The organism is Thermobrachium celere DSM 8682 (assembly GCF_000430995.1).
GTDB lineage: Bacteria > Bacillota > Clostridia > Clostridiales > Caloramatoraceae > Thermobrachium > Thermobrachium celere.
On record NZ_HF952018.1, the window covers coordinates 1,160,160 to 1,275,502 of the forward strand.

Here is a 115,343-nt window from a genome sequence, read left to right on the forward strand (position 1 = left end):
CAGAAACCAGAATGGTTTTAGGTTTCAATTTAACAGCATCAAGAGATGCTTCGCAAGCTTTTGCTTTGTTTAAATCTGCAAGCAAATTTGGATGTCCATCGGCTATTGTAACCGACAGACTAGACTCATATAATCTTGCAGCTAAAACTATTTTTAATAATTCTAAGCATATCAAAGTACAATCATTTAAGGATGATATCTCTAACAACCTGATAGAAGCTTTTAATGATACATTTAAAGATTGGTATAAGCGCAAGCGAGGATTTAAATCATTTGAAAGTGCAAACACTCTGATAGCAATGTTTATTTTCCATTATAATTTTTTAAGACCTCACTATTCTTTAAACAATCTAACCCCTGCACAAGTAGCTGGGATATTAGTTGATGAAAAAGCAATGAATAATTGGCTTCTATCTGCTTAATTTAAAATAAAGCATATCTTTTCATACACCTACATTTTTAAGTTTTGGTAGGTGCCTTCGGCATGCCTATTTTTTATAAATTCCCTAGTTATTAAAAATTATTTTTTAGAATTTAATAAAAACCTGAGTAATTTTGAGTAATTATACATCTAGCTACGCTATTTTTTCATATTTACTTAACACAATCATTAATTAGATTTATAGCCCCCAAAATGGTTTGGGGGCTTAATTGATTACTTGTTTCTTAAAACTTCTATGGCTTTTTGTATCTGTATATCTTCTTTATAACTTAACTCTTTTATCTTATCCTTTTGAGGCAAATCTAATTTAATATGAGGCTCTATTCCTTTACCTTGTATACATTCTCCAGAAGGAGTATAGTATCTTGCAATTGTAACCTTTAATCCCTCTTTATTTGGAAGTGATATAATTTCTTGAACTAATCCCTTTCCAAATGTCTTTGTTCCAATTAAAGTACCAGCCTTAAAATCTCTAACTGCACCAGATAGAATTTCAGATGCACTTGCTGAACCCTCATTAACTAAAAGCACTAGAGGTATGTTTAGTTTATTAGAATCTGACTTCCATTCTTCCCTTTTACCTTGATTATCTATTGTATATACGATTGTTCCTTCTCCTAATATTCTATCTGCTATTTGTGTACACTGATCTAAAAGCCCTCCAGGATTATCCCTTAAATCAATTATTAAACCTTTTATTCCTTTGCTTAATAGGTTATCAAGTGCTTTATTAAATGCATCTGCTGTATGTTCATCAAAAGTAGTAATTCTAATATAACCTATGTCATTTTCAATAACATCACTCTTTACTGTTTTAATTGTAATAATTGCACGTGTAAGTTCAAACTCTAAAGTTCCTTTTCCTTCTCTATATATAGTTAATTTAACCTTAGTACCCTCTTTTCCCTTCATCATTGATACAGCCTTATCCATTTCCTTAGCAGAAACATCTTGATCATTTACTTTTAAAATATAGTCTCCTGACTGTATTCCTGCTCTATAGGCTGGCGTATCTTCAATAGGCGCAACAACAATTATTTTGCCATCCTTTTCTCCAACATATAAACCAACACCTGCATATGAACCTCTTGTATGAGTAAGCAGTTCTTCAAATTCTTTTTGATTTAAAAATACAGTATAAGGATCTCCTATACCATCAACCATTCCTCTTACTGCGCCCTCTACTAGTTTATCTTCATCAATCTTATCAACATATTTTTTCTCTAAAATAGTTTTAATTGATATTAATTTATTAAATTTTTTTACAAACTGATATTCTTCGTTACTTACAAGTTTCTTACCACCAATAAAAGGAATTGGTGCAAAAATAAGTAGTGAAGCTGTTATCAAGTTTGTAATTATAATTAGTGCTATGACTCTTTTTACAGATACTTGCCTCTTATCCATTTAGTAACACCCCAAATCCAATATCTTATATTATATTTTATTTTTTACACTATTACATTATATCATTTATTTAATTTTTTTCCATGTATTAAATTTGAAATTTAATTAAATTTTTGCTTATTGCTCACTTTTTTAAGGACATATTGCTATTCTTCTACTCCATAGGCAGTCAGAACAGGATGGGCTTAAAAGATAACAATCATAATCATTTGTCTCTGGTATGTTACAACCATCTAAAAAATCGCAATCAAAACAAGATGGATACCTATTACTATAAATTGTATTTTTAAATGATTGATACTGCTTGCTGTTTACTAAATCTAACAAACTAGTATTTTTAATATTTCCAAAAGAATATTTATATATTTTCTTATGCCTTCCTAAAATATATTCATTTAATTCATGAGAAAATCTATAGCATGGATATATATTCCCATCTACACCAAGTACAATTGAATTACTCTCTATGAAAGGGCAATACCTTTCGGTTGTAATCTTATATTTAGGAAGAATTAGATCTATCCCTTTTTTAAAGGAATAAATACGTAATTTATTAAATAGTTCCTTCATTTTATTATCATAATCTTCATGATATAAAATAGAATCCTTATATTCTTCTGTCTGAGGAATTATATTTGAAACAATGAGTTGTTGTGCACCTAAACTTGCTGATAAATCCGCTACATTAAAAATTTCATCTATATTGTTTTTGGTAGCTACAAATTCTATAACTAATGATAAATTTGAATTTATTAAATTCTTTTTAGCTTCTATTATATCATTTATATTTCTTAATACCTTATTTAAATCATATCCTCTTATTTCCTCATAGGCCTTGTTTAATCCATCTATTGACACAACTAGTGTTTTAACATTTTTTGCTATCAATTCCTTCAATTCATTATCAATTATTGTTCCATTGGTGGTGAGTGTTATATCATACTGTTCAAATAATCTTAATGCCTTCTTTATATTCTTTGAATATGTAGGCTCTCCAATACCCCCAAAAACAATCTCAGATATATCAATTGTTTGTATATCTTCATATATTTTTGTTAAAACATCTTCTTCCATATCCATTAATACCTCTGACCAACTCTGCCTATAGCAAATTCTGCAGTTTAAATTACATTTATTAGTTAACTCTAAATATAATTTTTTTATACTCAAACCCATCCCCTCCATATTTTCTTCTTAATTTAATTATAATCTTTTAATATTTAAATATGTATAACTAAATAAAAAACTGTCACAAAACAGAATACTGTTTTGTGACAGTTTATCTCACACAACCACTTTATCTACATATTCTGATGTCATAGCCTTGAGTAGACTACCATAGTCCATTTTAAATTCAATAACATCCCCTACTTTATAGTCTCTTTCGGACTTTGTAACATCAAGTATTGTATGATCAGAACTTGCACCTAAGATATCTATATTAGGATCTAGAGGAATTAATCCATCAGGATTTATGTCCTGTCTTCCTATTGCAATTATCGCTCTTTTTATTATTCCTCTATCCTCATAATATGGTTTGTTACCAAAAGCATCCATACCTATATTGCCAATAGGAACTGAAGGCTTGTTTTTAATTTCAACAATTTGAGCCCTTAAAATAAAGGCATCATCATGAAGCATATCTATTCTCTTTCCAAACGCTGTTTCTCTTCCAAGAATTGCAATTTCACCAAGCCTTAAATTGTTAATTCCAACAGGCAATTTTCCATCTTCAAGCAGATAGTAGCTGCTGGAGTTTCCACCTGATATATATTCTAAATCTAATTTATATTTTTCTGCCATTTCCTTTGCAATCTTTACCAACCTACCTAAATTATTTTCATCAGGTATTACTCCACCATAGCATGTAAGGTTGGTTCCAAAGCCCTTTATTTCAACTCCTTCAATTTTTAATACCTTATTAATAAAGTCATCAACATCATCAGGCCAAACTCCCTCTCTTAAGTCTCCCATATCAAGCATAATAATTATATTGTGTTTTTTGCCCTTTTTTCTTGCTCTTTCTCCTAAAGCATATATAGTCTCAATTTCTGAATTTAAACTATAGTCAGCATATTCTATTACATCATCTACTTCATTTAACATTGGTATTCTTAATAAAATCTTCTTTATGTTCAAATCCTTCATCTTTTTTAGATTTTGTATTCTTGAATCTGCCAAACCATCAATACCACAATCGATTAGATTTGAGACAATATGTGGATGTGCACAAAAACTTTTTGTAACTATCCACACCTTTACATTAGCACCACTACATCTTTCAACTAAACTCTTAATATTACTCTTATACTTATCTATTTTTATAACTACTTCTGGGTACACTGTATCCCCCCTATATTCCTAGGCTCTTCTTTAAAATCTTTAATGCTGCCTCTTCATATCTTTTTGAAAGAACTCCTAATGAAGCCATTATATAGTAATTATCAACCAATACCTCAATACCGTCCTTTGGATATAGGAACATTCCACCCGTGTTGTCCTGTGGAATCTTTTTCATTATTTCAACTCTTTTTGGAAGTCTTGTTAGTGCACCACCTGTTCCTATTATCCACTTAACATTTGTTAAATCCTTGCCCTCAGCAACTGTTTTTTTGCCACTTGGACCATATATATATCTAATTGAACCTACATGGCGTCTTACTGCTGTTAAAACAGCTTCTTGAGTCATGTATTCAATAAATTGTATTTCCCTTTCGGTTTGTGGTATTGGTTTTCTGTTAGCTATTAACTCTTCCGCATCATCAAAAACTTTTTTAACATTTTCTAATCCTATTTTTTCTACTATATGAGGTAAATTTACATATACCCCCAAATCACCTTCAACAGTTCTTTTTGCAACTGGCTCTGGGCTTATCATTATTCGCTGTATTTCATCGCTGCCCTCTGTAACTGAATGAACATCCGTTGTTGCACCACCAACGTCTATTACCATTAAATCGCCTATCTCTTTTTTAAGAAGTATTGCACACTCCATAACTGCTCCTGGAGTAGGAATTATAGGACCGTTTACCATCTGTCTAACTTTTTGCATTCCTGGAGCACCAGTTATATGTTCTTCAAATGCACTTTGAATTACTTTTCTTGTAGGTTCAACATTTAATTCATCTACTCTAGGATATACATTATCAACAATATATAGTTTTTGACCGTACTCTTCAAATATTAATTTCACATCTTCATGGTTTTCTATATTTCCCGCATAGATTACAGGAACATTGAGTTTTAATTTTGCAATCTCTTCTGCATTATAAAGTGCAGTATCCCTTTCTCCATAATCAAGACCGCCCGCAACCAAAATAATATTTGGTTTTATCTCTTTTATCTTATTTAAATCCGAACGTCTCAACTTTCCTGCTGTAACCATTTTAATTATGGCACCGGCCCCAAGGGCAGCCTCCCTTGCTGCCCTTGCAGTCATATCAAATACAAGGCCGTGCACAGTCATCCTAAGTCCTCCAGCCGCACTGCTTGTTGCTAAAAAATCGTTATATTCAATGGTGTTAACCCCTATATTCTTTTTTAGATCCTCAAGTGCCATATTAAGTCCTATTGTTACATCTCCGTCTAAAACAGTAGTTGGTCCTTGTCCCTGACCTATAAATTCTGCATCCTTTAAATTAAAAGCATTAACTACTGTAGTAGTGCTGCCAATTTCGGCAACTAAAACATCAACCTTCATAATTCTCCATTTCCCTTCTTCTCTTTACTAAGAATGAAGCAACATCATTACCCTTTGTACCACGTCCAAATCCTGCATCCATTCCCGCTGATTTTGCTATTTCATCTGTTACTTGAGTTCCACCTGCACAAAGGATAAGTTTGTCTCTTACACCCTTTTCAATACATAATTCATGAATCTTCTTCATGTTCTTAATATGAACATCGTTATGTGTAATTATTGTACTAGCAAGTATTGCATCTGCATTATATTCTATTGCTGCATCAACAAGCTTTTCTACTGGGCATGATGTTCCAAGATATAGACATTCAATACCGTATTTTTCTATTCCACCATGCTTAATATCGATAACTTCTCTTAATCCTACTGAGTGTTCATCTTCTCCAACAGTTGCAGCAACAACCTTCATTGGCTTTCTTTCTATTTCCTTTCTTATTTCTTCATCTGATAAAACATCTGGTTTCTTTGGAATCTCAAGTTTTGATACATCAATAGTAAATGGTACTCTACCTTTGATTTCTACAAGTGTTCCTTCTGCAGGTTGCATTACTTGTTTATGGATAACTATTACATCTTCTAATCCCATTTTCTTACCTATTTCCATAGCAGCAAATTCTGCAACTCTTTCTTCTACAGGTAAGAAGATTGTTGTTGATACAATACCATCTCCACACCATTCAACTTCTGGCTTAATTTCTGTTGAATGTCTTAAATTTTCTGTTTCCTTTAATCTTCTGTTTACATTGTCATTTTCATCAAGTTCATCTATAAATACTATCTTTTCTGGCTTACAGAATGTACAACCGTCAATTAGTTCACATGCCTTTTCAATTCCTTCAGGAAGGTTGTTATAACCAAAATGTTCGCATACTGGTGCCATATAATCCTTGTCTCTTTCAACAACTGTTCCTGCTCCTATACCTCCATTTATTTGTCTTGCAATACCGTCTCCATTTCTTTCTGGATACATACCTGAATCTACAAAGAATCCCATTTCAACAGCCTTAAAGTATCCACCAACTTCAAGTATTTCTTCCATAAATAGAACTGCTCTTTCCTTTAATTCTCTAACCTTTTCTCTTAAATATCCATCCTTCTTTAATTCAACCATTTCAAGAAGCCCATCCATACCTATTAGTGCTTGTTTTGCAGTATTTATTGCATGAATGTTATTATAATGCCATGGAACGTTTCTACCTTCATCTGGAGTAATTGTTGATTGTATATCTGCTCTTGTTAATCTTGAAATTAGTAGGTTTAATACATGTGTTACTGTAGCTTCTCTTGTACAGCTTTCCATGTACTTTGTATTCATTTGTGCTCTCATCTTGTAATCTTTAAATAGCTCTCTTAATGCTACTGCATATGGTAAGTCTATTCTTAAACATGGTGCTGGTGGTGCTGTTGGTGGAACTGTAGAAAGTGCTATATTTTGTGGTTTCATTCCTACCATTCTAGAATAAGCACAGTTTAAAGCATGTTGTACCATAAGCTCAGGCATTACCTTCCAGCCCTTCATAGCTGTAGCATTAGCATTGTGAGCACCATCTATTTGAACCATGTCAGCAAAAGCCATTATTTTCTTTGCTACTGCTGCATCAACAAAGGATCTAACCATATTTATATTTCTATAAAGAACATTATATTGAGGGTCTTGGTGTGCTCCATTTACTCCTTCTTCAGCAAACATAACTGCAATATCTGGACCTGCTACACCTGATACATATGAGTGGAAGTTTATTGGTCTTCCAACTTCTTCTTCAATTATATCTAGAGCCTTTCTAGTAGCTCTAACTTGTTTTCTTGATATTGGAACTCCTCCTACACCTTCAGGAGTACCTTCTATAAGTCCGTCATAGTGGCTTTGTCCAGCTGTTCTTATAACCATTATATGGTCTGCACCATGCCATGCAGCCATTCTCATTCTTCTAATATCATCTTCAAATCTTCCTGAAGCAATTTCTGTTGTGATTACACAATCTGGTTGAGGATCTATATATCCAAAACTTTTTGCTGCTGGTAGTGGACAGCTATTCTTAAGTGGTTTTGATGCTTGATGATATTCAAACTCTCCATATACTTGCTTACCTTGTTCTTCTCTCCAATGCCATCCTCTTCTCTTTGGTCTGTAGTTTTCAAGATCCTTTAAAATTTCTTCTATGTTTAACTTTTCATTCTTCTCTAACATATTTTGCCCCCCTTTTAGAATAATCCTGGTACTTCATCCCATGCTTTTCCTTCAACAAGTAAAAGTCCTGCTTCTCTTATAGGAATGTTCTTTTTCTTTGCAAGTCTATAAACTACATTTCCTGCTCCCTTGCCTAAAAGTCCTAAGTTTTGAACTCCTTCAACAATTGCCTTTGCTTCTATGCTTGAAAATCCCATTCTTAAAAGTACTGATCTTTCAACTGCTGGTGATGTATGAGTATACGCAAGCTCTACTAAAGGTTTAACTATTTCTTCTGCTAATTGCCAAAATCTTTTTTCTAGTTCTTCATCTGATAAATCTTTTAAATGCTGTCTTCTTATTTCAAAATCATCTGGTCTCTTTACTGCCATTTTTACCCCTCCTTATTTAACTACCTTTACATTAATTTCAGATAGAATATTCTTAACTTCTTCTAAAGTAAGTTTTGTATCTTCTGCTAAGAATTCTGCATCCTTTTCAGTTATTTCATCGACTTTATAATTTTCAATGCAGTTCTTTATATATGATTTTTTAAGCTTTATTAAGTCTACATCCCTAGCTCTAATTAAAGATGGATGTTCTGGAAGAATTATGTTTGTACCTGCTCTTTCATCCTCAGGATTACCAAATTTAACTTCTATTCCATTTTCCTTTGCAAAGGATAATTGAGCCATATGATGCTTACCAGCACCTGTATATTCAGTTTCTTGTACAACTATAATTTGATCTTCATCCATCTCTTGTGCTAAATAAAAGGCTGCTGTAAGTGAAGTATTACCTGCAGGTCCTCTTTCAAGTCCCTCAAGTTGTGCCAATGCTTCTGTAATATAGAATACTTCACCTTGCTTTATGGTTACGTATCTATCTAAGTATCTTAATGGTCTTGCTGCACTCCTTGGTACATCTGATCTGTCTGGCCATGTAGCAAACGGAATACCAAATCCTGTATGACCAGTTGTAAAGGATTTTCTATTAAAGTCTTTATCTGATGCCATATGTAGACCAGTTAAATCTACACTTGCACCTACTACCTTCGTATTTACTGCTCCAGCTTTAATTAGTCCTCTTGCTGTTCCTGTAACATTACCTCCTCCAGCATGTGTTATTACAACAACATCTGGATCCTTACCTATTTGCTCTCTGCACTGCATTGCAACCTCATAACCTAATGTTTCAACTCCTGCAATTCCATATGGTGAATAGAGTGAAGCATTAAAATAACCTGTTTCTTCAAGAATTCTTAAAAATGTATAAAATAGTTCTGGTCCTACAGTAAGTTGTACAACCTCTGCTCCATAGCATTCACATTTTCTTTGCTTTTCTAATATTTCTGGTTGTCCAACTTTTCTTGAATCATAACATTCTTGAACAATTATACAGTCTAAATTTCTCATTGCGGCTTGTGATGCAACTGCAGCACCATAATTTCCACTTGTTGCTGCAACTACACCCTTATATCCTAGTTTCTTGGCATGGTATACAGAAACAGCTGCTCTTCTATCCTTAAAACTACCAGATGGATTGCATGCCTCATCCTTTAAGAATATTCTTGCTCCTTTACCCTTTGGAGAAATTTTTCTAACCAAAGCGGTTAAATTTTTTAATTCCAAAAGAGGTGTATTACCAACTCCTACACTTCTTTGAATTTCTTGAACTTCTTGAAGTGTATATCCAGTTTCCCTCATCATCTTTTCATAATCGAAGGCAATTGTTGATGTTTGGAACTTAGAATAATCTATACCAACTGCCTTTTTCATTATTTCATTTTTCCTAGCCATGACGGCATTATAGCTGTAATCTGCCACATTATTCACCGTCCTTTAACATTCTTCTTAAATCTTGGCCAATCTTTAATATTTCAGGTACAAACTTTCCAAAATCATGTTTATAACATGGGTTTACTTCAACCAATTTACCTTTAACAACTCTGTTTGTAAGGGTTGTTATTTCAACTTCATCTCCTAATTTTGCATCATGATTTAAATATCCTTTAACCCACATTTCAAGTGGTACCTTTTGAGTTTCCTCTGGTAGATTAGCTGCTCTTTCCCCTACGTTTAAAACAATTTGATGTACCTGCACATAAGTGCCCTTTTTAACAATTTCCAAGCTTCTCACCTCTATTTATTAAGATGCATTCTAAAGTCATTCATAATTGCATGTGGTAATGGAAGATCCTTCATTGTAACTAGTCCTGGTTTAGCATTTAAAACGTGTGGTATCATATTTACTGCTGTTGCAATTGTTCCTATTCCTCCTGGAATTTCAGGCTTTATGCATAGGCTGATATTTGGATCTCCTTCAATCCAGATATAATCTCCTGTTTCTATATTTTCAATTTCTGGATGAATTTGTTGTGGATGTTCTAATGCAATTACAACTTCTCCATTCTTTAAGCCATATCCACAGTGGTTGCAACCGCAAACCATTCCAGGTTCAACAACAACGTCTTTTGTTTCTCTATGAGTATTTGATATAATTGGTTCCTTTGTTTGTTTTACTTCATCTATTTCAATTCCTAGTGCATCTGCAATCATTGGAATTGATTCTTCAAATCCAACGTGTCCATAAACTGAGCCATCTTCAATTCCCTTCTTAAACTCTTCTACTGTAAGTCCTACTCCTTGTTCTCTCATAACAGTCTTTCCAAAAGGTGATAGGTCATTAATTCTTGCTGCTCTTATCTTCTTTACACTTCTACATACTGCACTTAGTGTTATTATTAATGTATCAAGAACAAATCCTGGATTTACACCTGTACCAAGTACAGTAACTCCATTTGCCTTTGCTATTTCGTCTATTTCCTTTGATAACTCTGGTTCTGCCATAAATGGATAAGCCATTTCTTCTGCAATTGTTATACAGTTCATCTTATGGCTACAAATTAGTTTAATTTGCTTTTCTACACCCTTTACAAATGAATCTATAGCAAGTAAAACTACATCTGCCTTTGTTTCACTTAGAACTTTTTCTGGATCAGCTGATATTGTTATGCCAAGTTTTCTGCCAAGACCAATATGTTCCCCTAAATCCTTTCCTTCGTTTTCTTTTCTGTCAATTGCTCCAACTACCTCAATACCCTCCTTATCTAAAATCATTTTTACCATACCACTTCCCATGTTTCCTACGCCCCATTGAATTACTTTAATTTTGTCCATTTAAAATCTCCTCCCTATTGTTTTTTTATAATATAGAGCAAAAATCGTGCCAAAGTTTAATACCTTATTTTTTGAATAAAAATTAACAATATTAATATTTATAAAATCTCAAGTTTCTGTATGTTTTAAATATTCACTCTTTTCTAATTATTAATTTAGGGTTGCAAATATTTTTGCACTTAATAAAGTTTTAGTATTTAACAAAAAAGAGTCCTGTGCAAAAATATTTGCACAGGACTTGCCGAAAAATGTTATCTATTTATTTATACCATACTTATTTAACTTATGTTGCAGTGTCTGTCTTTTAATTTGAAGCATTTTAGCTGCTTTAGTTACATTATAATTACTTTTTTCCATAGCTGCTTGTATAATATTTCTTTCTATATTATCTAAATATTCATCTAGTGGTATTTCAAAATTATATTTAATATCATGTAACGATGTATTAAACCTTTTAAATAAAACTTCCTGTACATTAGGTGCAAAATGTTCCATTCTCAATATATGTCCCGTTACCATATTCATTGCACCCTCGATATAGTTTTTTAACTCTCTAACATTCCCAGGCCAATCATAACTCATAAATCCATCATAAACTTCATCGGCTACTTCCCAAACTTCTTTTATTAATTCAGCATTATATTTTTTTATAAATTCATTAACAAATATAGGTATATCCTCTTTTCTTTCCCTAAGTGGTGGGATTTTTATATTTACTACACTTAATCTATAATATAAATCCTTTCTTAGCTTTCCTTCCAATATAGCAGTATATGGATCCTCATTTGTTGTGGCAATAATTCTAACATCAATGGGTATGTCCTTAACATCCCCAACTCTTCGAATATAACCTTCCTGCAAAACTCTTAGTAATTTTGCTTGAAGATTAACAGGCATTGAGTTTATCTCATCTAATAATAGAGTACCTCCATCTGCCTGTTCAAATAAGCCTGGTCTATTAATAGCACCAGTAAAACTTCCCTTTACAGTACCAAATAATATTCCCTCAAGTAAACTTTCAGGAAGTGCTGCACAGTTTACAGCTACAAATGGTTTATCACTTCTTGAGCTAGAATAATGTATACATCTAGCTATAACCTCTTTTCCTGTACCTGTTTCACCAATAATAAGAACAGTTGAATTCGTCTTGCTAGCCTTTTTAGCAAGCTCAATCGTCTTTAAAAATTCTGCACTACCTCCAATGATATCACTAAATTCTTTTTTTTCATTAAAATTGTCTTTATTATTTCTCAGCTCAAGAATCCTGTCATATAACTCCTTTATTTTTGTAAAGTTTTTTGATATTTCAATTGCACCTAAAATATTCCCATCCACTATTACTGGAACAGTTGTATTAACAGTAGTTATATTAAACCCCTTCTTATTCAGATATGTTTGGTATCTTTCTACAATAGACTGCTGAGTTTTAAGGGATGTCAAAAGAGTACTAGTGCTTTCATTTAGATTTGGAAAAAGATCAATCAAATTTTTTCCTACTACTTCATCAGCTCTAAACCCCTCAATCTGTTCCATAGCCTTGTTATAAATTATTGTATTTCCTTGATTGTCAACTACATGTATTCCTTCGTCTATATTATTTAATATTATTTCTAGAAGTTTTTCATTAAAGTCCATTTTTAATCCCCCTATCTAAATAATTAATGGGCTTTTGAAAGCCCATTAATTATTTTTCAGCATATAGTGGAAACTTTTCACAAAGAGCCTTTACCCTTTCTCTAGCTGGAGTTAATCCCTTTTCTCTGTTTTCAATAGTCCATGATATTATATCTGCTATAGCTATCATTTCTTCTTTTCCAAAGCCTCTAGTTGTAACTGCAGGGGTACCTATTCTTATACCACTTGTAACCATTGGTCCCTGTGGATCAAATGGGATTGTATTTTTATTAACTGTAATTCCGATCTCATCTAATAGATGTTCAGCCTCTTTACCTGTTATATTTTTATTTCTTAAATCAACAAGCATTAAATGGTTGTCTGTTCCACCTGAAACCAAATTAAATCCTCTTTCCATTAATGCATTTGCAAGATGTTTTGCATTTTCAACTACTTTCCTTTGATATTCTTTAAACTCATCGCTCATAGCCTCTTTGAAACAAACCGCCTTTGCAGCAATTACATGTTCAAGTGGTCCTCCCTGAATTCCAGGAAATATAGTTTTGTCAATCACCTTTGCATATTGCTCCTTACAAAGTATTGCTCCACCTCTAGGGCCGCGAAGAGTTTTATGAGTAGTTGTTGTAACAAAATCTGCATATTCAACTGGATTTGGATGAAGTCCAGCAGCAACAAGTCCTGCTATATGAGCCATATCGACCATCATGTATGCATTAACTTCATCACAAATTTCTCTTATCTTTTTAAAATCAATTATTCTTGGATAAGCACTTGCTCCTGCAACAATCATCTTTGGCTTTTCTTTATGTGCAAGTTTTCTTAATTCTTCATAGTCTATGTACCCGTCTTCATTTACTCCATATGAAATGAAATTAAATAATCTACCTGAGAAATTTACTGGACTACCATGAGTTAGATGTCCACCATGGGATAAATTCATTCCTAATACTTTGTCCCCAATTTCTAGAACTGATAGATAAACTGCCATATTTGCCTGTGAACCGGAATGTGGTTGAACATTAGCATGCTCTGCACCAAATAACTTCTTAAGTCTTTCTCTTGCTAAGTCTTCTACTATATCAACATATTCACATCCACCATAATATCTTCTTCCTGGATATCCTTCTGCATATTTATTTGTAAGCTGAGAACCCTGTGCTTCCATCACAGCTTTACTAGTAAAGTTCTCTGATGCAATAAGCTCAATTTTATTTTGTTGTCTTTTCATCTCTTGTAGTATAGCCTCGTATACTTCAGGGTCTACTTTTTTTACATGATCTAAACTCATTTTACCCTCTCCTTTAAACAAATCTTCTAATAAAATTATAGAATTATCAGACATTTTTTACAAGTATAAAATTAAATAGAAGTTACATTAATATATTTATGCTAACTATTTAATAAACTTAACAATTGTATCAATTAAGTTTTCTATTTCTTCTTCAGAAACCCTTTCATCTGCAGGTCTTAAAATACAAGATTTTGAATAGTTTTCTAAAATCAAAGCTCCAACCTTAGTTATAGCTGCCTTAACAGCTGCCACTTGTACTAATATATCTCTACAATCAGCATTGTTTTCTATCATCTTTTCAATACCTTTAACTTGCCCTTCTATTCTTCTTAGCCTCTTTATTAAATCCTCCTTTGTACAACTCATATTTTCACTCCTTCTTTATTAAATCTTTTATGACTTCGCCTGCTATTATCAGGCCAACTACAGAGGGTACAAATGATATGCTTGCCGGTATCTGCTTTCGTTGACTTAGATTTAACTTTTCATTTACATTTACCTTTATTGGTTGCTCTTTTGAATACACAACTTTTAAATCTTTAACCCCTAGTTTTTTAAGTTCAGTTCTCATAACCTTAGCAAGTGGACAAACAGAAGTTTTATAAATATCAGTAACTTCAAATTTTGTTGGATCTAATTTATTTCCTGCTCCCATACTGCTTATTATAGGTATGTTTTTCTCTTTACATCTTACAACAAGATCTATTTTAGATGATACAGTATCAATAGCATCTATTACATAATCATAATCGTCTTTTAAAAGTTCATTTGCTGTCTCTTTATTATAAAACGCCTTATATGTAATAACATTACAATCTGGATTTATATCTTTAATTCTCTCTGCCATTACATCAACCTTTGGTTTTCCAACAGTTTTAATTGTTGCATGTATTTGTCTATTAATATTTGTAATACATACATCATCTTTATCCACAAGAACTAAAGTTCCAACCGCACATCTTGCTAGTGCCTCTACTGCAAAGGACCCTACCCCTCCAACACCAAACACTGCTACCTTACTTTTTTTCAGTTTTTCTACTGCTTCCTGTCCTATAAGTAGTTCTGTTCTCTGGAATGGTCCTAACATATTTTACCTCCTTAGCATAAGAAAAAACCCACCGTACCGCTGGATGGATAGATTGAACCTGCTCTCGGCAGGTGGGTGTCCTCCCCAAAGTTTCACGCTTCCTGCTACAATTGTGCAGGCCTGCAATCCACTTCAGGAGTCCAGACTCCCTTTTCGTTGGTGTTGGCTCAATACTTAATCCATCCTCACGCATACGGCAGGCTGTATTCAATTATTTTAACTGTATTATACAACACAATTTTATATTTGTAAACTTCATTTGCTTTCCTGTCGGTAAATATAATATATCATCATTTTTTATTTTTATCAATCAACACTTTTAGGCTATGTTGCATTTTTATCTTTCATTTTCTATTATTTGTATTCCTAACTCATCAAGCTGTTTCTTTTCAACAACATTTGGTGCATTTGATAAAGGACACGCAGCATTTTGATTTTTAGGGAATGCAATAACGTCCTTAATATTATCTGTTTCGGCAAGGAACATAATCAATCTATCAAAGCCGTATGCAATTCCACCATGTGGAGGTGGACCATATTTAAATGCTTCTAGAAGGAAACCAAATCTATCCCAAGCATCCTCCATTGTAAATCCAAGTGCCTTGAACATTCTTTCTTGTAGTTTTGTATCATGAATTCTTATGCTTCCTCCACCAATCTCTTCACCATTTAATACAATATCATATGCCTTTGCTCTTACTTTACCTGGATCAGTTTCTAAAAGTTCGATGTCTTCATCCATAGGTGATGTAAATGGATGATGTACCGCTACATATCTACCTTCTTCTTCATCATATTCAAGCAGTGGGAACTCAGTAATCCAAAGGAATTTATATTCTTTATTATTTGGTCCTATTAATCCTAGCTTTCTAGCTAGTTCTAGTCTTAATGCACCAAGTGATGCAAATACCACCTTTGGCTTATCAGCTACAATTAATATTAAGTCTCCCTCTTTAGCCTCTGTTCTTTCAATAATAGCTTTGATTTCTTCTTCTTTTAAGAACTTTGCAATTTGAGACTTTATTTCTCCTTCCTTTAACGCTATCCATGCAAGGCCTTTAGCACCATATGTTTTAACAAACTCTGTTAGTCTGTCTATTTCCTTTCTTCCAAAATCTGCACATCCTTCAGCATTTATAGCTCTAACATGCCCACCTGAAGCAACTGTGTCCTTAAATACTTTAAATTCTGAATCACTAACAATATCTGTTAAATCCTTAAGTTCCATTCCAAATCTAATATCTGGCTTATCTGAGCCGTATCTTTCCATTGCTTCTCTGTATGGCATTCTTATAAATGGTATCTCTATATCAATACCTTTTATCTCTTTGAATAATCTTTGAATTAACTTTTCATTTAAAGATATAACATCATCAACATCTACAAAAGACATTTCTACGTCTATTTGTGTAAATTCTGGCTGTCTATTTGCTCTTAAATCCTCATCTCTAAAGCATTTTACTATTTGGAAGTATCTATCAAATCCCGATATCATTAGAAGCTGTTTAAAAATCTGTGGAGATTGTGGAAGAGCATAAAATTTTCCTGGAAAATTTCTACTTGGAACAAGATAATCTCTTGCACCCTCTGGAGTACTCTTTGTTAAAAATGGAGTTTCAATTTCAAGAAAACCATTTTCATCAAAGAAATCACGAACAACCTTTGCAGCCCTATGTCTTATCATTAAATTTCTTTGAAGATCTGGCCTTCTTAAATCTAAATATCTATACTTTAATCTTATTGCCTCTGATGCATCAAGATTTTCTTTTATATATATTGGTGGTGTTTCTGATTCAGATAGTATTTTTAATTGTTCTGCCTTAATTTCAACCTTACCTGTTGGCATATTAGGATTTGGTGATTCTCTTAAAACTACTTCTCCTGTTACAGCTAAAACATATTCACTTCTTATTGAATGTGCCTTTTCAAATGCCTCCTTATTAATCTCATCTCCAAATACAACTTGAACGATTCCTGTTCTATCTCTTAAATCAACAAATATTAATCCGCCCAAGTCTCTTCTTCTTTGAACCCAACCCATTACAGTTACTCTGCTACCTACCTTATCTTCAAAAACTTCACCACACATGCAGGTTCTTTTTAGACCATTTAACGCTTCTGCCATTTTATTCCCTCCTTGTTATTATAAACTTGACTTAATATCAGTTATTAATATTTCTCTCTCTTGTCCTGTAGCCATATCTTTAATTTTTGCTACACCTTTGTCTAATTCTTCATCTCCAATAATTATTACATAATCAGCACCTATCTTATTTGCATATTTCATTTGTGCCTTTAGACTTCTATTCATTATATCCTTTTCTACGCTTATACCTTCTCTTCTTAAATTAAATGCAATCTTTGAAGCTTCCCTTTTGGCTCTTTCTCCTAGACTTGCTATGTACACAAGCTTCCTTTTGTTATTAGGTATCTCAATTCCCTTTGACTCTAACATAAGTAGCAGTCTCTCTATTCCAAGTCCAAAACCTACTGCTGGTGTCTTTGGACCACCTATCTCTTCAATTAAATTGTCATATCTTCCTCCACCACAAACTGTGCTCTTTGCTCCAATGTCTTCAGATATTATTTCAAAAACTGTTTTTGTATAATAATCTAATCCTCTAACTATATAAGGATCAACTACATAGCTAATTCCTAATGCATCTAGTTCTGCTTTTAACTCTTCAAAATGATTTTTACATTCATCACAAATGTAATCTATGACTACTGGAGCACCTTCTGCAATCTTTTTACACTTATCATTTTTACAGTCTAATACTCTAAGAGGGTTTCTTTCATATCTATCCTTACATACAGGGCATAATTCATCAAAATTTGCCTTTAGGTATTCTTTTAATGCATTATTATAATTAGGTCTACAGTCTGGACAACCTATATTGTTAATATTTACCTTCAGCTCATCAAGTCCAAGAGAATTAAAGAAGGTAAAGGCTAAAGATATTACTTCTGCATCTGCTGTAGCTTCCTTAGAACCAAATAGCTCAACACCAAATTGATGGTGTTCTCTTAATCTTCCTGCTTGAACATTTTCATATCTAAAAACAGGAGTTATATAAAATAGTTTTGTTGGTTGAACATCTGCATAAAGATTATTTTCTAAATATGCTCTTGCAGCTGGAGCTGTTCCCTCAGGTTTTAATGTTATACTTCTACCTGCTTTATCTAGAAAAGTGTACATTTCTTTTTGGAATATATCTGTTGTTTCTCCAACTCCTCTTTGTACAAGTTCTGTATGTTCAAATGTAGGTGTTCTAATTTCTGTAAAACCAAAATAAGAACAAACCTCTCTTACCTTTTGTTCAATGTATTGCCACTTGTATACATCTTTTGGTAAAACATCCTTAGTTCCCTTTGGTGCCTTAGTAATAAGCATAATATCCCTCCTTTTTTAATATCAAAAAAGAAACCGCCCCTAAAGTAAGGGACGGGTATATTTCCCGCGGTGCCACCCTAATTGGCATAGCCCACTTAAATCTATAACGCTGATAGCGTGTAGCCCTACTTAATTCAGGTACAAACTCCAGGGTGTCCTTCATTTCCCTTAACTTTAAAACTGCTCTCAATCTATGGCAGTTTCTCCCTGTAAAGTGTTTGGAAACTACTCTTCCCCTTCATAGTCTTTATATATAAATTTTAGCTTTATTATACAAATACTAAAATATCCTGTCAAGTAATATGTAAGATAAACAATAATTTAGTTAAATTTTTAGTAATATTGATATTTTTCCTTTCATATATATTAATGTAGATATATAAATAGATGCAATATGTATCTATTTAAAAACTTAAAGAAAAAAGGAGAATATTTTATAGTTAAAAAAAATAATAAACAAGAACCAAAAGAGGTTTTTATTTATGAATTGTTTAACAGGAGGGGAGAGTACAAATTATCTCTTTCCCTATACAAAGTGGGCGATGTATCCTATAGGGGTGGGGATGGATACAAGATATTATTTAAATAGAATTTCATCATATTTTTGCCCCATGTAATGATTTATTTCATTACATGGGGCTTTTTTTAATACGGTCTTAAAAATATGTACCATAGTTATAAAAGGTCTTCTACCTCTCATCGTCTATTAACATCTTCTCACTTTCCTCAACTGGAAGTTCTTGAACTGTTTTTAGTTTTCTCTCAATTGTTCTAGTCTTTTTTGCTGCATTTTCAATTGTGTTACTTGCCTCTTGAAGTTTCTTTTGTGTCTTTTCTAGTATCTCTCCAAATTTAGTAAATTCAGTTTTTACTGCTCCAAGAAGAGCCCATACTTCACTTGATCTCTTTTCAATTGCAAGCGTTCTAAATCCCATTTGTAAACTGTTTAAAAGAGCTGATATAGTCGTTGGACCAGTTACTATCACTTTATATTCCCTTTGAAGCATTTCTATAAGCCCTACATTTCTAACTACTTCTGCAAATAAGCTCTCTGTAGGCAAGAACATGATTGCAAAGTCAGTTGTATTTGGTGGATCTATGTATTTTTCAAATATATTCTTTGCTTCCTGTTTAATTCTATTTTCCAATTGTTTTCTTGCAACATCAACCGCATCTTTATTACCTTCCTCTTGAGCATCAAGAAGCCTTTGATAGTCCTCCTGAGGAAACTTTGCATCTATTGGTAAATATACATATCTATTTATATCATCTTTACCAGGAAGTTTCACAGCAAACTCAACTCTGTCTTGACTTCCCTTTTTTGTTGCAACATTTTCATCATACTGTTCCTTAGTTAATATATCAGAAATAATATTAGCTAAATAAACTTCACCCCAAATACCTCTTGTTTTAACATTTGTCAGTGCTCTTTTTAAATCATTAACACCACTTGTTAAACTTTGCATTTCCCCCAGCTGTTTATACAATGCTTCAAGCCTTTCGCTTATATTTTGGAAAGACTGCCCTAATCTTTTTTCAAGTGTAGAATGAAGCTTTTCATCAACAGTTGCCCTCATCTCTTCTAGCTTTTTATTATTATCATTTTGAATTTGTGTAAGTTTATCTTCTACACTCTGCCTAATTTTATCTAATCCTTCCGAATTGTTTTTTAATAAATCTAATAGCGTATTACTTACCATTTCTAATTGTTTACTCTGTAAATTTCCTAAATTTATAACCTGCTGACTTAAACTATCAGACATGCTTTTTATATTCTGCGAAATTTCATGTCTGTTCTGATAGAAGTTCTTATTATTTTCCTCTCTGTTCCTTGTCATTTCATCTTTTATTAAATTTGTTAACCTTTGTTCTGAAGAATCAATTACACTTTTAATTGGTTTTTCTAATTCTACATTTTTATTAGATTTTAAAATTATTACAATTTGCAAAACTATAATTGTAACCAATAAAAAAATTATAGCAGCATTCATCTAATCCCTCCTTTATATAAAATTAGCACAGAAGAGCTGTGCTAATTTATCATTTATTTTTTCTTATGTATAGTTCAAAAGCTTCAATTCCCCTTAATAAAAATCTAATTGTTAATATTGTAACATAAACCCCTAAAATTAAAATAGCTAAACAAAATACCAATGCAAACAATGCAAACGGTCCATACATTATATCACCTCCAACCCATATTTCCATTATACATTATATGGTTATTTTGTAAATACATTCTCTTTTGTTTTATGTAATAAAAAACCTAGGAGGCTTTTTATAAATTTCAATTTTAAAACCACCTAGGTTTTTCACTAAGTTGTATTTAAGTTTATATATACCTAGTTTTTAAAATTTACTTTATTTTTGTATAAAGTCAGTCAAAACATTTATCTTTTTATCTATCATCTCATCAATTCTATTAACATATTCCCTTACGTCTTTAACATTTGCATATCTTTCTATTCTGTTTTCATCCTCATAAATTATCTTAGTTATTGCATCTGCCCCTAATGATAAAATTGAAATATTTTCAGCTATCATTTGGATATTGTAAATACATTCTTTGCCAACTTTACTATATCCAACATTCTCTAAAGGACTTACCATGTTTTTCTGCCTGTACATATAGTATGGTATCATACCCATATCCCTACAACACTGTGAAGCATAGTTATACATTTCTATTGCATTATCAGTCTTATTTTTATAATCTATCTCATTTAAAATCGATGCTCTCTTTATCGCCATTGTATGAATTGTAATACTTTCTGGAGATAATTTAGTAATTTCCTGCATTGTCTTTTTAATTGAATTAATATCTTCATCTGGAAGACCAATTATAACATCCATATTAATATTATCAAACCCTAATTCTCTAGCCATAAGGAATTTTTCAATTACTTCTTTTACAGTGTGTCTTCTCCCTATTTTAATAAGTGTTTCTTCATTCATTGTCTGAGGATTTATACTAATTCTTGTAACATTAAATTCCTTTAATATTTTCAATTTTTCTTTATCTATTGAATCCGGTCTTCCAGCCTCAAAGGTAAATTCTCTGACTGAATTTATGTTTACATAATTTGATAATCTGTAAAGTATCCTTTGTATTTGTTCCTTACTTAATGAAGATGGAGTTCCTCCACCAAAATAAATAGTATCTATATTTAACTTATTCTTATTAATAAACCCTAATATGCAATCAAACTCCTTCAAAAGAGCATTAACATATTCATCTGCAAGCCTTTCATTACCATGAATTGAATTAGACGCAAAGGAACAATAAACGCATCTTGTTGGACAAAATGGAATTCCTACATACAAGCTAATCGAATTATTTGGTTTTGATAAAAACTTTTCTTCATTCTCTGCTACTTCAATTGTTAAATTAGCCTTGTCCTCACTTAGAAGATAATATGAAATTAGATGCTTTTTTATGTAGTCCAAATCCTTTCCTTGTTTTTTTAATTCATGTACAATTTTTGTTGGTCTTATTCCAACCAATATTCCCCAGGGAATAATTTTATTGAAATATTCACTTAACGCTTGTAGAGTAACTCTTTTTAAAGAATTCTTTATCGACTTTATGTCACTTTTGTCATAAGTTTCTTTTTTTGTAATATTGCCTATCTTAAATACAGCAAATTCATCATCTAAAATACTCTGTGCATTATAATCATCATTATTAAATACTATCTCATCCTTTTCATAAAAAAGGTTAAGAATTTGAAATATCTCATATCTATATTCATGTCCCTCTAGTGCAACTCTTACCATCTCATACACCTACAAATATTTTTTAGTTTCTTGTCTTAATCTTTTAATAAACTTTTCGCTAACCTTTAATTCTCTAGCAATATCATTATCAGAATATCCATTTTCTCTAAGTTCTGAAAATCTTTCATAATCAAGCTCATCAAGTGGGTTAACATAACTTTCTGAGTATCCGTTACTCCTTCTTTTTTTCATATTAACCTCTCCTTTTTWAAATTCAAATACATTGTTCCCACTTTGATGTCCTTATATGCAAATTATATTAAAAATGGATTAAATCTTTTTTCAAGTCCTATAGTTGTGTAAACACCATGTCCTGGATATACTCTTACTCTTTCATCAAGTATAAGTAGTTTCTCTTTAATTGACTTTATTAATTGCTCTTGATTTCCCTTTGGAAAATCTGTTCTACCTATTGAACCTCTAAATAGTGCATCACCTGTAAAAACAGAATCGCCTACTAAGATTGATATACCACCAGGTGTATGCCCTGGAGTTTCTAAAATTTTAAGCTCCATACCTCCAACTTTTAAAATATCGTCTTGTTTTACAAACATATCTACTTCAAACAACTTCATGTTTGCGTAAATTGGAATAAGTTTTTTTGTCTCTCCAGATATCAAATAATAATCTTCATTGTGTGCAACAACAACAGCTCCAGTTTCATTCTTTAACTTATAAACTCCTGCTATATGATCTGCATGTCCATGAGTTATGATGATATATTTTAGTTTAATCCCCATTGATTTAATATCTTCTATTAACTCAGTAGGATCCCCACCTGGATCTACACAAAATGCTTCATTAGTATTTTCGTCATAAACTAAATAACAATTGGTTTGAAAATAGCCCATTTCATAAGTTCTTATAATCATTTAAATCACTCCTAAAAGTTTTTCTTACTGTCTAAAAGAAGCGTAACAGGTCCATCATTTTCAAGCAAAACCTTCATATATGCTTGAAATTGTCCTGTTTCTACTTTATTAACATATTTTTTACATTCTTCAACAAACTTTTGATACATCATCTCAGCATAATCTGGTTTAGCTGCCATCATGTAATTTGGTCTTCTACCCTTTCTACAATCTCCATACAATGTAAACTGAGATACAACTAACAATTCACCTTCTACATCAACTACTGATAGATTCATTTTACCATCAGCATCGTCAAAAATTCTAAGATTGCATACCTTTTCAGCAAGATACTTTATATCGTCATCAGTATCTGCATCTTCTACCCCTAATAATACTAAAATTCCTTTTCCAATACTTCCTACTATATTTCCCTCAACCTCAACACTGGCTCTATTTACCCTTTGAACTACTGCTCTCATGTTTTCACCCCTAATTTCTATTTCTATATACATCAATTACACCTGTTAACTTTCTAAATTCCCTCATTATTTTTCAAGTTGTTCGGTATTTAAAACCTCTAAGGAAAGTTGTATTGTGGCTGTATTTTTTCTATTTGTTCTTGCGTTTATAGCCTTAACAGAAACCTTAGAATTTACTATTGTGTTTGTAATATCTGCAAGCAATCCTGTTCTATCAACTGCCTGTATTTGAATATCTGCAATAAATGAGGAAGTGTGCTCTCCAGTCCAATTTACCTCTATAACTCTATTGGGTTCAACTTCAGATAAATGTTTAAAATTTGTGCAATCCTTTCTATGAACCGACACTCCTCTTCCCTTTGTTATAAATCCAATAATATCATCACCTGGTACAGGATTGCAGCATTTAGCAAATCTTACTAATAAATCCTTTTCACCCTTAACCTCAACACCATGTTTTATTCCTTCGCGTTTTCTTTCTCTCCTTGACTCTCTTTTTTGATCTATTTCTGTTATTACTTTAGGTTCTTCTTTTTCTTTAAATAATTCTTCTTTTATTTTTCCTACAACCAACGAAGGTGATAGTGCTCCACTTCCAATTGTTGCATATAAATCATCAATTTGAGCATAATTAAAACGCTTTAGAACAATTTCTATAACATCATTTTTCATTGCATCATCATAAGGTATTTTTTGTCTTCTCAATTCCTTTTCTATTAATTCTTTACCTTTTTCTATATTTTCTTCCTTATATATCCTTTTAAAATACTGCTTTATTTTATTTTTTGCTTGAGAACTTTTAGCAATATTTAGCCAATCTCTACTTGGTCCCTTTGAAGTACTTGATGTTATTATCTCTACAATATCACCAGTCTTCAGTTTATAATCTAATGGAACCATTTTACCATTAACTTTAGCACCTACACATTTATTTCCAATATCTGTGTGTATTCTATATGCAAAATCAATTGGAGTAGAATCTACTGGCAGATCAATTACTGTTCCCTTTGGAGTAAACACGAATACCTCATCGGAAAATAAATCGATTTTAACAGTTTCCATAAACTCTCTTGCATCACTTGTTTGCTTTTGAAACTCAATTATCTCTCTTAACCACTTTAATCTATCCCCTAAATCATCACTTTGAATTCCTTCTTTATATTTCCAGTGTGCTGCAATACCGTATTCAGCTGTTCTATGCATTTCCCATGTTCTAATTTGTATTTCAAATGGTTGACCACCAGGCCCAATTACTGTTGTATGAAGTGATTGATACATGTTTGGTTTTGGCATCGCTATATAGTCTTTAAACCTTCCTGGTATTGGTTTCCATAAAGTATGCACAATACCTAAAGCTGCATAACAGTCCCTTACAGTATCAACTATTACTCTAACTGCTAAAAGATCAAATATTTGATCAAAAGTCTTATTTTTAAATACCATTTTTCTATAAATACTGTAGAAATGCTTTGGTCTTCCTTCAATATCGGCTGTTATACCTGCTTGGGCAAGTTTATTTTTTAATATTTCAATTATCTCATTTAATTCCTTTTCGCGCTCAACTCTTTTCTTTTGAACCTTATTTACTAAGTCATAATATTCTTCAGGTTTTAAGTATCTTAAACACAAATCCTCAAGTTCCCATTTAATCTTAGAAATACCCAATCTATGTGCTAATGGTGCAAATATATCAAGTGTTTCCTGTGCCTTCTCCTTTTGCTTATGAGGAGGTAAATATTTTAAAGTTCTCATATTATGCAATCTATCTGCCAGCTTTATTAAAATAACTCTTACATCATTAGCCATTGCTACTAACATTTTTCTTATGTTTTCTGCCTGCTGTTCTTCTTTAGACTTATATTCTATCTTACCTAATTTAGTAACACCTTCAACTAAAAAAGCAATTTGAGGGTTAAACATATTTTTTATATCTTCGTACGTATAATCTGTATCTTCAACAACATCATGTAAAAGAGCAGCACAAATAGTGTCAGTATCAAGCCCAAGCTCAATTGTAATTAAAGCAACCTCCACTGGATGCATTAAATAAGGCTCACCTGACTCTCTATATTGATCTTTATGTGCTTTTTCTGCTAATTCATATGCCTTTTTTATTAACTCCAAATCTACATCTAATTTCTGTTTTTTTATTTTATCAATAATTACATCAAGCATAGCCGCCCTCACTTCTCTGTTTATAATATATGGCTGGTATATCTACCAGCCATATAATTTTAAAAATATTATATATCAATTTAATTGTATTTGCAATTTTTTTCGACATTAAAACTCATATTTAATCAATGATTCTACATCATACTTAGATAGTTTTTCTCTTCCATTAAGCCCTGTAAGTTCAATTAAGAAGCACATGCCTGCTACTTCTCCACCAAGCTGTTCTACTAATTTAGCTACTGCTGCAATTGTTCCACCAGTTGCTAGTAAGTCATCAACTATTAAAACTCTTTGACCTGGCTTTATAGCATCCTTATGTATTTCTAAAAGTCACTTCCATATTCTAATTCATATTCATATTTAAGTGTATCAGCTGGTAATTTACCTGGTTTTCTTACAGGAACAAATCCAACTCCTAATCCATATGCAACTGGAGTACCAAAAACAAAGCCTCTTGCTTCTGGTCCAACTACTAAATCTATATTCTTATCTTTAGCATATTCAATCATCTTGTCTACTGCATATCTAAATGCTTCTCCATCTTTAATTAATGTTGTAACGTCTTTAAAACTTATTCCTTTCTTTGGAAAATCTTCTATTATTCTTATTTTTTCCATTAAATTCATTTTTATACCTCCCAAACTGCGTTATATAATAAATTTTTTAAACCTTTAATCTTTTCTGTATAGTCATCCAAAATAAGAGCATTTAAATCATTTGTATCTTGATTTTTTATTAATTTTAGAACATCGTTTTTTATAAATACCCTTATAAAATTGTTATTTTTTAATGTCATAATTATTTTATACATCTGATAAGGATTAACGTTATATTTTAATGCCATTTCATCAACTGTACCTGTAATATCATTATTTGATAGATCATTATAAACATTTAATATAATTTCTTTTTTTATTGAAACATCCCCATAAAATTCGTCTATATTTTGTAAAATATTTGCATCAATAAAATTGTAAACACATTTTGCTCTATTTATTACCTTATCATACTCATATAAACCTGGTAAAAAATCATATATAAGCACTTCTGAATTCATAAAATCAATTTCATCTACTTGTGGACATATTATAATTTGAGCATCAAATCCATCATTTTTAGAAAAAGTAACTTTATAAAAATCTGTAAAATACATTAATTCTTCAAGTGATTTTTTAGATGATACTAAGATATAACCCTTCTTAAAATAAACAAATTCCTTTAGGAAGTTTTCATCTTTATTAATAAATTTTATTTTATCTAAATTAATTTCTTCAATATTGTTATTATTATCAATAAACTTTAAATATCTAAAATAATTATTCTTGAAATAATCTGAAATCCATTTAGTATGAGGCCTTACTGCTTTAATCATTAATTGTAGATTTTTTGTATTATTCCATTCATTAATATCTAAATTGAATACTACATCTATGTTTTCCCAATCTTTATCTTTAAATTCATCACAGGCATTAAAATAAACTCCATCATAGGTAATATTATTTTTATCTAGCTGTAATTTTAAATGTTTATTATTATTTCCAACTACTCTCTTTGACAACACCTTTAAATTTTCCATATAAAATAATGGCGATGGATTACCAAATCCATATGGCTCAAGTTTTTTTATTACCTCAGCAGTTTCAAAGGTTATATCTTCCTCAGTCATCTCCATATCAATATACATCTTTGGTAAAAATATTTCTACATCTACTTGTTTTGCTAAATTGTTTAACCTATACCTTAGTTCGTCTATTTTATCCTTTTCTATTGTCAAACCTGCAGCCAATTCATGTCCACCAAACTTCACAAGTATATCTTCACATTTTAATAGGTTTTCAAAAAGATTAAATCCTTCAATACTTCTACCAGAACCTTTACATTTTCCATCTTTATCTTCACATAGTAGTATAACAGGCCTATGAAAACGCTCTACTAATCTTGACGCTACTATTCCAACTACGCCTACATGCCAATATGGGGATGATAATATTATCACTCTATCATTTGATAAATCATAATAATTTTGTATCATTATAAGTGACTCATTTAAAATTTCCTCTTCTATCTTTTGCCTCATCCTATTTTCTTGATCAAGATATTTTGCAATTTGCATTGCTTTATCTTCATCAGTAGTAGTAAAAAGTTCAACAGCAATTCTAGCATCACTCAATCTTCCAACTGCATTTATTCTTGGAGCTATTTGAAAAGCAATAGAATATGATGTAACATCTGAAATACCTGCAACATTTTTCAATGCCTTAATACCGCTTTTTTCACTCTTTTGTATCTTCTTTATACCTTCACTAACTATAATTCTATTTTCTCCAGTTAATTCGACAATATCTGCAACTGTACCTATAGCACATAAATCTAAAAAATCTTCAAATCCCGACAAATTATATTTCATCCATAATGCCTGTACTAACTTGAAAGCCACTCCACATCCTGCTAAATTCTTATTTGGATATGTACAATCATACCTCTTAGGATTTATAACAATAGTATTAGGTATCTGCTCTTTACACTCATGGTGATCAGTTATTATAATATCCATTCCAATAGATTTTGCGTATTCTACTTCTTCAATTGCTGTAATTCCACAGTCAACAGTAATTATTAAGTCTGTAGCCAATTGTTTTATATAATCTATAGCCTCTTTATTTATACCATAACCTTCATTTAATCTATCTGGAATATAAAATGAAACATCAACACCTAATTTTCTAAAAGCCCTAATAAGTATTGAGGTACTTGTTATTCCATCTACATCATAGTCTCCATAAATAACTATTTTTTCTCTTCTTGTTATAGCTAAATCTATCCTATCTACAGCCCTATCCATATCCTTTAAAAGAAATGGATTAAAAAGATGCTCAACACTTGGATTTAGGAATTGAGCAGCTTCTTTTTGCGCCTTAATACCTCTAGAGTTTAATAGGGCATTTATTATTCTATTTTTGTGAAGATTTTGGTTAAATTGCTCTAAACTTCTTATAACCCACTTCTTCATAACTCTTTCCCCTTAATTTAATTGAAACAAATATATTATAAATGAGATATAAAACTATTTCAATGGGGAAAATTAAAAATAGTCGGCCTTGACCGACTATTTTTATGCAATCTTTCTTTCTGTCCAATAATACCATATTGGGCTTGCAATAAATATTGATGAATAAGTACCACTTAAAATACCTATTATTAATGGTAAAGCAAAATCTTTAACGGATGTAACTCCAACTAGATATAAAGCTGTTATTGTAAATAATGTTGTTAATACTGTATTTATAGATCTTGTTAAAGTTTGTGTTATACTTGCATTTACAAGCTCTCTTTTTGTTGCAAAAGCATGTTTCTTATTATTTTCTCTTATTCTGTCAAATACAACAATTGTATCATTTATTGAATAACCTAAAACCGTAAGAATAGCTGCTACAAAGCTACTATTTACAGGTATTTGAAGTAATACATATACAGTTATTGTTACTAAAACGTCATGAATTAATGCAATTACAGCTGCTACACCAAATTTAAACTCAAATCTTAATGATATATATATAAGCATTAATACTACAGCTGCTAATGATGAATATATTGCATTTCTTCTTAATTCCTTACCAATGCTTGGACCTATTCTATCTGTTTGTCTTGGATTTGCATCTTTTAAATTATATTTATCCTTAATTTCTTTATATAACTTTGGAATTTGTTCATCTGTAATAGAATTACCTCTTATTGTTACCTCATCAGTACCTACCTTTTGTACTTGAGCTGATGAATCATATTTTGCTGATATTTTTCTAATTTCCTCTAAAACGTCATTGTTTGGCTCTGAATTCATTTTTATTGTAACAACAGTTCCACCTTTAAAATCTATACCAAGGTTTAAACCTTTAACTGCCCAAGCAACCATTCCAACAATAATTATTGTTAGTGAAATTGCAAACCAAACTTTTGCTCTTTCTATTACTTTTAACATTTAAATCCCTCCCCTTATGCTCCATACATTTTCTTGTTTTCTATCCAATTTGAATTAACAAAATTCTTTAATAGGAACTTTGTTACAGTAACTGCTGTAAATAGTGAACAAACAACACCTGTCACAAGGGTAAGGGCAAAACCTTTAACTTGACCTGCTCCAAGCCACATTAAAACTAAACCAGCTATAATAGTTGTTATGTTTGAATCTAATATTGAAGGTAATGCTCTATTAAATCCAGCATCAACAGCTGACCTTAATGATTTTCCTAATTTTAGTTCTTCTTTAATTCTTTCAAATATCAATACATTGGCGTCAACTGCCATACCTACTGAAAGTAGTAATCCTGCAATACCTGGAAGTGTTAATGTTGCCTTAAGTGCTGTTGTAAATATTAACATAGTAAGCATTATATAAACTGCAAGCGCAAGGTCTGCAATTATACCTGGTATTCTATAGTATATAGCCATAAATAACATAACAAGTGTAATACCAATAACTGCTGCCTTTTTGCTTGTTGGAATTGCATCTGCTCCAAGTGAAGGCCCTATAGTCTTTACTGTAGCTGGTACTAATTCAACAGGAAGTGCTCCAGATTTTATAATACCTGCTAGTCTTTTTGCTTCTTCTATATCCTTGCTTCCTTCAATTATAGCTTCTCCTGTTGTAATAACACTTTTTACTACTGGAGCTGAAACTAATTCTTCATCCATATAGATAGATATAACCTTTCCTTGATATTTTGCTGTTGCCTCTGCAAACTTCTTTGTACCAGATTCATTAAGCTTTAACTGAACTACTGGTTGATTAGTTTGTTGATTAACTCCAACTGAAGCATCCTTTATATCTTCACCAGTAATTACAATATCATTATTTGGACCTCTAAACGTAAGCTTACCTGTTTTACCTATTTGCTTTAAAGCATTTTCAGCATCATAAACACCTGGAATTTCTATTCTAATTCTATTTTGTTGTGTAACAGTTACAACTGATTCATTTACACCTAAAGCATTTACTCTAAGCTCTATAAGCTCTTTTGTTCTATCTATTGTGTCCTTTGATATATTTTCACCCTTAATTTCTTCTTCTATGTAAACTCCACCCTTTAGGTCTAAACCTAATTTTGTTATTGAACCTAATGATTTAATTTGGTAATCACCTATTATAAGTCCATTTGATAATATGTATGCAAATATAACTATTAATAAAGATGCAATTGTAAATTTTAGTCTACTTTTAGTTTTTAATTGCATTTAAATCCCCCTTTCAAAATTAGAGCAATCTTGCATCATTAATTACAAGTTGAAAATTAGTGTTTAAAAATGCAGCAGCTTTTCTACACATCATCATTCTTGCTAAAAATATCTCAAAATACTCCATAACTGGACAAATTTCTATATTTATCTTTAGATTTAATCTTATTATCTTTTCATCTGATAAAATTTCTACTTCTGATTTTTCTGCTGCATAGTTTACTCTGTCGTGTATATCAAATGTTGCAAATTCTTTATTTCTCACCCTCCCTCTATGTACATCTGTTTTATCTGCAATTATTAATGCAGCTGCTATATTGTTTACAGGATGACCATATTCTTCTTCATGGTTTCCAATGGCAGAAGCAATTAAAGCTATCTCATTAAAATCCATTCCCATTTCCTTTAGAATTCTCATTGATATTATTGCTCCTGTCTGTCCATGATCATGCCTACTTACAACGTTTCCAATATCATGAAGAAAACCTGCAATTGCTGCAAGTTCTACTTCCCTTTCTGAATATCCTAATTGTTTTAGGATATTTGAAGCAATATTAGATACTATTGTTGCGTGCCTTAGGCTATGTTCTGTAAAACCCATTGCACCTAAAAATCTGTCACCCTGTTCCATATAAGTTTTAATTTCTATGTTGTTCTTTACATCATTTAAAGTAATCATAGTTTCACCTCTTATATATTCTACAACTTTTTGATAATTCCTGCTAATTTATTTAAATTTTAAAGGGGTATAACCCCCCTTTTTTTATCGATATGCTTCAGCAAGTTCTTTATAATGAATTGCAGACTTTTTTATACTTTCTATTTCTTCATCTGTTAGCTCTCTAACAACCTTTGCTGGTGTCCCCATAACTAAACTCCTTGGTGGGATCTCTTTTCCCTGCGTTACAACTGAACCTGCAGCTATAATACAATCTTCACCAATAACTGCACCATTTAATATTACAGCTCCCATACCAATTAAACATCTATCTTTAACAACTGCACCATGAACAATAGCATTATGTCCTATTGTTACAAAATCACCTATTATAGTCGGAGCATTTCTATCTGAATGAAGTACACATCCATCTTGTATATTAACACACTTTCCTATTAAAATTTTATTTATATCCCCTCTTAAAACAGCTCTATACCAAATACTACTGCCTTCTTTTACTTCTACATCACCAATTATGTCAGCAGACTCAGCAACAAACACATCTTGTGCAATTTTAGGAAGTTTTTCAAAGTAGTTTCTAATCATATTTATTCCTCCATTAGTTTTGCCTTTATAGCTATTGCACATTCAACCCTCTTCTTCATCATTTTACATCCAAGTTCATAAGGTATGTGAATATCTTTATTAAAACTATAGTTATTAGCTTGACATCCTCCTGAACAATAAAATCTTGCCCAGCATTCCATACACTTTGGCTTATTATATATATGTCCATTTTTGAATGTTTTTATTAATTCATTATTTTCAATACCTGTAAATACATTTCCAAGTTTAAAATCTTCATTTCCAACAAATTGATGACATGGATAAATATCTCCATCTGGTGTTACTGCAACATATTCATATCCTGCACCACATCCAGAAATTCTTTTGTACACACATGGACCACCATTAACATCTATATTGAAATGATAAAACTTAAAACCTTTTCCTTCTTTTTCTCTTCTTACAATTTCTTCTGCTAATTTATCATACTGTTCATATATTGTTTCTAAATCCTCTTCCCTTAAGGACAATGGATGCTTGTCCTCTAATACAACTGGTTCTATTGATATTTCCTTAAATCCTTCATCCGCAAGCATCATAACATCATTATAAAAATCTAAGTTTTCTCTTGTAAAAGTACCTCTTACATAATATTGCTTTCCATCTTTTCTTTTCTCAACCATTTTCTTTATTTTTGGAAGTATATCATCAAATGTACCTGTACCGTCATATCTTATTCTTATATTATCATTTACCTCTTTTCTACCATCTATACTTAACACAACATTCCCCATGTTTTCATCAATAAAATCCATAATTTCATCAGTTAAAAGGGTTGCATTTGTTGTTATAGTAAATCTAATGTTCTTTCCTGTTTCCTTTTCTCTTTGTCTTGCATATTCAACTATTTCTTTAACCACTTTAAAATTCATTAGTGGCTCTCCACCGAACAAATCAATTTCTACATTTCTTCTTGGTCCTGCATTCTCTATTACAAAATCTATTGCCTTCTTTCCAACTTCTGCTGACATCAATTTTCTTTCACCTTTATAATCACCTTCAGAAGCAAAACAATATTTACACTTTAAATTACAGTCATGTGCTATGTTTAAACACATAGCTTTTATATATGATGGTCCATTATCATTTAATATAATATTTTTATATGGGTCTTCTGTATAAAGCATACCTTCTTCTTCAAGTTGTCTTATTTCATCATATGCCTCTTCTAATTGCTCTTTATTGTATTTTGTTTGTAGCTTATTAATTATTTCATCAAGTGATAGATTTTTATAATAATCTAATACATCATAAACAATGTCATCTACAACGTGTATTGCACCACTATTTACGTCTATTACTATATTCATTCCCATTTGCTTAAATTTGTGTAATTTCAACGTTTTTTCCTCCTTACTTAATAGTTAAAAAGCAGTAACGATAAGTTACTGCTACATGATTATCTATTTTCGCATTCAAGATTTGCTACTGTACAAGAAGTTTTGCATGCTGATTGGCATGAGTTAGCACATTCTTTGCATCCTGGCTTTGCTATGCTGTTCTTTAGAGCACCCATGTTTATAGTCTTTATATGCTTCATGTCTACTCCTCCTTTATTTTTAGCTTTTTACCCTTTAGATTATAACACAATGAAAATATATACTCAAGAGTTAAAAGTTTTTTATGCATAAAATGTTAATATTAGCTTAAGTAATTAAATTTTTCTTTTTTAATTTCTATCAGATAAAATTATACCAATCAAACCTGAAAATACACCAATAACAAGAGCCATAACAAGCATTATTATAAGTCCTTTAAAATTTATATTTCCCTTTTGTACAAACAGTGAAACCATAGCTATAACTACCATATAAAGTAGTCCAATAATTCCACCATGCAAATAACCCTTACTTTTAATTTTAAAGCATCCATATATAGAAGCATAAACAATACTCAATACTGTTATTATAAATGTAACAGTATCTACATGTTTAGGGTCCCAATTTGTATAGTGGAAAACCAGTGCAGTAATTAAAAGTAGAATAATAGATAGAATAACACCTCTTGAAATTGATTTTAAGTAAATTAATGCAATATTTTCTCTGATATCTTCCTTTGACATTAAACCACCCCCATACTAATTATATGAGGGTGGTTTTTATTTTTATGATTAAAAAGTCCATTTACCTTCGTTATAACCATATTTTTCAAAGAATTCTTCTTTAAAATCTAAAAGTCTATCCTCCATAATTGCCTGTCTTACGTTTTCCATAAGTCTTAATAGGAATCTTAAATTATGAATTGTTGTTAATCTTGCACCAAGTATCTCCTTAGCTTTAAATAGATGTCTTATATATGCTCTTGTATAATTTCTACATGCATAACAATCACATTCTTCATCAAGTGGTCTAAAGTCTTCTGCGTACTCTGCATTTCTAACTACCAATTTTCCTTTGCTTGTAAATACTGTTCCATTTCTTGCAATTCTTGTTGGAAGTACGCAGTCAAACATGTCAACTCCTCTAATAACACCTTCTAAAAGTGCATCTGGACTACCAACTCCCATTAAATATCTTGGTTTATTTTCTGGAAGTAGGTGAACAGTCCAATCAAGCACTTCATACATTATGTCCTTTGGTTCTCCAATGCTTAATCCACCAACTGCATATCCTGGAAAATCTAATTTTATCATCTCTCTTACACTTTCTTCTCTTAAATCCCTATACATTCCACCTTGAATTATACCAAATAGAGCTTGCTTTTCAGTATTTTTATGAGCCTTAAGACATCTTTCTGCCCACCTTATTGTTCTGTATAATGAATTTTTGGCATAGTCATAATCACAAGGATAAGGCAAACATTCATCAAAGGCCATTATAATATCGGCACCTAGAGCATTTTCTATTTCTATTGCCTTTTCAGGTGAAATAAAGTGTTTTGATCCATCTATATGAGACCTAAAAGTTACACCTTCTTCTGTTATATCTCTAAGTTTACTTAAGCTGAAAACTTGAAATCCACCACTATCAGTAAGTATTGGTCTATCCCAATTCATGAATTTATGTAGTCCACCAGCTTTTTCAACAAGCTTTTCTCCAGGTCTCATGTAAAGATGATATGTATTACTCAAAATTATTTGTGCTCCTATCTCCTTTAATTCTTCAGGAGTCATTGTCTTTACTGTAGCCTGTGTACCAACTGGCATAAATATAGGAGTTTCTATTACACCATGTGGTGTATGAAGTCTTCCAAGCCTTGCACCAGATTGTTTGCAGGTTTTAATAAGTTCATATCTTATTGCTCCCATAGTTTTCCTCCTATTTTATAAACATAGCGTCGCCAAAACTGAAAAATCTGTATCTTTCCTTTACAGCAGTATTATATGCATTTAATATGTTTTCTCTACCAGCTAATGCACTTACTAGCATTATAAGTGTAGATTCAGGTAAGTGGAAATTTGTAATAAGCCCATCTATGCATTTAAATTTATAACCTGGATATATAAATATATCCGTCCATCCACTTTGTGCTTTAACATAGCCATTTTCATCTGAAGCTGTTTCTAAAGTTCTGCAGGAAGTTGTACCTACTGCTATAATTCTTTTACCACTTCTTTTAACACTGTTTATAATTTCTGCATTTTCCTCATCAATCATGTAAAACTCTGAATGCATCTTATGCTCTTCTATATTCTCAACCTTAACTGGCCTAAATGTTCCTAAGCCAACATGTAGAGTTAAATATGCTATTTTAACTCCTTTATTCTGTATTTTTTCTAATAGTTCATGGGTAAAATGTAATCCTGCAGTAGGTGCAGCTGCTGAACCTTCAACCTTTGAATAAACAGTTTGGTATCTCTCCTTATCCTTAAGCTCTTCTTTTATATATGGTGGTAAGGGCATATTTCCTAATCTATCTAATATTTCTTCAAATACCCCTTCATATTCAAACTCTATTATTCTACCACCTGAGTCAGTGTTTTCTAAAACTGTACAACGTAATTCTCCATCTCCAAAAACAAATTTTGTTCCTATTTTAGCCTTCTTTCCAGGTTTTACTAAAGTCTCCCATCTATTTTTGTCTATCCTCTTTAGTAGTACAAATTCAACATTTGCACCTGTATCCTCTTTTACTCCAAATAATCTTGCAGGAATTACTCTACTATTATTTAAAACTAAACAATCTCCCTCATTTAGATATTCTAATATATCTCTAAAAATTCTATGTTCAATTTCACCTGTTTTTTTGTCAAGAACCATAAGTCTCGACATATCTCTAGGTTCAATAGGATGTTGTGCAATAAGCTCCTCTGGTAGATCAAAGTAAAAATCCTTTACGTTCATTCAATCACCTCAAATTATTTATTTATTAATAAAATTAGTTAAAATTAATTTAATTATTCATCATTCCTGTTTATATTTAAATGCTTATAGGCTGCTTCTGTAGCAATTCTTCCTCTTGGTGTTCTACTTATAAAACCTATCTGAAGTAGATAAGGTTCATATACATCTTCTATTGTATCGCTTGATTCTCCTATACAATATGATAGTGTATCAAGCCCAACAGGACCTCCACCAAATTTATTTATTATTGTAAGAAGAATTTTTCTATCTAAATTATCTAAACCTAATGAATCCACCTCAAGCATATCAAGAGCTTTTACAGCAATTTCATAAGTAATTATTCCATTACCTTTTACTTCTGCAAAATCTCTAACTCTTTTTAACAACCTATTTGCAATTCTTGGTGTCCCCCTAGACCTTTTTGCTATTTCACCTGCACCTTCTTTTGTAATATCCGTTTTTAAAATTTTAGCTGAACGCATTATTATATGGGTTAAATCTTCAACATTATAATACTCTAACCTACAAATCACTCCAAATCTATCTCTTAATGGAGATGTAAGCATTCCGGCCCTTGTAGTTGCACCTATTAAGGTAAATTTTGGCAAATCTATTCTAATTGAACGTGCACTTGGGCCCTTTCCAATTATGATATCTAAAGCAAAATCCTCCATAGCTGGATATAGTATTTCTTCAACACTTCTATTAATTCTGTGTATTTCATCTATAAAGAGCACATCATTTTCTCCTAAGTTAGTTAAAATTGCAGCCAAGTCCCCTGCCTTTTCTATTGCTGGGCCTGAAGTAATTCTAAGCCCTGCTCCCATTTCATTAGCTATAATAGAGGCTAATGTTGTTTTTCCAAGTCCTGGAGGACCATATAATAATACATGATCTAGTGCTTCTCTTCTATTTTTAGCAGCCTTTATAAAAATGTCAAGTTTTTCTTTAACCTCTTTTTGACCAATATATTCACTTAATGTTTTGGGTCTTAGACTACCCTCTATATCAATATCTTCATATTTTAAATTTGAAGCTACTATTCTATCTTCCAATTAAATCCACCTAACCTTTCATAAGATGCTTTAAGGATAGTTTAATTATATCCTCTAGTGAACTAGCCTGTGATATAACTTTTGATACAGCATGATATGCTTCCTTTTTGCTATACCCTAAAGCCATTAATGCACCAATTGCTTCATTTTCATCTAAACTATTTATACTTATTTGTTCTTCATCCTGAGTACCTTGAGTTAAATCTACATCCTTAAATTTATCCTTTAACTCTAATATTATCCTTTGTGCAATTTTTTTACCAACACCCTGTGCCTTAACTATCATTTTTTCGTTATTTGTAACTACTGCCAATATAAAATCAGATGCAGATACTGTTGATAAAATTGATATTGCTGCCTTAGGTCCAACACCTGATACAGATATAAGCATTTTAAAAATATTTAACTCTTCCTTATTTAAAAATCCATATAAAAGGGTTCCATCTTCTCTAACTTGTTGATATGTATATATCTTTACCTTTTCAGATTTATTGCCTAGCTTTTGCATGTCCCTCTGAGTCATACATATTTTGTAACCAATATCATTACAATCAATTACAACTCCATCTTCTTGTATTTCATCTACAAATCCCTTTATGTAGTATATCACATTATTCACCTCATCTCATCATAAAGAAATTACTCATATTATTTGTATGGGCATGGCATATTGCAATAGCTAAAGCATCTGCAACATCATCTGGTTTAGGTATTTCCTTTAAATTTAAAAGAACCTTAACCATCTGCTGTACTTGTTTTTTATCTGCCCTGCCATATCCTACAACAGCTTGTTTAACCTGTAGAGGAGTATATTCATATATAGGAATTTTATTTTTTTGTGCTGTTAAAACAGCAATACCTCTTGCCTGACCAACTGTTATTGCAGTCTTAACATTTTGATTAAAAAACAATTCTTCTAATGCAAAAGCATCAGGCTTATATAGATTAATTATATCATTTAATTCATCATAGATAATTTCTAATCGCTCTGGAAGTGTATTTTTTGTAGTTGTTGTAATTGCTCTATAATTTAATACATTAAATTTATTTCCGCTGTATTCAATAATTCCAATTCCGACAATTGCTATACCAGGATCTACACCTAAAATAATCATATTGTCCTCCTATTCGAAAATTTGTTCGAATTTGATTATAGCAGAAAAAAAAGAGGATGCAAAGTATTTGCATCCTACGAATCTAAGTCCTCATTTATAAATTCTTCTAATTCTTCATATGTTCTTCTTATTATACCTCTTTTTAAATCTTCCTGTTCTTGTTGAGGTAAATCGCTAACGTTTATTTGAGTAGTTTCTTTTAACTGTAGATTTCCGTATTCATCAGTTTTATAAATAAAAACTTTACCTTCACTTTCAAGTGCAATAAAAACATTTGGTGGCCATGCATTATCAATGTCCTTTGATACCTCTACCCTTTCAGATGTAAAGTAGTCAACATTATATCCTTTTCTTCTAAAATAATCTTCTGCAAGCTCTTTATTTAATCCAATAAGCTCTTCATTTGGTTTAATCTTTTCTTCAACTACAAAACCTCCAGCCTTAATATATCTGTCCTTTTTTATAATTTCAGTATTTTCATTTATAACCATTGAAGGTAACTGGACTGTTGTTTTAGCAGTAACATTATCCTTTTTAACCTGTTTATTGATATATCTTTGCATAGTGAAATATCCTGTAAAAAAGCTAGCAACTGATAATAGTATGATTGCTATTGATATATAAATCCTTCTATTAAGCATAATATCCCTCCTTAGAGGGATATTATAACCACTAATATACTATTTTATTCATTAAATTCCAAAATTATTCTCCCCATCCTTCTGGGAACTCTGCATTATGCCATACATTTTGAACATCATCATTTTCTTCAAGTTTGTCTAGCATCTTTTCAAATTTTTCTGCAGCCTCACCACTTATGCTTGCATATGTTGTTGGTACCATTGAAACTTCTGCTGATACAAATTCTATTCCGTTTTTTTCTAGAGCTTCTCTAACTGTTGAAAAATCTTCTGGAGAAGTTATTATTTCATAAACATCTTCTTCAGCAGAAAAATCTTCTGCACCTGCATCAAGTGCCATCATCATCAATTCATCCTCATTTAACTCATCCTTCTTTTCAACCACTAAAACACCCTTCTTTTCAAATAAGAAGGAAACGCATCCAGTTGTACCTAAATTTCCACCATACTTTTCAAAAGTATGTCTTACTTCACTAGCAGTTCTGTTTCTATTATCAGTTAATGCCTGAACTATAACTGCTACACCACTTGGACCATATCCTTCGTAAACTATCTCTTCATAGTTAACGCTACTTAATTCACCTGATGCCTTTTTAATTGCTCTCTCTATATTGTCCATAGGCATATTATTAGCCTTAGCTTTTGCTATTGCATCTCTTAATCTTGAATTGGCGTCAGGATTTGGTCCTCCTTCTTTTACAGCAACTGCTATTTCTTTACCTAGCTTCGTAAATATCTTAGCTCTTAATGCATCTTGTTTTCCTTTTCTATGTTTTATATTAGCCCATTTTGAATGACCAGCCATTTTTATGCCCCCTTAACATAAAATCCGACTATAGATTTTAACATATAATCATTAATTTTTCAAGATTTGAGGGGGTATATTAAAACTCAACCATTACACACTTCCCATACATTACTTCCATTCCATAATTTTTTGCCTTTTCTACTACTTCAAAGCTCTCTGCACCTGGTTGAAACCATACATACTTTATGCCCAACTCTGCTGCTTCATCTATGTATTTTTCTCCTCTGACAGGGTTAATAACCATATCTATTGCATCTGGTTTTTCTGGAAGATCCCTTAAAGAAGCAAATGTCTTTTCACCATCTAGTTCCTTTCCTGAAGGATCAACTGGATAAACTTTATATCCCTTATTTTTCATGAAATTATATATTTTATTTGCAAATTTATCTTTATTTGATACACTTCCTATCACTGCCCAAGTTTTTTTCTCCTTAAAAACCTCTATCATGACGGCACCTCCATAATTTTACCTTCATCATCAACAAAACACGTAACATTTTCTTCTTTTATATTTATTATATCATTACCATTAAGCATTTCAATTAAATCTTGTCGAATTTTCTGAAATTCATTAAAAAATGCCATAATTTCTATTGTAACAATTTCTGTAAACTCAACATTTTTTATTATAATATTTCTCTTGCTTAAATAATTATTTATTTTACCATATTTTTCATAATCACACTTCAACTCAAAAACTATAGCTTCGGATTCCTTTACCTTACCTGCTGCGTCAACACCCTGCTTACATGAAGCACTATATGCCCTAACCAATCCACCTGCACCTAAAAGAATTCCTCCAAAATATCTTGTTACTACGACAGCTACATTGTTTAAATTTTCTCTTTTTAACACCTCAAGTACCGGTGGTCCTGCCGTCCCTTGAGGTTCACCATCATCAGAATATCTCATGGAAATGCCGTTATTTGTAATGTAAGCATACACATTATGAGTTGCATCTTTATATTTAATTTTAATTTCATTTATGAAATTCATAGCTTCTTCTTCATTTGTAACTCTTTTTATATTACAAATAAAAATCGACTTTCTCTCTTCCATCTCTACCTCAACTTGCTTTTTTACTGTATAAAAGTCTTTAGACATCTTCTTCTCTCCCTTCAATTTCTTCTATAGCCCTTTTTGCATCTCTTATTATATAATCCTTTTCATTTACATTATTAATAATATATTTTAAGTGTTCTACTGCTTTTTTACTCTTTAATTTGACAAGCGCCTTTATTGCATACTGCTTAACCTGTGGTCTTTTATCCTTTAAAACAGAAATTAAAGCATCTTGAGCTTCTATTGCTCCTATTTTACCAAGGGATGAACAACAAATCCTTTTTATATTTCCATCTGTACACCTTAAAAACGCAACTATTGAAGAAACAGCTTTCTTTGATTTTAATTCTCCTAACATCCAAATATAAAACAAACACTCATCTCTATTTACAGAAAAAAGATTGTCAATTAGATACTCTTCTATCTCTCTTTTTTTATCAAAATCTAATTGTTCAATTAACACTACTCTCTCTTTTCTATTACATTTATATAGGTTTTTAACTATTTCACTTATATCCTTGCCTAATTCGTTAACTCTGTATTTTATCCTACATTCAATTATCTGTTTTTCTACGGTAAGTCTATCTATTCCTCTTATCTTTGATATAGTATTAATATCCTTTCCTTCTCTATACAATAGATAGCTTATTTCAGCATCATTTAATAAATCGATATTTTCCCATGATAATCTATCCATAAGCATCACCTAAATCACATAAACATATTTGTAATTATCAATTTTATATGATAATATATTTAAAGAAATTTATCAATGTATGGAGGTGTAACAATGATTACTAAGGACATGGGTATTATTGAAATAGTTAACAAATATCCAGTAACTGCAGATGTATTCTTCAAATATGGAATGCACTGTCTTGGATGTATGGCTGCAAGATTCGAAACACTAGAACAAGGTGCTTTAGCACATGGTATTGACCTTGAAGCTATGTTAAAGGATCTAAATGATGCTATAAAGAAATAATTATGTACATAAAAAGTGCCATATAATATTATGGCACTTTTTAAATAAACTTAAATAATTCTCCTCTTTGATATCTCTCATAAACTTCCTTCATTTTATCTACTGCTAATTTTAGTTCATCCCTATCTACAGTTCCAAAACTTATTCTAAAATAATTCGTACTTTCCTCATCTAAATAAAAGGCAGTTCCTGGTGCAATCAATATTCCTTCATCCTTCAACATACTAGCAAAAAGTGCTGAATCAACATTTGTACTACACCACAAATGTATTCCACCATTTGGCTTTACAAACTCTATAAAACTAGCATTATTTGTTAAATATTCAACAATAAAATCATATTTTTCTTTATATCTTTCTACTAAATATCTTATATGATTATGCCATAATCTTTTTCTTAAATATAAATCAAAGGCCCTCTGCATTAAACCAGAAGTAGATATGTCTGTTGAATATTTTGCACTTTGAATGTCCATATTCATATTAGCAGGAGATATAATATATCCTAATCTAATTCCGGGCATAAATATCTTTGAAAAACTTTTTAAATATATTACTCTATTATTTTTATCTATTGATTTTATTGGTAGAGTATTATCTCCATAAAATCTAAGCTCAGACATATAATCATCTTCAATAATATAAAAATCATACTTATTAGCTAAATATAACAAATCAATTTTTGTATCCTCAGAGTAGGTATAACCTGTTGGATTTTGAAAATTAGTCATAATATAAATTAATTTAACTTTATTCTTTTTTACTACATCTTCTAAAATATTTAAATTTATACCATCTTTTTCAATTGGAACATCAATAATATTTGCTCCACGAGATCTAAATACAGCAACTGCACCTGTATATGTTGGGCATTCTACTACTACATTATCGCCAAATTTAAGTAGTGTCTTTGAAATAATATCTATCCCCTGCTGCGCACCAGATATTATGTGAATATCATTTAAGTTTACTTCAATACCATTTTCTAAAGAATAATTTAATAAACTCTCCCTTAATGGCAAATACCCTTTTGGTTCTTGATATGTAAAAACACTGCCTCCATCTCTATCTAATATTTCATTAATAACTTCTTTAAATTCTTCTACTGGAAAATATAAAGGATTTGGCATCGAATTAGATAAATTAATTTTTATAAATTCATCTTTCCTTATTTCATCATTTTTAATATTTATTATTTTTTCATCTTTTTTGTTTAATCCTTTTACAAAAGTTCCACTTCCAATTTTTGTATATACCAATCCTTCTTGTTCTAAAAGTTTATAGGCATTTACTACAGTAATGTTATTTACTCCTATACTCTTTGAAAGATCTCTAATTGAAGGTAGCTTTTCGTCCTCTTTCAATGTTCCATTTAATATCATTTTTTTTATTTCTTCAAACACTTGCACATAAAGAGGATCTGGACTATTTTTATCAATTGAAATTGGATAGTGTTTTTTCATAAAATCCCTACTTTCTTAAGAAAAAAACTGAAGTAGTCCCTTCTCCAACATGACTTCCAATAGCTGCTCCAATTTCAGAAATTACAAATTCCTTTATATTGAATTCTTTTTGTATCTCCTCTTTAAGCTTTAGACAAAAGTCCAAATTATTAGAATAATTCATTCCTATAACTTGATTTTCAAGTTCATATCCTCTTTCCTTCATTGTTTCAATTATCTTTTTGATTATGCCCTTTTCTCCTCTTACCTTATCATAAGGAATAATATATCCATCACTAAACTGAAGTATTGGTTTTACATTTAAAAGTGTTCCTATCGCTGCCTGTGCTGTGGAAATTCTTCCGCCCCTCTTTAGCATGTCAAGATTACCTACTGCAAATATATGTTCCATTCTATCCTTCATGTATATAATTCTTTCTATAACTTCGTTTAAAGTTCTACCCTGCTTAACCATTAAGGCAGCTTCCCTTACAATTAAACCAAGCCCTACGGAAGCCCCCTTTGAGTCTATAACAGTAATATTTTCTGTTTCAAGCATATCCTTAGCTATACATGCTGATTGATATGTTCCACTTAATCTTGATGAAAAGGCAATGTAAACAATATGATAACCTTTATCTATATATGGTTTAAATCTTTCAACAAACTTAGAAGGAGGAATTTGTGATGTTTTAGGAAGTTCCTTTGTATTTTTTAGTTTTTCATAAAATTCTTTAGTTGTAATTGTAACTCTATCTTCATAAACTTCATCACCAAAGGATACCGTCATTGGTATCATTTCAACATCCAACTCTTTTAAATAATCCAAATCTAAATCACATGCACTATCGGCAAAAACTTTAATATGCATAGTATAACCCCCAATTCATTTGTACTATTTGTACATTAATTAATATTATACAGTAAATTAAGCTTTATATACAATCTCATCAATTAGATATTCTTCTCCATATGTGGTATATTTTCTAGTTATTTCTGATATCAATCCAAATTCTACTAGTTTATTCAATACTTTACTTAAATCTCCATCTATTTGCTTAAATATTGGCAAACTTTTTATCTCTTGAACAGAAAGCGGTCTTTGAGTTGTTTTTAACACCTCAATTATTGGCACACATATCACTTCAATATTATTATTGATAAACTCTTCTACTATGTTTAAAATACTAACAATTCTTTCTTTTAAATCTCCTCCATCCTTTAATAGTTCAAACATCTCCTTAACTGATGAGTCCATATTAACTGCAAAGGATAGTATGTCCTTATCTGTCATATGCCCTTTTACACTCATTGAAAGTCTTGCATAATACTTTACTAGATCAACACACCATTGAAATGCTGTTTCTATCTTATTTGTTACCATATACTTATTAACATAATGAACTGAATTTAAAAGATGTGCAAGTATCTCTATGTTTCTTATATTTCTTTCTCTATCAGAATAAAATTTTATTTCATCAAGCATTCTTTTTAGTTCATCATCTAGACAAAATAATATTTTTCCACTGAACACGGCTTTATGAAAGGTTCCACCCTTTAGATAGTTATAATATTCTTCAACAAATATATCCTTTGATACATATTGTATATTTATTTTTATATTAGAATATCTTGTTTGTATTAACTCATTTTTGTTTTGTTCCTTTGTTATTACAAAAAAATCTATATCTGATTTTTCCCAAATATCACCATTAACAAGACTACCATAAATCATAGCACATAATATACTTGAATTTGATTTTAATTTTTTCTCAACGCTCAAGTATGCCTCTTGATATAATCTTATGTTCATCAGAACCACCCCCAGCTTTATCAATTTAAAACGTAAAATTTTATATGATTATATCAAAAAAAATTAAGATTAACAATTATTCTTTAACTTTATCGACTTTTGTTATTATTGTCTTATTACACATTTCACAATAACAATAGTGGCTGCAATACATATCTTTACTAATATCATTTAAATCCTGCTCTTGATTTAATGAATATTCATCATAATAATATTCTACCCTATCTAATACCTTCATACTGTTTTTACAAATAGGACATATTGCTGTATATTCAACAATTCCATTGCAAACTGGACATATTAACATAGTTTCATCTCCTCTTCCTTTTTATATTTATAAGCCCAACTATAAAAATAAAAATTGCAGCTAGCCCCAAACATGTAAATACAGGGTTGAAGAAATATTTTATTTTGAAATAAACATATGGAAAAGTAATTAAATCTTTAATACCAAAGTCCTCTTTTTTACCAATTGCTAAAGTATATTTCCCACCCTTTCCAGCTGAATATACAGCTATTATATATTTACCTGATTTATTTATAATTCCACTAATAGATTGCCCCTTTAGATACTTTGTTTGTGTAAACTTTTCATAAAATTCATTTTCATAATTTTTAGGATATACTACATTAATTACCCCATAACCTTTTGGAACAGTAAATGGAACTTCATGTTTTGTTGAAATTTCCTTACTAATTATCGCAAAATTAGGTTCAAAACCTATATTACTTTTTATTTTTGGTACTAACATTTCAATATAAAACTTTTCTCCTTCCTTTGCATCAAATTCTAAAAAATCAACATCATTTTTATCATCCAATGATCCATATACTGCATACGAAATAGTATGGTCATCTATTATGATAGGTGAAGTTATGGTTGTATCCTTGTTTTCAAAAATAGGTTTATGAGCACTTACTACTGTAATTGTAAACAAAAAAAACAAAACAAAAACAATACTAATTTTTTTATTCATAAAAATTCCTCCTTTCCTCTAATTAAATATATTCAATATTTCAATTTTTATACAAAATAAAACAAAAAGAACACCAATATATAGAATATATTCGATATATCGGTGTTCTCATCATATTAAAACGTTTCTCTATATCTATCCATTATCTTACCAAATATTTCTGCTGTCGTAGGCGGAGTATATGATATTGCATTTGCACCCGCAAGTATTGTTTCTCTAATTGTTTCTTCTGTTGGCCCTCCAGTTGCAATTATAGGAACTGTTGGGAATTCTTCTCTTATTCTTCTAACTATCTTTGCAGTATTTTTAGCACCTGATACATTAAAAATACTTGCTCCAGCTTCTAACCTTTCTCTAAAATTTTCTCTTTCAGAAACTACAGTAACTACAATTGGTATATCTATCGTTTCTCTCATTGCCCTTATCGTTTCATTTGAAGTTGGAGCATTTACAACAACTCCAATTGCTCCCTGAAATTCCGCATCAAGAGCCAAGTTTACAACTCTTTTTCCTGTTGTTATTCCTCCTCCTACTCCACAAAAAACAGGTACATCAGCAGATTGCATAATAGCATGTGTTATTACTGGCTGTGGAGTAAATGGATATACTGCAATTACTGCATCGGCATTTGTATTTCTAATTATAGCAACATCGGTAGTAAATACCAATGATTTAATCCTTTTACCAAAAATAACTATACCACTTGCTTCTCTAATCACTGGAGGAACTTCAATTAGATGGCTTCTTAACGAACCTTTAATTTCTGGTATAAACTTACCATTCATTATAATACCTCCCTTTATATATTAACTTAAACAGATTTACCGCTAATGTTCTAAAATAAATTAATTATACTTACAAAAATTAATAGTAAACAGGAGATGATTTTATGAGTAACATACAGTTTGCTTTTTTATTATATATACTAATACTTAATTCTACAATTACATTATTTAAACATACATTTTATGATATTACAACTAAAAATAGATTAACAAATAATAAAGTTTGTTTAATTATAGTTGATGGTTTAAGACTTGATGCCATAAACAATATGCCCTACATTCAAAACTTAATTAAAACAAATGAAGCAAAATTTTCTATATCAATCGCTGACAATCCAACTATATCTAGATCTGGATATATGAGAATACTAACAGGATGCCCAACTGATATAAGTGGTATATCATCGAATAGTCAGCACCTTCCATCACCAATACTTGGAGTGCCACAATTAGCAGTTCAATACAACATTAAAACTGCACTATGTGGTTATTATTGGATATATGAATTATTCCCATTTGCATTCTATTTTAAAAGAATATATTTTATTAGAGACGGAACCACATTTAAAAATGCATATTCAATTATTGATGAATATGAACCAGATTTTTTAATTGTTCACCCTATGTCAGTAGATAATATAGGACATTCATATGGTGGAAGTTCAATTTTTTACTTTAAAGAAGCTTGTAATATAGACAATTCATTAAAAACATTATGTAATAAGCTTCAAAAACACAACTACAACATAATTATTACATCTGATCATGGTCATCAAAATTATGGAGGTCATACAAATTATGAACCAAACACTTTTTTGACACCTTTTATATTGATATCTAATAATTTAAATATAAATCCTCCATTATATATAAAACAAATAGATATTGCACCTACTTTGTGTGATTTATTAGGAATACCTAAAACTCTTTATATGACTGGTAATTCACTAATAAACAATAAAGACATTGTATATTTAAGAAGACTCCATATATATGATTTTAATAGACCCTTCGATTACAATTTAAATCTATCAATCTTAATAACCAATATAATACTGTTAATACATTTAATAGTATATTATTATATTATTTGTTTAATTAAAAAACTTATTAAATAAATTTTATCACATCAAAATTAAAAAGGGTAGAGATTTTCTAAAATTTAACAATCTCTACCCTAATATGCTTATGGCTGCCGAGGTAGGACTCGAACCCACAATTGCCTGATCCAGAGTCAGGTGCCTTACCAATTTGGCGACTCGGCATTACTTACTACATTTTATATTATACATAATTTATATAATTTTTGCAATATTATAATATTATTTTTGTAAAAATTTCTTATATTTATTAATTATATCCTCTGTAGTTTCTATAACTACTTCTATACCATCTTCTAAATATTCTTCACTTTTAACACAATTTAACTCATGAAGTGCTGAAACAATTCTTGCCTCTGTGTATGGAATTAACAGCTTTTCTGTAATTATCTTTGAAAATATCCTTAATTCTACTTCCTTTAAAAGTAGGTCTAAATTAATCTCTTTAATAGCTGATATCTCTACACAATTGTTGTACTTAGCCTTTATCGCATGTATATTTTCTTCCTTTGCTATATCAATTTTATTTATCGCTAATATACATTCTTTATTCTCTGCTCCAATTTCTCTTAAAACCTTATTTACTGTTTCTATCTGAACAATGGCATTTTCATTTGAACCATCTACAACATGAACAATTAAATCACTTTCAACAACTTCCTCTAATGTAGATTTAAACGCTTCAACCAAGTCGTGTGGAAGTTTCCTTATAAATCCAACTGTATCTGAAAAAAGCACATCTCTTCCACTTGGAAGTGTTATTATTCTTGTTGTTGTATCTAATGTAGCAAAAAGCATATTTGCCTCTAGAACTTTTTCTTTATCTTTACCATAAAGTTCACATAATTTATTTCTTAGTGTTGACTTACCAACGTTTGTATATCCTACAAATGCTACAACAGGTATTTCATTTTGTTTTCGTTTTTCCCTTTGAATGCTTCTATTTTTCTTAACCTTTTCAAGTTCCTTTTCTAAATCATAAATTCTTTCTCTTATATGACGTTTATCAATCTCAAGCTTCTTTTCTCCTGGCCCTCTTGTACCAATACCTCCACCAGTTCTAGAAAGCATTTGACCTAGTCCAGTTAATCTTGGAAGCCTATACTTTAGTTGTGCCAATTCAACTTGAAGCTTACCTTCCATAGATTTTGCCCTCTGAGCAAAAATATCTAATATCAATGTTGTTCTATCAATAACTTTACATCCAATTGTCTCCTCTAGGTTTCTTGTTTGAACACCATTTAGTTCATCATCAAAAATAACCGCATCTGCTAAAAGGCTTTGTCTTAAAAGTGCAATCTCCCTAGCCTTACCTGAACCGATAAAATATGCTGGATCTATTTTAGACTTATTTTGAACTACTTTATATACAACTTCGGCACCAGCAGTTTCTGCAAGTTCTTTTAGTTCCTCTAAAGACTCCTCCACTGAATAACCATCATCCGATTTACATCCAACTAATATTACCCTTTCTTTATCTGAAGGCTTGACTTCATGTGCTGTATACTCAATCCTTTTTTCAAGGTCGGTTACCAACTCTAAAAAATTAACATCATTTATATCATCAATACTATATGGGCCTTCAATATATGCTTCATTTTTGATTTGCCCTTCCTCAATTTTTAAATAGCCAAAGGAAAAACTTTTTGGTATTCCTTCAACAACAGATATAGCTACCATAGTATCAAATTTCATATCTATTAATGCAGTAATATCTGGAGTTGATAGCCTTGCATCTTCTGATAAGTGAGTATGGATGCATCTAATTCCATTTAATCCTCTATCACTTCTTTTTTCACTCATAAATTCAAGTGGAGCTGTTAGGTTATCTCCAATTAGTATGTTTATTATTTTACCTCTTCTATTTATATAAACTGCAATCTCCCTATTAATTGAATAGGACACCTCTGAAATTGTTGAAACAACCTCCATTGGAACTAGTATGTTTTTATCACAATCAAATTCATATAATGCTTCTAATCTATCTAAATAAAATTTTTTAATACCCTCAGTATTTCCATATATCATAAGACCAACTCCTTATCCTCTGTACTAAATACTTATTATATCATCATCTATTCTTCCCCTCAAGGTGAACAAAATAATATAATTAATCTTTCAATTCTTGACTTTTTTGCAACATTATTTTATATTATCTTTAATACACAAAAATAATGGAGGGACGGGAATGGAAAATAGAAAGGAAAATATACTAATTTCAGCAGAAGAAATACAGCAAAAAGTTGCTGAACTAGGTAGTATAATTTCAAATGACTATAAAGATAAAAAGCTTTATGTACTTTCACTTCTAAGAGGTAGCTTCATTTTTACTGCTGATCTTGTAAGACATATTACTGTTCCTGTAAAAATTGGATTTATGACAACTTCAAGCTACGGACACAGCGAAGAATCATCAGGTAAAGTACAAGTAGTTCATGAAATAGCTGATAATATCGAAGGATATGATGTTTTAGTTGTTGATGACATAGTTGATACAGGAATAACAATGAAATTTGTTATGGAATATCTACAAAAATACAACCCAGCAAGCGTAAAATCTTGTGTACTTCTAGATAAACCTGAAAGAAGAAAGGTTGATTTAACTCCAGATTATAAATGCTTCACAATACCAGATGTATTTGTAGTTGGATATGGCCTAAATTACGGTGACTATTATAGAAATAAACCATATATATTTAACTGGGAAAGCAAATAGGTCTGCAAAATTAGCAGACCTATTTATTTATGTCCTTTAAAAAGTCAAGATTAGCATATGTTTCAGGTACCTTTCCTACTATTATACTTTCTGATATTGGAACACTAGTTATAACTGAAACGTTATTTCTTGCAAATGGAACAATAACTTGTACACTTGCTTTAATATCAAGGTAAATTATATGTCTTGTTTGATTTATACCTGCTGACTGAAATTCTGATCTATAGTTTGTATTTACTGAACCTACAGGCTTCATCTTAAATGGAATTTTAGGTCCATAATTTGCAAGCAAATCATTTTTAAAAATTACACCTAGAGGAATAGATCCTTTTCTACCATCAATGTTTCTTATCCTGTCCTGTACAGCAAGGGAAATCTCAGAACCAATTCTGTTAAGTTCAACAGAGTTTGCTTGAATCATAACTATATTGCCATCCTTATCAGTTTTAACTGTTATTATATCATCATATGATATCTTATTTTTAAACTCTGTTCGTATTGTTTCATTTATTGTTTCAAGTGCAATACCTCTTGCTTCTGCATCACAATATGCAAGTATTATAGGACGTAGAGCTCTATCTAAAAAGTAAATATTTAAAATTAATACAATAAATAAGATAATTGTTATAATTATAGCTTTTTTTAGTATCTTCATCTTTTCCTCCAAATATATTACTACTAAAATCTATGTAAGAACAATTAAAAAAAGAAGTTGCAATTAGCAACTTCTTTAAGCAGCTGTTTGGCCATCTATACCTTCAATTTCACTTATACTAATTTGCCTTGTATGTTTAGTATGGCTCCATTCCTTCTTGTTCTTATCGATTATTCCTTGAACAGTTATTGGTATCCAAGTTAATGTATAAAAACCATACAATAAATACCATACATAAACTTTAAATCCTTTAATTCCTTCTACACTTAATATTGCTACAGAAACAATTGTTAAATATGCAAGATTTAATAATGATATTTTAACTATGTTGTCTCCTTTAGTTACAACTCTATCCATTAAAAACACGTTCAATGAGTAAAGACCGAAAAATACAAGCATTGTTTTTGATAGTTTTCTCTCTAGAGTCATAACAACTGGAGTAAACATAAACTGAAACACACTAAATAGCTTCCAAAGTAGCGGTGTAAATAAGTACTGTAAAATAAATATATTTAAACCTCTTTCTGAATGCGTTTGTAAGTAAGTTAAAACTAATGACATACCAAGCGCAAGTATTATAAATGGCTGTATTGTATAAAGCGCACAGTCAAAGGCAACAAAATCCCTATCTTTTATTGCCTTTTTAATTAGTTTGCTAAAATATCTTGTTGCAACATCAGCAAATCCTTGCATCCATCTCTTTCTTTGATTCCATGACTGTTTTAAGGTTAATGGCTTTTCATCATAAACAACAGCATTATGTGCCCAACCTACTTTATATCCATTTAGAACTAATTTACATGTAAACTCTAGGTCCTCAGTTAAACATGTTGCTCCCCAACCAAATCTCTTAAGAAGATCAGTTTCAACACAAAAACCTGTTCCACCTATTTGATTTGAAAGGCCAAGCTTCCATCTTGCCGCTTGGAAAAGTCTATTAGCACTCCAAAAGGCAATTGAGTAAGAGTGCGTAATCCATGAATCATCAGGATTTTTACTATCAATATATCCTTGAACAACTTTATATCCTTCAACAAGCTTTTTGTTCATTTCCTTTAGGAAATTTCTTGATGCTAGGTTATCGGCATCAAAAACTACTATAGCATCATACTTTTTGTCCATATTAAATATGTTGTTAAACATCCATTCTAATGCATAACCCTTACCTCTTTTTGTTGTATCAAATCTTTCAAATACCTGTGCTCCATGTTCCCTAGCAATTTTAGCAGTATTATCTGTACAGTTATCTGCAATAACAAAAATATCATAAAGCTCCTTTGGATAATCTAAGTTCTTTAAGCTCTCTACAATTTGTGCAATAACCATTTCTTCATTATGGGCTGCAACTACTAAAGCAAATGACTTTTGAGGTTCAACCTCTCTTTCATCTTCCTTTTTTAGTTTAAGACCAAAGAAAGATATAAACATGTAATAGGATGAAATAATAAACACTAGTATTTGAAAAATAAACGTAGTATTAAATATTAATTCCTTCATGCCAACTCCTCCATTTTTACTTTAACCAAGCTACTCTAAAATTAGCTTTAACAATTACAAAATCAATTATTCTTAATTCCTATATGATTATAATGCTATTTTTTAGTTTAATAAAGGCGATTTAAACATTATTAATAATTCTTTTACATTTTAAGCGTACTGATATCATTTTTGTTATAGAATTAAATATAGTATAATGTTATAATGGTAATATAATTGACTTGGCAAAAGGAGGTAAGGTATGGCTAGAAAAAAGAAAAAAGGAAATAGTAAAATATACAAAAATATTCTTCTGGTATTATTGGTAATTGTTCTTTTATCAGCTGCAGCAACAATAGGAGCTGTTATAAAAATTGTAAGCGATGCACCAGAAATAGATGTTAATATACTAGACAATTTAAAGCAGTCTGTTGAATTTTACGATAAAGATGGTAATCCAATAGCAAACCTTCATACAGGAGAAAATAGAAAAATTGTTTCTTTAAAACAAATACCTAAGCATCTTCAATATGCTTATGTATCTATTGAAGATGAACGTTTTTTTAAACATCATGGAATTGATATAAAAAGAATTTTTGGAGCAATGTTTGCTAATATAAAATCAAGGTCTAAAGCTCAAGGTGGTTCGACTATAACTCAACAATTAGTTAGAAACTATGCTCTAACTCAAGAAAAAAGCTATGTTAGAAAAATACAAGAAATGTATTTAGCAGTACAACTTGAGAGAAAGTTAAGTAAAGATCAAATACTTGAAGCATACTTAAACACAATATACCTAGGACCAAATGTTTATGGAGTTCAACAAGCTTCTAGATATTATTTTGATAAAGATGTTGAAGACATAACAATAGCAGAGGCTGCTTTTATTGCCGCAATAACTCAAAATCCTGGTATTTATAATCCATATAGTAAAAAGAATAAAGAAAACCCTGATAACTATTTAGGACGTCAGAGAATTGTATTGAAAAAAATGTATGAAAATGGATATATCTCTGAACAAGAATATCAAAAGGCTTTAAGTGAAGATTTAGTTGCAGCATTAAATAAACCAAAAACTAGATTAAGTAATAACTATATGAAATATCACTGGTTCATTGAAGCTGCAATAGATGAAATTGCAAAAGATCTGTCTGATAAATTCAAATTAGATGAAAAAGATGCAAGACAAAAACTAATAAGTGGTGGATATAAAGTTTACTTAACAATGGATGCAAGACTTCAAGAAAAGGCACAAGAAATATTAAACGATGAAAGATTTTATAAAGGTATACCAGTTAAGATTGATCAAACAAAATTAAAGGAAAATGAATCTCCAAAACCAAATCCTCAAGCTGCTGCAGTTGTAATGGATATTAATGGAGAAGTAAGGGCAATAATTGGTGGTCGAGGAAATCTTGGAGCTGGAGCATTCAACTATGCGACAGATGGTATAAGGCATCCAGGTTCTTCAATTAAACCTCTTGCAGTATATGCTCCTGCAATAGAAAAGCAAGTTATAACAGCATCAACTGTAATAAATGATTCAGATTCAGATGAAGAAGCCAATGAAATAAAAAATAAATATAGAGGCTGGTTCCCAGACAACTACGATAGAAGATTCCGTGGACCTGTTACAGTAAGATATGGACTTCAAGAATCCTTAAATACTATTGCTGCAAAAATTTTAAATAGAGTAGGTTTAGATACAAGTTATAATTATTTAATAAATAAATTCGATTTAGCTAATATAGACAAAAAAGATAAATATATGCCAGCAGCATTGGCGCTAGGCCAAACACTAGCATCCCCAATTGAAATGGCCTCTGCATATACTGCCTTTGCAAACAACGGTATAATTTCTCATCCAATCTTTTATACAAAGGTTGAAGATAGAACAGGAAGCATAGTTTTAGAAAAGAAACCAATTCAAAAAAGAGCAATATCAGAAGAAACTGCTTTTATTATGAATCAACTAATGCAAAATGTTGTAAAAGCAGGAACAGCACAAGCTGCAAACCTTGGTGCTATGCCTGCTGGTGGAAAGACAGGTACTACATCAAACAATGAAGATGGATGGTTTGTAGGATTTACTCCATATTACACATGTGCTATATGGATTGGTAAATCTGGACCAGAAGTTAAATATATAAGCGTTAAGAGTAAATTTGCAACTCCAATATGGAAGGCTATAATGCTAGAAGCCCATAGAGGACTTCCTATAAAGCAATTTATAAAACCTGAAGGTGTTGTTGCTGCTACAATATGTTCCCACAGCCGAAAATTAGCAACAGATACATGCCCAAGCAAGTATGTTGAATATTTCATAAGTGGAACTGAGCCTATTGAAACTTGCGATGTTCATTCAGCACCTGTAGTTCCTGTACCAGATGAAAATACAACTCAAGAAGGTAATGAAGGTAATACAAATAATTCTGATGTAAATAATACTACAGGAAACAATCAAACTACCGAGGATCCTAATAATACACAAAACACACAACAAAATAACAGTAATTCTCAAACTACATCAGGACAACAAAATAACTCTACTCAATCTCAAAACAAAAACCCTTCAAATAGATAAGCCGAGGAACTACTCCTCGGCTTTACTACTACTCCTTCTTATTATTTCCTCCATAGCTTTAGTGATTATAGGGGCACCTATTTCTACATTATCAAATCCATCCATTTTACCTATATCTCCAACCCCTATAATAATCGGTGCCCTCTTTTCATTTAGAACATCTACAGTATCTCCCTTTACTATCTTATCAGATTTAGGAGTACCACTTTTATCTACTCCCTTCTGAATTACATTTCCATTTTTATCAATAGAATAGTCAACCTTAATTCCTTTTACTCCATTTGTATTAGAAGCCACTGCAATAACCCCAATTACATCTACCTCACCACAGTTTAATATATATTCCATTGCTTCTTCGCCATCTCCCTTATGGGTGTTGCCTCTATCATCAACCATTACAACTACTGGATCATATTTTGCCTGCTTAACATATTCTACTATTTCTCTGCCTGTAATGGGCGTAGGATTACCTGCTGATCTTGAAATGCATCTACCTCCTATATTTTTTGCAGCAGCCTCAACTGCCTTCTGTGCAACCGAATCACCATCTGTTACAATAATTACCCTTTTTTTCAAAATATCACTCCTAACTTTTAGCTTTTGGATTAAATATTATTGCCATAAGGTATCCAAAAAATATAGCTGCTGCAATTCCTGCCGAAGTAGCCTTAATGCCACCTGTAAAAGCACCTATTAAACCATTCTGCTGTACTTCTTTTATTGTACCTTTTGCTAATGCATATCCAAAACCTGGGAGTGGAACTGAAGCACCAGCTTTGCCATACTCAAAAATTGGATCATATATCCCTAAGGCTCCTAATATAACACCTGCTGTAACAAAACTAACAAGTATTCTTGCTGGAGTTAAGCTTGTTTTATCCATAAGAATTTGTCCAATAAGACAAATTGTTCCTCCCACTATAAATGCCCTCAAATAATCCATCTTATACTCCCCTTTCTATTGCAACTGCATGTGCAATACCAGGAATTGATTCACCCTGCATAGTACTAGTAGGGCTTAATAGAGCTCCTGTTGAAATTAGAAGGATTCTATTAAGGTTGCCTTCTAAAAGTTGTTTATAGAGATATCCACAGAATACAATAGCCGAACATCCACACCCACTTCCTCCAGCATGAACATCCTGCTGTGTTAAATCAAACACCTTAACCCCACAGTCAGAATAGTTTGCACTCATATCAAACCCCTGTTTTTTTACTATATCTAAAGTTAATTCCATTCCAACCTTTCCTAAATCTCCTGTTATTATTAAGTCATAATCTTTATTTGTTCTTCCAGTATCTTTAAAATGTCTAAGAATTGTATCTGCTGCCGCTGGAGCCATTGCTGCTCCCATATTATTTGCATCTTTAATACCAAAATCTACCACCCTACCTGTTGTTACATGGGTTATGTAGGGACCTTTACCCTTACTTGATATAACTGCTGCACCTGCACCTGTAACAGTCCATTGAGATGTAGGTGGTCTTTGGTTACCATGTTCTAGTGGAAACCTAAATTGTCTTTCAGCAGAACAAAAATGGCTCGAAGTTGATGCTATAACATAATCTGCAAAACCACCATCAACTGCCATAGCTCCAAGGCTCATGGATTCTGTTAATGTTGAGCAAGCACCATAAAGTCCAAAGAAAGGTATTCTGTAATCTCTTGCCGCAAGGCTTGAAGCCATAAGCTGATTTAAAAGATCTCCTGCAAATATATAATCTATATCCTTTTCATCTATCTGAAGCTTCTCTAGAGCTAATCTTACTGCCTCTTTTTGCATCTTGCTTTCTGCCTTTTCCCAAGTTTCCTCACCAAACAAATCATCATCTAATACAATGTCGTAGTAATCTCTTAAGGGACCTTCTCCTTCTTTAGGACCTGCTATTGCAGCAGTTGAAATAATTGAAGGAGGATTTTTAAAGGCTATTGTTTGTTCGCCTAATCTTTTTTCTACCATTAAAATCCCCTCCTCCTTATTTAAATAAATTCATTATATAATATATAATTCCCACAATTACTGAACTTGAGATTCCATACACCAATACTGGTCCTGCAATAACAAACATCTTAGCTCCAACTCCAAATACAAAACCTTCACGCTTAAATTCCATAGCAGGTGCAACTATAGAATTTGAAAATCCTGTAATTGGAACAATAGAGCCTGCACCAGCAAATTTACCTATATTATCATAAACACCAATACCAGTTAAGAAGGCGCCTAAAAATACCATAATTGTTGCTACATAATATCCAACTTCTTCTTTAGGAATACCCATGTTTATAAAAAAATTCATTACAAATTGACCTATAACACAAATCAGTCCACCTACTACAAAGGCTGCTAAACAATCCTTAAGAAAATTTGAACTAGGAGCACTTCTTTTAACCATGTCTTGAAATTCTTTTTTTAGTCTTTCTTCGTTAGTATGTTCCATACAATCACCTTCCATCCTTAATGTTTTCATCTACACCTCTAATTGCAGATGTTATATTAAAGGATGTATTGCTATAATCATACCTATGTTCTTTATCTTCTGGCTGTTTAAAATTAATAACATCTACTTTTTTTGCCTTATAATACATTCTCTACACCTCCATTAATATTTTCTCCAAAAGTTTAAAAAATAAAACAAAAAGACCATGGATAAATACTATTCCATGGCCTTTTTTAAATAATTTAGTACCCTTTTTTCAATTCTTGATACCTGAACTTGAGATATACCCAATATCTCTGCTATCTGACTCTGGGTTAAATCTTTAAAATACCTTAAGAAAATGACCTGCCTATCTCTTGGTTCAAGATTTTGAATAAGTTCTTTTAGAGCTATTTTATCAATTATTTCTTCTCCATAATCCTTGTCTTCACTAACCCTATCTATTAAAAGTACCGCCGCACCATCATCCTGATGAACTGTATCATAAAGATACTCTGGTGAATTCATACTATCCATACTAAGAATAACTTCTTCAGTAGTTATACATAATTCTTTTGCAATTTCTTCGATTGTAGCTTCTCTCCCATATTCTTTTGCTAGCTTATCCTTTGCAAGCTTAATTCTTCTTGCAGTCTCCTTTACACTCCTACTTACCTTTATGATACCATCATCACGTATAAATCTTTTTATTTCACCTATTATCATAGGAACTGCATATGTAGAAAATTTTACATCATAAGACACATCAAATTTCTTAATTGCCTTAATAAGCCCAATACATCCTATCTGAAAAAGATCTTCATACTCATAACCTCTATTTAAAAACTTTTTTACAATGCTTGTTACTAAACCAATATTGTTTTTTATTAATTTTTCCTCCGCCTCTTTATCCCCCATTTGGCTTTTTAATATAAGCTCTCTAAAGTCCTCTTGTGCACTTACCTTTACATCATCCAAACCCTCTTTCATATTTTCCCCCCAAGCCTAGACCGATTTAAAAGTCTTTGTCATTACAACCTTTGTTCCCTTTCCTACCTCAGAATAAACCTCTAAGCTATCCATAAATGTCTCCATAACTGTAAAGCCCATTCCAGATCTTTCAAGCTCTGGCCTTGAAGTATAAAGAGGCTGTCTTGCAAGCTCAACATTTTCAATTCCTTTACCATTATCTTCAACTTCTATAGTAAGCTTATTTCCTTCTATATAACATCTTAAAGTAACAATTCCTTCTGTATTTTCATATCCATGAATTATTGCATTTGTTACAGCCTCAGATACTGCAGTTTTTACATCTGAAAGCTCTTCTAAAGTAGGGTCAAGCTGTGATGCAAAAGCAGCTACTACTACTCTCGCAAATGACTCATTTACTGATTTACTTGGAAACTCTAACTTCATTTCATTTTTAAACATAATATCCCCCCCATCATAAGCTTAAAAGAGCCTCTTGTACTGTCTTGTATTCATTTAAAATTTTGAAAAGACCACTAAGTTCAAAAATCTTTTTTATCTGAGGCTTTAGATTAACTACTGCTACTTTCCCATCATAGTCCTTTAATTTTTTATATCTCCCAATTATAACCCCTATACCTGAGCTATCCATAAAATTTACTCCAGTAAAATCAAATATTAATTTATTTACACCAAGCTCCTCAATTTTATTATCAACCTTTATTCTTACGCCCTCAGCAGAATGATGATCAAGTTCACCATGCATTTCAACAATTAGGCAACCATCTTCTACGTTAAACTTTAGCTGCATACCCATCCCCCCAAATATATTTTTACTTTATGCCACTTCCATGTTTGAAAATATCACATTTCACTTGGGTGGCATACCTATATAATTCTACAAAAGATAATTATTTCCTTCTTTTATAAAATACTTTTATTTTTTTCTTCTAAACCCAATTAAATATATCAATAAAGCTAAAATTATATAGAATATAATCTGATTAGAAATTGTTAAATATGCCTTTGGCAATACCTCATAAAGAGTAGATATACCAAAAACGATGAAAATAAATGCTGCTCCTAGTTTAATATATTTTTCTGGTAGATACTTAGAAATTAAAGTTCCACCTAATATACCTAAAGTATCTGCCACCATCATACCTAATGTTGCTCCTATAAGTACTAATATTGGTGCTTTAGCCTGTGCTGCAAAGGTTAATGTCATAAGCTGTGTCTTATCCCCAAGCTCTGCTAAGAAAAAAGTTGTTCCAACTGTAATAATAGGACCAAATTTATCTTCATTTTTTATGTTACATGCCTCTCCTTCTTCTACCTCTTCTTCATCTTCGCCCTTTAAACTCCAAAGCCCAAATCCAATGAATAAAAATGCTGCAGCAAGCTGAATATAATCAAATCTTATATAACTTCCAAGATATGTTCCAACTAAAACAGCAAGAGCATTTAAAAGTAATGTTGCTGCAAATACTCCTGCAATAACCTGCTTTAATTTATATTTACTAGCACAGGCCATTGCAAGAAGTTGAGTTTTATCTCCCATTTCTGCTACAAGTACAAACAAAAATGCCTTAAGTAGTGCCATAATCCTTCCTCCTTTTTATTTTGTATTTATTATTTTATACATAATTAAAGACCTTTAACACAATGCAAAGCATTGTGTTAAAGGTCTCACTTGACAAACGTCCGATAAAGCCAGGCCAAAGGCCAGCATGTTGACTTTATCAACCCAAAATGGGCAGCTACTCCCCTTTAACAACATCTCTATTATAATATTATATGCTTATACTATTGTTGTCAACACTATCCATTTATTAATTTAACATAAAATTTTCTTGACCTTGGCCCATCAAATTCACAAAAATATATACCTTGCCAAGTTCCTAACTTAAGTTCTCCACCTTCAATTATCACACTACAGGAGGAACCCATAAGAGATGCTTTAATATGGGCATGTGAATTTCCCTCTACGTGCCAATAGTCACCTACTTTTGGGAATACCTTATCTAGTGTTACTATCATATCCCTTACAACATCTGGATCAGCATTTTCATTAATTGTAACTCCAGCTGTTGTATGGGGAACAAAAATAACTGCTATTCCATCTTTAACTCCACTCTTTTTTACAGCCTCTCTAACCAAATTAGTAATATTAATAAATTCCTCTTGTTTGGATGTTCTTATACTAAACTCCATTTTTACACCTCCGAATATTTTAGTGTAATCTTACAAAAGATATTTATACATATAAAATTTTACTATATTTTTTTTGACATGAATATTGTAATTAATCCTAATTAATGCTAAAATGCTATTTGTATCTAAAATCCCAAAAAGGAGGCGATGTTGATGGCAATGGACTTATGGCTAAAGGAAATGCAGCTTGAAGGCGAAGGCGTTGCTATGTCCTACAAAATTAAAGAAACTCTACTTAGAAAACAAACTCAATATCAAGATATGGCAATAGTTGATGCAGAAGTATTTGGTAGAATGCTTATACTAGACGGTATAGTTCAAACAACAGTAAAAGATGAATTCGTATATCATGAGATGATTGCCCACATTCCACTATTTACTCATCCAAATCCAAAGAAGGTTCTTGTTGTAGGTGGCGGAGACGGTGGTGCTATAAGAGAAATATTAAAGCACAAATCAGTTGAAAAGGCTGTTCTATGTGAAATAGATAAAGACGTTGTTGATGCATGTAAGAAATACCTTCCAGAAATAAGCTGTGCACTTGATGATCCAAGATGCGAAGTATTTATTGGAGATGGAATTAAATACGTTAAGGAACATAAAAATGAATTTGACGTTATAATAGTTGACTCAACAGACCCATTCAGCATTGCAGAAGGTCTATTCGGTGGAAACTTCTACAGAGATATTTATGAAGCTCTAACTGAAGATGGAATATTTGTTGCTCAAACAGAAACTCCATTCTTCTTACCAGACACAGTAAGAAAGGTATTTAATGATGCAAAGTCAATCTTCCCAATAACTAAGTTATTTATGGCAGCAATCCCAACTTATCCAGGTGGATACTGGAGCTTTACAGTAGGTTCAAAGAAATACGATCCAACACAAGTAGATATAACTAAGATTCCAGAAATGGATACAAAATATTATACTCCTGAAGTACATAAGGCATGTTTCGTACTTCCAAAATACATAAAGCAAGTTATTGGAGAATAAAAATAGCAGGATTTTATCCTGCTATTTCTTCTTTTATAATCCTTTTGGCCGTATTTGATTTATCAAAAATAATGCTTAAAATATATGTCAATATAAATGCTGAAATTAATCTTACAAAAAATATAACCCATCCATTTGCTCCTATTTGTACAAATACAAGTGTATCCTCAACGATTGCATGGCATGCTCCTAAAAACACTATTACAAGATACATATCTTTTTTAGATATATTTCCTTCTTCAGCAGCATCTATTATAAGCCCTGCACCATAAACTATGCCAAAAAATAATCCTGAAAATAGAGGAAGAATTGTAGTCTCGGATAACTTAAGCATTTTAGTCAATGGTTTAAATATACCACAAATTTTATCTAAAAGATTTAACTCCTTTATAATCTCTATAATTATCATAAGAGGAATCACTATCTTAGCAACAGTTAATATAGAAGACATACTTCCTAAAAACGCTTCTTTTAAAATCTTAATTAACAAAAATACCACCTCTTATAAAAAAATATTCAATAGAATACCTGCTACAAAGGCAAGAATCTGCCTAACTATAATCATGAAGGTCGCAGAAACCCCAATCTTTTTACAAACTGCTGTTTCTAAAAATAGACTATGAGAAAAACAGAGCATAACTGAAATTATTGTTATCTCCTTTGCATTTAAAGTAAGAGCTAATATTGCTCCTATACCTGCGTATAAATTTATTGCATTTCCTATAACAAATGGTAAAGCAGCCTCACCCGGTAGACCAACTAAATGCATAACAGGTTTAAAAACAAGAGCTATATAATTAATAAGAGGTGTATATTTTATAAATGTAACTATAAAATACACAGGGACCAATATTTTACCTATTTTTATTGTTGTCTCTAAGCCTTTTTTAACTCCTCTTATCCCCCCAGTTTTTACTGCTTCAATCATTTTTTCACCCCCTCTTAATTAATTATAAATATACATACCATTTTTGTTAACTATTTTTTAGAATTTTTCTAAAAACCATTTGTTTTCATTTATATCCCACCTTAACTCAATAGGTTCATCTCTTCCTTCAACAGAACACAAAAATATGTAACACTCTTTTAAATATCTACGCTCTTTGTTAATTTTCATTACTCTATTTACTTTCAAAACCCCTATACTGCACATGACCATAATAGGATTCATTACTGTATCTTGAAATAATACTAAAACATTTGCCTTCTCTCTTAAAAGCTTCATATCCTCCCACCACCTTTATTAAAGGAATTCATTGGGATCCATTCATCCTTATCTAAAACCTTTATCATTTTATTACTATCATTTTTCATTGTTATAGCTCTACAAACAGCGTATTTCCCATATTTTTCTCTAATAGCATCTAAACACATATCTAATTTTTCTCTTTTTCTTCTTGTAGCATCTTCAAAAATACTAATCTGCTCAAACTTTTGTTTTTCTCTAAGTCCAGTAACTCTAATACCAAGAAGCCTAATCTTACTTCTTCCATCCCAATTTTTTAAAAATAAATCAACTGCATACTTATGTATATCCTGTGTGGTATCGATGTACTCACTTATCTTATGCCTTCGCACCACTGTTTCAAAACTACTATTTCTATATACAACCTCAACGACATTTCCTTCAACCCCCATCTTTCTTAATCGCATCCCTACACTTTCTGCTAAAATCATAAACACTTCAGATACCTCATCGATATTTATTAAATCCTTAGGAGTTGTTATTGAATTTCCGACCCCTTTAACAGTATCATAATCACTTTCCACCTTTGAAAAATCTATACCATTAGCATAATTCCAGTAGTATCTTCCTAACTTACCAAATTTATTAACCAAAAGTGTAATTGGAGTGTTGGCCAAATCACCTATTGTAAAAATACCAAGATCATTTAATCTTCTTTTCATTCTTCGCCCAACACCAAATAATTCTTCAACAGGCATAGGCCAAATAATTTTAGGTACATCCTCCTCATCTATTATACTTGTTGCATCTGGCTTTTTTAAATCTGATGCCATCTTAGCCATAAGTTTGCAGTAGGATACTCCAACACTTGCTGTAATACCAAGCTCCTCCCGTACCCTCTTTCTTATTAAATCGGCAATCTGTACACCGTCTCCAAATAATCCTGTACATCCTGAAACATCAAGCCAAGCTTCATCTATACTAAAAACTTCAACATCTGGTGTAAAAGATCTCAAAATATCCATAACACGATTAGAATACTCCACATATTTTCTAAAATTAGGCTTAACTAAAATCAAATCCCTACACAATTTAAGTGCATCTCCTATTGTCATACCAGTTTTTATTCCATATTTTCTAGCCTCATAAGAAGCAGTAAGTATTATACCCGTTCTCTTTTCTTTGTCTCCCGCAACTGCAATTGGCCTTCCTTGAAGACTTCTATCCTCTGCCTGTTCTACAGAAGCATAAAAAGCATTCAAATCTACATGCAATATATTTCTCACAACACCGCCTCCCGAACATATGTTCGTATATTATATTATACTACTTTTCTCAAAAAATCAAACAAAAAAAAGTGCCACCCAAGTGAAATGTGACATTATCCATATCATGGATCATATTACATCACTTGGGTAACACCAATTTATCCTCTTAAAGTTGCCTTTATTCTATTAGGATTTAAAATCAATTCTAATGCATCGATTGGTGATTTTACAACAATGTCAGCATAATTAATTAATTTACCACAACACCCTTCTTCTCCAATAACCGCAATAGAAAGATCACTTATCTTAAACATTTCAATATCATTATATCCATTTCCTATACATACAGTTTGTCCATCTAATGCTTTTACTATATCTTTCTTACATTTAGCTGCATTTTCATTTGCAAAAATTTTTATTGAAACATCTAAATCCTTACACTGCTTCTCTACAGTTCCATATGTATCTGCTGTCAATATATATACTTTCAAAAATTTACTTATATCTTCCAACATTTCTTTAATTCTTATGCTTATATTCCCGTCAACCGCTATTGTACCATTATAATCTAAAACTAAATTTTCTAGCTTTAAACTTTCTCTACCTGGTATATCTACTAATAACATATTATCCCCCTCTTGTTTAAATATTAAACATATATCATCTTTCTAGTCATCCCACCATCTACAATAAAGTTTGCACCTGTTATAAAAGAATTTTTTTCATCTATCAAAAATAATATCATTGATGCAATATCATCTACATTTCCAACCCTTCCTGCAGGATGCTGTTTATTATCCATTTCGCTTAAAACTGGAGTTTTTCTTATACTTTCTTTCTTCCATTCACTAACCTCAATCCACCCAGGGCTTATACAATTTACCCTTACATCTGGTCCTAAGCTTACAGCAAGTGCATGTGTTAATGAAAAAATTCCTCCCTTTGAGGCCGAATATGCTTCTGTATCCCTTTCAGACATAAATGCTCTAGTAGAAGCAATATTTACTATTGAACCATTAGACTGTTTAAGATATGGTGCACAATACTTAGAACACAAAAATGCACCTGTAAGATTTACAGATATAACTCTATTCCATTCCCCAAGACTTAACTCTTCAATTGGCTTATTTATAGAAATTGCTGCATTATTTATAAGTACATCAATTCTGCCATACATACTAACAGTTTCACTTACCAAATTCTTAACATCCTCTTCTTTAGAAACATCACAATAGATAAACTTTATTTCACCATATTCCTTTAATTCATTTTCTGTTTCTTTTCCCGCTTCCATGTCTATTTCAGCAATTACAACATTGTAGTTTTCCATAAGCAACCTTTTAGCTGTACCCTTTCCTATTCCTTGTCCTCCCCCTGTTATAATAACTGTCTTTTTAAATTTTTTCATTGCATCCACCACCTTGCATATGATAATTTTTAAAATTACACTTCTAAATTTTGGAATATTTCACATTTCACTTGGGTGGCACTCTATTCCAAAGTATTCACATAATATATTATCAATATCTTTGATTTTTTCTTTAGTATCCCTGTTAGACTTTACTATATCCTCAACTTCCTTTATATAGTTTGGAATTTTCAGTTTCAATATCTTGTTAGGATAATACTCATAAAGATCATCTCCTAACTTCTTTGCCATTGTTTTTATATAAAATTCATATATTGTGCTATTTAGTACACCAACAATAAATTCATATGAATAAACTTCCTTGAACATATCATTTATCTTCAAGCTGTATACATCTGCACTATAGAAACTTCCTTCATCTATAGCAAATCTATTTGTATTTGATTTATATGGATATATTATCTTTCTTCCCTCAAAATCCTCTCTATTTCTTCCCCATTGTAGCTCAAACCATCTTCTGACTCCCTTTTTGCATTCTCTCCTCTGAAGTAGCTTCTCTTTATAGATTGATATATATTCTATTGCATTTTTATATTGCTCTTCATTTTTAATCATATCACTATATATAATAAATTCCTGTGTAGAGCCTACTTTAAACTTATCAATATGGCTACTTTTGATCCATCTCCTTACTAATTCTTTTTCAATATTATATTTCTCAATTTCCTCTCTATTTAGAATAAAGGCCCTATCACATCCTGTGATTATACCTTGAAAGCTACTACATATTATTCCAAGCTCCACTCCATTTATTTTATTTAAAATATTAAAACCTAATTCATCTTGAAAAATCCAACCATCTTTTTTTAAGTTTTTCTTATCTACCCTAAAAAATATATGGTATTTCTTATCTCCCTTTTTTATATCCTCAAAAACATCCTGCCCTTTATGTTTTGCATCTTTATTTAATCTAAAATACTTTACACTTTCAAACTCCTTAGATTTCACAAAATTCAAAATAATGTTATCTACCCCCACACCCTTTATAACCCTAACACCATAGAAATCAACTATAGCTTCTATTGAGCCGTGTTTTAGTAAATATTCCCTTATACCTTCACCATTAAGAGCCTCTAACATATATCTTGATGTAAAAAATATAAGTCTCCCATTATCCTTTAAAGCATCCACTGACCTTTTAATAAAACAGTAGCTTAAATCTGCCTTATCTGAAAAAACATCTATATATTTATCCTTAAGTTTTGCCCTATAATCCTTATCTATCATTTTATGTCCAACATAGGGAGGATTTCCAACTATATAATTATAGTTTAAATTATCTTCAAATAAGAAATCCTTTTTTATTACATTCTTTGGAATAACCCCGCTTAATCTATAAAGTTCAAGCATTGTAATCATAACTGCATTTTCATCAATGTCATAACCATATAGTGAATTTATGATTTCCTCTTTATCAAACCCCTTTTCTAACAAAGCATTATACATCCCCATTAGAAAATATCCCCCTCCACAGGAGGGGTCTAATATCCTTACATCTTTTAAATTATTTATTTCATCTGCTAAACCTTGTGTAATATAGTCTACTATTACTTTAGGTGTATAAAAACTTCCTGTTGTTTTTTTCTCCTCTATATTCTTAATCCTTTCATAAAATTCACCTATATAATTATTAATGCCCCATTTAACAATAAAGTTTTCTAACTTATCTTCTCCTAATAAAACCGCCTCAAAGGTTTCTTTTAAATCGGTTATAAACTCCTTTAACATATACTCCTCCATATTAAAGTGTTTGTAATAATGGAGATATAATACCCATAATTGCACCTAAAAGAGCACCTAACCATGTTATTGCAGATAGCTCTTTACTTGCAACTTCCAATATTATTTTTTCTGCAAATGCAACATCAAAGCTGTTTATTCTATCCTCAACAAGTTTTGAAACATCAATTAATCCTATTATCTTTGAGGCCTTATCCTTTATAAAGTCCTCAAAAACATTATCTAATGCATTAAAGATAGTATTTTGTTCATCATCGGTAATGTTATTTAACAATTTAGCTAATTCCAAGTTCATAAAACCATCTACCATATATGATACTGTAAAATATACTAGGTTGTCTATCACTTCATTTCTCATTCCACTTAATATAATGGAGTTTAAGTCAATATCTTTCATAGTTTCATTAACATACTGATTGATCAAATTGGAAATTCTTATTGATATATCCTCTTTAGACTCCTCTGAAAGCGATATATATATTTCATTTACCCTTGCTTCTGTTAGTTTTTCATAAAGCGCAATCACAATCATTGCTATATCATGATGATTTTCCTCATTATTTATATATCCTTGGATAGACGATATTATCTTTTCCCCTATAAGCTCTGGACTTAAAAACATAGCAGCAAATTTTCCTAATGTATTCTCAACCATTTTTGATGCAGAATATGATATTTTATCCTTTACATTCTCCTTTGAAATCGCCTCTAAAAGCCCCTTTGCAATTTTATCCTTATTTGAGTATATGTATATTTTAATAGTTCCATCTAAAGAAGATGGTATTATTTCTTTTAAAGATACATCCTTATTTCCTAAACTATTTATTACTTCATAAACTTTAGATTTTGTATCCACATCTTTTATAAATTCAGATAACAATTCATTTAAATTTACCGCTTGACTTATAGCATTTAATATTTCACTACTATTGTTTTTTAACATTTCAATTAAATATGCTGATAAGCTTTGTTTTATTTTATTTATAAACTCTTCCTTTCTATTACCTAGTATATCAAATACATCATTAACCTTCTTTGTTGATTGTTTTAACATTTTTACTCTTAACTTCAACCATTCAATTACCTGTTCCTTTACTTCATTACTGCAAAGAGCATTTACAAAAACATCAGTTGATAAAAGATGCGTTCCAACAGCCTCTCCTACACTCTTTGCAATTCTATCTTTTTCCTTTGGTATAAGTCCTGGAGTAAAGGGAATTTTAATACCAAATATTCTTTTTTCATAATGAGGTCTAAAGAGCATTTTTATTGCAAGATAATTAGTTATGTATCCTATTAATGCACCTACAAACATTGGAACTATGAACTTCATTATATCTACTCCCTCCTTTATACATAAATAATTATACCAAGTAGTCAAATAATATCAATACAACCACTATCTATTTTATGTTAAAATTCAAGTAAGAAGGGAGGCATATTATGAAAATAGGCTATGCATGTATTCCTCTTGGAGTTAAGTATAGAACCAACAGAGGATTTATGATAAAAAACTTTACTAAGGAAAAACTGTATGAAGCAATCGAACAAAATCTTGTTGATCTAATCAAAATATTAGAGTACAACCTTTCAAAAGGTATTTATCTTTTTAGAATTAGCTCTGACACAATACCCTTTGGAGGACATGAAATAAACACATACGATTGGGAGGTTGATTTTAAGGATTTATTATTAAAAATAGGCGAATATATAAAAAACAATAATATAAGAGTATCTATGCACCCTGGACAATATACCATCATAAATTCACCAGATAATTCAATCGTGGAAAACTCTATTAGAGAAATAGAATATCATACACGCTTTTTAGATAGCTTAGATCTTGACTATACCCATAAGGTTGTTCTTCATATAGGTGGAGTGTATAAGGACAAAACTTCTGCTATGGATAGATTTTGCCAAAACTTCAATAGGCTTAGTACATCATCTAAAAAAAGGCTTGTAATAGAAAATGATGAAAAGAACTTTAACATAGATGAAGTTTTATATATATCAAATAGAATAAACATACCTGTTGTATTTGATATACTTCACCACAACATAAACCCAACTGTTGATGATATTGAAACAATACTAACAAAGTGTTCAAAAACTTGGGAAGAAGAAGATGGCCCAATGAAGCTACACTATTCAGACCAATCTCCTACAAAACAAAAAGGAGCTCATTCCGATTATGTATCAATCCAAAACTTTTTAGAGTTTTATAAAATCGCAAGTAAATTTAACTGTGATATTATGCTTGAAACGAAGGATAAGGATATATCTGCAATAAAGTGCATAAATACAATCACTCCTATAAAAAAATCAGTAATGTATGATGAATGGGCAAAGTATAAGTATGTTGTTATGGAAAAGGACTATGCACTCTATAAAAAATGCAGCAATATAATAAATACCCAAAACAATATGCTTGAATTCTATAAAACAATAGACTATGCCTTATCCCTCCCCTTAAATGAAGGTGCAGTAAAAAATACACTGCAACACGTATGGGGATATTTTAAGGAAAAGGCAAATGATAAGGAGTTTGTAAAATTTCATCAGCTTTTATCCTCAAAGGAATATTCAAAGGCAAAAACATTTTTAAATAAACTTGCTGAAAAATACAATGAAGAATATCTTTTAAACTCATACTATTTTATAATTAACACATTAAGTTAGACTAAAATGAATAATTTGATATGGCAGGTATAAAAATATAGGAGAAGGGAGTTGATACAATGAAGCTCGTCTCCTATAATCCTATTTGGACTAATAAAAATCCTGTTTTAAACAAATATACATACCTAAGTAAAAACGAGGATTGCGATATTTTAATCATAGGTGGAGGAATTACTGGTGCTATCTTAAGCTACTATCTTTCTTTTTTAGGTAAAAAAATAATACTTGTTGATAAAAACATAATAGGATACGGAAGTACAAGTGCATCAACCTCCATACTACAATACGAAGTAGACTACGATATTTTAGAACTTGAAAAAAAGATAGGTATTGTAAATGCCCTAAAGGCCTATAAAGCAAATGAAGCTGCTGTTTATGAAATTGAAAGGATTATAAAAACTCTAAAGGATAAATGCGACTTTACAAGAAGAGAAAGCCTATATTTTACACAGGATAAAACAAAAGTACAAAAATTTAAAGAAGAATATAAAATACGAAGGGCAGCAGACTTTGATATTGAATTTTTAGATAAGAACTCAGCTAAAGATAAATTCTCCTTCCCCATTGAGGCTGCAATATACTCAAGGTGTGGTGGCGCTGAAATAGATCCCTATAGATTTGCACACGAACTCATAAAAGACAGCCAAACTAGAGGACTTATAGTATATGAAAACACCGCTGTTTTAAAATATCAACATAAAAACAATAAAATAATAATCTACACAGATAAACATAAAAAAATAACTGCCCAAAAGGTAGTTGTTGCAACTGGCTATCAAGCTAAAAATTTAATAAAACAAAATATAGTAACACTAAACACAAGCTTCACAATAGCAACAAAACCTGTAAAAAATTTTGATGGATGGTATAATAGATGCATAATAAGAAATGACTGTACACCCTATAATTACCTTAGGACAACACAGGACAATAGGATTATAATCGGTGGAGAAGATATAGCACTAAACAATCCTCCACAAATCATAATAAAAGACAAGTATAAAAAACTTGAAGAAAAATTACATCAGATGTTCCCAAACATCGATTTCGAAATTGAGTTTAAATTTCACGGACTATTTGGGGATACAAAGGATGGACTGCCATATATAGGTCAACATCCCAAATTCAAAAACTTCTACTTTGCACTTGGCTATGGTTCAAACGGAATACTTTATTCAATAATTGCAGGTCAAATAATAAGAGATATGATTGCAGAAGGTAAGGTACATAAAGATATACATCTATACAGCTTTACGAGATAGCAAAATGCTATCTCTTTTTTGTTACCAAAACTTTATTCACATACATTTTATCTTTTTCATTGTATAAATTAGATGAATATACAAAATGGGGGGGTAAAGTAGTATGACAAATATAAATTGGCCTTGCGACTTTTATGATTCTAAACTTTCAGTTATTTCAACTAACATTACAACTGCAATAGTAAATGGTCAACTAAAGGGTTTCCTTGCCGGTTATAGATATGGTGAAAAAAACAATATAAGTCAAACACAAATGCAAACATTAGATGATGGTTCAAGTCCACCTCAAGGACCAACTGGTGCAAGAGTTGTTTCTACCAGTAATAATGATAGTATAAATGGAACTGGTGCACAAAAGGTGAGGATTGTTTATTTAGATGGAGATTGGAATTTGAAATCAGAAACGGTTCAATTAAATGGTACAACTCCTGTAAGTTTAAATGCACAGGATATATATCACATTGAAGCCTTCTATGTAATTCAGGTGGGTTCAAATGGTGCAGCTTCTGGTAATATAACACTTCAAAATCCTACAGGTTCCCAAACCTTTTTAACAATAAATGCAGGATTTAATCAATCCTTTAAAGCTGTAGCTCATGTTCCTAAAGGATATACTATGCTTATAAACCAATTTACAGTTTCATCCAATGGAGGTTATTGTAAGTTTTATTTATGTGTCTATAAAAACTTTGAACACATAAATGGAGGAAATAATATTTTATTTGTAACAGATATAATAGGTGTAAATAGTATGAACTTCACTCAAAACTTTTTTATACCAATAATAGTTACTGAAAAACATTCTGTTAAAATAACTGCAATAGCAAATAAAAATGGCGTTTCAGGTTTTGGTGGCTTTTGGTTCTATCTACAGCCTAAAGCTGTAAGTGAATATTTTTATTAAAAGCTGGAACCCTAAAGAGTTCCAGCTTTTAACACCTTTGACGTTGCCACAACATTAGCACCTGTTTCTAAAACATTTTCTATAATTACATCACCAATTTCAATAGGTGCTACAGCCTCTGCTTTATTTATCTCCTTCATTATCTCAAATATTAACCCCTTTGGTACCTCCTTGTCTGTTTTTACAGAAACAAGTGGTCTATCTCCTCCTAAAACCTTTACAGTTGATGTGATAATTCTTTTAGGATTTGTTATTTCATTTTTTGCATATTCTTCCCCTCTTTTACATTTGTTTCCTGATACTTTTATGTTATCGCCAACTTCAACCTCCAGCTGACATCCTAAGGGGCAGCTTATACAGGTCATCTTTCTCTTCATTTTGCCACCTCCTCTAAAGCAAATACAAGTTCACTGCCTTCTACCTTTTCTAAAACTTCCTTTGACAGTTTTACGTTTTCCATTTCTCCAGGTGAAACGTGATTTCTCCTTGCTTTATAAACAATTCTATCTCCATCTTTTACAACCAAATCAACATTGTGATATACATCATTTACCCTCATATAGAAATTTACTCTGTCCTTAACATTCTTTGGATTTATTCTATTTGGAACTACATATCTTATTCCAAAACCTGCCTTTGTGTTAAATCCTGTTTCATCCTTAAAGTATTCTCCCTTTATATATTTTGCAGCACCATAGCCTGCAAGGTAACTCTCCTCTGTAACATAATCTACTAAATCATGGACATGTACAACATTTCCGCAGGCAAAAATTCCATCAACACTTGTTTCCATGAGCTCATTTACATAGGCACCTGAAGTTACAGGATTTATTTTTATATTTGCCTCTCTTGATAACTCATTTTCTGGAATTAATCCTACAGACAATAATAATGTATCACATTCTACATACTGCTCTGTTCCTTCAATAGGTCTTCTGTTTTCATCTACTGCCGCAATTGTAACACCTTCAACTCTTTCTCTACCATGAATCTTTATAACAGTATGGTTAAATAAAAGAGGTATATCAAAATCTTCAAGACACTGAACAATATTTCTCTTAAGTCCATTTGAGTATGGCATAAGTTCTACAACCATCTTAACCTCTGCACCTTCAAGCGTCATTCTTCTTGCCATTATAAGACCAATATCACCTGATCCTAAAATTACAACCTTTTTGCCCACCATATATCCTTCCATATTCACAAACCTTTGGGCTGCACCTGCAGTAAATACCCCTGCCGGTCTACTTCCTGGTATATTTAAAGCTCCTCTTGTTCTCTCTCTACATCCCATAGCAAGTATTACTGCCTTTGCATCTATTTCAATAATGCCATCCTTAGGATTTAATGCAGTTATATGCTTATTCTCTGATAAATGTAAAACCATAGTATCTAACTTGTACTCTATTCCTAGTCTTTCAACCTCATCTATAAATCTTTGGGCATATTCTGGTCCCGTAAGCTGTTCTTTGAATATATGAAGCCCAAAACCATTGTGTATACATTGCTGCAATATTCCTCCAAGTCTCTTATCCCTCTCTAATATTAAAATATCATCTATCCCATTCTTCTTGGCTTCTATTGCTGCTGCAAGTCCTGCAGGTCCACCACCTATTATAACCAAATCCCTCTTCATTTTTTCTCCTCCCATCACTTTGTCTTACCTGTTAGGATAAAGCTGCCCTCATCAGATTTTTTTACTTCAGTTAAAGGTATATTAAGCTCTCTTGCAAGTATTTCTACAACCCTTGGCATACAGAAGCCTCCTTGACATCTTCCCATTCCAGCCCTTACCCTTCTTTTAACGCCATCTACACTTCTTGCTCCAAGAGGTCTTCTTATAGCACTTACTATATCTCCCTCTGTAATGTGCTCACATCTACAGATTATTCTTCCATACATTGGATTTTTACTTAATACTTCCTTCTTTTCATCCTCTGACATATTTATAAACAATTTTGTATTTTGTCTTGTTGCTATAAAATTCTCCTTCTTTATCAGTCTAAGGCCCTGTTCCTCAAGAAGTGAGACTACATATGGAGCAATTGCAACAGATGCTGTAAGCCCTGGTGATTCTATTCCCGCTGCATTAACTGCATTTTTAGTTGGTATGTTTATAACAAAATCACCTGTATCTGGAGTTGCTCTTATACCTGTAAAGGATGTTATTATATCCCTAGGATTTAAACCTTTTACACTCCTGCTTCCTCCTCTTAATACCTCATCAAGCCCTTCCTTTGTTGTTGAGACATCATCTTTTCTATCCATCTCAACCGCATTTGGACCAACAAATAAATTGCCATGAACTGTTGGAGATACTAATATTCCCTTTCCCTTATTTGTAGGTGTTTGGAATATAGTTCTTGTAACTATTCCTCCTACTGCTTTATCAAACAAACAATATTCTCCTCTTCTTGGTATTATTCTAAACCTTTCTCCCCCAAGCATATCGTTTATATCATCTGCAAAAAGTCCTGCAGCATTAACTAAATATCTAGATTGTACAACTCCTTTGCTTGTCTCTATTATAAATACATCCTTTTCTTTATAAACCTTAATAACTTCAGTTGAAAGCATAAATTCTACACCATTTTGATTTGCATTTTCTGCAAGAGCAATAGCAAGTTCAAATGGAGATACTATTGCTCCAGTTTTTGCATAAAGAGCGCCTACAACATCATCCTGAATATTAGGTTCTAAAGATAAAACCTTATTTTTATCTATTATTTCAAGTTCCCTAACTCCATTTGTTAATCCTCTCTTATAAAGAATTTCTATATGCCTTAAATCATCATCATTAAAAGCAAGTACTAGGGAACCATTTCTCTTATAAGGCACATCTAATTCTTTGCATATGCCTTCGTACATCTCACTACCTAAAACATTAAATTTAGCCTTTAAAGTTCCTTCCTTTGCATCGTAACCGGCATGTACAATTCCACTGTTTGCCTTAGTAGAACCATTTGCTATATCACTACTTTTTTCAATAACTACCACACTCAAGTCATATCTTGACAATTCTCTTGCTATACTTGTCCCAACTATACCTGCACCAATTACTGCAACATCATACATATAAAAACCTCCCCTTAAAAAAATTAAGCCATGGAAATTAGACCACTTTCGTGGCCTATCTCCATGGCTCTCTACTCTCGCCAACATATTTTATTTAATTTTATTTTATCATATATTAACTTTAAAATCAATTATTCTTCCTTTTCCCAATCTAATGCTCTCTTTACAGCCTTATGCCATCCCTTAACTAATTTTGCTCTCTTTTCTTCATCCATATTTGGTTCAAATTTTCTATCTACAGCCCAATTGTTTAATATTTCTTCTTTATTTTCCCAATATCCAACTGCTAATCCTGCAAGATATGCAGCACCTAATGCTGTTGTTTCAATAACCTTTGGTCTATAAACATCAACATTTAATATATCTGATTGGAACTGCATTAAGAAGTTATTTGCAACTGCACCACCGTCAACCTTAAGTGCTGATAGACTAATTCCTGAATCTTCTTCCATAGCCTTTAGAACATCCATTGTTTGATATGCCATTGATTCAAGTGCAGCCCTTATTATATGTTCCTTCTTTGCACCTCTAGTTAATCCTACTATTGTTCCTCTTGCATACATATCCCAATATGGAGCACCCATGCCCACAAATGCAGGAACAACATATACTCCATTAGAATCTTCAACAGCTGTTGCATATTCTTCACTTTCTGCTGCTGATTTTATCATCCTTAACTCATCTCTTAACCATTGAATAACTGCACCTGCTATAAATATACTTCCTTCTAGAGCATACTCTACCTTTCCATCTACTCCCCAAGCTATTGTAGTTAAAAGCCCATTCTTTGATCTAACAGGTTTTTCTCCTGTATTCATCAACATAAAGCATCCTGTTCCGTACGTATTTTTAGCCATACCTTCTCTATAGCAACCCTGTCCAAATAGAGCAGCTTGTTGATCTCCCGCATCTCCTGCTATTGGTATTTCTCCTCCTATTACATCTACTGTTGTATATCCATATATACAGCTTGATGGTTTAACCTCTGGGAGCATTGATTTAGGAATATTTAATATTTCAAGTATTTCTTCATCCCACTTTAATTCATAAATGTTATATAGCATTGTTCTTGAAGCATTTGAATAATCGGTAACATGAACTTTTCCACCTGTTAAGTTCCAGATAAGCCATGTATCTATATTACCAAATAAAAGCTCTCCTCTTTCAGCCTTTTCTCTTGCACCTTCAACATTGTCAAGTATCCATTTTATCTTTGTACCTGAGAAATATGCGTCAACTACAAGCCCTGTTTTATTTCTTATCATTTCAGCATATCCTCTATTTCTTAAATCATCACATATATCTGCTGTTCTTCTACACTGCCATACTATTGCATTATATATTGGCTTTCCTGTTGTTTTATCCCATACAACTGTAGTTTCTCTTTGATTAGTAATACCAATTGCTGCAATATCCTGAGCAGTAAGTCCAGCCTTTGCTATTGCTTCGTTTGCAACCCCAATTTGTGTTGCCCATATTTCCATTGGATCATGTTCAACCCAACCAGCCTTTGGATATATTTGAGTGAATTCCTTTTGAGCAACAGAGATAATTTGTCCACCCTTATCAAAAACTATTGCTCTTGAACTTGTTGTACCTTGATCTAGAGCTAAAATATACTTTGACATTTTATTATCCCCCTTCAATTATTTGTTTATATCTAATTTATTTTTTGAAACAACTTGAATATTTGGGAAATGTGGAACAATAATTTTTTCATATATAAAAGCACCCAATTGAGCTCCTACTATTGGTCCAAATATTGGAACTATAAATCCATATCCGTTTGGTCCAATGGCAGCACTGCCCCATCCTGCAAGCATAGCAAATAATCTTGGACCTAGATCACGCGCTGGGTTCATAGCAAATCCTGTAAGTGGACCAAATGATGAACCTATTATAGCAATTGTAATACCTATCATAACTGCAGCCATACCTGGAGTTGGTGCAGATTGATTTCTAGTGTCTCCAACAGCCAATACAACTACTAATAAGAATGCTGTAATTGCAACTTCAACTAAAAATGCTTGACCAAGAGTTAAATGTGCCTTTGGGAATGTAGAGAATATTCCGACTAATTTTGCACTTTCCTGTGTTCCTCTTACTAAGTTGTGGGTTTGTTCATATAACAAAAATGAACTTCTATATAATCCATATACAACAGCAGCTGCTGTGAAAGTACCTAACATTTGTGCTATTATATATGGTATTACTTTCCTTTTATCAAAGCCCTTAAAAGTTGTTAAAGCTAAAGTTACAGCTGGGTTTATATGTGTACCTGATATTGAACCTGTTACAAATATAGCCATTGCAACAGCCATACCCCATACAATTGAAATCTCCCATTGTCCAATATTTGCACCCTCTAAAACAAGAGCAGCAACTACTCCAGCACCTATGAATATGAGTATAAATGAACCTATAAATTCAGCTATTAATTCGCCAAAATAAGATTTTTTCATTATACACTTCCCCCTTTAAATTAATTTTTTAAACTCTCCCCCTAGCTTTTGTATCTTTTTAAATTGACGTTAAGTTTTTTTATTTACCAAACCACCCCCCACAAAAAATAGCCGTAACACCACATTTGTAGTGCTACGGCTCTCTAATCTCTGCCTCTCAATTTTATTGTAGCAAATAAAAAATTATTTTTTCAATATATTTTAAAAAGTTAAATAATTAACTTATCGACACGTAAAAAACAAGTATACATTCTTTAATACAAAATGTATACTTGTTTTTCAATGCTCCTTATGTTTATTTTTTAACGTTCTATAAAATTTTCCCGAAGTTTGTCTAATATAGCCTATAGCATACATTTTCAAATGTAAAAATTACTTCATCTCATCCTTTATGTAATTCTTTATTTCTTCAACTGTACAAACTTTACCAAACATCTTAACCTTTTCATTTATTACTATTGCAGGAGTTCTCATAACTCCATACTTCATTATATCTTTAAAATCCTCAACCTTAATAACCTCTGCTTCAACTCCAAGTTCCTTTACAGCTTCTTTTGCATTTGCCTCAAGCTTTTTACAATTTGCACAACCTGAACCAAGTATTTTAATTTGCATAAAAACATCTCCCTTCAATATTTTATAACTATATTATAAAATAATTAAATATTAAAGTCAAATAATAACTTTTTTATTCCAAATATTATACTATTTTACATTTGATATGTTTACACGCATGTTTTACTTTAACAAAAGTCCAATTAGTTAACAGAACTAATTGGACTTTATATAAATCATTTATTAAACCAATGTCTTGTATTGTTTGCAACTTTAACAAGCGTTAACATTATCGGAACTTCTGTTAAAACCCCCACAACAGTTGCAAGAGCTGCTCCTGATTTTAATCCAAATAATGATATAGCAACTGCAACAGCAAGTTCAAAGAAATTACTTGCACCAATTAAAGATGCTGGTGCTGCAATATTGTGTGGAAGCTTCCATATCTTCGCCCAAGTATATGCAAATCCAAATATAAAAAATGTTTGAATTGTAAGTGGTACTGCTATTAATAGTATATGGAAAGGATTATTAAGTATAATTTCCCCTTGGAATGAGAAAATTATAATAAGCGTTAATAGTAATCCTGCTATTGTTACGTTATTAAACTTCTTTAAAAATACATTTTCAAAATAATCAAGCCCTTTATTTTTAATTACACTTCTTCTTGTTAAGTAGCCAAAGGTAAGAGGTATAACAACAAATAGAATAGTTGATAAAAATAGAGTATTATATGGTACTTTAACATTGCTTACACCAAGTAAAAACGCAACAATTGGTGTAAATGCAACAAGTATTATTAAATCATTTACTGCAACTTGTACAAGTGTATATCCTGCATCTCCATCAGTTAAATAGCTCCATACAAAAACCATTGCTGTACAAGGTGCTGCACCAAGAAGAACTGCTCCTGCTATATATTCTGTTGCAAGATTGTCTGAAATAAAGTTATTAAATACTATTCTTATAAAAAAGTATGCAAATAAATACATTGTAAATGGTTTTATAAGCCAATTCGTAATACAAGTAACTATAAGTCCCTTTGGTTTTTTAGTAGCATTAACCACACTTGAAAAATCGATTTTAAGCATCATTGGATAAATCATAAGCCATATTAAGATTGCAACAGGAATTGAAACATTCGCATACTCAAATCTGCTTAATGTTTTTGGTATTATAGGAATATACTTGCCTATTAAAATACCAACAACTATGCATAGGGCAACCCAAATAGATAAATACCTTTCAAAAAAGCCTAATCCCTTTTGGTTTTCCATAAACTTACCTCCCTTTAAATTTAAATTTGATTAAAATTTCATAGAATATGCACTTAAAATTTATTTATCTAATTTTTCAACCTCATTGTAGAATATCATATTTGTTATTTTTTTGTCAATCATTTATATTATTACTTTAACCCTATTATTAATTTAAAATTATATAAAAATGATTGGTTAATTTCCTAGGGGTATTGATTTATACCCCTAGTTCACAAATAGTACTTTTAACATAAAAACTAATAAAGCTTATTTAAATATTCTGATACTGTAATTATCTAAAAATGTTTTAATATCATATTCTTTAATTCTTCCTTATCTTTATACCCTAATATTTTTTCAACTACCTCTCCTTCCTTAATAATTAGTGTTGTTGGAACACTCATAACTTTATATTTTCTTGCAACTGACATATTCTCCTGTGCATTAATAGTATAAAATTTAACATTTTCAACTACATTTGCAACCTCTTCTAGAACAGGCTTTAGCTGAATACAAACCGGACACGAGTTAGTATAGAGTTCTAAAACACCTGTAAAACTAGTTTCCATTCCTTCAAATAATTCTTTATTAATTTCATGTAACATAGAATTTAACTCCTTTCAATCATACTTTTATTATTTAATCATATAATAATATTTATATATATTTAATTCAATAGATAATTTAAAAAAATAACATTCTTTTAACATACTACTCTTTATTTTTATTAATAAAAAAACTATAGAAAGCTTCCTTTCTATAGTTTTTATAATTTTTATATCTTTTATAAATTAAACTCCTTTGCAACAAGTTCCACTGCCTTAAGTTTATCTTCTCTGTTTATTGTGCAAGTTATCCTTATTTCTGAAGTTGTAACCATCTTAACCTGTATATTATTTTCTTTAAACACCTTAAATAATCTTGCTGCTACACCTGAAGTTGTCTTCATTCCAATTCCAACGATTGAAAATTTAGTTACATTATCGTCAATAATAGGATTTCTAGATGTGTAGCCCCCTATTGCTTCTAGGCATTCATTTAAATCTGCTTTTGGTATAGTAAAGGAAATATTTACCCTGCCATTTTGAGGTGCTGTTTGGCTTATCATATCCACATTTATTTTTCTTGATGCAATTGCTTCAAATATATTTGAAAGGGTAAAAATATCGTAATCTATATCAAGTAAAGTTATTGAAACATCGTCATCTGAAACAGCAAGTCCTGTAACTGGCTTTGTTTCCATATTCTCAACCTCCTTAATATAAGTACCCTTAATATCGCTACAGCTTAGTCCTACATAAATAGGTATATTGTACTTTTGTCCAAGTTCCACTGATCTAGAATGCATTACCTGTGCCCCAAGGCTTGAAAGTTCAAGCATCTCCTCATAGCTTATAATATCAATCTTCTTTGCATCTTTATAAAGACGAGGATCAGCGCTATATATTCCATCTACGTCTGTATATATCTCACATTCTGCATTTAATTTTACTGCTAGCGCCACTGCAGTTGTATCAGAGCCGCCCCTTCCTAGAGTTGTTATATCTCCATTATCTGAAATTCCCTGAAATCCTGCCACAACAACTATTTTATCTGAATCTAGTGCATTTTTTATTGGAATAATATTTATATCTTCAATTAATGATTTACCATATACACCATTTGTTCTAAGTTCAATTTGGAATGCATTAAATGATATCGCATCATAACCTAAATCCTTTATAGCCATTGCTAAAAGTGAACTTGATATCATTTCTCCAGTTGCAAGCAATGCATCTAACTCTCTTTTATCTGGAGTATTTGTAATTCCCTTTGCAAGTTCAATCAATTCATCAGTTGTATCTCCCATTGCTGATATTACCACAACTACTTTATATCCCTTATTATGCTTTTCAATTACACTCTTTGCAACTTTTTTTATTTTTTCAACCGTAGCTACAGAACTCCCACCATACTTTTGCACTACAATTGCCATTATCCACTCCTCCTTTATAAAAAATAAAAGCAGCAAGGTTTGTCCAAGCTGCTTTTTTATGCATACTTAAACAAAACCTTTGTAGCTCTCCACCTTAAGGTGACAGCTGAGTGCATATTATGCAAACAGCCAGGCAAATAGTTTGGCAACTATTCCCTTCGGCCTAAAGCCCCTTTCCTAAAGCATCATAGCCTGCCAAGCTCCTCCTTAGTACTCTTGACTTAGGCATCTCTACACAAGGTATTGTTAATTATTTATTTAAATTATTGCAATTATATTATCATATATATTTATACATTTCAATTGTATTTTTATTAATTTTATGAAATAAATTAAGAGGGGTTACCCCCCTCTTAACTTAAATACTGTTATTGTTGTCTTAAGGTATTTGCTATGTTTTGGCATGCATTAAGTGTGTTTTGAAGGTTTTGAATCTGTTGCTCTATTTGTGCCTTTGTGTTTTGGTTTTCAACAGTTGATGCTGCTTGTCTTAAGCTATTTAGAGTATTTTGTAGATTTTGTACACTTTCTTCTACATTTTGTCTTGCATTCTTTTGTAACATTGCTATACCTCCATTCATTTTATTTTACACACTAATATTTTTGCTCTATTGTCAGTTTAAATACATGGTAAATTATTGAATAATAGTAATTCTAAATTTTATTAATTTAGGTTAAAATATATCTATAAATCATGTAAAGGAGACTGATATGTATGACAAGAAGGATTATATATGCTTTTTTAAAAAACAAAAGTGATAGAAAATATGTAGGATTACTTTCTGGTGGAGTAGGAATATTCGTTAACATAATTCTTTTTATATTTAAATTTTTAGTTGGTACATTAAGTGGTAGTATAGCAATAACAGCAGACGCATTTAATAATTTATCTGATGTTGGTTCTTCAATAGTAACAATTATAGGATTCATGATTGCAGATAAGCCTGCTGATAAAGAACATCCCTTTGGACATGGTAGAGGCGAATATATAGCAGGACTTATAGTTTCAATACTCGTACTTCTAGTTGGATTTGAATTTTTAAAATCATCCTTTGAAAAGATATTGAACCCAACTCCTCTAGCTTTTAATATATATACTGTAATAGTTCTTTCTGTATCAATTGTTATAAAGCTATGGCTGGGCTATTTTAACAAAGTATTATCTGAAGTTTCTTCATCTGGTGCAATTAATGCAACATCCTTTGACAGCTTCAGTGACGTAATAATTACTTCAACCGTTTTATTAAGCCTAGTTGTATCTAAGTTTTTTAATATAATTATAGATGGGTATATAGGATTGATAGTCGCTCTTTTTATACTATATGCTGGATATAATCTCATTAAAGATACAATTAGTCCCCTGCTTGGTGAAGCACCAGATCCAGAACTTATTAAAAATATAATTGACAGCGTTAAATCATATGAAGGAATACATGGCGTACATGATTTAATTGTTCATACATATGGAGCACAAAAGACAATTGCCTCTCTACATGCAGAGGTAGATTATAAAACTGATATTTTGGAAGCCCATGAACTTATTGATAAAATTGAAAATGAAGTATCCAAGAAATTAAATATTGTTTTAATACTTCACATGGACCCTATAGTTCTTGATAATGAAGAATTAGATATAGTTAAATTTAAAATTAAAGAGGCTTTAAAAAAATATGAATATGTACTAGATGTTCATGATATAAGACTAGTAGATGGCAAACATAAAAAAAATATAATATTTGATGTAGTCTTCTCAAATGAAATAAAACCTAAAGATGTTGGATGTAAAGTTCACGAAATAATAAATGATTTACATAAAGTTCTACCAAGTTATGATATAATTATTCATGTTGACAACATGTATAGCTACTATTAATTTTATTTGAAATTGTATTTCTACTTTGGTAAAATATATGCAAGCTTATCTTAAGGAGGTTTTTTTGATGTCAGCTTTTGATGTACTAATGGAACGCGGTTTTATTGAACAGCTTACCCATGAAGATGAAATAAAAGAACTACTTGAAAAGGAAAAGATTACATTTTATATAGGGTTTGACCCTACAGCAGATAGCCTTCATGTTGGTCACTTCATAGCTTTAATGGCTATGGCTCATATGCAAAGAGCAGGGCATAGACCAATTGCTCTAATTGGCGGCGGTACTGCTATGATAGGCGATCCAAGTGGAAAAACTGATATGAGAAAAATGCTAACAAAGGAAGAAATACAACATAATTCAGAATGTCTAAAGAAACAAATGGAAAGGTTTATTGATTTTTCAGATGGTAAAGCTATATTAGTCAATAATGCTGATTGGCTATGGAACCTAAATTACATAGAATTTTTAAGAGACATAGGTGTTCATTTTTCAGTCAACAAAATGTTAACTGCAGAATGCTTTAAACTTAGAATGGAAAAGGGACTATCCTTCCTAGAATTTAACTATATGCTTATGCAAGCATATGACTTCCTAGAATTATTTAAGAGATATGGATGCGTAATGGAACTTGGTGGTAATGATCAATGGTCTAATATACTTGCAGGTGCTGATTTAATTAGAAGAAAAGAAGGAAAACCAGCATATGGTATGACATTTAAACTTTTAACTAACAGCGAAGGAAAGAAAATGGGTAAGACAGAAAAGGGTGCTCTATGGCTTGATCCAAACAAAACATCACCATATGAATTCTATCAATACTGGAGAAATGTAAATGATGCAGACGTTGAGAAATGTCTTGCACTATTAACTTTCCTTCCAATGGATGAAGTAAGAAGATTAGGTGCTCTTAAGGATAAAGAAATAAATGAAGCAAAGAAAATACTTGCATACGAAGTTACAAAACTAGTTCATGGCGAAGAAGAAGCTAAAAAGGCTGAACAAGCTGCAAAGGCTCTTTTCGAATCAGGTGGCGATTTAAGTAATGCACCTACATTTGAAATGCCTTCTAATTTACTAGGACAAAAGGTTATTGACGTGCTAGTTGAAATTAAGGCAATTCCATCAAAAAGCGAAGGAAGAAGACTTATACAACAAGGTGGACTATATATAAACAACGAAAAAGTTTCAGATATGGACTTTGTTATTGATGAATCTTTATTTAAAAATGGAGAGATGCTTGTAAGAAAAGGCAAAAAGACATTCTATAGAGTAGTTTTAAATTAAGAATAAAAAATGGTTCAAAACAGGATTTGTTTTGAACCATTTTTTATTTTACTTTTTATATACAATCTCTCCTCCAATTACAGTCATGTACACTTCAACATCCTTTATCTTTAATGTGTCTATATTGAAAATGTCCTCCTCAAGAACAACAAAATCAGCATATTTACCCTTCTCTAAAGTTCCATATACATCTTCCATATAATTTGCAAAGGCAGGATTTTTTGTATAACACACAACAGCTTGATTAACTGTAACCCTTTCTTCAATGTTTAAATTTAATTTATTAACTGCACAGTGTATTCCAAGCATTGGTTCAAATCCTTTAAAAAATGTTCCATCCTTTTTGGGCATATATTCCGCACCAAAGGGTGTGTCACTATTGAATATGACCATTATACCCCTATCTATAAAAGTTCTGTATCTGTAAGTATCCTTGATTCTCTTAAAACCTAATCTTGTTAATGTTAAATTACTTTCTAAATTAAATATGGGTTGAAATGATGCAATTAAATTTAATCTTTTAAATCTATCTATATCATCTTCTTGTATTATCTGTATATGTTCAACTCTATTTCTGACTTTATTATTTGGGTATTTCTCATATACCCTTTCATATATATCCAAAAATTTCTTCATAGCTAAATCGCCTATTACATGCACAGCTAATGGTATATTGTTTTTAAGTGAATCCTCAATTATACTGTATATCTCTTCATCAGTTAAGTTTTGACATCCCCTATTACTAGGATCATCTTCATATGGTTCCATTAAAAGTGCTGTTCTTGATCCAAAACTTCCATCTACAAAATACTTAACTGGCCCCTTTCTCAACTTATCTGTTTCTTCTAACTTATTAAATTCTTCATACTCCTTTGACCCTCCAAGACTTCCAGCTATTATTCTAACCTTTAGTTTTCCTTCCTTCTGAAGTCTTTTATAGGTATTATAATATCTTGGATATTGAGTCATAATATCATTTATCATTGTAACTCCATTTTTTATAAGCTCACTATCAACCCTAGAGAGAGCTATTTCATAATATATGTCTGGCATTTTATCCATAATCCTTCCGATTATGTCAAAAACCCACTCTTCATAAAATAATCCAGTTAGACCTTCTTCATCTTTTACAGCTGCTTTTGAATTTAATGCATTTTCATCTTCCTTTAGGTTTAACACCTCTAATGCCCTAGTGTTAAGTATGAGGGAGTGTCCATCCTGTCTTATTAAACAAACAGGTTTGTCATTAACTATTCTGTCTATATCAACTCTATGTGGCATTACTCCTCCAAATACTATTTCACTCCAACCTGATCCCATTATCCAAGAATCATTTTCTTTCGTCCTACTAAAAGAATAGAGCGCATGCTCAAAATCCTCTTTATTTTTAACATTCTTAAAATCCATTTCAACCATACTTCTTGCTGCTTCAATTAAATGCATATGGCTTTCTATAAAGCCAGGAAAGACTGCTCTATTATTTAAATCAATTACTTCGCAGTCTCTATATTTATCTATTAAGTTTTCATTAGATAGCTCTACTATTTTCCCTTCATTAATGTACATAGATGAAAATACGTTTTCTTCATCATCCATGGTATATATCTTTGCATTAGTTATTATTATACCTGACATAATCACTCCCCCTTACTTATATAGTTCTATACCTAACCACTACTTCCTTTCAACTTAAATTAATTTAACATTTTATTTTAAGTTTGTTCATATAAATTATTAAAAGCAATAAAGGTGGTTTTTTATGCAACAAACTATTCCTCTTTATACTTCAAATCCAACAGATGAAGAAAGATATCAAACTTTAAAATACTTGCTTAAAAATGATAATAGACTAGAAGATTTTAACAATATTATAAACTTAATGTCTCCTCCAGAGGACATTGAAAAAATATGTAGTAAACTTCAAGGTAAAGGCATTAAGGTCGCAATAATTGGAGCAGGTTTATCTGGTCTTTGCATTAGTTATGAGCTTAACAAAATTGGATGTGACATAACAATTTTTGAAGCTTCAAAACGCATAGGTGGAAGAGTTTTAACTCACTATTTCAATAAAGAAACTAACCAATATGCAGAATTAGGACCTATGCGTATAGGTATTTCACACGAAACCACATGGCATTATATTAAAAAATTTAAGCTCAAAACACGACCTTTTATAAGCAAAAGCCCATCTTCACTCTTTTATATAAGAGGCAGTTACGCCGTAAATGATCCCAAAGGAAAAAATATAATGGATAACATTTATCCTCAATTTAAATTAACAAGTCTTGAAAAAAAGCTTCCTCCAAGCAAGTTGATATCACAAATGTACAATAAATATTTTTATAGCCTAACTGCAAGCGAAAGAAGTGAGCTTATTAAAATTAAAAAAAGTTATTCCCATAAAATTAAAGAGATACAAAACCTATCCCTTAGAAATGCATATGAAAACTCCTATCTTTCACAAGATGCCATATCTATGATAAGTTTAATTTCAACTTTAGAAGCAGATTTACTTCATATAAGTCTATTTGAAATTTTAGGTGAACTTTACACATTAGATTTTGTCTTCAACTATACAATTGAAGGAGGTATGATTAATCTACCTCAAGCCTTCTACAGTAACTTAATTCAATCCGATGGTCCTGGAAAGATAGAATTTAAATTTGGTCATGTTATAAATTCAATAATAAAATCTCCCTACAGGGATAAGATTATACTTGAAATTGCTGATCTTAATGAAAAAAATATTCATTATAAGGAGTTTGATTATGTAGTTTGCTGTATACCATTTTCTAGTCTAAGAAGGATTAAAGTAACTCCTCCATTTTCAACAATGAAAATGCAGGCAATAAATGAAGTAAACTATGAAACAGCCCAAAAGACCTTTTTCTATCTTAAGGAACGTTTTTGGGAAAAAAATAGTAAAAATGTTATTTTAGGCACTACCCTTACAGACTTAATAACAATATCCACATTATATGGTTCTGACCATATTGAACCTACTATTAACAATAATCAAATTGAGTATAAAATAAAACCTAATACCAACTATAAAGAACCTGGTGTTCTTCTTGCCTCCTATAACTGGCATCAAAATGCATTAAGGCTTGGCAGTCAAATAGAAATTCTAAGAATAAAAGAAATTTCAAACTGTATGGAATTAATTCATAGGCTTCCAGAAAATTATATTGACGATAACTTAATTGATTACTCAACTATACTATGGTCAAATGTTCCTTTTATATGGGGTGGAGCATGTCTTATGACTCCTGGACAAAAGGACCTATTCTTATACGAATCAACACTACCTGAAATGAATAATAGAGTCTTTTTTGCTGGAGAACATGTTTCAACAAAACATGCATGGCAACAGGGATCTTTACAATCTGCAATGCAATGTGCTAATGATATAGCTAAATCCATAAGGCAGAGGAGTTAATCCCTGCCTTATGGATTTAGCATTTTTATTAGATCATGTTCAATAATACTATCTGAAGTCTTTAAAATTTTATAAGCTGTCTCAAAGTAATTTAAATATTCTTCTTTATTTAATTCTTTTCCTGTTCTTCTGTCTATTATTTTATCAACAAAATTTAAATATGCTATTTCATTTGTGATCCATGTACCATTTCTTAAAACGACAAATCCTTCATCTGTATTTAAAATATCTCTACCTAGAACATATTTAACCTCTATTCCAAACAAGTTTGCTAATGTTGGATAAAAATCATACTGGCCTGTAACAGACGTTACATGTCCTTTAAATTCATTATTAGGGAAATGTATCATAGCAACAATTTTTTGTGCTTCTTGCCACTCTATATCAGTGATCTTATCTCTTCCATATAGAAGCTTACCCATTACGTCCTTTTGATCATAAGGTATTGCATAATGATCACCATAAAATAATACTACCGAATTATCCCATAATCCTTCTTTCTTTAAAAGTTCTATAAACTCACCTATAGCTTCATCTGTATATTTTGCAGATTTTATATAATCTCCAATTATAGTTCCTTCAAACTCACCAGCATTTATTATATTATTTATCTTGTTTTGGTAATCTTTATATGGATAATGGCTGGATAGTGTAATTAAAAAAGTATAAAATGGTTTTTCGTACTTTTTCATCTTTTCAACTGCTTGTTTAAAGAAGGACTTATCACTTAAACCTAATCCTTGTGTTTCATCTATTATAAAATTATTTTCATTCTCATATACATCAAAACCTAGACTTTTATACATATTTACCCTATTCCAAAATCCAGGTCTATTTGCATGCATTACAGCAGTGAAATAACCAATTTCCTTCATTTTATCTGGAAGTGCTTCAAATTTATTCCCTGCATATTGATAATAAACAGCCCCTTCTCTTATAGGTATAAGTGAATTATTTAATAAAAATTCTGCATCAGAAGTCCCACCAAATGCTGTTTGGTAAAAGCAATTGTCCAAAACTAAACTTTCCTTAGCAAGCTTATTTAAATTTGGTGTTATTTCTTGACCGTTTATTTTTTTATTAAGCAAAAATCCCTGAAAAGCCTCTAACTGTACAACAATTAAATTTTTACCCTTCATGCTTCCAAAATATTTAACATCTTTAGATAGATTCTTTTGTTCTAAAAATTTATTTATTTCATTTATCTCATCTTGTGAAATTTTTTGTTTCTTTAAAACGTTTGAAGTTATATATCTATAAAAATCAAAGGCATGAAAATTAACGCTACCTATTCTTCTCACAACATATTTTTTATCATACATTGTTTTTGTAATTCCTGGCTGTTCCTTTTCAAGAGCTTTTACACTTGTAATTGAAAAAATTAAACCTAATGATAAAATAGATGCAAATTTAACAACTCTCAATGAAAATTTCGGTTTAACATCTGAAAGTAGATGTCTAAACTTTTTATATAAAACATAAATAATTACGATATCTATAAAAATTAATAGATCATAAGGTTTTAATAGTGCTGTTACACTACTTTTGACTTCAGCTGCTAGTCTAGCCTGTTTTACCAATGCAACTGAAGTTACATCACAAAAATATCTATTGTATACAACATCAATAAAAATAATTAAACTAATTATAAAATTTGAAATAATAAGTCCCTTTACCCTTTTTGATTGCTTTACAAAACTAAAAATAGAAGATATCAACAGTGCTGATCCAAAGCATCCAAATACTAAATACTTAATTTTATCATCTAAAAGATTAAGGATATAATTAAATAAAACTAATTTAGTAAATATAATAAATATAAATGCAAAAATATCAATTTCTCTAAATAAGCTTTTTTTAATCATGTCATCAACTCCATTTTTAATTTTGTCCATGATATACTATAATACTTTTATCCCCATATATAAATAGTTTTTTTCAATATTAATAAAATATTTAAAATCTTAAAGAAAAAAACACCATGTTTTCTAATCATACCAAAATAATTAACCCAATGAATGGATCAAAAACCTTTGTAATCCATTCATTGGGCTGTTATAAAAACATTCTATATTTCATCCTAATCCGTGTTAACATTAGCTAAAGAATTATAAATATCCCTTATACTCTTTTTTAAAACTGGATGTATAAAATCTGGATCTATATCACAAAGAGGCTTTAAAACAAATTCTCTATTTTGCATATCTGGATGAGGAACCTTTAAATCTTCTTCATTATAAACTTCATTATTATAGAAGATTATATCTAAATCTATTGTTCTTGGTCCCCACCTTATTATTCTTTCTCTACCTAATTGTTTTTCTATTGAAAGTAACCTTTCTAAAACTTCCCTACATGAGAGATGCGTTTCTACTAAAATAACTCCATTTATAAAAGGTGGTTGTTCCTTATATCCATACGGCTCTGTCTCATATATTTTTGATTTTTTTACTATTTTCATTTGATTTTCTTCTAATAATTTGAAGGCCTTATAAACCGTCTCATACCTATCTCCTATATTGCTGCCAAAGGCTATAAATACCTTATTCATTTTAATGCCTCCATCATCATTAGGGCTCTTTTATTTTCTAAAACATCATGAACCCTTATTATATCCACATTCTTCATACTAGCATAACATGTTACAGCTATAGTTCCTTCAAGCCTATCTTCTGGTGGGACATTTCCAAGTGCTATCCCAATACTTGACTTTCTTGATACAGCAAGTAAAATAGGTACGTTTAAATCACTAAAATAATCTATGTTTTTTATAAGCTCTATATTGTGTTCATAGGCTTTACCAAAACCTATACCAGGATCTAATATTATTTTGTCCTTTGAAATTCCATTTTTTAAAGCATATTCAATTCTTTCAATAAAATAATCTTTTACTTCCTTAAGTACATTATCATATTGTGGATTTTTTTGCATATCCTTTGGAGTACCCTTAATATGCATTATTATAATAGGTACATTATACTCTTTAACTACATTAACCATATCTTTATCAAATGTCATCCCACTAATATCATTTATTATGTCTGCTCCAGCCTCAATTGCTCTTCTAGCAGTCTCCGCTCTATATGTATCAACTGATATAAGTATATTTTTGTTTTTCTCTCTTATAGCTTCAATTACAGGTACTACTCTTTTTATTTCCTCCTCAACTCCAACTGGCTCAGACCCTGGTCGAGTAGATTCTCCACCTATATCTATTATGTCAACCCCATTTTTTATCATATCTTCTGCCCTATTTAAAGCCCTTTCTAATTCCATAAACCTTGAACCTTCATAAAAAGAATCAGGGGTTGCATTTAGTATCCCCATAATTTTCATCCTGTCAAAGTAATACTTTTCCCCATTTTTCAACGTTATAAATCTCATTCCATCATCCCCTTTTCAGTATAAGCAAAGGCATTATGATTGTGTATACTTTCTATACTTTCTACACATACACTATACCACTTTATATCCTTATTTGCTTCAAGCCTAACTGCAACTTCTCTAGCAACATCTTCAACAAATCTAGGATTTAAATAAGCCATCTCTGTAACCCATTTTTCATCCTTTCTCTTTAATAATGAAAATACAGGTGTACTAGCACTTTCTTCTGCAACCTTAACAATATCCTCTATCCAAATCATCTTATCTGACTTTATTTTTATATCAACAGTTGCCCTTTGATTATGAGCACCAAATTCACTTATTTCTTTGGAACATGGGCATAAAGTAGTAACAGGAACTTTTACTTCTAATATAAAATCAAATTCATGGTTTTTAGTTGCCTCAAAGGCACATTGAACATCATATGGAGATTCAATTTTGGTTACTGGTGATGGCTTATATATAAAATAATCAAATTCCATCCTACAGTGAGCCACTTGAGCGTCAAGTTTTTCCTTCAGATCATTTAACATTCCTTCAATGTCCTTAGGTGAAACTGACTTTAATTCCTTTATAACCTCCACAAATCTGCTCATATGAGTGCCTCTTTGAAAATGTGGAAGATCAACAGATAGAGAAACTGTTGCAATTGTATTTTGCGTTCCATTTTTCTTATCCTTTACAATAACAGGCCACTTTAAATTGTTAATACCTACATGCTTTAGTGGTATGTTTCTGTAATCTCTTTCACTTTGTACGTCCTTCATAAGTTACCCCCTGTACACTATTCCACTTGTTTTTGTTTCCCAAACTTCTACTTCATATAATCTGCAATTGTCTCTTTTTAATACATCATACAATGCATTCCAAACATACACTGCTATATTTTCTGCAGTTGGCTGTTCAATTATATCATTTAAATAAGCATGATCAAATTTATCAATTATTCTCTCTTTAACTATTTTCTTCAACTCTACGAAGTCAAAAACCATTCCTTCATGATCTGGTTCTCCCTCTAGTTTTACAACTAGTTTATATGTATGACCATGTAATCTTTCACACTTTCCATGATAATGTATCAAATTATGTGCTGCATCAAATTCAAATTCCTTAATAAGAATCATAACTTCACTCCATTTCTCTTAAGTTTAACTTGATTATAGCATAAAGAATTTAAGTTCACAATTCAGCATAAAAAAGTCCTCTAAATGTGTATAGAGGACTTTTTACACGAATTAAATAGGATTACATACTAGCCAAGTGCTAATTCTCCATCTATATAAACCTTTTCAACCCTTGCTCTCAAATCAAATGGATGATGGCTCCATATTACTATATCAGCATCTTTTCCAACACTTAGACTTCCAACACGATCATCAATTCCTAAAATTTTTGCTGGATTTATAGTAAGCATTTCAAGAACTTTTTGTTCATCAGCACCATATTTTAAAGCCACTCCAGCATGAACATTAGCATGTTCTAGTGGTATTACTGGATGATCACACATAATTGCTGTCATTATACCCATATCACTTAATATTTTAACAGACTCATATGTTTTATCCTTTAATTCTAATTTTGTTCTAAATCCAAATAGAGGTCCTATCACAACAGGTATGTCGTTTTCTTTTATATAATCTGCAATTTTATAACCTTCTGTTGCATGTTCTAAAACAAGTTTAAACCCAAATTCCTTCGAAATTCTTATCGCAGTTAATATATCATCTTTCCTATGACAATGTATTCTAGCAGGTATCTCTCCCTTTAATACCTTCTCCCCTATCTCAAGTTTTATATCTCTATCTAAAAACTCTTTATTTTCCTTTTCACACTGCTTCTTTTTATTTATATAATCTTGTACCTTCATAAAATATCCTCTAATCAAAGCTGCTGTACCAAGCCTTGTTGAAGGTGTCTGATTTTTACCACTATATACCCTTTTTGGATTTTCACCAAGTGCCATTTTAAGACCAGCAGGTTCCTTCAATATCATATTATCAACTATGTTTCCTTTAAGTTTTAATATAGCTCCCTGTCCACCAATTGGATTTGCACTTCCTGGAAGTATCATGACTGTTGTAACTCCACCTTCTAAAGCTCTATTAATTGCAGCATCATCAGGATTAAAGGCATCTATAGCCCTAACATCAGGTGTTAAAGGATTAGAGGCTTCATTTCCATCTTGGTATGATGAACCTACTCCTTCCTCAAATAAACCTATGTGGCTATGGGCATCTATAAACCCTGGTAAAACAAACTTACCTTCTGCTTCAACTATTTGGGCTTCATTTTCTATTATATTTTCCTCAATTTTTATAATTTTACCATTGTCGATTAATATATCCCCTTTAAAGGGTCCTTTTTCAATTGAATATATCATTCCATTTTTAATTAATATCTTCAAATTTATCACCCCTTAAAATTATACATCAAAAACAATTTAGATAATACATAATTTTTATACAATTTCCTTTACAAAATTATATATAATTTTAGCTGTAATTCCCCATATTATTTTATCACCATATTCATAAAAATAAATTGGACTTCTTGCTGTAAGAAGCTTTGGTTTTATTTTAGTAAATTTATGATCATTTTCAAAGTTTGCGTTTATAGTTGCATAATACATTTCGGGAGGTGTATTTTTAAAAAAATTAATCGGAACAAAAAATAACTCATCTACTTCGTCATAAGATGGTACAAAATCTGTCTTTTTAACCAATACTACAAAAACATAAATTATCTTACCATGATAAGTAACCAAGGTATCAAATTGCCCTATATATTCAAAATCATCTTTTTTTAATCCAACCTCTTCCATAAACTCCCTAAATGCTGCCTCTTTAGGTTCCTCTCCCTCTTCAATCTTTCCTCCAGGTAATGAAACATCTCCAGGCTGAAACTTTAATTTTTTTGATCTTACCTCAAACAATACCTTTAACTCATTATCATAAACCAATGGAATTACAACAGAATACCTTTTGAACTCCTCATCTTGACCTATAATTTTAATTTCTCTATTTTGAAATATTCCTTTTATAGAATTTATATCCATAAAAATTTCTCCCCTCAAATTGGAAAAATAAATGTATAATTCTAGTTTATTTAAGATATAATATTATTGTCAAATATATTCAGAAATGTTATAATAATTAAAAAGGAGATTTAACCATCAAGACCCCCTATAAATTGATAGGGTTGTGTCTTTGAGTCGTTAAATCCTATCATTTATAGGAGGTGTGTTCAATGGCTGACAAGAACTTAGTTTGCCAAGACTGCGGTAAGGATTTCGTTTTCACTGAAGGCGAACAAAAATTCTACGCAGAAAAAGGCTTTGAAAACGAACCAAAAAGATGTCCTGACTGCAGAAAGGCAAGAAAACAACAAAAAAGAAATTTTGACAGAAGATAAGGGAGAGTTAAACTCTCCTTTTTTATTTATCTGTAAATACTATACAATAGGATATTTTTTATATTCATCATCATAAAAATGCCACCATTCACTTTCTATCCTTTTAAATCCACTCTGTACCATTGCTTTAGCTAAAAGTTCTCTATTTTTAACCGCATTTGCTGAGCAGTCATTATAGTATATACTTGCCTTATATGTAAAATCATCAAAGTCTGTAGGCATTTCAACCTCTTCACCATTTAGTTTAACTAAAGTCACATCTACTGCTGCTCCTCTATTGTGAATAGAACCTCTCCATGGTGGAGCTATAAAATTTTCATCTTTGATTTGATCCCACATGAGTTTTTGAACAGACAGTGGCCTGTAAGCATCCCAAACCTTTAATCTATATCCTAAGTTCATTAAAAGCTCGTTTGCTTTAATCAATTTTTTAGTTGTGCCATATCTTAATATACATATATTATTTTCGTAAAATCTTTTTTTAAAATAATTTCTATCGGTTGCATATCTAATATCAAATAAAATTTCATTTGTAATTTCAGATACATCTACTAAATCAAAATCATCAAACATTAAATCCACCCCTATTTTATTATAAATAATTTATAAAATATTGGGAATAATATGTTTTGAGGTGACGTTATGCAAAACAATATGTTAGGGATAGTTTTTTCAATTTTGGCAGGTTTACTTATGAGTATTCAAGGTGTATTTAACACCAGATGCAGTGAAAAAATAGGACTTTGGGAAACTAATATCATTGTACAGATAACAGGGTTTATTTTTACACTTATTATTTTACTAATTGTCGGTAATGGAGATTTTAAAAAAATCACTCAAGTTAATAAACTTTACCTATTGGGTGGTGTGATAGGAGTACTAATAATCTACTTTGTTATGCGTGGTGTTTCTGAACTTGGACCTACCTATTCTGTATCAACAATACTTATCTCCCAACTAATTACTGCAGCTGTAATTGACTTCTTTGGTTTATTTGGAACTGAAAAAATTCCTTTTCATTTTACAAAAGTTGTAGGTGTAATTCTAATGGTGGCAGGAATAATAATATTCAAGTTAAAGGGGTAATGAATAATTTACCCCTTTAATTGTAAAAACTAATATATAGACATTATTTTACATTAGTCTGCGAGGTGAATGTATGAAAGCTGTTATCATGGCAGGTGGAGAAGGTACAAGACTTAGACCTCTTACATGCCACATACCAAAACCAATGGTTCCTATAGCAAACACTCCAGTTATGGAACATATAATAAATCTTTTAAAAAAACACAATATAACTGAAATAGCTGCAACACTCTATTATATGCCCAATATAATAGTTGATTATTTTCAAGATGGTTCAAAATTAGGTGTTAACCTTAAGTATTTTATAGAAGAAACTCCACTTGGTACCGGTGGAAGCGTTTTAAATACTGACAAATTTTTAGATGATACATTTATTGTTATAAGTGGTGATGCCTATACAAATATAGATTTAACCAAAGCAGTAGAGTACCATAAAGCAAAAAAGTCAAAGGCTACACTTATACTAAAAAAGCAAAACATTCCCATAGAATATGGAATAGTTATTACAGATGAACAAGGAAAGATAATAAGATTCCTAGAAAAACCCTCTTGGGGTGAAGTTTTTAGCGATACAGTTAATACTGGAATATACATATTAGAACCTGAAGTATTTAATTACTATAAAAAAGGTGAAAACTTTGACTTTAGCAAGGATCTATTTCCTAAGCTTCTAAAAGATAATATACCAATGTATGGATATATAACAGATGAATACTGGTGTGATATAGGTGACATAAATTCTTATAGACAAACCAATTTTGATGTAGTAGAAAACTTTTTATCTGATAAGTATACAAAACTAGATGAAGGTATTTTTGTAGGAAAAAACACTATAATACCTGAAGGAGTAAATATAAAATCACCCTGCATAATTGGAGATAACACTCATATAGGAGAAGGATGTAGAATAGATGCTTACACTATTATAGGTAACAATTGCTATATAGATTCATTCTCTTCAATCAAAAGAACAATAATTTGGGATAATGTTAAAATAGGAAAATCAGTTGAATGTAGAGGAAGTATTATATGCGATTTTACAAAAATACAAGACTCTGTCCATATTTATGAAGCTACTGTTATAGGCAAGGATACCCTAATTGAAAAAAATTCAACAATAAAACCAGGTGTAAAAATATGGCCAGACAAATATATTCCTACATCATCAATAGTTAATAGAAATATAATTTGGGGAACTAAACCACAAAGGATAAAATTTACTGAAAATGGAATAGAAGGTGAATTTAATATAGAAATTACACCTGAGTCTGCATCTTTAATTGGATCAGCTTTTGCTTCTATTTGTAATAAACATCTTCCTATCCTTGTATGTACTGATGGTTCCCGTCCTTCAACAGCAATTAAGCAATCAATAATTGCTGGAATTATATCATCTGGAATCAAAGTATTAGACTTAGAACATGAACCAATAAATGTTCTAAGATATGGAGTTAGATTCTACAAAGGTAGTGCTGGAATATATATATCATCAAAAAACAATAACAATATTATAAATATTCAATTCATAAATGAATTAGGTGCAAATATAGATAGAAAAACCGAAAAAAAGCTTGATCAAATATTTATACGTGAAGATTTTCAAAGGTGTAGTTCATATAACATTGGAAACATAATAAACATTAATAACTTTTATGAACTATACATTCAAAACAATATAAACAATTTAAAAGACGTAGATCAAATTAAGATAAAATCTCCTAAGGTGCTTATTGCATCACAAGACGAAAGAGGAGCCCTTATAACTTCTATTCTGCTTGAAACAATAGGTTGTAAAGTTTCTATAGACTATAACATAAATAACTTCAACAATATTAACGACTATTTTAAATACTTTTCAGAACAGGTTAAAAATAATTTCCTATTTGGAGCAGTAATTAATAAAGATTGTGAAAGTTTTGTTTTATTTGATGAGCAAGGCAATATTATATCCCAAGATACCTATAGACTTCTTACAACATTAATATCTATCAAATTAGGTGAACAAAACATAATAGTTCCATATACTGCATCATTAACTATTAATAAACTTGCAGATGATTATAACGTAAAAGTAACAAGAACCAAATCTAACCGTGCAGAAACATTAAATCAAATGCTCAGCAAAACAGATAATCTATCACTTAACCCTCAATATATACTAAACTATGATGCAATACTATCCACTGCTTATTTAACAGCCTTCTTAGTTGAGAACAATGTAAATTTAAGCAGTATTATAAATAATCTACCTCAATTCTATCTAAAACATCATGAGCTACCTTGTGCTTTTACAGAAAGAGGCAGAATAATAAGGCAATTAATTGAACAAAACAATCCAAAAAATATGGAGCTTTATGAAGGAGTAAAATTAGTTTCTGATAAAGGATATGCCATAATATTGCCTGATGACCACAGACCAATATTAAAGATATATATTGAAGGCTTTAATCAAGAATTTGCTGAGGAAATCTCAAGTGAAGTTGTTGAAAGACTTAAGAAAATGCTTAAAAACTCCTAATGGAAAGGGGCGATAAAGTGGCTCTACATCTTAATACCAACCATCCATTTTCAATAAAAGGTGGAACTTTATCTGCAGATGAATTATCAAGGCATGCTATAGATATTGCAAAGGAACATAAAGTATCTACTAACTATAACACTATTCTTTTAAACAGACTTAATAATAATTTTGAAAGTATAACAGATATATATAAATTTTTTCATGAAAAACACAACCAAAACACTCCATTATGTCCTGCTTCAGAATGGCTATTGGATAACTACTACATTATAGAAGAACAACATAAGATTTTATTAAATCAATTGGATAAAAGCTTTTTTAAGCAACTTCTATATTTAAAAAATAGTATATTTAAAGATCTACCTAGAATTTTTGCTGTATGTTATGAACTTGTAAGCCACAGCGATGGTAGAATTGATAGAGATAATTTAATTAACTTTATTGAATCTTATCAAAAAGTTACTCCACTCACTATGCAGGAACTATGGTCTTTAGAACCAATGCTTAAAATTTCTTTACTTGAATATATTTCATCTATTTGTCTAAAGATCTACAACATACAAAATATATGGGATAAGGTATTTGAATTTAACAACTTAACTACAGATGAAATTATAGATAATGTATCAGAACACCTAAAAAATATGGAGAGTATAGACTACCACTTTTTAGAGAGAGTTTTGATATATACTAAAAAAACTTCACAACCTACAGAAAAAATACTTGAAATTATTAATGATAAGCTTTTTGAATACAACATAACAATTGATGAAGTTTTGCATCATGAACATCAAGAACAAGCAAAACTTCAAATTGCAATAGGCAATGCAATAACAAGTTTGAGATTTGTTATATCGTTGAATTTTGAAGATTTATTTGAAGAGCTTTCTTATGTTGAAAAAATACTTAGACAAGACCCCTCCGAATTCTATATTAAACAAGATTTTGAATCTAGAAGCTACTATAGACAAAAAATCATGGAAATATCTAAAAAATATAATATAGCAGAAACTTATGTTGCAAAGACTGCACTAGAATGTTGTGAAGGAGAAAAGCTCAGTTTAAAACAAAAACACATAGGCTATTATTTAGTAGATGAAGGAATAGATGAACTATTATCTAGATTAAATGTTAATAAAAAAGTTAAACGACATACTTTATTTACATACTTAATGCCTATATTTTCTTTAACTATACTTATATCTTCACTATATTTAAAATTCGCTTATAATATTTCACCTATAGGCCTTGAAAATATTTATATGATTTTAGTTTTAATTTCTGTTTTACCTCCTGCACTAAATATATCAATTAATTTAGTTAATAGATTTATATTAAATAACACAAAACCTAGTTTTCTTCCCAAGTTAGATTTTTCAGAAGGAATTCCTTCTGATTGCAAAACAATTGTAATTGTACCTACTCTTATACCAAATACAAAAAGAGTAAAAGAATTAATTAAAAATCTTGAGATAACATATGTCTCTAACAATAGTGACAATATCTATTTCGTCCTTCTTGGAGATTTAAAGGATAGTGATAAAGAAATTGAAGATAATGACAAGGATATTATTGATACCGCAGTTAAACTAATAAATGAACTTAATGAAAAATATCAAGATAATAAGTTTTACTTCCTATGCAGAAAAAGAGTGTATAATGAATCTCAACAAAGATATATGGGATATGAAAGAAAAAGAGGTGCAATTTGTGAATTTAACAGACTAATTAGGGGATATAAAGATACAACTTTTAATGTAATAGTCGGAGATATTGAAAAACTATTAGACGCTAAATATGTTATTACACTTGATGCAGATACTAAACTTCCGATTAGTACCGCTGCAAAATTAATTGGTACAATAGCCCACCCCCTAAATAGAGCTATCATAGACCATGATTTAAAAGTTGTTGTTGAAGGATATGGATTGATACAGCCTAGAATTGGAATTGATATTGAAAGCAGTACTAAATCAAAATTTACAAGAATTTATGCATCTGAGGGAGGAATTGATACTTATAGTGGTGCTATCTCAGATGTTTATATGGATTTGTTTAAAGAAGGTATCTTCACTGGTAAAGGAATTTATGATGTAGATGCCTTCCTTCAAACATTAGATACTGCAATTCCAGACAATACATTATTAAGCCATGACTTAATTGAGGGAAGCTACCTTAGGGTTGGTCTTGCAACTGATATAGAATTAATAGATGGATTCCCACAAAAATATAATTCATATATCCAAAGAATGCACAGATGGATCCGTGGTGACTGGCAGACTATAATTTGGTTAAATAGATTCATAAAAAATGCATATGGAGAAAAGGTATTAAATCCTATAAACAGTGTGTCTAAATGGAAAATATTTGATAATTTGCGCAGAAGTCTACTACCTATAAACTACAGTATTTTAGTAATTCTCTCTTTATATTTATTTAATTTAAAATCAATATATCTAATAATGCTTTTGCTTATAGATATTTTCTTGCCCGTTGTATTTAACTCAATAGACTACTTCAAACTTAAATATTATAAAGTAAGAAATAGAAGGCTTAATAACAACATTATCTATGGATTTAAAAACATATTCTATCAATCAATATTAACAGTTATTTTTCTACCACATCTAGCTCATATATCTCTAGATGCTATAACTAAAACCATTTATAGAGTTTATGTATCCCATAAAAATCTTTTAGAATGGGTTACTGCAGCTGATGTGGAGAAAAATACCAAAAACGATCTTAGAAGTTATGTTAAATTAATGGTTCCATCAGCATCAGTTTTAAGCATATTAGCCCTATTAAGTATACTTTTAAATAAATATAATTATATTTATGCCCTACCCCTTGTAATAATTTGGATATCTTCACCACTTTGGGCATATAAACTTAGTCAACCTGAAATTAAAACACTTTATCAGCCATCAGATGAAGATATTAAACTTATACGTAATATTGCAATAAAAACATGGAAATTCTATGAGGATATATTCAATGAAGAAAATAATTATCTACCTGTAGATAATATTCAAGAAGTACCAACTTTAAAAATTGCTCATAGAACTTCACCAACAAATATAGGCTTTTTAATTCTTTCCATGTGCTGTGCTGTTGATTTAGGTTACATTACACTAAAAAAATTTGCAGACATGTTAAATAAAACTTTATCTACTATTGAAAAACTTGATAAATGGAATGGTCATCTATACAACTGGTATGACACAAGAACCCTTCAAGTACTACACCCTAAATATATATCTACAGTAGATAGTGGAAATTTAGTCGCTTACCTTATGGTAACATCAAGTACAATTGAAGATTATTTAAACAAAAAACCTATTGAATACAATTTTAAAGATGGTATAAGAGACATACTCTCATACTATGAAATCGACAATGAAGTTCCAGACAAAGATGACCTTTTTGAATTAATAAATGAACTAAACCCAAAACTAAATTCTGATAAGACTAAATCTATATTAAATGATTTAAATGAATATATTAAAATCTATCCTAATTTAATTAATACAAGTAAACTAGAATTTTTAAATCAAAAAAATGAATATCAAAAACTAAGAACTTTAATAGATGAAATTAAAGAAACAAAACTTAAAGAACTTCCTTCTCTGTATAGGGAAATATCAAACGAAATAAACAGTTTAAAGAATAAGATAAGTAACATTGAATACGAAATACTAAAACTTTTAGATGATGAACTAAACCTCTGCAATCATGAAGCGTCTAATCTAATAAATAAACTTTATAACTTAAAAATTAGATTAGACTCTTTTGTGAAAAATACCAAATTTGCTCCATTATATGATAAAAAACGTGGTTTATTCTCAATAGGCTTTGATGTAGATAACAACAAACTAACAAATTCGTACTATGATTTATTGGCTTCAGAAGCTAGAATAGCAAGCTATCTAGCTGTAATTAATCGAGAAGTTCCAGTAAACCATTGGTTTAAGCTTGGTAGATCACTGTCTGAAGTTGATGGTTATTTAAGCTTAGTTTCTTGGACTGGAACTATGTTTGAATATTTTATGCCAGCTATAATAATGAAAAACTATGCACATAGTTTAATTGATGAAACCTACAAAACTGTTATAAGAGCTCAAATAAACTACGGAAGAGATAGAAAAGTTCCTTGGGGTACTTCAGAATCAGGTTTTTATGGTTTTGATATACTCCTAAATTTCCAATACAAAGCCTTTGGTGTTCCAGCTTTAGGTTTAAAACGTGGTCTTTCAAAAGATATGGTTATATCTCCATATTCAACATTACTAGTTCTACCCTTCAAACCACGTGTAGCAATTGAAAATATAAAGGAGTTAATAAAGTATAATCTCATTGGTAAATACGGTTTTTATGAAGCTATTGACTTTACCCCAGATAGAACACACAAAGATTTAAACTATGGTATTGTTCAAAGCTTCATGGCACACCATCAGGGTATGATTTTAACATCAATAAATAACTATATAAATAGAAACATATTAATTGAAAGATTCCATTCAAACCCAAATGTTATAGCTGGCGAATTCCTACTACAGGAAAAGATACCTGTAAGAACAATAATTACTAAGAATATAAAAGAAGATATTAGGCCTTTAGAAAAACCTCAATTTATACACGTTGACTTTAGTAAAAAACTTGGTTTACCAAAGGATTTAATACCAAATTGCCATCTAATAACAAATGGTGACTTGTCTGCAATGTATACTGACTATGGTTGTAACTATTTAAAATACAAGGATATATACATTAATAGATGGCGTGACAACATAACAGATAAAAAATATGGTTCGTTTATTTTTATAAGGGACGTAAATGACAATTTAATATGGTCAAATACACTTGAACCTACTAGCATTTTACCTGAAAAATATGAAGTTACCTTTAATGACGACAAAATAAAAATATTTAGATCTGACAATAAAATAGAAACAACTACAGAAGTATGTATTAGTGCTGAAGATAACTGTAAAATAGAAAAACTTGTTATAAGCAACCTAAGTGAATCTGAAAAAACACTTGAAATAACTAGCTATATGGAAATTACTCTATCAAGTTTAATGGCAGATATTGCCCATCCAACATTTAATAATCTTTTTATAAGAACAGAGTTTGTTGAAAAATATAACAGTATAATTGCATCACGACGACCTAGAGAACATGGTAAAAAGACTATTTGGGCATTCCATACTCTATGTACTGAACAATTCTCTGATAATATTGAAATTGAAACTGATAGATACAAATTCATAGGTCGTGGTAATAATCTACTTAATCCAAAGGCTCTAACCTCACCTTTAACAAACACTACTGGAGCTGTATTAGATCCTATATTCAGTATTAGAAAGAGAATTACATTAAAGCCCAATTCATCAATAACACTAGCATATGTAACAGGAATTGCAGAAACTAAAGAACAATGTATAGAACTATGTCAAAAATATTCTGAGTTTTATAATATTGACAGAAGCTTTAGCTCTGCATATTTAAGAGCTCAAATGGAGGATAAATATCTGTCATTAACTCTAAATGACAAAGAAATATTTTCTAAAATATTAAATCATGTAGTATTTACTACCAGCATAAGACGTAAATACAAAGAAAAAATTGAAAATAATATTAAAGGTCAGTCTTCACTTTGGGCATATGGAATTTCAGGAGATATTCCAATAATGTTAGTTAAGATTAGTAAATCTGATTACATGGATATTGTAGAAACTATGATTAAATGCCATGAATACTATCGAGTTAGAGGATTACTTACTGACCTGGTTATACTTGTAAAGGAAGAAGGTGGATATTTACAACCACTTCAATCTCAAATTAGAGACTTAGTACGCTTTAATAATAATCTTGATCAGCTCGATAGATTTGGCGGTATATTTATAAGAAGTATGAATAATATGCCTTGTGAAGACGTGAACCTATTATATGCTGTAGCAAAAATAGTAATAGATGCTGATCTTGGTAACATACAAAAACAACTAAGTATAGAAGAAGAACAATTTGACTTAGTCGAATTAAAAACAACTAATAAAATTTTTGAATATAAAGATGTAGATTTATTTAATGAAAATCTAGAAATATTTAATGGTTATGGTGGCTTTGCAAAGGGTGGACGTGAGTATATTATAAAATTAATTGATAATATGTTAACTCCTCTACCTTGGATAAATGTAGTTGCAAATAATAGATTCGGTTTTATTGCTACCGAATCTGGTGGAGGTTACACCTTCTCTGAAAATAGCCGTGAAAATAAATTGACACCTTGGAGTAATGACCCAGTAATTGATCATATCTATGAGACAATTTTTATAAGAGATGATGATACTGGAGAATACTTTACAATAACTCCTAGACCTGTAAGACATCAAAGCCAATATACTATAACATACGGTACAGGTTATGTAAAGTATATTCATCAGCATAATGGTATATTCGGTGAAATTACCTCATTTGTACCTAAAGACGATATGATTAAAGTATCACTTTTAAAGATTAAAAATAATAGTAATTCAGTTAGAAGGCTATCTTTATTCTACTATGTAAAGCCTGTCATGGGTGTAACTCCATATTTAACAAACCAATATATAGTAAATGAATTTAATGACAATATTAATTCATTCATAATTAAAAATAGCTACAATACTGATTTTCCAAACAGACTAATGTTTATTTCATCTTCAGAAAAAATAATTAGTTATACTGGAAATTTAAATGAATTCTTAAAAGATGAAAATAAAATTAACTCACCAGAGGGACTAAAATATGAAACATTAAGCAATACAGTTGGTGCAGGATTAAATCCTTGCTCTGTAGTACAAATAAAATTTGAAATAAAAGAAGATGAAGAAAAGCACGTTTCCCTTCTTATGGGAAGTTGTCTCAACTTTGAAGATTTAAACAACATAGTTAAAAGATATAGAGATATTAATTTCTGTTATCAAAAGTTAGATGAAGCTACTATGATGTGGCACAACCTACTAGATACAATTAAAATTAATACGCCTAATAAACCATTCAACATTTTAATGAACACATGGCTTCTATATCAAACACTATGTTGTAGAATTTGGGCAAGGTCGGCCTTCTATCAATCAGGTGGTGCATATGGATTTAGAGATCAACTACAAGATGTACTCAGCTTTATAAATATAAAACCTGAAATTGCAAAAACACAGATACTACTCCACTGTGCACACCAATTTGTTGAAGGTGACGTTCAACACTGGTGGCATCCAGGTAGTCACGACAAAGGTATAAGAACAAAATTCTCTGACGACCTGCTTTGGTTACCATACGTTACCGCTGAGTATATAGTAAAAACAGGAGACTATGACATACTAGATATTGAAGTAAATTACCTTGAAGATGAACCTTTAGATGAAGAAACTGATGAAAGATATGGTATTCCAAAAACATCAAACATAAAAGGAAGCGTATATGAACACTGTATAAAAGCTATAGATAGAGCTTTAAAATATGGTGAACATGGAATACCACTTATGGGTTCAGGCGATTGGAACGATGGAATGAATACAGTAGGAAACAAAGGTAAAGGCGAAAGCGTATGGTTAGGATGGTTCTTAATTGATATACTAAACAGGTTCATACCTATTTGTGAAAAATTAAATGACATTGAAAGAGCCAACATTTACAAAGAACATATGCAAAGGATTATAAATTCAATAGAACAAAATGCTTGGGATGGTGAATGGTATAGGCGTGCATATTTTGATGACGGAACACCACTCGGCTCTAGTTTAAACCAAGAATGCAAGATAGATTCACTTGCTCAGTCTTGGTCCTTAATATCAAATGCTGGTGATAAAGATCGTGCTGTTAAAGCAATGGACGCCGTAGAAAAGTACTTAATATCCTATGACGACGGCATAATCAAGTTATTTACACCTGCATTTGATAAAAGCGATTTAAACCCTGGATATATTAAGGGTTATGTTCCAGGTGTACGAGAAAATGGTGGTCAATATACCCACGCTGCTACATGGGTAATACTTGCATATACAAAACTGGGTTTAGGAGATAAAGCATTTAAACTATTTGATATGATTAATCCGATAAATCACACCAATACCCAACTTGAATGTGCAAAATATAAAGTTGAACCATATGTTATGGCAGCCGATGTATATGCAGTAGAACCTCATGTAGGCCGAGGTGGTTGGACTTGGTACACTGGTTCCTCTGGTTGGATGTACAAAGTAGGTCTTGAAGGTATATTAGGATTTAACAAACTTCATGACAGGATAATTATAAATCCTTGTATACCAAAAACATGGCCAGAATATGATATGGTTTATACGTTAAACGAAACAGTATATAATATTAAAGTCATTAATAAAAACTCAAAATGCACAGGAGTTGAAAAAATAGAACTAGACGGAAATATATTAAATCAAAATTACATTCCAGTTCTTAATGACAAAAAAACACATAATATTACTGTATACATGTAAGGGGCATAAGCCCCTTAATTTTTTGTTAATTAATTCCCCTTGAAATTTATATTAAACATCACTTATACTATTAGAGATTGACTTTTATTAAAGGGGAGAATATTATGTTTTACAAGCAAACCCTCAGCAAGATTAACAAAGGAGGATTTTGGAACATGCTAGTTATCGATGGAGTTGTAGGTGCAGGTAAAACTACTCTAATGAACATACTAAAGAATGAAGGATTTATACCCTTTGAAGAGCCAGTTTATAACAATCCTATATTAGAAAAATTCTACTACGATAGACATAGATACAGCTTCCCTCTACAAATTTTCTTCTTAAATAAAAGATTTAAACACATAAAAGAAGCAAGTTTAATCGAAAATGCTGTAATGGATAGAAGTATATACGGTGATGTTATTTTTGCTAAAATGCTAATGGAAAGTGGAGAGATGTCAAAGGAAGAATTTGAATTATACATAGAACTTTTTGAAAATATGATTGAACACTGTCATCCTCCAAAGCTTATGGTATATCTTGAAATATCAGTAGATGAAGCAATAAGAAGAATAAATCAAAGAGGAAGAGAATATGAAAAGATAGTTGAAAGAGAATATTGGGAAAGATTAAATAAACACTATCAAGAATATTTTAGTCAATACTCTATTTCACCTATTCTTAAAATAAATGTGGACAACCTTGATTTTGAAAATAACCTAAGAGATAGAGAATATATTATAAACTTAATAAAAGAAAATTTAAAATAATGCTTACCCTTTTATATAAAGATTAAAAAAGTCCATGAATGGATGCCTTTATTAATCCATTATGGACTTTTTTGTTCTAGCTATTGTTTTAATTAAAATTAAACAATACTGTATTATAAACTCAAATGTGTTATAATTTAATTGTTTGTAATAATGTTTTTGGGGGGTAATTAGATGTTTTTTGACTGTCATGTTCACTCTACTTTCTCAACAGATTCAAATATGTATATAGAAGATGCTTTAAAATCTGCAAGAGAAAAAAATTTAGGAATTATAGTTACTGATCATATGGATATAAATTACCCTATAGAAGGTAGTTTTGTTTTTGATTGTAAAAGTTATTTTTTAGAATATGAAAAATATCGTTCAAATAGCTTTTTAATTGGTATTGAATTAGGCCTTAGAGATGATTGCATTGAAGAAAACAGAAATCTAATTGAAAAATACCCATTTGACTACGTTATAGGATCTATTCATGTAGTAGATGGAATTGATATTTTTCAACCAAGCTTTTATGAAAACAGAGAAAAAAGAGATTCATATTTACACTATTTAAACTACATGTATAAATGTATTAAAGAGTGTGACTTCATAGATAGCTTAGGTCACATAAATTATGTAACAAGATATGCTAGATATGAAGATACGGAACTTTATTATAATGATTTTAAGGAAATAATAGATGAAATTTTAAAATTAGTTGCTCAACGTGAAAAAGCAATAGAGATAAACACTAGAAGGCTGGAAAATAAAATAACAGCTAAAAATATGCTGGATGTATTAAAGCGTTTTAAAGAACTTGGTGGAAAATATGTAACTATAGGTTCCGATGCACATAATATAAATTCAATAGGTACAAATTTCGATATAGCAAAAGAAATTGCTGAATTATCCAATTTAAAAATTGTTTACTTTAAAAATAGAAAAATTAGATATATCAATGATTAACTCACCTTATTAAAAGGTGAGTTTGTTTATTTATTAAGCAATGCATCAAATCGAAGTTTAGAACCTACTATTCCTTCAACAATTTTTTCTATAAGTGTAATTTTTTTATCCCTTGATGTTATTGGTATATTATATTCCTTTGCTATAATTTTTAAATCATTTACACTTAAATTACATGATTTTAAATAGTCTACTGCTGCTTCTCTTGTTTTTATAAGTTCTAAATTATAACAAACATCAATTATATTATCCTTCTTATTTGATTTTTTCTTTTTTAATTTAGTATATTCAATTCTTAATTTAGCCTTTCCATTTTTTAAATCCATCAACTGCTCTTCTTCTAAACTGCATAAAAAATCCATTGTTATTTTAAGCAAATTCAAAGTCTCCTTCATACAACCCCCACCTTAATTAAAAATTCATTTACAAGTTCAATCCACTCTCTTTTTACTTCTCCATAAATTCCACTATTACAATTATTTAGAACAACAGGTATACCGTATTCAGGTGAAATTGCATATATTGTTTTATTTTCTCTTATCATTGATTTAAACATATCAATACCACTTCTAATAAGTTCATCTTTAAAAGCTTTTTGAGCAGAAATCAATTCATTATTCCTAATTGATACCATAGTTGCAACCACACCTAAAAATTTAGGCTCTACTATATCTTCATTTAAATAAGTACAGTAATTATTATATATTTGTACAAGTTCACAAACTCTATTTCTTAATTGATTAATTCCTAATGTAGATAGATAATCCATTTTAGCTGGTATTAAATAATAATCACTTGCTATAATAGCATTTTTAGTTACCATTCCAAAACTCGGTGGACAGTCTATGAGTACAATATCATACCTATCTTTTAATTTTTTAAGCTCATTTCTTAAATATGAATAAGTTTCAACATAATATTTTTTTAATTGCCTTTCAGTTGGCTTTGTTAATTTATTTGAAAATTTTGATGCTAAATCAACATCTAAATCTGTCAAACCTGTATGAGAAAAAATAATATCTAAATTATTTATTCTATAAATCAAATCCTCAAAATTTACCATACTGCTTTTATTATCAAGAATTAAATCAAACCAAAATTTTATTGTCCTATTTTTAGCAAAATTTGACTTCCACAGATCTACTTTTATAAAAGAAAAAGTTAGATTAGTTTGAGGGTCTAGATCTATTAGTAAAACTCTTTTATTTCTATTTGCAATTTCAGCACCTATGTTTGCCGTTAAAGTTGTTTTTCCTACCCCTCCTTTGTTGTTTATAATTGATACAACTTTCAAATTCAAACTCCCCCTAAAACTTATGTTACACTTCTATTTATATTTTTTTTTAATAATTTTATGTCATTAAAATGTCAAATACATTATTTAAAAACCCCATGTAAGGAGTTCTAGGCTTTTTCGAAATCAAAAAACCAAAGAAAATCCTTACATGGGGAAACTATTAAAGTACTTTCTTAATCTAATACCTATTTGCCTCTTCAATAACTTCTTTAACTTTATTGTATACATCTTCTACCTTCATCTCTAATGTATCTGGTGAATTTCTAAGCTTAAACTCAACTATGCCATCCTTTATTTTCTTTCCTACTGTAATTCTTATTGGAATACCTATTAAATCCGCATCATTAAACTTAACTCCTGCTCTTTCGTCCCTATCATCAATTAAAACATCAATTCCCATACTATTTAACTTTTCATATATTTCTTCTGCAGTTTTAACCTGTAATTCATCCTTCATAACAACAGGAACAACTATAACTTTAAATGGAGCTATAGACATTGGCCATATTATACCTTTCTCATCGTGGTTTTGTTCAATTACTGCTGCCATAGTTCTATTGATACCTATTCCATAACAGCCCATTATTATAGGCTTTTCTTCTCCCTTTTCATCAATAAAGGTAGCCTTCATCATTTCAGAATATTTTGTTCCTAGCTTAAATATATGTCCAACTTCTATACCTTTATTTATAGTAATTTTCCCTTCACACCTTGGACATTTATCATTTTCTGTTACATTTCTAAAATCACCAACTGTACCCGTAAAATCTCTACCATAATTAACATTTATTAAATGATATCCTGTATCATTAGCTCCAACTATCATATTAACAATATTTTTTACTTCATAATCTATAAGCAGTTCATCAACCTCTATACCAATTGGGCCAGCAAATCCTACTTCAGCCCCTGTTGCTTTTTTTACTATTTCTGCATCTGCCATTTCTAAATTTATACATTTTAAATGATTTATAACCTTTGTTTCATTAACATCCCTATCTCCTCTAACCATAACTGCAACTACTTTATCATCTGCCTTATAAATTAATGTTTTTGCAAACTTATCAGGAGTTGTATTGAAAAATTTTATTAGTTCTTCTATTGTCCTTGCGTCTGGAGTTTCAACTTTTTCAATATCTTTAAATTCTTCATTTTTATGTACATCAATATCAAAAGTTAGAGCTGCTTCAATATTTGCAGCATAATCACAGCTATCACAAAATACTATTTCTGCCTCTCCAATATCAGATTTAACCATAAATTCCAATGAACCTGTTCCACCCATAGCACCTGTATCTGCTTCTACAGCTTTAAAATCCAATCCACACCTTTTAAAAATTCTATTATATGCTCTATACATCTTATCAAAAGATTCATCAAGTCCTTCCCAAGTTGCATCAAAACTATATGCATCCTTCATAATAAATTCTCTACTTCTTATAACACCAAATCTTGGTCTTCTTTCATCTCTGTATTTTGTTTGTATTTGGTAAAGGTTAAGAGGCATATCCTTATAAGATTTAATTTCATTTCTAACAATATCTGTAAATATCTCTTCATGAGTTGGACCTAAACAAAACTCTCTTCCATTTCTATCATATAGTTTAAACATTTCTGGTCCAAATACTTCCCATCTACCTGATTCCTTCCACAATTCTGATGGAAGTAATGCTGAACATAATATCTCTTGAGCACCTTCTCTATTCATTTCCTCACGTACTATTTCCTCTATTTTTCTTAAAACTCTAAGACCTAAGGGCAGAAAATTATACACACCTGAAGCTAACTTCTTCATCAAAGCAGCTCTCAGCATTAATTGATGGCTAGATATCTCTGCCTCTGATGGAACTTCTCTTAATGTAGGCATAAAAAGATTACTTACTCTCATTTTTTATCCTCCTTTATATTAAAAAGCATTTAATACAAATACAAAAATTAAATTTAATAAATTTGCTCACTTCTATTTCCTATCTATTTTGTGCTTTTGTGGTTTCAAAGTTATTTCATTTATAACTATACCTTCTCTCTGCATTAAAACAAAATTTATTGCATTTGCAACTTCTTCTGGTGTAATATATGTATCTTCTTCATTACTCTCTTTAAAATTTGCATTTCTGTAAAAGTTTGTTTTAGTTATATCTGGATGTATAGTTACTACCTTTACCCCATACTTTCTAGTTTCATCAAATAAGCTATTAGCAAAATGAGTTAGTCCTGCCTTTGTTGCTGAATAGGCACATCCATAAGTGCTTGATTTTTTTGCTGTTATAGATGAAATATTTATAACAAACCCTTTATTTTTCTTCAAATCCCTAAGCAACTGTTGTGTAAGTACAAGTGGTACCTCTAAATTAGTAATAACCATTTCATGTATTTTTTTAGGATTTAACTCCTCGTGTGGTCCAAAATAACCTATTCCAGCATTATTAACCAAAATATGAATTTCATTACTTTTTCTTATTTCCTTAATTATTTCACAAAGCTTATTTATATCCATCAAATCACATATTATAGGTATAAACAATTCATTTTGATAATTTGTTTTAGAAAAGTCCCTACCAAATCCATAAACTTTATAACCATGATTTATCAATACTTTGCTTATCTCTAAACCTATGCCAGAAGACGCTCCTGTTACTATTGCTGTCTTCATCTTATCATCCCTTCATATATAAATTTTTTCTTTATCAACATATTTACTAACTTTTTTATACACATACATAATCATATCTTCAGATAATGATTGATTGTAACTTGAAACACCACCTTCATTTTCAAAAGGGAAATTTAAAACAACCGAATTTGGTCTTTGCTTTCTCATTCGTTTTAAATAGTCCTTTGAAACCCTAAAAAGCCCTAAACTTACGTCATAAATTTTGTTTCCTGATATATTCTTGAATACTTTATCAATCAAAACTTCATACTGTTCCTTCCAGTTTTCTATATATAAAATTGGATCAAAACAAAGTCTTACCTTCCAACCTTTATCTATTGCACTCCTTATACTATTTAATCTGTTTTGTAGGCTTGGTGTATTATGTTCATACTTTTTAATTACTTCATCTGGTGATAAGGTCCATGCAAATATAACATTCTCAATCGAAGTAATATCTTTTATTGAATCAAAATTAGCACTTTTTGTTCTTATTTCTATTACTAAATCTTTATGAAATCTTGCAAAATCAATCCACTTTCTTACATAATTAGTTATTCTCTCAAAGGCTAATAAATCCGTATCATATGATATACATAGATATACAGGATGTTTTTTTAAAAGTTCTTTAACCTCTAAAAAATAATCTTCGATATTTACAAAAATTACAATATTGGCAGATGTATACATACCTTGTAAGTAACAATACTCACAGTCATAAATACAATTCATCATTATTGATGTATAAAAAAAATGCTTATTGCCAAAATCTTCACAAACATCTGCGCCCCTATAGATTAAATTATTTTGCTTAACCGCCAGAATCAACTTTGGGCTTTGTTTCTGTAAAACAAAGTTTTGATTTGATCTGCAAAATATATCTTTATAGTGATCTATTTCAATAATATTTGCATTTTTAAACCTATTTAGAATTTCTTTTGTTAGCTCATAATCCTTTGCCCTTTTTTCTACATATATATGAGAAAAAGCTCTATTTAACAAGCCTATTTTTGAGGTCTGCAAAATGCATCTTCCCTTCATTTTTTGATTTACATTCTAATTCCAAATATTTCTTTAACACTTCCATTATATCATTATTTACTAATTTGTAGTAAATTAAAAGTTGTTTAAGCTCAAATTTCATTGTAGTAGACATCTTAAGGTTCTCTGCAACCATATTTATTAAGTCTTCTTCGTACTTTGTTAAAATTTCCTTATTTGTAGTTAAACCTCTACCTAGTGTATTTAACCATGAAATTATACTATCTGCATTTCTTTCAATTATATTAATTATATGTTTATTATCAATAATATCAGGATTTAAATAATCTGAAACTATTTTTAAAAATATTATTTGATGTGGTTGAAAAAATAAAGATGCTGCCTGATAAAGTGCAGATGACTCCATGTCAACTAGTTCTGCCTCTACCTCTTCCTCTGCTACTTTTCGTGAAAATGTTTCTATACTTGCCTCTTTAAACGGATGAGCCAACAACATATCTGGATAATATGTATATTTAGTATCATTATCTAATATTTTGTTACAAATAAAAATTTCACCAAATTGAACATTTCGATCTCTGCATCCACAAACTCCTATGTTTATAAATAGATCATTTTCTTTAATATCGTATTTTGATAAAAGATAAGATACTGCAACTGCTGATTTTACTTTACCTACACCTGTTATTATCAATAAAACATCTTCATTTTTAAATACTTCAAACTTTGTTATGCTATTATCTCTCTTTAAATTCAATTTTTTTATAAATTCTTGTGCCTCTATGTATAACGCAGTTGATATATAAAGCATATAAACTACCTCACCTTTTATAAATTTAATAAGGGTTAGATATCTCTAACCCTTATTATAATCTAAATTTTATTTAAAAGCACAACCGATTCTACATGTGGTGTATGTGGAAACATATCCACTATCTTTAATGCTTTTACTTCATATCCATTTTCCTTTAGTTGCTTAAGATTTTCAACTAAAGTCTTAGGATTACATGAAACATATATTATTTCCTTTGAAGCAAAATTTATTACGTGTTTTAATGCTTCAGGTGAAACACCAGGTCTTGGTGGATCAAGTATTATAATATCAGGTTTTTCATTTATGTTTTTTATTACTTCCTTTACATCACCAGCAATAAAGGTACAGTTTTCTAGTCCGTTGTATTTTGCATTTTCGTTTGCTGATTTTAC

111 protein-coding genes, 1 tRNA gene, 1 other RNA gene, 2 pseudogenes, 2 riboswitches and 1 other annotated feature (1 of these 118 only partly in view) are annotated in these 115,343 nt (G+C 30.8%); of the genes and pseudogenes, 19 read left to right on the plus strand and 96 right to left on the minus strand.

The genetic code is table 11. From position 1 onward, the window contains the following. The coding region (locus tag TCEL_RS06245) for an integrase core domain-containing protein (protein WP_198010649.1) at positions 1-422 on the plus strand (422 nt) is incomplete at its 5' end. 233 nt (positions 423-655) lie between these two features. Here TCEL_RS06245 and TCEL_RS06250 read toward each other — a convergent pair. From TCEL_RS06250 to hisS, 16 genes are all read right to left on the minus strand, one after another. Next, entirely contained in the window at positions 656-1,849 is a 1,194-nt protein-coding gene (locus TCEL_RS06250) for a S41 family peptidase (RefSeq protein ID WP_018662260.1), read from the minus strand. 132 nt (positions 1,850-1,981) lie between these two features. Continuing rightward, positions 1,982-3,019, minus strand: coding sequence for a tungsten cofactor oxidoreductase radical SAM maturase (locus tag TCEL_RS06255; RefSeq protein WP_040683760.1), 1,038 nt, complete (start codon positions 3,017-3,019; stop codon positions 1,982-1,984). 114 nt (positions 3,020-3,133) lie between these two features. Next, positions 3,134-4,192, minus strand: coding sequence for an ornithine racemase Orr (gene orr / locus TCEL_RS06260; RefSeq protein WP_018662264.1), 1,059 nt, complete (start codon positions 4,190-4,192; stop codon positions 3,134-3,136). A gap of 10 nt (positions 4,193-4,202) precedes the next feature. After that, positions 4,203-5,549 carry a GlmL-related ornithine degradation protein gene (locus tag TCEL_RS06265; protein WP_018662267.1) on the minus strand — a complete coding sequence of 449 codons (1,347 nt, stop codon included), beginning with the start codon at positions 5,547-5,549 and terminating at the stop codon, positions 4,203-4,205. Continuing rightward, on the minus strand, positions 5,539-7,737 hold the full coding sequence (oraE, locus tag TCEL_RS06270) for a D-ornithine 4,5-aminomutase subunit OraE (RefSeq protein ID WP_018662269.1): 2,199 nt from the start codon (positions 7,735-7,737) through the stop codon (positions 5,539-5,541). Before oraE ends, TCEL_RS06265 begins: the two co-directional genes overlap by 11 nt. Before the next feature lie 14 nt (positions 7,738-7,751). Further along, on the minus strand, positions 7,752-8,108 hold the full coding sequence (locus TCEL_RS06275) for an ornithine aminomutase subunit alpha (RefSeq protein ID WP_018662271.1): 357 nt from the start codon (positions 8,106-8,108) through the stop codon (positions 7,752-7,754). A 12-nt stretch (positions 8,109-8,120) separates the two neighbouring features. Further along, positions 8,121-9,551 (minus strand): 2-amino-4-oxopentanoate thiolase subunit OrtB, encoded by a 1,431-nt coding sequence (gene ortB, locus TCEL_RS06280; RefSeq protein ID WP_198010650.1) that lies wholly within the window; start codon positions 9,549-9,551, stop codon positions 8,121-8,123. Next, a complete protein-coding gene (gene ortA, locus TCEL_RS06285; RefSeq protein ID WP_018662274.1) occupies positions 9,544-9,846 on the minus strand; it encodes a 2-amino-4-oxopentanoate thiolase subunit OrtA in 303 nt (100 codons plus the stop codon). Before ortA ends, ortB begins: the two co-directional genes overlap by 8 nt. 11 nt (positions 9,847-9,857) lie before the next feature. Next, positions 9,858-10,895, minus strand: a complete 1,038-nt coding sequence (gene ord, locus TCEL_RS06290; protein ID WP_018662275.1) for a 2,4-diaminopentanoate dehydrogenase — start codon at positions 10,893-10,895, stop codon at positions 9,858-9,860. Positions 10,896-11,150: 255 nt separating this feature from the next. Further along, positions 11,151-12,530 (minus strand): sigma-54 interaction domain-containing protein, encoded by a 1,380-nt coding sequence (locus TCEL_RS06295; protein WP_018662277.1) that lies wholly within the window; start codon positions 12,528-12,530, stop codon positions 11,151-11,153. A 49-nt stretch (positions 12,531-12,579) separates the two neighbouring features. Further along, on the minus strand, positions 12,580-13,818 hold the full coding sequence (locus TCEL_RS06300) for a serine hydroxymethyltransferase (protein WP_018662278.1): 1,239 nt from the start codon (positions 13,816-13,818) through the stop codon (positions 12,580-12,582). A gap of 105 nt (positions 13,819-13,923) precedes the next feature. Beyond that, the gene (locus TCEL_RS06305) at positions 13,924-14,187 is read right to left on the minus strand and encodes a metal-sensitive transcriptional regulator (RefSeq protein WP_018662281.1); all 264 of its coding nucleotides are present in this window, start codon (positions 14,185-14,187) and stop codon (positions 13,924-13,926) included. A gap of 4 nt (positions 14,188-14,191) precedes the next feature. Further along, positions 14,192-14,908: a tRNA threonylcarbamoyladenosine dehydratase gene (locus TCEL_RS06310; RefSeq protein ID WP_018662283.1), complete on the minus strand. Its 717-nt coding sequence runs from the start codon at positions 14,906-14,908 to the stop codon at positions 14,192-14,194. A gap of 21 nt (positions 14,909-14,929) precedes the next feature. Next, a non-coding RNA gene (gene ssrS, locus TCEL_RS13185) (6S RNA) lies at positions 14,930-15,114 on the minus strand. Positions 15,115-15,245: 131 nt separating this feature from the next. Continuing rightward, positions 15,246-17,033, minus strand: coding sequence for an aspartate--tRNA ligase (gene aspS, locus TCEL_RS06315; protein WP_018662287.1), 1,788 nt, complete (start codon positions 17,031-17,033; stop codon positions 15,246-15,248). 18 nt (positions 17,034-17,051) lie between these two features. Next, positions 17,052-18,302, minus strand: a complete 1,251-nt coding sequence (gene hisS / locus TCEL_RS06320; protein ID WP_018662288.1) for a histidine--tRNA ligase — start codon at positions 18,300-18,302, stop codon at positions 17,052-17,054. 44 nt (positions 18,303-18,346) lie between these two features. Then, positions 18,347-18,553 (minus strand) — a binding site (T-box leader). A gap of 143 nt (positions 18,554-18,696) precedes the next feature. On the opposite strand from hisS, the gene TCEL_RS13830 reads away from it, so the two are divergent. Further along, entirely contained in the window at positions 18,697-18,891 is a 195-nt protein-coding gene (locus TCEL_RS13830) for a hypothetical protein (protein ID WP_018662290.1), read from the plus strand. A 100-nt stretch (positions 18,892-18,991) separates the two neighbouring features. Here TCEL_RS13830 and TCEL_RS06335 read toward each other — a convergent pair whose 3' ends face one another. The 26 genes and pseudogenes from TCEL_RS06335 to TCEL_RS06455 all read right to left on the minus strand — a co-directional run bounded on the left by TCEL_RS06335 (position 18,992) and on the right by TCEL_RS06455 (position 41,762). Next, positions 18,992-20,293 (minus strand): DNA recombination protein RmuC, encoded by a 1,302-nt coding sequence (locus TCEL_RS06335; RefSeq protein ID WP_018662292.1) that lies wholly within the window; start codon positions 20,291-20,293, stop codon positions 18,992-18,994. Between the two features lie 49 nt (positions 20,294-20,342). Beyond that, complete coding sequence (locus TCEL_RS13475) at positions 20,343-20,483, minus strand: hypothetical protein (protein WP_018662294.1); 141 nt, start codon at positions 20,481-20,483, stop codon at positions 20,343-20,345. Between the two features lie 180 nt (positions 20,484-20,663). Continuing rightward, positions 20,664-22,079 (minus strand): coproporphyrinogen dehydrogenase HemZ, encoded by a 1,416-nt coding sequence (gene hemZ, locus TCEL_RS06340; protein WP_018662296.1) that lies wholly within the window; start codon positions 22,077-22,079, stop codon positions 20,664-20,666. A 9-nt stretch (positions 22,080-22,088) separates the two neighbouring features. After that, entirely contained in the window at positions 22,089-22,271 is a 183-nt protein-coding gene (locus TCEL_RS06345; protein WP_018662298.1) for a hypothetical protein, read from the minus strand. A 62-nt stretch (positions 22,272-22,333) separates the two neighbouring features. Further along, the gene (locus tag TCEL_RS06350; RefSeq protein ID WP_018662300.1) at positions 22,334-22,951 is read right to left on the minus strand and encodes an MBL fold metallo-hydrolase; all 618 of its coding nucleotides are present in this window, start codon (positions 22,949-22,951) and stop codon (positions 22,334-22,336) included. Between the two features lie 11 nt (positions 22,952-22,962). Beyond that, on the minus strand, positions 22,963-23,412 hold the full coding sequence (dtd, locus tag TCEL_RS06355) for a D-aminoacyl-tRNA deacylase (RefSeq protein WP_040683946.1): 450 nt from the start codon (positions 23,410-23,412) through the stop codon (positions 22,963-22,965). 10 nt (positions 23,413-23,422) lie between these two features. Continuing rightward, positions 23,423-25,587: pseudogene (locus TCEL_RS06360) on the minus strand (RelA/SpoT family protein). A gap of 108 nt (positions 25,588-25,695) precedes the next feature. Then, positions 25,696-26,213, minus strand: a pseudogene (locus TCEL_RS06365) (adenine phosphoribosyltransferase). A 2-nt stretch (positions 26,214-26,215) separates the two neighbouring features. Then, on the minus strand, positions 26,216-28,597 hold the full coding sequence (gene recJ / locus TCEL_RS06370) for a single-stranded-DNA-specific exonuclease RecJ (protein ID WP_018662309.1): 2,382 nt from the start codon (positions 28,595-28,597) through the stop codon (positions 26,216-26,218). Positions 28,598-28,699: 102 nt separating this feature from the next. Beyond that, positions 28,700-29,563, minus strand: coding sequence for a protein translocase subunit SecF (secF, locus tag TCEL_RS06375; RefSeq protein ID WP_018662310.1), 864 nt, complete (start codon positions 29,561-29,563; stop codon positions 28,700-28,702). Between the two features lie 14 nt (positions 29,564-29,577). Then, the gene (secD, locus tag TCEL_RS06380; RefSeq protein ID WP_018662312.1) at positions 29,578-30,816 is read right to left on the minus strand and encodes a protein translocase subunit SecD; all 1,239 of its coding nucleotides are present in this window, start codon (positions 30,814-30,816) and stop codon (positions 29,578-29,580) included. A gap of 19 nt (positions 30,817-30,835) precedes the next feature. Beyond that, entirely contained in the window at positions 30,836-31,495 is a 660-nt protein-coding gene (locus TCEL_RS06385; protein ID WP_018662314.1) for an HD domain-containing protein, read from the minus strand. Between the two features lie 84 nt (positions 31,496-31,579). Further along, the gene (locus TCEL_RS06390; protein WP_018662316.1) at positions 31,580-32,080 is read right to left on the minus strand and encodes a gamma carbonic anhydrase family protein; all 501 of its coding nucleotides are present in this window, start codon (positions 32,078-32,080) and stop codon (positions 31,580-31,582) included. Between the two features lie 2 nt (positions 32,081-32,082). Further along, positions 32,083-33,441, minus strand: a complete 1,359-nt coding sequence (gene scfB, locus TCEL_RS06395; RefSeq protein WP_018662318.1) for a thioether cross-link-forming SCIFF peptide maturase — start codon at positions 33,439-33,441, stop codon at positions 32,083-32,085. Positions 33,442-33,500: 59 nt separating this feature from the next. Further along, the gene (gene scfA / locus TCEL_RS06400) at positions 33,501-33,641 is read right to left on the minus strand and encodes a six-cysteine ranthipeptide SCIFF (protein WP_018662320.1); all 141 of its coding nucleotides are present in this window, start codon (positions 33,639-33,641) and stop codon (positions 33,501-33,503) included. 129 nt (positions 33,642-33,770) lie between these two features. After that, complete coding sequence (locus TCEL_RS06405; RefSeq protein WP_018662322.1) at positions 33,771-34,163, minus strand: TIGR04086 family membrane protein; 393 nt, start codon at positions 34,161-34,163, stop codon at positions 33,771-33,773. Positions 34,164-34,211: 48 nt separating this feature from the next. Next, positions 34,212-35,348, minus strand: coding sequence for a tRNA guanosine(34) transglycosylase Tgt (tgt, locus tag TCEL_RS06410; RefSeq protein WP_018662324.1), 1,137 nt, complete (start codon positions 35,346-35,348; stop codon positions 34,212-34,214). Between the two features lie 10 nt (positions 35,349-35,358). Then, positions 35,359-36,384 (minus strand): tRNA preQ1(34) S-adenosylmethionine ribosyltransferase-isomerase QueA, encoded by a 1,026-nt coding sequence (gene queA, locus TCEL_RS06415; RefSeq protein WP_018662326.1) that lies wholly within the window; start codon positions 36,382-36,384, stop codon positions 35,359-35,361. A gap of 53 nt (positions 36,385-36,437) precedes the next feature. After that, positions 36,438-37,439: a Holliday junction branch migration DNA helicase RuvB gene (gene ruvB, locus TCEL_RS06420; RefSeq protein ID WP_018662328.1), complete on the minus strand. Its 1,002-nt coding sequence runs from the start codon at positions 37,437-37,439 to the stop codon at positions 36,438-36,440. Between the two features lie 10 nt (positions 37,440-37,449). Next, positions 37,450-38,049 (minus strand): Holliday junction branch migration protein RuvA, encoded by a 600-nt coding sequence (gene ruvA, locus TCEL_RS06425; protein ID WP_018662330.1) that lies wholly within the window; start codon positions 38,047-38,049, stop codon positions 37,450-37,452. 10 nt (positions 38,050-38,059) lie between these two features. Then, positions 38,060-38,554 carry a crossover junction endodeoxyribonuclease RuvC gene (gene ruvC / locus TCEL_RS06430; RefSeq protein WP_018662332.1) on the minus strand — a complete coding sequence of 165 codons (495 nt, stop codon included), beginning with the start codon at positions 38,552-38,554 and terminating at the stop codon, positions 38,060-38,062. Between the two features lie 74 nt (positions 38,555-38,628). Beyond that, positions 38,629-39,195 carry a BofC C-terminal domain-containing protein gene (locus tag TCEL_RS06435; RefSeq protein WP_018662334.1) on the minus strand — a complete coding sequence of 189 codons (567 nt, stop codon included), beginning with the start codon at positions 39,193-39,195 and terminating at the stop codon, positions 38,629-38,631. A gap of 64 nt (positions 39,196-39,259) precedes the next feature. Next, positions 39,260-40,000, minus strand: a complete 741-nt coding sequence (locus tag TCEL_RS06440; protein ID WP_018662335.1) for a YebC/PmpR family DNA-binding transcriptional regulator — start codon at positions 39,998-40,000, stop codon at positions 39,260-39,262. Positions 40,001-40,079: 79 nt separating this feature from the next. Further along, on the minus strand, positions 40,080-40,451 hold the full coding sequence (locus TCEL_RS06445) for a CoA-binding protein (RefSeq protein WP_018662338.1): 372 nt from the start codon (positions 40,449-40,451) through the stop codon (positions 40,080-40,082). After that, positions 40,448-41,107 (minus strand): YigZ family protein, encoded by a 660-nt coding sequence (locus tag TCEL_RS06450; protein ID WP_018662340.1) that lies wholly within the window; start codon positions 41,105-41,107, stop codon positions 40,448-40,450. The genes TCEL_RS06445 and TCEL_RS06450 overlap by 4 nt, the downstream gene beginning before the upstream one ends. After that, positions 41,100-41,762, minus strand: coding sequence for a HEAT repeat-containing protein (locus tag TCEL_RS06455; protein ID WP_018662342.1), 663 nt, complete (start codon positions 41,760-41,762; stop codon positions 41,100-41,102). Before TCEL_RS06455 ends, TCEL_RS06450 begins: the two co-directional genes overlap by 8 nt. Positions 41,763-41,855: 93 nt before the next feature. Between TCEL_RS06455 and TCEL_RS06460 the strand changes: the two genes are divergently transcribed. Beyond that, positions 41,856-42,050, plus strand: a complete 195-nt coding sequence (locus tag TCEL_RS06460; protein ID WP_018662344.1) for a DUF1858 domain-containing protein — start codon at positions 41,856-41,858, stop codon at positions 42,048-42,050. Between the two features lie 40 nt (positions 42,051-42,090). Here the strand turns inward: TCEL_RS06460 and pdxR are convergent, their stop codons facing one another. The 6 genes from pdxR to TCEL_RS06490 form a co-directional block, all read right to left on the minus strand. Continuing rightward, on the minus strand, positions 42,091-43,512 hold the full coding sequence (pdxR, locus tag TCEL_RS06465) for a MocR-like pyridoxine biosynthesis transcription factor PdxR (RefSeq protein ID WP_018662345.1): 1,422 nt from the start codon (positions 43,510-43,512) through the stop codon (positions 42,091-42,093). 7 nt (positions 43,513-43,519) lie between these two features. Then, positions 43,520-44,362 carry a DegV family protein gene (locus TCEL_RS06470; RefSeq protein WP_018662346.1) on the minus strand — a complete coding sequence of 281 codons (843 nt, stop codon included), beginning with the start codon at positions 44,360-44,362 and terminating at the stop codon, positions 43,520-43,522. A 57-nt stretch (positions 44,363-44,419) separates the two neighbouring features. After that, positions 44,420-45,304, minus strand: coding sequence for a nucleotidyltransferase domain-containing protein (locus TCEL_RS06475; protein WP_018662348.1), 885 nt, complete (start codon positions 45,302-45,304; stop codon positions 44,420-44,422). 76 nt (positions 45,305-45,380) lie between these two features. After that, positions 45,381-45,611: a hypothetical protein gene (locus TCEL_RS06480; RefSeq protein WP_018662350.1), complete on the minus strand. Its 231-nt coding sequence runs from the start codon at positions 45,609-45,611 to the stop codon at positions 45,381-45,383. A gap of 4 nt (positions 45,612-45,615) precedes the next feature. Further along, entirely contained in the window at positions 45,616-46,281 is a 666-nt protein-coding gene (locus tag TCEL_RS06485; RefSeq protein WP_018662352.1) for a hypothetical protein, read from the minus strand. Positions 46,282-46,397: 116 nt separating this feature from the next. After that, positions 46,398-47,066 carry a beta/alpha barrel domain-containing protein gene (locus tag TCEL_RS06490; protein WP_018662354.1) on the minus strand — a complete coding sequence of 223 codons (669 nt, stop codon included), beginning with the start codon at positions 47,064-47,066 and terminating at the stop codon, positions 46,398-46,400. 104 nt (positions 47,067-47,170) lie between these two features. Here TCEL_RS06490 and TCEL_RS06495 point away from each other — a divergent pair, with 104 nt between their 5' ends. After that, a complete protein-coding gene (locus tag TCEL_RS06495; protein WP_018662356.1) occupies positions 47,171-48,184 on the plus strand; it encodes an alkaline phosphatase family protein in 1,014 nt (337 codons plus the stop codon). A 71-nt stretch (positions 48,185-48,255) separates the two neighbouring features. Here TCEL_RS06495 and TCEL_RS06500 read toward each other — a convergent pair. Then, positions 48,256-48,331 (minus strand) — tRNA-Gln (locus tag TCEL_RS06500). A 57-nt stretch (positions 48,332-48,388) separates the two neighbouring features. After that, positions 48,389-50,194 (minus strand): GTPase HflX, encoded by a 1,806-nt coding sequence (gene hflX / locus TCEL_RS06505; protein ID WP_018662357.1) that lies wholly within the window; start codon positions 50,192-50,194, stop codon positions 48,389-48,391. 160 nt (positions 50,195-50,354) lie between these two features. On the opposite strand from hflX, the gene hpt reads away from it, so the two are divergent. Then, the gene (hpt, locus tag TCEL_RS06510) at positions 50,355-50,882 is read left to right on the plus strand and encodes a hypoxanthine phosphoribosyltransferase (RefSeq protein WP_018662359.1); all 528 of its coding nucleotides are present in this window, start codon (positions 50,355-50,357) and stop codon (positions 50,880-50,882) included. Positions 50,883-50,901: 19 nt separating this feature from the next. Here hpt and yunB read toward each other — a convergent pair whose 3' ends face one another. Together yunB and TCEL_RS06520 are read right to left on the minus strand one after the other, a co-directional pair. Further along, positions 50,902-51,537, minus strand: coding sequence for a sporulation protein YunB (gene yunB / locus TCEL_RS06515; protein ID WP_018662361.1), 636 nt, complete (start codon positions 51,535-51,537; stop codon positions 50,902-50,904). Between the two features lie 75 nt (positions 51,538-51,612). After that, the gene (locus TCEL_RS06520) at positions 51,613-53,034 is read right to left on the minus strand and encodes a glycosyltransferase family 2 protein (protein WP_018662363.1); all 1,422 of its coding nucleotides are present in this window, start codon (positions 53,032-53,034) and stop codon (positions 51,613-51,615) included. 241 nt (positions 53,035-53,275) lie between these two features. Here TCEL_RS06520 and TCEL_RS06525 point away from each other — a divergent pair, with 241 nt between their 5' ends. Beyond that, positions 53,276-55,597 (plus strand): transglycosylase domain-containing protein, encoded by a 2,322-nt coding sequence (locus TCEL_RS06525; protein ID WP_018662366.1) that lies wholly within the window; start codon positions 53,276-53,278, stop codon positions 55,595-55,597. Positions 55,598-55,606: 9 nt separating this feature from the next. Here the strand turns inward: TCEL_RS06525 and spoVAEA are convergent, their stop codons facing one another. From spoVAEA to TCEL_RS06570, 10 genes are all read right to left on the minus strand, one after another. Next, on the minus strand, positions 55,607-56,173 hold the full coding sequence (spoVAEA, locus tag TCEL_RS06530; RefSeq protein ID WP_018662368.1) for a stage V sporulation protein SpoVABEA: 567 nt from the start codon (positions 56,171-56,173) through the stop codon (positions 55,607-55,609). Positions 56,174-56,183: 10 nt separating this feature from the next. After that, positions 56,184-56,540: a stage V sporulation protein AE gene (gene spoVAE / locus TCEL_RS06535; RefSeq protein ID WP_018662370.1), complete on the minus strand. Its 357-nt coding sequence runs from the start codon at positions 56,538-56,540 to the stop codon at positions 56,184-56,186. Between the two features lies 1 nt (position 56,541). After that, positions 56,542-57,558, minus strand: a complete 1,017-nt coding sequence (spoVAD, locus tag TCEL_RS06540; RefSeq protein ID WP_018662371.1) for a stage V sporulation protein AD — start codon at positions 57,556-57,558, stop codon at positions 56,542-56,544. Positions 57,559-57,574: 16 nt separating this feature from the next. Then, a complete protein-coding gene (spoVAC, locus tag TCEL_RS06545; RefSeq protein ID WP_018662373.1) occupies positions 57,575-58,036 on the minus strand; it encodes a stage V sporulation protein AC in 462 nt (153 codons plus the stop codon). Positions 58,037-58,040: 4 nt separating this feature from the next. Then, positions 58,041-58,184 (minus strand): hypothetical protein, encoded by a 144-nt coding sequence (locus TCEL_RS13480; RefSeq protein ID WP_018662375.1) that lies wholly within the window; start codon positions 58,182-58,184, stop codon positions 58,041-58,043. A gap of 68 nt (positions 58,185-58,252) precedes the next feature. Further along, positions 58,253-59,005 (minus strand): RNA polymerase sporulation sigma factor SigF, encoded by a 753-nt coding sequence (gene sigF / locus TCEL_RS06550; protein WP_018662377.1) that lies wholly within the window; start codon positions 59,003-59,005, stop codon positions 58,253-58,255. 15 nt (positions 59,006-59,020) lie between these two features. Continuing rightward, on the minus strand, positions 59,021-59,446 hold the full coding sequence (gene spoIIAB, locus TCEL_RS06555) for an anti-sigma F factor (RefSeq protein ID WP_018662379.1): 426 nt from the start codon (positions 59,444-59,446) through the stop codon (positions 59,021-59,023). Between the two features lie 13 nt (positions 59,447-59,459). Then, positions 59,460-59,795, minus strand: coding sequence for an anti-sigma F factor antagonist (gene spoIIAA / locus TCEL_RS06560; protein ID WP_018662381.1), 336 nt, complete (start codon positions 59,793-59,795; stop codon positions 59,460-59,462). Between the two features lie 126 nt (positions 59,796-59,921). Continuing rightward, positions 59,922-60,587: a TMEM165/GDT1 family protein gene (locus tag TCEL_RS06565; protein ID WP_018662384.1), complete on the minus strand. Its 666-nt coding sequence runs from the start codon at positions 60,585-60,587 to the stop codon at positions 59,922-59,924. A gap of 47 nt (positions 60,588-60,634) precedes the next feature. Beyond that, positions 60,635-60,765, minus strand: a riboswitch (yybP-ykoY riboswitch). A gap of 40 nt (positions 60,766-60,805) precedes the next feature. After that, a complete protein-coding gene (locus tag TCEL_RS06570) occupies positions 60,806-61,198 on the minus strand; it encodes a secondary thiamine-phosphate synthase enzyme YjbQ (protein ID WP_018662386.1) in 393 nt (130 codons plus the stop codon). Positions 61,199-61,357: 159 nt separating this feature from the next. Between TCEL_RS06570 and speE the strand changes: the two genes are divergently transcribed. Next, on the plus strand, positions 61,358-62,194 hold the full coding sequence (speE, locus tag TCEL_RS06575) for a polyamine aminopropyltransferase (RefSeq protein WP_040683950.1): 837 nt from the start codon (positions 61,358-61,360) through the stop codon (positions 62,192-62,194). Between the two features lie 13 nt (positions 62,195-62,207). Here speE and TCEL_RS06580 read toward each other — a convergent pair whose 3' ends face one another. The 8 genes from TCEL_RS06580 to TCEL_RS06615 all read right to left on the minus strand — a co-directional run bounded on the left by TCEL_RS06580 (position 62,208) and on the right by TCEL_RS06615 (position 69,150). Beyond that, positions 62,208-62,684 (minus strand): nucleoside recognition domain-containing protein, encoded by a 477-nt coding sequence (locus TCEL_RS06580; RefSeq protein WP_018662390.1) that lies wholly within the window; start codon positions 62,682-62,684, stop codon positions 62,208-62,210. A 12-nt stretch (positions 62,685-62,696) separates the two neighbouring features. Then, entirely contained in the window at positions 62,697-63,122 is a 426-nt protein-coding gene (locus TCEL_RS06585) for a nucleoside recognition domain-containing protein (RefSeq protein ID WP_018662392.1), read from the minus strand. Positions 63,123-63,179: 57 nt separating this feature from the next. Further along, positions 63,180-63,419: a hypothetical protein gene (locus TCEL_RS06590; protein WP_018662393.1), complete on the minus strand. Its 240-nt coding sequence runs from the start codon at positions 63,417-63,419 to the stop codon at positions 63,180-63,182. Then, positions 63,416-64,666 carry a DNA polymerase IV gene (dinB, locus tag TCEL_RS06595; protein WP_018662395.1) on the minus strand — a complete coding sequence of 417 codons (1,251 nt, stop codon included), beginning with the start codon at positions 64,664-64,666 and terminating at the stop codon, positions 63,416-63,418. The genes TCEL_RS06590 and dinB overlap by 4 nt, the downstream gene beginning before the upstream one ends. Before the next feature lie 140 nt (positions 64,667-64,806). Continuing rightward, positions 64,807-65,274, minus strand: coding sequence for an HAD family hydrolase (locus TCEL_RS06600; protein WP_018662397.1), 468 nt, complete (start codon positions 65,272-65,274; stop codon positions 64,807-64,809). A 23-nt stretch (positions 65,275-65,297) separates the two neighbouring features. After that, complete coding sequence (locus TCEL_RS06605; protein WP_018662399.1) at positions 65,298-66,056, minus strand: SDR family oxidoreductase; 759 nt, start codon at positions 66,054-66,056, stop codon at positions 65,298-65,300. 60 nt (positions 66,057-66,116) lie between these two features. Beyond that, positions 66,117-67,805 (minus strand): Eco57I restriction-modification methylase domain-containing protein, encoded by a 1,689-nt coding sequence (locus tag TCEL_RS06610; protein ID WP_018662400.1) that lies wholly within the window; start codon positions 67,803-67,805, stop codon positions 66,117-66,119. A gap of 13 nt (positions 67,806-67,818) precedes the next feature. Continuing rightward, the gene (locus TCEL_RS06615) at positions 67,819-69,150 is read right to left on the minus strand and encodes a DUF445 family protein (RefSeq protein ID WP_018662402.1); all 1,332 of its coding nucleotides are present in this window, start codon (positions 69,148-69,150) and stop codon (positions 67,819-67,821) included. Between the two features lie 110 nt (positions 69,151-69,260). Between TCEL_RS06615 and uvsE the strand changes: the two genes are divergently transcribed. The 3 genes from uvsE to TCEL_RS06630 all read left to right on the plus strand — a co-directional run bounded on the left by uvsE (position 69,261) and on the right by TCEL_RS06630 (position 72,665). Continuing rightward, entirely contained in the window at positions 69,261-70,499 is a 1,239-nt protein-coding gene (gene uvsE, locus TCEL_RS06620; RefSeq protein WP_018662404.1) for a UV DNA damage repair endonuclease UvsE, read from the plus strand. Between the two features lie 59 nt (positions 70,500-70,558). Next, positions 70,559-71,761, plus strand: coding sequence for an NAD(P)/FAD-dependent oxidoreductase (locus tag TCEL_RS06625; RefSeq protein WP_018662406.1), 1,203 nt, complete (start codon positions 70,559-70,561; stop codon positions 71,759-71,761). Positions 71,762-71,864: 103 nt separating this feature from the next. Further along, positions 71,865-72,665, plus strand: coding sequence for a hypothetical protein (locus TCEL_RS06630; protein WP_018662408.1), 801 nt, complete (start codon positions 71,865-71,867; stop codon positions 72,663-72,665). 11 nt (positions 72,666-72,676) lie between these two features. On the opposite strand, the gene TCEL_RS06635 is transcribed toward TCEL_RS06630, so the two are convergent. The 10 genes from TCEL_RS06635 to TCEL_RS06680 all read right to left on the minus strand — a co-directional run bounded on the left by TCEL_RS06635 (position 72,677) and on the right by TCEL_RS06680 (position 82,554). Beyond that, complete coding sequence (locus TCEL_RS06635) at positions 72,677-73,042, minus strand: DUF1667 domain-containing protein (RefSeq protein ID WP_018662410.1); 366 nt, start codon at positions 73,040-73,042, stop codon at positions 72,677-72,679. Continuing rightward, positions 73,039-74,301: an NAD(P)/FAD-dependent oxidoreductase gene (locus TCEL_RS06640; protein ID WP_018662412.1), complete on the minus strand. Its 1,263-nt coding sequence runs from the start codon at positions 74,299-74,301 to the stop codon at positions 73,039-73,041. Before TCEL_RS06640 ends, TCEL_RS06635 begins: the two co-directional genes overlap by 4 nt. 14 nt (positions 74,302-74,315) lie before the next feature. Beyond that, positions 74,316-75,740, minus strand: coding sequence for an NAD(P)/FAD-dependent oxidoreductase (locus TCEL_RS06645; protein WP_018662414.1), 1,425 nt, complete (start codon positions 75,738-75,740; stop codon positions 74,316-74,318). Positions 75,741-75,871: 131 nt separating this feature from the next. Further along, complete coding sequence (gene glpK / locus TCEL_RS06650) at positions 75,872-77,368, minus strand: glycerol kinase GlpK (protein WP_018662417.1); 1,497 nt, start codon at positions 77,366-77,368, stop codon at positions 75,872-75,874. An 18-nt stretch (positions 77,369-77,386) separates the two neighbouring features. Continuing rightward, complete coding sequence (locus tag TCEL_RS06655; protein ID WP_018662418.1) at positions 77,387-78,202, minus strand: MIP/aquaporin family protein; 816 nt, start codon at positions 78,200-78,202, stop codon at positions 77,387-77,389. Positions 78,203-78,574: 372 nt separating this feature from the next. Beyond that, positions 78,575-78,817, minus strand: a complete 243-nt coding sequence (locus tag TCEL_RS06660) for a thioredoxin family protein (protein ID WP_018662420.1) — start codon at positions 78,815-78,817, stop codon at positions 78,575-78,577. 176 nt (positions 78,818-78,993) lie between these two features. Then, positions 78,994-80,034, minus strand: coding sequence for an ACR3 family arsenite efflux transporter (gene arsB / locus TCEL_RS06665; RefSeq protein WP_018662421.1), 1,041 nt, complete (start codon positions 80,032-80,034; stop codon positions 78,994-78,996). 278 nt (positions 80,035-80,312) lie between these two features. Beyond that, entirely contained in the window at positions 80,313-80,621 is a 309-nt protein-coding gene (locus TCEL_RS06670; protein WP_018662423.1) for a thioredoxin family protein, read from the minus strand. A gap of 179 nt (positions 80,622-80,800) precedes the next feature. Next, positions 80,801-81,991, minus strand: coding sequence for an aspartate kinase (locus TCEL_RS06675; RefSeq protein WP_018662425.1), 1,191 nt, complete (start codon positions 81,989-81,991; stop codon positions 80,801-80,803). Between the two features lie 74 nt (positions 81,992-82,065). Further along, a riboswitch (Lysine riboswitch) is annotated at positions 82,066-82,233 on the minus strand. A gap of 126 nt (positions 82,234-82,359) precedes the next feature. After that, on the minus strand, positions 82,360-82,554 hold the full coding sequence (locus TCEL_RS06680; protein ID WP_018662427.1) for a hypothetical protein: 195 nt from the start codon (positions 82,552-82,554) through the stop codon (positions 82,360-82,362). Positions 82,555-82,706: 152 nt separating this feature from the next. Here TCEL_RS06680 and TCEL_RS06685 point away from each other — a divergent pair, with 152 nt between their 5' ends. Both TCEL_RS06685 and tyrS read left to right on the plus strand, forming a co-directional pair. Continuing rightward, positions 82,707-83,864 (plus strand): cation diffusion facilitator family transporter, encoded by a 1,158-nt coding sequence (locus tag TCEL_RS06685; protein WP_018662430.1) that lies wholly within the window; start codon positions 82,707-82,709, stop codon positions 83,862-83,864. Between the two features lie 64 nt (positions 83,865-83,928). After that, a complete protein-coding gene (gene tyrS / locus TCEL_RS06690; RefSeq protein ID WP_423219072.1) occupies positions 83,929-85,149 on the plus strand; it encodes a tyrosine--tRNA ligase in 1,221 nt (406 codons plus the stop codon). Positions 85,150-85,197: 48 nt separating this feature from the next. Here tyrS and TCEL_RS06695 read toward each other — a convergent pair whose 3' ends face one another. Beyond that, the gene (locus TCEL_RS06695; RefSeq protein WP_018662434.1) at positions 85,198-86,784 is read right to left on the minus strand and encodes an amidohydrolase; all 1,587 of its coding nucleotides are present in this window, start codon (positions 86,782-86,784) and stop codon (positions 85,198-85,200) included. Positions 86,785-86,908: 124 nt separating this feature from the next. On the opposite strand from TCEL_RS06695, the gene TCEL_RS06700 reads away from it, so the two are divergent. Next, positions 86,909-88,588 (plus strand): flavin monoamine oxidase family protein, encoded by a 1,680-nt coding sequence (locus tag TCEL_RS06700; protein ID WP_018662436.1) that lies wholly within the window; start codon positions 86,909-86,911, stop codon positions 88,586-88,588. An 8-nt stretch (positions 88,589-88,596) separates the two neighbouring features. Here TCEL_RS06700 and TCEL_RS06705 read toward each other — a convergent pair whose 3' ends face one another. The 7 genes from TCEL_RS06705 to TCEL_RS06735 all read right to left on the minus strand — a co-directional run bounded on the left by TCEL_RS06705 (position 88,597) and on the right by TCEL_RS06735 (position 95,027). Further along, positions 88,597-90,483, minus strand: coding sequence for an LTA synthase family protein (locus TCEL_RS06705; RefSeq protein WP_018662437.1), 1,887 nt, complete (start codon positions 90,481-90,483; stop codon positions 88,597-88,599). 185 nt (positions 90,484-90,668) lie between these two features. Continuing rightward, the gene (gene folK / locus TCEL_RS06710; protein ID WP_018662439.1) at positions 90,669-91,139 is read right to left on the minus strand and encodes a 2-amino-4-hydroxy-6-hydroxymethyldihydropteridine diphosphokinase; all 471 of its coding nucleotides are present in this window, start codon (positions 91,137-91,139) and stop codon (positions 90,669-90,671) included. After that, positions 91,136-91,972 (minus strand): dihydropteroate synthase, encoded by an 837-nt coding sequence (gene folP / locus TCEL_RS06715; protein WP_018662441.1) that lies wholly within the window; start codon positions 91,970-91,972, stop codon positions 91,136-91,138. Before folP ends, folK begins: the two co-directional genes overlap by 4 nt. Next, positions 91,969-92,739 carry a GTP cyclohydrolase FolE2 gene (gene folE2, locus TCEL_RS06720; RefSeq protein WP_018662442.1) on the minus strand — a complete coding sequence of 257 codons (771 nt, stop codon included), beginning with the start codon at positions 92,737-92,739 and terminating at the stop codon, positions 91,969-91,971. The genes folP and folE2 overlap by 4 nt, the downstream gene beginning before the upstream one ends. Positions 92,740-92,742: 3 nt before the next feature. Further along, positions 92,743-93,096, minus strand: a complete 354-nt coding sequence (queD, locus tag TCEL_RS06725) for a 6-carboxytetrahydropterin synthase QueD (RefSeq protein WP_018662443.1) — start codon at positions 93,094-93,096, stop codon at positions 92,743-92,745. 128 nt (positions 93,097-93,224) lie between these two features. Next, on the minus strand, positions 93,225-94,376 hold the full coding sequence (locus TCEL_RS06730; protein ID WP_018662444.1) for an amidohydrolase: 1,152 nt from the start codon (positions 94,374-94,376) through the stop codon (positions 93,225-93,227). Positions 94,377-94,430: 54 nt separating this feature from the next. Next, positions 94,431-95,027 (minus strand): NUDIX hydrolase, encoded by a 597-nt coding sequence (locus tag TCEL_RS06735; protein ID WP_018662445.1) that lies wholly within the window; start codon positions 95,025-95,027, stop codon positions 94,431-94,433. Between the two features lie 191 nt (positions 95,028-95,218). Between TCEL_RS06735 and TCEL_RS06740 the strand changes: the two genes are divergently transcribed. Beyond that, a complete protein-coding gene (locus TCEL_RS06740; RefSeq protein ID WP_018662446.1) occupies positions 95,219-95,383 on the plus strand; it encodes a zinc-ribbon domain-containing protein in 165 nt (54 codons plus the stop codon). A 39-nt stretch (positions 95,384-95,422) separates the two neighbouring features. Here TCEL_RS06740 and TCEL_RS06745 read toward each other — a convergent pair whose 3' ends face one another. Continuing rightward, entirely contained in the window at positions 95,423-95,956 is a 534-nt protein-coding gene (locus TCEL_RS06745) for a M15 family metallopeptidase (RefSeq protein ID WP_018662448.1), read from the minus strand. 81 nt (positions 95,957-96,037) lie between these two features. Between TCEL_RS06745 and TCEL_RS06750 the strand changes: the two genes are divergently transcribed. From TCEL_RS06750 to TCEL_RS06770, 5 genes are all read left to right on the plus strand, one after another. Next, positions 96,038-96,469: a DMT family transporter gene (locus tag TCEL_RS06750; protein ID WP_040683954.1), complete on the plus strand. Its 432-nt coding sequence runs from the start codon at positions 96,038-96,040 to the stop codon at positions 96,467-96,469. 73 nt (positions 96,470-96,542) lie between these two features. Continuing rightward, a complete protein-coding gene (locus TCEL_RS06755) occupies positions 96,543-98,987 on the plus strand; it encodes a sugar phosphate nucleotidyltransferase (RefSeq protein WP_018662452.1) in 2,445 nt (814 codons plus the stop codon). After that, on the plus strand, positions 98,987-107,488 hold the full coding sequence (locus tag TCEL_RS06760; RefSeq protein ID WP_084739321.1) for a GH36-type glycosyl hydrolase domain-containing protein: 8,502 nt from the start codon (positions 98,987-98,989) through the stop codon (positions 107,486-107,488). The genes TCEL_RS06755 and TCEL_RS06760 overlap by 1 nt, the downstream gene beginning before the upstream one ends. Before the next feature lie 104 nt (positions 107,489-107,592). Then, a complete protein-coding gene (locus TCEL_RS06765; protein ID WP_040683763.1) occupies positions 107,593-108,237 on the plus strand; it encodes a deoxynucleoside kinase in 645 nt (214 codons plus the stop codon). Between the two features lie 174 nt (positions 108,238-108,411). Beyond that, on the plus strand, positions 108,412-109,185 hold the full coding sequence (locus tag TCEL_RS06770) for a histidinol phosphate phosphatase (RefSeq protein WP_018662459.1): 774 nt from the start codon (positions 108,412-108,414) through the stop codon (positions 109,183-109,185). A gap of 26 nt (positions 109,186-109,211) precedes the next feature. Here the strand turns inward: TCEL_RS06770 and TCEL_RS06775 are convergent, their stop codons facing one another. The 7 genes from TCEL_RS06775 to rlmD form a co-directional block, all read right to left on the minus strand. Then, complete coding sequence (locus TCEL_RS06775; protein WP_018662461.1) at positions 109,212-109,580, minus strand: hypothetical protein; 369 nt, start codon at positions 109,578-109,580, stop codon at positions 109,212-109,214. Beyond that, on the minus strand, positions 109,577-110,479 hold the full coding sequence (locus tag TCEL_RS06780) for a ParA family protein (protein ID WP_018662463.1): 903 nt from the start codon (positions 110,477-110,479) through the stop codon (positions 109,577-109,579). Before TCEL_RS06780 ends, TCEL_RS06775 begins: the two co-directional genes overlap by 4 nt. A 181-nt stretch (positions 110,480-110,660) precedes the next feature. After that, positions 110,661-112,370, minus strand: coding sequence for a proline--tRNA ligase (locus TCEL_RS06785; protein WP_018662464.1), 1,710 nt, complete (start codon positions 112,368-112,370; stop codon positions 110,661-110,663). Between the two features lie 72 nt (positions 112,371-112,442). After that, the gene (locus TCEL_RS06790; RefSeq protein ID WP_018662466.1) at positions 112,443-113,135 is read right to left on the minus strand and encodes an SDR family oxidoreductase; all 693 of its coding nucleotides are present in this window, start codon (positions 113,133-113,135) and stop codon (positions 112,443-112,445) included. Positions 113,136-113,147: 12 nt separating this feature from the next. Further along, on the minus strand, positions 113,148-114,158 hold the full coding sequence (locus tag TCEL_RS06795; RefSeq protein WP_040683764.1) for an SPL family radical SAM protein: 1,011 nt from the start codon (positions 114,156-114,158) through the stop codon (positions 113,148-113,150). Further along, positions 114,127-114,948, minus strand: a complete 822-nt coding sequence (locus TCEL_RS06800) for a 5'-methylthioadenosine/S-adenosylhomocysteine nucleosidase family protein (RefSeq protein WP_018662470.1) — start codon at positions 114,946-114,948, stop codon at positions 114,127-114,129. Before TCEL_RS06800 ends, TCEL_RS06795 begins: the two co-directional genes overlap by 32 nt. A gap of 62 nt (positions 114,949-115,010) precedes the next feature. Continuing rightward, positions 115,011-115,343, minus strand: the 3' end of a protein-coding gene (rlmD, locus tag TCEL_RS06805; protein ID WP_018662472.1) for a 23S rRNA (uracil(1939)-C(5))-methyltransferase RlmD. 1,020 nt of this gene lie beyond the right edge of the window; 333 of the gene's 1,353 nt are visible here — the last part of the coding sequence; its start codon lies beyond the right edge, outside the window — the gene reads right to left on this strand; its stop codon occupies positions 115,011-115,013.

Bases quoted from the DNA above. Each gene is read 5' to 3' on its own strand.
- TCEL_RS06250 (WP_018662260.1), bottom strand. From the start codon at position 1,849: ATGGATAAGAGGCAAGTATCTGTAAAAAGAGTCATAGCACTAATTATA.
- TCEL_RS06265 (WP_018662267.1), bottom strand. From the start codon at position 5,549: ATGAAGGTTGATGTTTTAGTTGCCGAAATTGGCAGCACTACTACAGTA.
- oraE (WP_018662269.1), bottom strand. From the start codon at position 7,737: ATGTTAGAGAAGAATGAAAAGTTAAACATAGAAGAAATTTTAAAGGAT.
- TCEL_RS06275 (WP_018662271.1), bottom strand. From the start codon at position 8,108: ATGGCAGTAAAGAGACCAGATGATTTTGAAATAAGAAGACAGCATTTA.
- ord (WP_018662275.1), bottom strand. From the start codon at position 10,895: ATGGACAAAATTAAAGTAATTCAATGGGGCGTAGGAAACATGGGAAGT.
- TCEL_RS06295 (WP_018662277.1), bottom strand. From the start codon at position 12,530: ATGGACTTTAATGAAAAACTTCTAGAAATAATATTAAATAATATAGAC.
- TCEL_RS06300 (WP_018662278.1), bottom strand. From the start codon at position 13,818: ATGAGTTTAGATCATGTAAAAAAAGTAGACCCTGAAGTATACGAGGCT.
- TCEL_RS06305 (WP_018662281.1), bottom strand. From the start codon at position 14,187: ATGAGTTGTACAAAGGAGGATTTAATAAAGAGGCTAAGAAGAATAGAA.
- TCEL_RS06310 (WP_018662283.1), bottom strand. From the start codon at position 14,908: ATGTTAGGACCATTCCAGAGAACAGAACTACTTATAGGACAGGAAGCA.
- aspS (WP_018662287.1), bottom strand. From the start codon at position 17,033: ATGGCAGAAGCGTTAAATGGTCTAAAAAGAACCTGCATGTGTGGTGAA.
- hisS (WP_018662288.1), bottom strand. From the start codon at position 18,302: ATGCTTATTACTAAGGCACCAAAGGGAACTAAGGATGTTTTACCAAAA.
- TCEL_RS13830 (WP_018662290.1), top strand. From the start codon at position 18,697: ATGTATCTATTTAAAAACTTAAAGAAAAAAGGAGAATATTTTATAGTT.
- TCEL_RS06335 (WP_018662292.1), bottom strand. From the start codon at position 20,293: ATGAATGCTGCTATAATTTTTTTATTGGTTACAATTATAGTTTTGCAA.
- TCEL_RS13475 (WP_018662294.1), bottom strand. From the start codon at position 20,483: ATGTATGGACCGTTTGCATTGTTTGCATTGGTATTTTGTTTAGCTATT.
- hemZ (WP_018662296.1), bottom strand. From the start codon at position 22,079: ATGGTAAGAGTTGCACTAGAGGGACATGAATATAGATATGAGATATTT.
- TCEL_RS06345 (WP_018662298.1), bottom strand. From the start codon at position 22,271: ATGAAAAAAAGAAGGAGTAACGGATACTCAGAAAGTTATGTTAACCCA.
- TCEL_RS06350 (WP_018662300.1), bottom strand. From the start codon at position 22,951: ATGATTATAAGAACTTATGAAATGGGCTATTTTCAAACCAATTGTTAT.
- dtd (WP_040683946.1), bottom strand. From the start codon at position 23,412: ATGAGAGCAGTAGTTCAAAGGGTAAATAGAGCCAGTGTTGAGGTTGAG.
- recJ (WP_018662309.1), bottom strand. From the start codon at position 28,597: ATGAAGAAGTGGGTTATAAGAAGTTTAGAGCAATTTAACCAAAATCTT.
- secF (WP_018662310.1), bottom strand. From the start codon at position 29,563: ATGTTAAAAGTAATAGAAAGAGCAAAAGTTTGGTTTGCAATTTCACTA.
- secD (WP_018662312.1), bottom strand. From the start codon at position 30,816: ATGCAATTAAAAACTAAAAGTAGACTAAAATTTACAATTGCATCTTTA.
- TCEL_RS06385 (WP_018662314.1), bottom strand. From the start codon at position 31,495: ATGATTACTTTAAATGATGTAAAGAACAACATAGAAATTAAAACTTAT.
- TCEL_RS06390 (WP_018662316.1), bottom strand. From the start codon at position 32,080: ATGATTAGAAACTACTTTGAAAAACTTCCTAAAATTGCACAAGATGTG.
- scfA (WP_018662320.1), bottom strand. From the start codon at position 33,641: ATGAAGCATATAAAGACTATAAACATGGGTGCTCTAAAGAACAGCATA.
- TCEL_RS06405 (WP_018662322.1), bottom strand. From the start codon at position 34,163: ATGTCAAAGGAAGATATCAGAGAAAATATTGCATTAATTTACTTAAAA.
- tgt (WP_018662324.1), bottom strand. From the start codon at position 35,348: ATGGGAGCAATAAGATATGAACTTATTAAAACCTGCAAACAATCTGGT.
- queA (WP_018662326.1), bottom strand. From the start codon at position 36,384: ATGAACGTAAAGGATTTTTACTTTGATCTACCAGAGGAGCTTATTGCA.
- ruvC (WP_018662332.1), bottom strand. From the start codon at position 38,554: ATGATTATTTTAGGTGTAGATCCTGGTATAGCAATTGTCGGAATTGGA.
- TCEL_RS06435 (WP_018662334.1), bottom strand. From the start codon at position 39,195: ATGCTTAATAGAAGGATTTATATATCAATAGCAATCATACTATTATCA.
- TCEL_RS06440 (WP_018662335.1), bottom strand. From the start codon at position 40,000: ATGGCTGGTCATTCAAAATGGGCTAATATAAAACATAGAAAAGGAAAA.
- TCEL_RS06445 (WP_018662338.1), bottom strand. From the start codon at position 40,451: ATGATAGAGGTTTTTAAGGAGAAAAAAACTTGGGCAGTGATAGGAAGT.
- TCEL_RS06450 (WP_018662340.1), bottom strand. From the start codon at position 41,107: ATGTCTAAAGACTTTTATACAGTAAAAAAGCAAGTTGAGGTAGAGATG.
- TCEL_RS06455 (WP_018662342.1), bottom strand. From the start codon at position 41,762: ATGGATAGATTATCATGGGAAAATATCGATTTATTAAATGATGCTGAA.
- TCEL_RS06460 (WP_018662344.1), top strand. From the start codon at position 41,856: ATGATTACTAAGGACATGGGTATTATTGAAATAGTTAACAAATATCCA.
- pdxR (WP_018662345.1), bottom strand. From the start codon at position 43,512: ATGAAAAAACACTATCCAATTTCAATTGATAAAAATAGTCCAGATCCT.
- TCEL_RS06470 (WP_018662346.1), bottom strand. From the start codon at position 44,362: ATGCATATTAAAGTTTTTGCCGATAGTGCATGTGATTTAGATTTGGAT.
- TCEL_RS06475 (WP_018662348.1), bottom strand. From the start codon at position 45,304: ATGAACATAAGATTATATCAAGAGGCATACTTGAGCGTTGAGAAAAAA.
- TCEL_RS06480 (WP_018662350.1), bottom strand. From the start codon at position 45,611: ATGTTAATATGTCCAGTTTGCAATGGAATTGTTGAATATACAGCAATA.
- TCEL_RS06485 (WP_018662352.1), bottom strand. From the start codon at position 46,281: ATGAATAAAAAAATTAGTATTGTTTTTGTTTTGTTTTTTTTGTTTACA.
- TCEL_RS06490 (WP_018662354.1), bottom strand. From the start codon at position 47,066: ATGAATGGTAAGTTTATACCAGAAATTAAAGGTTCGTTAAGAAGCCAT.
- TCEL_RS06495 (WP_018662356.1), top strand. From the start codon at position 47,171: ATGAGTAACATACAGTTTGCTTTTTTATTATATATACTAATACTTAAT.
- hflX (WP_018662357.1), bottom strand. From the start codon at position 50,194: ATGATATATGGAAATACTGAGGGTATTAAAAAATTTTATTTAGATAGA.
- hpt (WP_018662359.1), top strand. From the start codon at position 50,355: ATGGAAAATAGAAAGGAAAATATACTAATTTCAGCAGAAGAAATACAG.
- yunB (WP_018662361.1), bottom strand. From the start codon at position 51,537: ATGAAGATACTAAAAAAAGCTATAATTATAACAATTATCTTATTTATT.
- TCEL_RS06520 (WP_018662363.1), bottom strand. From the start codon at position 53,034: ATGAAGGAATTAATATTTAATACTACGTTTATTTTTCAAATACTAGTG.
- TCEL_RS06525 (WP_018662366.1), top strand. From the start codon at position 53,276: ATGGCTAGAAAAAAGAAAAAAGGAAATAGTAAAATATACAAAAATATT.
- spoVAE (WP_018662370.1), bottom strand. From the start codon at position 56,540: ATGGATTATTTGAGGGCATTTATAGTGGGAGGAACAATTTGTCTTATT.
- spoVAD (WP_018662371.1), bottom strand. From the start codon at position 57,558: ATGGTAGAAAAAAGATTAGGCGAACAAACAATAGCCTTTAAAAATCCT.
- spoVAC (WP_018662373.1), bottom strand. From the start codon at position 58,036: ATGGAACATACTAACGAAGAAAGACTAAAAAAAGAATTTCAAGACATG.
- TCEL_RS13480 (WP_018662375.1), bottom strand. From the start codon at position 58,184: ATGTATTATAAGGCAAAAAAAGTAGATGTTATTAATTTTAAACAGCCA.
- sigF (WP_018662377.1), bottom strand. From the start codon at position 59,005: ATGAAAGAGGGTTTGGATGATGTAAAGGTAAGTGCACAAGAGGACTTT.
- spoIIAB (WP_018662379.1), bottom strand. From the start codon at position 59,446: ATGTTTAAAAATGAAATGAAGTTAGAGTTTCCAAGTAAATCAGTAAAT.
- spoIIAA (WP_018662381.1), bottom strand. From the start codon at position 59,795: ATGCAGCTAAAGTTTAACGTAGAAGATGGTTGCCTAATTGTTGAAATG.
- TCEL_RS06565 (WP_018662384.1), bottom strand. From the start codon at position 60,587: ATGGCACTACTTAAGGCATTTTTGTTTGTACTTGTAGCAGAAATGGGA.
- TCEL_RS06570 (WP_018662386.1), bottom strand. From the start codon at position 61,198: ATGGAGTTTAGTATAAGAACATCCAAACAAGAGGAATTTATTAATATT.
- speE (WP_040683950.1), top strand. From the start codon at position 61,358: ATGGACTTATGGCTAAAGGAAATGCAGCTTGAAGGCGAAGGCGTTGCT.
- TCEL_RS06585 (WP_018662392.1), bottom strand. From the start codon at position 63,122: ATGATTGAAGCAGTAAAAACTGGGGGGATAAGAGGAGTTAAAAAAGGC.
- TCEL_RS06590 (WP_018662393.1), bottom strand. From the start codon at position 63,419: ATGAAGCTTTTAAGAGAGAAGGCAAATGTTTTAGTATTATTTCAAGAT.
- TCEL_RS06600 (WP_018662397.1), bottom strand. From the start codon at position 65,274: ATGTTATTAGTAGATATACCAGGTAGAGAAAGTTTAAAGCTAGAAAAT.
- TCEL_RS06605 (WP_018662399.1), bottom strand. From the start codon at position 66,056: ATGAAAAAATTTAAAAAGACAGTTATTATAACAGGGGGAGGACAAGGA.
- TCEL_RS06610 (WP_018662400.1), bottom strand. From the start codon at position 67,805: ATGTTAAAGGAGTTTATAACCGATTTAAAAGAAACCTTTGAGGCGGTT.
- TCEL_RS06615 (WP_018662402.1), bottom strand. From the start codon at position 69,150: ATGAAGTTCATAGTTCCAATGTTTGTAGGTGCATTAATAGGATACATA.
- uvsE (WP_018662404.1), top strand. From the start codon at position 69,261: ATGAAAATAGGCTATGCATGTATTCCTCTTGGAGTTAAGTATAGAACC.
- TCEL_RS06625 (WP_018662406.1), top strand. From the start codon at position 70,559: ATGAAGCTCGTCTCCTATAATCCTATTTGGACTAATAAAAATCCTGTT.
- TCEL_RS06630 (WP_018662408.1), top strand. From the start codon at position 71,865: ATGACAAATATAAATTGGCCTTGCGACTTTTATGATTCTAAACTTTCA.
- TCEL_RS06635 (WP_018662410.1), bottom strand. From the start codon at position 73,042: ATGAAGAGAAAGATGACCTGTATAAGCTGCCCCTTAGGATGTCAGCTG.
- TCEL_RS06640 (WP_018662412.1), bottom strand. From the start codon at position 74,301: ATGAAGAGGGATTTGGTTATAATAGGTGGTGGACCTGCAGGACTTGCA.
- TCEL_RS06645 (WP_018662414.1), bottom strand. From the start codon at position 75,740: ATGTATGATGTTGCAGTAATTGGTGCAGGTATAGTTGGGACAAGTATA.
- glpK (WP_018662417.1), bottom strand. From the start codon at position 77,368: ATGTCAAAGTATATTTTAGCTCTAGATCAAGGTACAACAAGTTCAAGA.
- TCEL_RS06655 (WP_018662418.1), bottom strand. From the start codon at position 78,202: ATGAAAAAATCTTATTTTGGCGAATTAATAGCTGAATTTATAGGTTCA.
- TCEL_RS06660 (WP_018662420.1), bottom strand. From the start codon at position 78,817: ATGCAAATTAAAATACTTGGTTCAGGTTGTGCAAATTGTAAAAAGCTT.
- arsB (WP_018662421.1), bottom strand. From the start codon at position 80,034: ATGGAAAACCAAAAGGGATTAGGCTTTTTTGAAAGGTATTTATCTATT.
- TCEL_RS06670 (WP_018662423.1), bottom strand. From the start codon at position 80,621: ATGTTACATGAAATTAATAAAGAATTATTTGAAGGAATGGAAACTAGT.
- TCEL_RS06675 (WP_018662425.1), bottom strand. From the start codon at position 81,991: ATGGCAATTGTAGTGCAAAAGTATGGTGGGAGTTCTGTAGCTACGGTT.
- TCEL_RS06680 (WP_018662427.1), bottom strand. From the start codon at position 82,554: ATGTTACAAAAGAATGCAAGACAAAATGTAGAAGAAAGTGTACAAAAT.
- TCEL_RS06685 (WP_018662430.1), top strand. From the start codon at position 82,707: ATGACAAGAAGGATTATATATGCTTTTTTAAAAAACAAAAGTGATAGA.
- TCEL_RS06695 (WP_018662434.1), bottom strand. From the start codon at position 86,784: ATGTCAGGTATAATAATAACTAATGCAAAGATATATACCATGGATGAT.
- TCEL_RS06700 (WP_018662436.1), top strand. From the start codon at position 86,909: ATGCAACAAACTATTCCTCTTTATACTTCAAATCCAACAGATGAAGAA.
- TCEL_RS06705 (WP_018662437.1), bottom strand. From the start codon at position 90,483: ATGGACAAAATTAAAAATGGAGTTGATGACATGATTAAAAAAAGCTTA.
- folK (WP_018662439.1), bottom strand. From the start codon at position 91,139: ATGAATAAGGTATTTATAGCCTTTGGCAGCAATATAGGAGATAGGTAT.
- folP (WP_018662441.1), bottom strand. From the start codon at position 91,972: ATGAGATTTATAACGTTGAAAAATGGGGAAAAGTATTACTTTGACAGG.
- folE2 (WP_018662442.1), bottom strand. From the start codon at position 92,739: ATGAAGGACGTACAAAGTGAAAGAGATTACAGAAACATACCACTAAAG.
- queD (WP_018662443.1), bottom strand. From the start codon at position 93,096: ATGATTCTTATTAAGGAATTTGAATTTGATGCAGCACATAATTTGATA.
- TCEL_RS06735 (WP_018662445.1), bottom strand. From the start codon at position 95,027: ATGGATATAAATTCTATAAAAGGAATATTTCAAAATAGAGAAATTAAA.
- TCEL_RS06740 (WP_018662446.1), top strand. From the start codon at position 95,219: ATGGCTGACAAGAACTTAGTTTGCCAAGACTGCGGTAAGGATTTCGTT.
- TCEL_RS06745 (WP_018662448.1), bottom strand. From the start codon at position 95,956: ATGTTTGATGATTTTGATTTAGTAGATGTATCTGAAATTACAAATGAA.
- TCEL_RS06750 (WP_040683954.1), top strand. From the start codon at position 96,038: ATGTTAGGGATAGTTTTTTCAATTTTGGCAGGTTTACTTATGAGTATT.
- TCEL_RS06755 (WP_018662452.1), top strand. From the start codon at position 96,543: ATGAAAGCTGTTATCATGGCAGGTGGAGAAGGTACAAGACTTAGACCT.
- TCEL_RS06760 (WP_084739321.1), top strand. From the start codon at position 98,987: ATGGAAAGGGGCGATAAAGTGGCTCTACATCTTAATACCAACCATCCA.
- TCEL_RS06765 (WP_040683763.1), top strand. From the start codon at position 107,593: ATGTTTTACAAGCAAACCCTCAGCAAGATTAACAAAGGAGGATTTTGG.
- TCEL_RS06770 (WP_018662459.1), top strand. From the start codon at position 108,412: ATGTTTTTTGACTGTCATGTTCACTCTACTTTCTCAACAGATTCAAAT.
- TCEL_RS06775 (WP_018662461.1), bottom strand. From the start codon at position 109,580: ATGAAGGAGACTTTGAATTTGCTTAAAATAACAATGGATTTTTTATGC.
- TCEL_RS06785 (WP_018662464.1), bottom strand. From the start codon at position 112,370: ATGAGAGTAAGTAATCTTTTTATGCCTACATTAAGAGAAGTTCCATCA.
- TCEL_RS06790 (WP_018662466.1), bottom strand. From the start codon at position 113,135: ATGAAGACAGCAATAGTAACAGGAGCGTCTTCTGGCATAGGTTTAGAG.
- TCEL_RS06800 (WP_018662470.1), bottom strand. From the start codon at position 114,948: ATGCTTTATATATCAACTGCGTTATACATAGAGGCACAAGAATTTATA.